At 64.7% G+C, this 110,189-nt stretch carries 115 protein-coding genes, 1 tRNA gene and 2 pseudogenes (1 of these 118 running past the window's edge); 44 read left to right on the forward strand and 74 right to left on the reverse strand.

What is annotated here, in order from left to right; genetic code table 11:
• Nucleotides 1-37 precede the first annotated feature (37 nt).
• The 16 genes from N5C91_RS24600 to N5C91_RS24675 all read right to left on the reverse strand — a co-directional run bounded on the left by N5C91_RS24600 (nucleotide 38) and on the right by N5C91_RS24675 (nucleotide 9,316).
• Nucleotides 38-376 (reverse strand): HNH endonuclease signature motif containing protein, encoded by a 339-nt coding sequence (locus tag N5C91_RS24600; RefSeq protein ID WP_279832659.1) that lies wholly within the window; start codon nucleotides 374-376, stop codon nucleotides 38-40.
• 3 nt (nucleotides 377-379) lie between these two features.
• A complete protein-coding gene (locus tag N5C91_RS24605) occupies nucleotides 380-709 on the reverse strand; it encodes a phage holin, lambda family (protein ID WP_279832661.1) in 330 nt (109 codons plus the stop codon).
• Nucleotides 710-1,041: 332 nt separating this feature from the next.
• Nucleotides 1,042-1,434 (reverse strand): antiterminator Q family protein, encoded by a 393-nt coding sequence (locus tag N5C91_RS24610; RefSeq protein ID WP_279832663.1) that lies wholly within the window; start codon nucleotides 1,432-1,434, stop codon nucleotides 1,042-1,044.
• Nucleotides 1,431-1,691 (reverse strand): hypothetical protein, encoded by a 261-nt coding sequence (locus N5C91_RS24615; protein ID WP_279832664.1) that lies wholly within the window; start codon nucleotides 1,689-1,691, stop codon nucleotides 1,431-1,433. The genes N5C91_RS24610 and N5C91_RS24615 overlap by 4 nt, the downstream gene beginning before the upstream one ends.
• Complete coding sequence (locus N5C91_RS24620; protein ID WP_279832665.1) at nucleotides 1,688-2,989, reverse strand: site-specific integrase; 1,302 nt, start codon at nucleotides 2,987-2,989, stop codon at nucleotides 1,688-1,690. The genes N5C91_RS24615 and N5C91_RS24620 overlap by 4 nt, the downstream gene beginning before the upstream one ends.
• A 163-nt stretch (nucleotides 2,990-3,152) precedes the next feature.
• Nucleotides 3,153-4,550: a DnaB-like helicase C-terminal domain-containing protein gene (locus tag N5C91_RS24625; protein ID WP_279832667.1), complete on the reverse strand. Its 1,398-nt coding sequence runs from the start codon at nucleotides 4,548-4,550 to the stop codon at nucleotides 3,153-3,155.
• On the reverse strand, nucleotides 4,547-5,389 hold the full coding sequence (locus N5C91_RS24630; protein ID WP_279832669.1) for an ATP-binding protein: 843 nt from the start codon (nucleotides 5,387-5,389) through the stop codon (nucleotides 4,547-4,549). Before N5C91_RS24630 ends, N5C91_RS24625 begins: the two co-directional genes overlap by 4 nt.
• Nucleotides 5,370-6,341 (reverse strand): hypothetical protein, encoded by a 972-nt coding sequence (locus tag N5C91_RS24635; protein WP_279832671.1) that lies wholly within the window; start codon nucleotides 6,339-6,341, stop codon nucleotides 5,370-5,372. Before N5C91_RS24635 ends, N5C91_RS24630 begins: the two co-directional genes overlap by 20 nt.
• Nucleotides 6,341-6,535 (reverse strand): hypothetical protein, encoded by a 195-nt coding sequence (locus N5C91_RS24640; protein ID WP_279832673.1) that lies wholly within the window; start codon nucleotides 6,533-6,535, stop codon nucleotides 6,341-6,343. The genes N5C91_RS24635 and N5C91_RS24640 overlap by 1 nt, the downstream gene beginning before the upstream one ends.
• Nucleotides 6,532-6,765 (reverse strand): hypothetical protein, encoded by a 234-nt coding sequence (locus N5C91_RS24645; RefSeq protein ID WP_279832675.1) that lies wholly within the window; start codon nucleotides 6,763-6,765, stop codon nucleotides 6,532-6,534. Before N5C91_RS24645 ends, N5C91_RS24640 begins: the two co-directional genes overlap by 4 nt.
• Complete coding sequence (locus N5C91_RS24650) at nucleotides 6,762-7,556, reverse strand: hypothetical protein (RefSeq protein ID WP_279832676.1); 795 nt, start codon at nucleotides 7,554-7,556, stop codon at nucleotides 6,762-6,764. The genes N5C91_RS24645 and N5C91_RS24650 overlap by 4 nt, the downstream gene beginning before the upstream one ends.
• Nucleotides 7,553-7,810 (reverse strand): hypothetical protein, encoded by a 258-nt coding sequence (locus N5C91_RS24655; protein WP_279832677.1) that lies wholly within the window; start codon nucleotides 7,808-7,810, stop codon nucleotides 7,553-7,555. The genes N5C91_RS24650 and N5C91_RS24655 overlap by 4 nt, the downstream gene beginning before the upstream one ends.
• A complete protein-coding gene (locus N5C91_RS24660; RefSeq protein ID WP_279832680.1) occupies nucleotides 7,807-8,061 on the reverse strand; it encodes a hypothetical protein in 255 nt (84 codons plus the stop codon). Before N5C91_RS24660 ends, N5C91_RS24655 begins: the two co-directional genes overlap by 4 nt.
• Complete coding sequence (locus N5C91_RS24665; RefSeq protein WP_279832681.1) at nucleotides 8,058-8,357, reverse strand: hypothetical protein; 300 nt, start codon at nucleotides 8,355-8,357, stop codon at nucleotides 8,058-8,060. The genes N5C91_RS24660 and N5C91_RS24665 overlap by 4 nt, the downstream gene beginning before the upstream one ends.
• Nucleotides 8,354-8,668, reverse strand: coding sequence for a hypothetical protein (locus N5C91_RS24670; protein ID WP_279832683.1), 315 nt, complete (start codon nucleotides 8,666-8,668; stop codon nucleotides 8,354-8,356). Before N5C91_RS24670 ends, N5C91_RS24665 begins: the two co-directional genes overlap by 4 nt.
• Nucleotides 8,669-8,998: 330 nt before the next feature.
• The gene (locus N5C91_RS24675) at nucleotides 8,999-9,316 is read right to left on the reverse strand and encodes a YdaS family helix-turn-helix protein (RefSeq protein WP_279832684.1); all 318 of its coding nucleotides are present in this window, start codon (nucleotides 9,314-9,316) and stop codon (nucleotides 8,999-9,001) included.
• A 99-nt stretch (nucleotides 9,317-9,415) separates the two neighbouring features.
• On the opposite strand from N5C91_RS24675, the gene N5C91_RS24680 reads away from it, so the two are divergent.
• The 10 genes from N5C91_RS24680 to N5C91_RS24725 all read left to right on the forward strand — a co-directional run bounded on the left by N5C91_RS24680 (nucleotide 9,416) and on the right by N5C91_RS24725 (nucleotide 14,177).
• Nucleotides 9,416-10,195, forward strand: coding sequence for a helix-turn-helix transcriptional regulator (locus N5C91_RS24680; RefSeq protein ID WP_279832685.1), 780 nt, complete (start codon nucleotides 9,416-9,418; stop codon nucleotides 10,193-10,195).
• Between the two features lie 117 nt (nucleotides 10,196-10,312).
• The gene (locus N5C91_RS24685) at nucleotides 10,313-10,699 is read left to right on the forward strand and encodes a sigma factor-like helix-turn-helix DNA-binding protein (protein WP_024762904.1); all 387 of its coding nucleotides are present in this window, start codon (nucleotides 10,313-10,315) and stop codon (nucleotides 10,697-10,699) included.
• Between the two features lie 130 nt (nucleotides 10,700-10,829).
• A complete protein-coding gene (gene csrA / locus N5C91_RS24690; RefSeq protein ID WP_279832688.1) occupies nucleotides 10,830-11,027 on the forward strand; it encodes a carbon storage regulator CsrA in 198 nt (65 codons plus the stop codon).
• 2 nt (nucleotides 11,028-11,029) lie between these two features.
• Complete coding sequence (locus N5C91_RS24695) at nucleotides 11,030-11,863, forward strand: hypothetical protein (RefSeq protein ID WP_279832690.1); 834 nt, start codon at nucleotides 11,030-11,032, stop codon at nucleotides 11,861-11,863.
• Nucleotides 11,856-12,455, forward strand: a complete 600-nt coding sequence (locus tag N5C91_RS24700; protein ID WP_279832693.1) for a hypothetical protein — start codon at nucleotides 11,856-11,858, stop codon at nucleotides 12,453-12,455. Before N5C91_RS24695 ends, N5C91_RS24700 begins: the two co-directional genes overlap by 8 nt.
• A complete protein-coding gene (locus N5C91_RS24705) occupies nucleotides 12,448-12,666 on the forward strand; it encodes a hypothetical protein (RefSeq protein WP_279832694.1) in 219 nt (72 codons plus the stop codon). The genes N5C91_RS24700 and N5C91_RS24705 overlap by 8 nt, the downstream gene beginning before the upstream one ends.
• A complete protein-coding gene (locus tag N5C91_RS24710) occupies nucleotides 12,663-12,872 on the forward strand; it encodes a hypothetical protein (protein WP_279832696.1) in 210 nt (69 codons plus the stop codon). The genes N5C91_RS24705 and N5C91_RS24710 overlap by 4 nt, the downstream gene beginning before the upstream one ends.
• The gene (locus N5C91_RS24715; RefSeq protein ID WP_279832697.1) at nucleotides 12,872-13,555 is read left to right on the forward strand and encodes a hypothetical protein; all 684 of its coding nucleotides are present in this window, start codon (nucleotides 12,872-12,874) and stop codon (nucleotides 13,553-13,555) included. The genes N5C91_RS24710 and N5C91_RS24715 overlap by 1 nt, the downstream gene beginning before the upstream one ends.
• Nucleotides 13,548-13,973, forward strand: a complete 426-nt coding sequence (locus N5C91_RS24720) for a hypothetical protein (RefSeq protein WP_279832699.1) — start codon at nucleotides 13,548-13,550, stop codon at nucleotides 13,971-13,973. Before N5C91_RS24715 ends, N5C91_RS24720 begins: the two co-directional genes overlap by 8 nt.
• Before the next feature lie 3 nt (nucleotides 13,974-13,976).
• Nucleotides 13,977-14,177: an AlpA family phage regulatory protein gene (locus N5C91_RS24725; RefSeq protein ID WP_279832700.1), complete on the forward strand. Its 201-nt coding sequence runs from the start codon at nucleotides 13,977-13,979 to the stop codon at nucleotides 14,175-14,177.
• A gap of 2 nt (nucleotides 14,178-14,179) precedes the next feature.
• On the opposite strand, the gene N5C91_RS24730 is transcribed toward N5C91_RS24725, so the two are convergent.
• On the reverse strand, nucleotides 14,180-15,370 hold the full coding sequence (locus N5C91_RS24730) for an integrase arm-type DNA-binding domain-containing protein (RefSeq protein ID WP_279832702.1): 1,191 nt from the start codon (nucleotides 15,368-15,370) through the stop codon (nucleotides 14,180-14,182).
• A 159-nt stretch (nucleotides 15,371-15,529) separates the two neighbouring features.
• On the opposite strand from N5C91_RS24730, the gene N5C91_RS24735 reads away from it, so the two are divergent.
• Nucleotides 15,530-15,742: a hypothetical protein gene (locus N5C91_RS24735; RefSeq protein ID WP_279832703.1), complete on the forward strand. Its 213-nt coding sequence runs from the start codon at nucleotides 15,530-15,532 to the stop codon at nucleotides 15,740-15,742.
• Between the two features lie 128 nt (nucleotides 15,743-15,870).
• Here the strand turns inward: N5C91_RS24735 and N5C91_RS24740 are convergent, their stop codons facing one another.
• The 20 genes and pseudogenes from N5C91_RS24740 to N5C91_RS24835 form a co-directional block, all read right to left on the reverse strand.
• The gene (locus N5C91_RS24740) at nucleotides 15,871-16,122 is read right to left on the reverse strand and encodes a hypothetical protein (RefSeq protein ID WP_236172601.1); all 252 of its coding nucleotides are present in this window, start codon (nucleotides 16,120-16,122) and stop codon (nucleotides 15,871-15,873) included.
• Nucleotides 16,119-16,475, reverse strand: a complete 357-nt coding sequence (locus N5C91_RS24745; RefSeq protein WP_279832705.1) for a hypothetical protein — start codon at nucleotides 16,473-16,475, stop codon at nucleotides 16,119-16,121. Before N5C91_RS24745 ends, N5C91_RS24740 begins: the two co-directional genes overlap by 4 nt.
• Nucleotides 16,472-17,101, reverse strand: a complete 630-nt coding sequence (locus N5C91_RS24750; RefSeq protein ID WP_279832706.1) for a glycoside hydrolase family 19 protein — start codon at nucleotides 17,099-17,101, stop codon at nucleotides 16,472-16,474. Before N5C91_RS24750 ends, N5C91_RS24745 begins: the two co-directional genes overlap by 4 nt.
• Nucleotide 17,102: 1 nt before the next feature.
• Complete coding sequence (locus N5C91_RS24755; RefSeq protein ID WP_279832708.1) at nucleotides 17,103-18,107, reverse strand: contractile injection system protein, VgrG/Pvc8 family; 1,005 nt, start codon at nucleotides 18,105-18,107, stop codon at nucleotides 17,103-17,105.
• Between the two features lie 64 nt (nucleotides 18,108-18,171).
• Nucleotides 18,172-18,381: a tail protein X gene (locus tag N5C91_RS24760; protein WP_279832709.1), complete on the reverse strand. Its 210-nt coding sequence runs from the start codon at nucleotides 18,379-18,381 to the stop codon at nucleotides 18,172-18,174.
• Entirely contained in the window at nucleotides 18,353-19,258 is a 906-nt protein-coding gene (locus N5C91_RS24765) for a phage tail protein (protein WP_279832711.1), read from the reverse strand. The genes N5C91_RS24760 and N5C91_RS24765 overlap by 29 nt, the downstream gene beginning before the upstream one ends.
• Nucleotides 19,259-19,267: 9 nt before the next feature.
• Entirely contained in the window at nucleotides 19,268-21,208 is a 1,941-nt protein-coding gene (locus N5C91_RS24770; RefSeq protein ID WP_279832712.1) for a glycine zipper domain-containing protein, read from the reverse strand.
• A gap of 161 nt (nucleotides 21,209-21,369) precedes the next feature.
• Nucleotides 21,370-21,711, reverse strand: coding sequence for a phage tail assembly protein (locus N5C91_RS24775; RefSeq protein WP_279832713.1), 342 nt, complete (start codon nucleotides 21,709-21,711; stop codon nucleotides 21,370-21,372).
• Between the two features lie 11 nt (nucleotides 21,712-21,722).
• Nucleotides 21,723-22,226, reverse strand: a complete 504-nt coding sequence (locus N5C91_RS24780; RefSeq protein ID WP_236201380.1) for a phage major tail tube protein — start codon at nucleotides 22,224-22,226, stop codon at nucleotides 21,723-21,725.
• A 12-nt stretch (nucleotides 22,227-22,238) separates the two neighbouring features.
• Nucleotides 22,239-23,399 (reverse strand): phage tail sheath family protein, encoded by a 1,161-nt coding sequence (locus N5C91_RS24785; RefSeq protein ID WP_279832714.1) that lies wholly within the window; start codon nucleotides 23,397-23,399, stop codon nucleotides 22,239-22,241.
• 1,609 nt (nucleotides 23,400-25,008) lie between these two features.
• Nucleotides 25,009-25,878 (reverse strand): annotated as a pseudogene (locus tag N5C91_RS24790) (phage tail protein); the annotation flags it as partial.
• On the reverse strand, nucleotides 25,869-26,483 hold the full coding sequence (locus N5C91_RS24795) for a phage tail protein I (RefSeq protein WP_279832715.1): 615 nt from the start codon (nucleotides 26,481-26,483) through the stop codon (nucleotides 25,869-25,871). The gene N5C91_RS24795 and the pseudogene N5C91_RS24790, both read right to left, overlap by 10 nt.
• Nucleotides 26,476-27,366: a baseplate J/gp47 family protein gene (locus tag N5C91_RS24800; RefSeq protein WP_279832717.1), complete on the reverse strand. Its 891-nt coding sequence runs from the start codon at nucleotides 27,364-27,366 to the stop codon at nucleotides 26,476-26,478. The genes N5C91_RS24795 and N5C91_RS24800 overlap by 8 nt, the downstream gene beginning before the upstream one ends.
• On the reverse strand, nucleotides 27,363-27,689 hold the full coding sequence (locus N5C91_RS24805) for a GPW/gp25 family protein (protein WP_279832718.1): 327 nt from the start codon (nucleotides 27,687-27,689) through the stop codon (nucleotides 27,363-27,365). Before N5C91_RS24805 ends, N5C91_RS24800 begins: the two co-directional genes overlap by 4 nt.
• Before the next feature lie 110 nt (nucleotides 27,690-27,799).
• On the reverse strand, nucleotides 27,800-28,363 hold the full coding sequence (locus tag N5C91_RS24810; protein WP_279832719.1) for a phage baseplate assembly protein V: 564 nt from the start codon (nucleotides 28,361-28,363) through the stop codon (nucleotides 27,800-27,802).
• Nucleotides 28,360-28,890 carry a hypothetical protein gene (locus N5C91_RS24815; protein WP_236201373.1) on the reverse strand — a complete coding sequence of 177 codons (531 nt, stop codon included), beginning with the start codon at nucleotides 28,888-28,890 and terminating at the stop codon, nucleotides 28,360-28,362. Before N5C91_RS24815 ends, N5C91_RS24810 begins: the two co-directional genes overlap by 4 nt.
• Before the next feature lie 17 nt (nucleotides 28,891-28,907).
• Complete coding sequence (locus N5C91_RS24820) at nucleotides 28,908-29,252, reverse strand: phage holin family protein (protein ID WP_024763586.1); 345 nt, start codon at nucleotides 29,250-29,252, stop codon at nucleotides 28,908-28,910.
• A 301-nt stretch (nucleotides 29,253-29,553) separates the two neighbouring features.
• Nucleotides 29,554-30,042 (reverse strand): GNAT family N-acetyltransferase, encoded by a 489-nt coding sequence (locus tag N5C91_RS24825; protein ID WP_279832721.1) that lies wholly within the window; start codon nucleotides 30,040-30,042, stop codon nucleotides 29,554-29,556.
• A gap of 83 nt (nucleotides 30,043-30,125) precedes the next feature.
• Complete coding sequence (locus N5C91_RS24830; protein ID WP_236201371.1) at nucleotides 30,126-30,485, reverse strand: hypothetical protein; 360 nt, start codon at nucleotides 30,483-30,485, stop codon at nucleotides 30,126-30,128.
• A gap of 19 nt (nucleotides 30,486-30,504) precedes the next feature.
• The gene (locus tag N5C91_RS24835; RefSeq protein ID WP_236172615.1) at nucleotides 30,505-30,714 is read right to left on the reverse strand and encodes a TraR/DksA C4-type zinc finger protein; all 210 of its coding nucleotides are present in this window, start codon (nucleotides 30,712-30,714) and stop codon (nucleotides 30,505-30,507) included.
• Nucleotides 30,715-31,128: 414 nt separating this feature from the next.
• On the opposite strand from N5C91_RS24835, the gene N5C91_RS24840 reads away from it, so the two are divergent.
• Both N5C91_RS24840 and N5C91_RS24845 read left to right on the forward strand, forming a co-directional pair.
• Nucleotides 31,129-31,899: a helix-turn-helix transcriptional regulator gene (locus tag N5C91_RS24840; protein WP_236201370.1), complete on the forward strand. Its 771-nt coding sequence runs from the start codon at nucleotides 31,129-31,131 to the stop codon at nucleotides 31,897-31,899.
• 121 nt (nucleotides 31,900-32,020) lie between these two features.
• Nucleotides 32,021-32,347 carry a pyocin activator PrtN family protein gene (locus N5C91_RS24845; RefSeq protein ID WP_236172617.1) on the forward strand — a complete coding sequence of 109 codons (327 nt, stop codon included), beginning with the start codon at nucleotides 32,021-32,023 and terminating at the stop codon, nucleotides 32,345-32,347.
• Between the two features lie 400 nt (nucleotides 32,348-32,747).
• Here the strand turns inward: N5C91_RS24845 and trpE are convergent, their stop codons facing one another.
• The 10 genes from trpE to N5C91_RS24895 form a co-directional block, all read right to left on the reverse strand.
• A complete protein-coding gene (gene trpE, locus N5C91_RS24850; RefSeq protein WP_279832722.1) occupies nucleotides 32,748-34,241 on the reverse strand; it encodes an anthranilate synthase component I in 1,494 nt (497 codons plus the stop codon).
• 213 nt (nucleotides 34,242-34,454) lie between these two features.
• The gene (locus N5C91_RS24855) at nucleotides 34,455-35,273 is read right to left on the reverse strand and encodes a phosphoglycolate phosphatase (RefSeq protein ID WP_279832725.1); all 819 of its coding nucleotides are present in this window, start codon (nucleotides 35,271-35,273) and stop codon (nucleotides 34,455-34,457) included.
• Nucleotides 35,273-35,947: a ribulose-phosphate 3-epimerase gene (gene rpe / locus N5C91_RS24860; RefSeq protein ID WP_045212681.1), complete on the reverse strand. Its 675-nt coding sequence runs from the start codon at nucleotides 35,945-35,947 to the stop codon at nucleotides 35,273-35,275. The genes N5C91_RS24855 and rpe overlap by 1 nt, the downstream gene beginning before the upstream one ends.
• A gap of 190 nt (nucleotides 35,948-36,137) precedes the next feature.
• Nucleotides 36,138-36,965 carry an ABC transporter permease gene (locus N5C91_RS24865; RefSeq protein ID WP_054908041.1) on the reverse strand — a complete coding sequence of 276 codons (828 nt, stop codon included), beginning with the start codon at nucleotides 36,963-36,965 and terminating at the stop codon, nucleotides 36,138-36,140.
• Nucleotides 36,966-36,981: 16 nt separating this feature from the next.
• Nucleotides 36,982-38,229: an ABC transporter permease gene (locus N5C91_RS24870; RefSeq protein ID WP_054908040.1), complete on the reverse strand. Its 1,248-nt coding sequence runs from the start codon at nucleotides 38,227-38,229 to the stop codon at nucleotides 36,982-36,984.
• Between the two features lie 128 nt (nucleotides 38,230-38,357).
• Nucleotides 38,358-39,407 carry an ABC transporter substrate-binding protein gene (locus N5C91_RS24875; RefSeq protein ID WP_169942396.1) on the reverse strand — a complete coding sequence of 350 codons (1,050 nt, stop codon included), beginning with the start codon at nucleotides 39,405-39,407 and terminating at the stop codon, nucleotides 38,358-38,360.
• Nucleotides 39,408-39,475: 68 nt separating this feature from the next.
• Nucleotides 39,476-40,585 (reverse strand): ABC transporter ATP-binding protein, encoded by a 1,110-nt coding sequence (locus N5C91_RS24880; protein WP_024763595.1) that lies wholly within the window; start codon nucleotides 40,583-40,585, stop codon nucleotides 39,476-39,478.
• Nucleotides 40,586-40,772: 187 nt separating this feature from the next.
• A complete protein-coding gene (locus tag N5C91_RS24885; protein WP_236172621.1) occupies nucleotides 40,773-41,810 on the reverse strand; it encodes an ABC transporter substrate-binding protein in 1,038 nt (345 codons plus the stop codon).
• A 163-nt stretch (nucleotides 41,811-41,973) separates the two neighbouring features.
• Nucleotides 41,974-42,603, reverse strand: coding sequence for a response regulator transcription factor (locus N5C91_RS24890; RefSeq protein ID WP_138212997.1), 630 nt, complete (start codon nucleotides 42,601-42,603; stop codon nucleotides 41,974-41,976).
• Nucleotides 42,604-42,654: 51 nt separating this feature from the next.
• Nucleotides 42,655-45,066 (reverse strand): transporter substrate-binding domain-containing protein, encoded by a 2,412-nt coding sequence (locus N5C91_RS24895; protein WP_279832731.1) that lies wholly within the window; start codon nucleotides 45,064-45,066, stop codon nucleotides 42,655-42,657.
• Between the two features lie 168 nt (nucleotides 45,067-45,234).
• On the opposite strand from N5C91_RS24895, the gene N5C91_RS24900 reads away from it, so the two are divergent.
• On the forward strand, nucleotides 45,235-46,287 hold the full coding sequence (locus tag N5C91_RS24900; protein ID WP_279832732.1) for an alpha/beta hydrolase family protein: 1,053 nt from the start codon (nucleotides 45,235-45,237) through the stop codon (nucleotides 46,285-46,287).
• Between the two features lie 12 nt (nucleotides 46,288-46,299).
• Here N5C91_RS24900 and N5C91_RS24905 read toward each other — a convergent pair whose 3' ends face one another.
• The 3 genes from N5C91_RS24905 to N5C91_RS24915 are packed head-to-tail and all read right to left on the reverse strand — an operon-like array spanning nucleotide 46,300 to nucleotide 48,759.
• The gene (locus tag N5C91_RS24905; protein WP_279832733.1) at nucleotides 46,300-47,064 is read right to left on the reverse strand and encodes a DnaJ domain-containing protein; all 765 of its coding nucleotides are present in this window, start codon (nucleotides 47,062-47,064) and stop codon (nucleotides 46,300-46,302) included.
• 1 nt (nucleotide 47,065) lies between these two features.
• Nucleotides 47,066-47,740: an N-acetylmuramate alpha-1-phosphate uridylyltransferase MurU gene (murU, locus tag N5C91_RS24910; protein ID WP_279832734.1), complete on the reverse strand. Its 675-nt coding sequence runs from the start codon at nucleotides 47,738-47,740 to the stop codon at nucleotides 47,066-47,068.
• A complete protein-coding gene (locus N5C91_RS24915) occupies nucleotides 47,737-48,759 on the reverse strand; it encodes a phosphotransferase (protein WP_236172626.1) in 1,023 nt (340 codons plus the stop codon). The genes murU and N5C91_RS24915 overlap by 4 nt, the downstream gene beginning before the upstream one ends.
• 129 nt (nucleotides 48,760-48,888) lie before the next feature.
• Here N5C91_RS24915 and N5C91_RS24920 point away from each other — a divergent pair, with 129 nt between their 5' ends.
• The 12 genes from N5C91_RS24920 (at nucleotide 48,889) to N5C91_RS24975 (ending at nucleotide 63,692) form a co-directional block, all read left to right on the forward strand.
• Nucleotides 48,889-51,675 carry an LPS-assembly protein LptD gene (locus tag N5C91_RS24920; RefSeq protein ID WP_279832737.1) on the forward strand — a complete coding sequence of 929 codons (2,787 nt, stop codon included), beginning with the start codon at nucleotides 48,889-48,891 and terminating at the stop codon, nucleotides 51,673-51,675.
• Nucleotides 51,656-52,948 (forward strand): peptidylprolyl isomerase, encoded by a 1,293-nt coding sequence (locus N5C91_RS24925; protein WP_236172628.1) that lies wholly within the window; start codon nucleotides 51,656-51,658, stop codon nucleotides 52,946-52,948. Before N5C91_RS24920 ends, N5C91_RS24925 begins: the two co-directional genes overlap by 20 nt.
• Nucleotides 52,949-53,078: 130 nt before the next feature.
• Complete coding sequence (pdxA, locus tag N5C91_RS24930; protein WP_279832739.1) at nucleotides 53,079-54,080, forward strand: 4-hydroxythreonine-4-phosphate dehydrogenase PdxA; 1,002 nt, start codon at nucleotides 53,079-53,081, stop codon at nucleotides 54,078-54,080.
• Nucleotides 54,081-54,196: 116 nt separating this feature from the next.
• Entirely contained in the window at nucleotides 54,197-55,024 is an 828-nt protein-coding gene (rsmA, locus tag N5C91_RS24935; RefSeq protein WP_236201359.1) for a 16S rRNA (adenine(1518)-N(6)/adenine(1519)-N(6))-dimethyltransferase RsmA, read from the forward strand.
• Nucleotides 55,021-55,401, forward strand: a complete 381-nt coding sequence (gene apaG / locus N5C91_RS24940) for a Co2+/Mg2+ efflux protein ApaG (protein ID WP_279832742.1) — start codon at nucleotides 55,021-55,023, stop codon at nucleotides 55,399-55,401. The genes rsmA and apaG overlap by 4 nt, the downstream gene beginning before the upstream one ends.
• The gene (locus N5C91_RS24945) at nucleotides 55,401-56,225 is read left to right on the forward strand and encodes a symmetrical bis(5'-nucleosyl)-tetraphosphatase (protein ID WP_279832744.1); all 825 of its coding nucleotides are present in this window, start codon (nucleotides 55,401-55,403) and stop codon (nucleotides 56,223-56,225) included. Before apaG ends, N5C91_RS24945 begins: the two co-directional genes overlap by 1 nt.
• A gap of 42 nt (nucleotides 56,226-56,267) precedes the next feature.
• On the forward strand, nucleotides 56,268-56,597 hold the full coding sequence (gene glpE, locus N5C91_RS24950) for a thiosulfate sulfurtransferase GlpE (RefSeq protein ID WP_236172633.1): 330 nt from the start codon (nucleotides 56,268-56,270) through the stop codon (nucleotides 56,595-56,597).
• Nucleotides 56,598-56,885: 288 nt separating this feature from the next.
• On the forward strand, nucleotides 56,886-58,808 hold the full coding sequence (locus N5C91_RS24955) for a PrkA family serine protein kinase (RefSeq protein ID WP_236172634.1): 1,923 nt from the start codon (nucleotides 56,886-56,888) through the stop codon (nucleotides 58,806-58,808).
• 103 nt (nucleotides 58,809-58,911) lie between these two features.
• Complete coding sequence (locus N5C91_RS24960; RefSeq protein WP_054908024.1) at nucleotides 58,912-60,183, forward strand: YeaH/YhbH family protein; 1,272 nt, start codon at nucleotides 58,912-58,914, stop codon at nucleotides 60,181-60,183.
• Nucleotides 60,180-61,733: a SpoVR family protein gene (locus N5C91_RS24965; protein WP_236172635.1), complete on the forward strand. Its 1,554-nt coding sequence runs from the start codon at nucleotides 60,180-60,182 to the stop codon at nucleotides 61,731-61,733. The genes N5C91_RS24960 and N5C91_RS24965 overlap by 4 nt, the downstream gene beginning before the upstream one ends.
• A 58-nt stretch (nucleotides 61,734-61,791) precedes the next feature.
• On the forward strand, nucleotides 61,792-62,301 hold the full coding sequence (locus N5C91_RS24970) for a hypothetical protein (RefSeq protein ID WP_279832822.1): 510 nt from the start codon (nucleotides 61,792-61,794) through the stop codon (nucleotides 62,299-62,301).
• A 161-nt stretch (nucleotides 62,302-62,462) separates the two neighbouring features.
• Nucleotides 62,463-63,692, forward strand: coding sequence for a multifunctional CCA addition/repair protein (locus N5C91_RS24975; RefSeq protein WP_279832749.1), 1,230 nt, complete (start codon nucleotides 62,463-62,465; stop codon nucleotides 63,690-63,692).
• 109 nt (nucleotides 63,693-63,801) lie between these two features.
• On the opposite strand, the gene folK is transcribed toward N5C91_RS24975, so the two are convergent.
• Together folK and folB are read right to left on the reverse strand one after the other, a co-directional pair.
• The gene (gene folK, locus N5C91_RS24980; RefSeq protein WP_279832751.1) at nucleotides 63,802-64,338 is read right to left on the reverse strand and encodes a 2-amino-4-hydroxy-6-hydroxymethyldihydropteridine diphosphokinase; all 537 of its coding nucleotides are present in this window, start codon (nucleotides 64,336-64,338) and stop codon (nucleotides 63,802-63,804) included.
• Nucleotides 64,329-64,682, reverse strand: coding sequence for a dihydroneopterin aldolase (folB, locus tag N5C91_RS24985; protein WP_015475255.1), 354 nt, complete (start codon nucleotides 64,680-64,682; stop codon nucleotides 64,329-64,331). Before folB ends, folK begins: the two co-directional genes overlap by 10 nt.
• Before the next feature lie 80 nt (nucleotides 64,683-64,762).
• Here folB and plsY point away from each other — a divergent pair, with 80 nt between their 5' ends.
• On the forward strand, nucleotides 64,763-65,332 hold the full coding sequence (plsY, locus tag N5C91_RS24990; protein WP_236172639.1) for a glycerol-3-phosphate 1-O-acyltransferase PlsY: 570 nt from the start codon (nucleotides 64,763-64,765) through the stop codon (nucleotides 65,330-65,332).
• A gap of 94 nt (nucleotides 65,333-65,426) precedes the next feature.
• Here the strand turns inward: plsY and tsaD are convergent, their stop codons facing one another.
• The gene (gene tsaD, locus N5C91_RS24995) at nucleotides 65,427-66,452 is read right to left on the reverse strand and encodes a tRNA (adenosine(37)-N6)-threonylcarbamoyltransferase complex transferase subunit TsaD (RefSeq protein WP_279832753.1); all 1,026 of its coding nucleotides are present in this window, start codon (nucleotides 66,450-66,452) and stop codon (nucleotides 65,427-65,429) included.
• Nucleotides 66,453-66,652: 200 nt separating this feature from the next.
• Between tsaD and rpsU the strand changes: the two genes are divergently transcribed.
• The 5 genes from rpsU (at nucleotide 66,653) to N5C91_RS25020 (ending at nucleotide 74,956) form a co-directional block, all read left to right on the forward strand.
• A complete protein-coding gene (gene rpsU, locus N5C91_RS25000) occupies nucleotides 66,653-66,868 on the forward strand; it encodes a 30S ribosomal protein S21 (protein WP_003085057.1) in 216 nt (71 codons plus the stop codon).
• A 200-nt stretch (nucleotides 66,869-67,068) separates the two neighbouring features.
• The gene (dnaG, locus tag N5C91_RS25005; RefSeq protein WP_279832755.1) at nucleotides 67,069-69,093 is read left to right on the forward strand and encodes a DNA primase; all 2,025 of its coding nucleotides are present in this window, start codon (nucleotides 67,069-67,071) and stop codon (nucleotides 69,091-69,093) included.
• A gap of 78 nt (nucleotides 69,094-69,171) precedes the next feature.
• Nucleotides 69,172-71,025 carry an RNA polymerase sigma factor RpoD gene (gene rpoD, locus N5C91_RS25010; RefSeq protein WP_054908018.1) on the forward strand — a complete coding sequence of 618 codons (1,854 nt, stop codon included), beginning with the start codon at nucleotides 69,172-69,174 and terminating at the stop codon, nucleotides 71,023-71,025.
• A gap of 103 nt (nucleotides 71,026-71,128) precedes the next feature.
• Nucleotides 71,129-74,863, forward strand: a complete 3,735-nt coding sequence (locus tag N5C91_RS25015; protein ID WP_279832757.1) for an EAL domain-containing protein — start codon at nucleotides 71,129-71,131, stop codon at nucleotides 74,861-74,863.
• 16 nt (nucleotides 74,864-74,879) lie between these two features.
• A tRNA-Ile gene (locus tag N5C91_RS25020) sits at nucleotides 74,880-74,956 on the forward strand.
• 60 nt (nucleotides 74,957-75,016) lie between these two features.
• Here N5C91_RS25020 and nadS read toward each other — a convergent pair.
• Entirely contained in the window at nucleotides 75,017-75,307 is a 291-nt protein-coding gene (gene nadS, locus N5C91_RS25025) for a NadS family protein (RefSeq protein ID WP_236201350.1), read from the reverse strand.
• Nucleotides 75,307-75,621 carry a hypothetical protein gene (locus tag N5C91_RS25030; protein WP_236201349.1) on the reverse strand — a complete coding sequence of 105 codons (315 nt, stop codon included), beginning with the start codon at nucleotides 75,619-75,621 and terminating at the stop codon, nucleotides 75,307-75,309. Before N5C91_RS25030 ends, nadS begins: the two co-directional genes overlap by 1 nt.
• Before the next feature lie 465 nt (nucleotides 75,622-76,086).
• Here N5C91_RS25030 and N5C91_RS25035 point away from each other — a divergent pair, with 465 nt between their 5' ends.
• From N5C91_RS25035 to N5C91_RS25050, 4 genes are all read left to right on the forward strand, one after another.
• Nucleotides 76,087-76,572: a Bro-N domain-containing protein gene (locus N5C91_RS25035; protein WP_279832759.1), complete on the forward strand. Its 486-nt coding sequence runs from the start codon at nucleotides 76,087-76,089 to the stop codon at nucleotides 76,570-76,572.
• A 335-nt stretch (nucleotides 76,573-76,907) separates the two neighbouring features.
• Nucleotides 76,908-77,231 (forward strand): hypothetical protein, encoded by a 324-nt coding sequence (locus N5C91_RS25040; protein WP_236172646.1) that lies wholly within the window; start codon nucleotides 76,908-76,910, stop codon nucleotides 77,229-77,231.
• Between the two features lie 166 nt (nucleotides 77,232-77,397).
• Nucleotides 77,398-79,578 carry an EAL domain-containing protein gene (locus N5C91_RS25045; RefSeq protein ID WP_279832761.1) on the forward strand — a complete coding sequence of 727 codons (2,181 nt, stop codon included), beginning with the start codon at nucleotides 77,398-77,400 and terminating at the stop codon, nucleotides 79,576-79,578.
• Nucleotides 79,575-81,143 (forward strand): PAS domain-containing methyl-accepting chemotaxis protein, encoded by a 1,569-nt coding sequence (locus tag N5C91_RS25050; protein WP_279832762.1) that lies wholly within the window; start codon nucleotides 79,575-79,577, stop codon nucleotides 81,141-81,143. The genes N5C91_RS25045 and N5C91_RS25050 overlap by 4 nt, the downstream gene beginning before the upstream one ends.
• Here the strand turns inward: N5C91_RS25050 and N5C91_RS25055 are convergent.
• The 6 genes and pseudogenes from N5C91_RS25055 to N5C91_RS25080 form a co-directional block, all read right to left on the reverse strand.
• Nucleotides 81,140-81,298: a YqaE/Pmp3 family membrane protein gene (locus N5C91_RS25055; protein ID WP_003084988.1), complete on the reverse strand. Its 159-nt coding sequence runs from the start codon at nucleotides 81,296-81,298 to the stop codon at nucleotides 81,140-81,142. The two genes, N5C91_RS25050 and N5C91_RS25055, sit on opposite strands and share 4 nt — an antisense overlap.
• A 313-nt stretch (nucleotides 81,299-81,611) precedes the next feature.
• A pseudogene (locus N5C91_RS25060) lies at nucleotides 81,612-81,776 on the reverse strand (glutamine synthetase); the annotation flags it as partial.
• 227 nt (nucleotides 81,777-82,003) lie between these two features.
• Nucleotides 82,004-83,353, reverse strand: a complete 1,350-nt coding sequence (locus tag N5C91_RS25065; protein ID WP_279832765.1) for a glutamine synthetase family protein — start codon at nucleotides 83,351-83,353, stop codon at nucleotides 82,004-82,006.
• Between the two features lie 178 nt (nucleotides 83,354-83,531).
• On the reverse strand, nucleotides 83,532-84,083 hold the full coding sequence (locus N5C91_RS25070) for an XRE family transcriptional regulator (protein WP_037010973.1): 552 nt from the start codon (nucleotides 84,081-84,083) through the stop codon (nucleotides 83,532-83,534).
• Nucleotides 84,084-84,096: 13 nt separating this feature from the next.
• Nucleotides 84,097-85,386, reverse strand: a complete 1,290-nt coding sequence (locus N5C91_RS25075; protein ID WP_236201344.1) for an FAD-binding oxidoreductase — start codon at nucleotides 85,384-85,386, stop codon at nucleotides 84,097-84,099.
• Between the two features lie 107 nt (nucleotides 85,387-85,493).
• On the reverse strand, nucleotides 85,494-86,252 hold the full coding sequence (locus N5C91_RS25080) for a hypothetical protein (RefSeq protein ID WP_236201343.1): 759 nt from the start codon (nucleotides 86,250-86,252) through the stop codon (nucleotides 85,494-85,496).
• 289 nt (nucleotides 86,253-86,541) lie between these two features.
• Between N5C91_RS25080 and fnr the strand changes: the two genes are divergently transcribed.
• On the forward strand, nucleotides 86,542-87,252 hold the full coding sequence (fnr, locus tag N5C91_RS25085) for a fumarate/nitrate reduction transcriptional regulator Fnr (protein ID WP_236172652.1): 711 nt from the start codon (nucleotides 86,542-86,544) through the stop codon (nucleotides 87,250-87,252).
• Nucleotides 87,253-87,498: 246 nt separating this feature from the next.
• Here fnr and N5C91_RS25090 read toward each other — a convergent pair whose 3' ends face one another.
• Together N5C91_RS25090 and N5C91_RS25095 are read right to left on the reverse strand one after the other, a co-directional pair.
• Nucleotides 87,499-89,472, reverse strand: a complete 1,974-nt coding sequence (locus N5C91_RS25090; protein ID WP_279832768.1) for a PhoX family phosphatase — start codon at nucleotides 89,470-89,472, stop codon at nucleotides 87,499-87,501.
• Nucleotides 89,473-89,679: 207 nt separating this feature from the next.
• Nucleotides 89,680-90,387, reverse strand: coding sequence for an MOSC domain-containing protein (locus N5C91_RS25095; protein ID WP_236172654.1), 708 nt, complete (start codon nucleotides 90,385-90,387; stop codon nucleotides 89,680-89,682).
• A 100-nt stretch (nucleotides 90,388-90,487) separates the two neighbouring features.
• Here N5C91_RS25095 and N5C91_RS25100 point away from each other — a divergent pair, with 100 nt between their 5' ends.
• Nucleotides 90,488-91,366 (forward strand): LysR substrate-binding domain-containing protein, encoded by an 879-nt coding sequence (locus N5C91_RS25100; RefSeq protein WP_279832772.1) that lies wholly within the window; start codon nucleotides 90,488-90,490, stop codon nucleotides 91,364-91,366.
• Between the two features lie 564 nt (nucleotides 91,367-91,930).
• Here N5C91_RS25100 and N5C91_RS25105 read toward each other — a convergent pair.
• The 10 genes from N5C91_RS25105 to bioB form a co-directional block, all read right to left on the reverse strand.
• Complete coding sequence (locus N5C91_RS25105) at nucleotides 91,931-93,709, reverse strand: acyl-CoA dehydrogenase C-terminal domain-containing protein (protein WP_279832775.1); 1,779 nt, start codon at nucleotides 93,707-93,709, stop codon at nucleotides 91,931-91,933.
• Between the two features lie 263 nt (nucleotides 93,710-93,972).
• The gene (locus tag N5C91_RS25110; RefSeq protein ID WP_279832777.1) at nucleotides 93,973-95,769 is read right to left on the reverse strand and encodes an acyl-CoA dehydrogenase C-terminal domain-containing protein; all 1,797 of its coding nucleotides are present in this window, start codon (nucleotides 95,767-95,769) and stop codon (nucleotides 93,973-93,975) included.
• Nucleotides 95,770-95,888: 119 nt separating this feature from the next.
• Nucleotides 95,889-97,169: a GGDEF domain-containing protein gene (locus tag N5C91_RS25115; RefSeq protein WP_279832780.1), complete on the reverse strand. Its 1,281-nt coding sequence runs from the start codon at nucleotides 97,167-97,169 to the stop codon at nucleotides 95,889-95,891.
• Between the two features lie 165 nt (nucleotides 97,170-97,334).
• Complete coding sequence (locus N5C91_RS25120) at nucleotides 97,335-99,140, reverse strand: phenylacyl-CoA dehydrogenase (protein WP_236172659.1); 1,806 nt, start codon at nucleotides 99,138-99,140, stop codon at nucleotides 97,335-97,337.
• Between the two features lie 310 nt (nucleotides 99,141-99,450).
• Nucleotides 99,451-99,687, reverse strand: a complete 237-nt coding sequence (locus N5C91_RS25125; protein WP_236172660.1) for a hypothetical protein — start codon at nucleotides 99,685-99,687, stop codon at nucleotides 99,451-99,453.
• Nucleotides 99,688-99,759: 72 nt separating this feature from the next.
• Nucleotides 99,760-100,443, reverse strand: a complete 684-nt coding sequence (gene bioD, locus N5C91_RS25130; protein WP_279832783.1) for a dethiobiotin synthase — start codon at nucleotides 100,441-100,443, stop codon at nucleotides 99,760-99,762.
• A gap of 86 nt (nucleotides 100,444-100,529) precedes the next feature.
• Entirely contained in the window at nucleotides 100,530-101,336 is an 807-nt protein-coding gene (gene bioC, locus N5C91_RS25135) for a malonyl-ACP O-methyltransferase BioC (RefSeq protein WP_279832785.1), read from the reverse strand.
• On the reverse strand, nucleotides 101,329-102,054 hold the full coding sequence (locus N5C91_RS25140) for an alpha/beta fold hydrolase (RefSeq protein WP_279832787.1): 726 nt from the start codon (nucleotides 102,052-102,054) through the stop codon (nucleotides 101,329-101,331). The genes bioC and N5C91_RS25140 overlap by 8 nt, the downstream gene beginning before the upstream one ends.
• Entirely contained in the window at nucleotides 102,047-103,252 is a 1,206-nt protein-coding gene (gene bioF, locus N5C91_RS25145) for an 8-amino-7-oxononanoate synthase (protein ID WP_279832788.1), read from the reverse strand. Before bioF ends, N5C91_RS25140 begins: the two co-directional genes overlap by 8 nt.
• 101 nt (nucleotides 103,253-103,353) lie before the next feature.
• A complete protein-coding gene (gene bioB / locus N5C91_RS25150; protein WP_279832790.1) occupies nucleotides 103,354-104,409 on the reverse strand; it encodes a biotin synthase BioB in 1,056 nt (351 codons plus the stop codon).
• Between the two features lie 242 nt (nucleotides 104,410-104,651).
• Between bioB and N5C91_RS25155 the strand changes: the two genes are divergently transcribed.
• The 6 genes from N5C91_RS25155 to rarD all read left to right on the forward strand — a co-directional run bounded on the left by N5C91_RS25155 (nucleotide 104,652) and on the right by rarD (nucleotide 109,230).
• A complete protein-coding gene (locus tag N5C91_RS25155; RefSeq protein WP_236172666.1) occupies nucleotides 104,652-104,945 on the forward strand; it encodes a hypothetical protein in 294 nt (97 codons plus the stop codon).
• Between the two features lie 38 nt (nucleotides 104,946-104,983).
• Nucleotides 104,984-105,706: a ComF family protein gene (locus N5C91_RS25160; RefSeq protein ID WP_279832792.1), complete on the forward strand. Its 723-nt coding sequence runs from the start codon at nucleotides 104,984-104,986 to the stop codon at nucleotides 105,704-105,706.
• A 93-nt stretch (nucleotides 105,707-105,799) separates the two neighbouring features.
• Nucleotides 105,800-106,564 carry a TOBE domain-containing protein gene (locus tag N5C91_RS25165; RefSeq protein WP_236201332.1) on the forward strand — a complete coding sequence of 255 codons (765 nt, stop codon included), beginning with the start codon at nucleotides 105,800-105,802 and terminating at the stop codon, nucleotides 106,562-106,564.
• 103 nt (nucleotides 106,565-106,667) lie between these two features.
• Nucleotides 106,668-107,048 (forward strand): substrate-binding domain-containing protein, encoded by a 381-nt coding sequence (locus N5C91_RS25170; protein ID WP_236201331.1) that lies wholly within the window; start codon nucleotides 106,668-106,670, stop codon nucleotides 107,046-107,048.
• Between the two features lie 68 nt (nucleotides 107,049-107,116).
• A complete protein-coding gene (locus N5C91_RS25175; protein WP_236172670.1) occupies nucleotides 107,117-108,091 on the forward strand; it encodes a serine/threonine protein kinase in 975 nt (324 codons plus the stop codon).
• Between the two features lie 251 nt (nucleotides 108,092-108,342).
• Entirely contained in the window at nucleotides 108,343-109,230 is an 888-nt protein-coding gene (gene rarD / locus N5C91_RS25180) for an EamA family transporter RarD (RefSeq protein WP_236172671.1), read from the forward strand.
• Nucleotides 109,231-109,877: 647 nt separating this feature from the next.
• Here rarD and N5C91_RS25185 read toward each other — a convergent pair.
• On the reverse strand, nucleotides 109,878-110,189 hold the 3' portion of the coding sequence (locus tag N5C91_RS25185; protein ID WP_045212798.1) for a glycine cleavage system protein R. 207 nt of this gene lie beyond the right edge of the window; 312 of the gene's 519 nt are visible here — the last part of the coding sequence; the start codon falls outside the window, past its right edge; it ends in the stop codon at nucleotides 109,878-109,880.

A 110,189-nucleotide genomic window follows, 5' to 3' on the forward strand; every position in this document is an offset into this window, starting at 1 on the left:
GTTCCCCATAGTTCGATCCCCCCCTACCCTAGGAGGGTCAGCGACCGGCTCGGGCCGCCGCTTCCTCGCGCTGCTTGTCCGAGTCGTGACAGGGCTTGCAGAGCGGCTGCCAGTTCTCGCGATCCCAGAAGAGTTCCTGGTCGCCGTGGTGCGCCTCGATGTGGTCGACGACGCTTGCAGCTGAGGTCAGGCCCTTTCGCTCGCAGTAGACGCACAGCGGGTGATCCAGCAGGAAAGCCTCGCGAGCCTTCTGCCATCGGTAGTCGTAGCCGCGCTGACTGGAGGTCAGACCGGCACGCCATGACCCAGGCGCCGCAGTCGCGAGCCTGGAGCGCTGCTCAGCCAACTTCGGGCGCAGCGTCTTCAGCCTGGCCATACCTCAGCCCTCCCGCCTTGGCAGCTTCCAGTCAGCGAAGCGATCAGCGATGTCGGCCAGCTTCTTCACGCCCAGGAAGCCAGTGAAGACGCCAGCAGCTGTGGCCATGTTCGATGGCAATCCGGCCCACTCCAGAACAGGGATCAGTCCCAGCGTGATCAGAGTGCAGAGCGCGGCTTCGAGCAGAGCCTGGCGCCGAGTGCCACCACCGTAGATAACCCGAGTCAGTGCAACCAGGAATGACAGAGCGCCGGCGTACAACACGGGCGAGTGCTGGCTCAGCCACGCGAGCACAAGCGCCCACGTCTCCGGTTTGTCGGGCATGTTGGCCATCTCGTTATCCCCTCTGCGGGGCTCAAATGAAAAGGCCCCGCGATCTGCGAGGCCGTGAATGGGTGCGCGTCTTTCCGCGCGGTCCGATCAGGCCGACCCCGGAGTATTGCGAGGATTGGCAGGTCGCCTGATCTGCCGGTGTTTTTCCGTATCACCGCGCCGCCGGCAGACGGTGTTCGGCTCCCCCTTGCGGGCCGTGCCGACCACGGGTCCCAATCACTGGGCAATAAAAAACCCGGCTCAGTGGCCGGGTTTTTCAAGGCGTCTCGCTGCGTTCACAGCAGTTCACGCTGGCATGAAAACACCCTTCATTCCGCGCGTAAACTATTTCTTCAGGCGCTCTCGCGGAGTTGCTCCAGGGCGCAATCGATCCAGCCGACGGCCAGCTTCAGCTCCTCTCGCACCTTCGCCTCGCCGATCTCGTACTGGCGGGCGATCCGCTGGGCTGGCCACTTGGCGCCGAAGTAGAACCACACGAAATCGCCGGCTCGCGGAGCACGGGCGATGAGCCTGGCCAGGATGCGATCGATTGCCACGGCTACCTCGTCGGTGATGCGGTATGCCTTGGGATTTGCCATCGGCATGGCCTGAGTCATGAGGGCCGCGGCAGGCGAGACGTAGCCGGGAACACCCATCCCATCCATTCGCCAGAAGCCCCACTGCTCCAGCAGGTACTCGGTATCGCCCAGGGGCTTGTCGGTGTAAGTGCGTGGTCTGGTCATCATTCCCCCTTCGAATTGTTCAGGCCGAACAGGTCGCGCAGCAGGGTCTCTGCGGCGGCGCCCTCGGCGTTGCCCTCCAGCAGCCAGCGGCGCCCGAAGGCGTGCAGGCTGAGTGCGGCTGGCGATCCGTGCCAGGCCACGATGAGGCGGATCAGGTTGGCCAGGGCGCTCGGGGCGCAGGCCTTCATCTTGCTGAACTCACTGGCGGCCACCTTCAGGAACTCCCGCTCCAGCGCCGTCATGGTCTTTGAATTGGTCATTGGTTCCTCCATTGCGTTGGAGCGCTGGACGCGGCGTGAGCCGCTGATTCAGTGGACGGGCAGGAGCTTGAGGGGTTTTGCGATCCTCCCCCGGTCCACCCGTGCAGTTCGTCGAAACCCTGCTGATCGAGCCAGTCGTGCCACTGCTCCAGGGCCTTGCGTTTCTGCACCGCCGCCGTGGTGTGGATGTAGGTCACGTCGAGGTCACGCAGGGCGTGGTTGAGCAGCAGCTGGCCAATCAGGTAGTCGATGCCGAGGTCGGTCCAGCAGGTGCTCGCCAGCTTGCGCAAGTCGTGGCTGGTCCATCGGCCTTGGCCCAGGCTGGCGAAGATGTCGGTGGCCTGGCTGTCGCTGATGGGGCGCTTGCCCTTGCCCGGGAACAGGTAGGCACCCGAGTAGCCGCGCCGCTGTTGCCAGTCGCGGTACCGGCGCAGCAGCGCGCAGACCTGCGGGGTCAGCGGCAGCCGATGCTCCTCGCGTGTCTTGGTGGTCGCCGCCGGCAGGTACCACTCTGGGGCGTCGCCGCCCAGCGTGATGTCCGCCCAGCGCGCGACGCGGGTCTCACCCACCCGGCAGCCATGGCAGAGCATCATCAGGGCCAGCATCCCCTCCGGAGGAGCCTCGGCGTAGCGCTCGTGCAGGTCGACCAGCAGGTCAGTGATCTGCGCTGGCCGCAGACGCGCTTCCTTGGGGCGGATGCGGGCCTTCACGAAGTCGGTGAACTTCAGCCCAGCCACCGGGTTGCTCGCGACCTGCTCGAGCTCCAGAGCCCGGCGGAACGCCACCGCCAGCACGCCGAACACCTGGCGCACGAACGACGGTGCGTACTCGGCCTGCAGCGGCCACATCAGCAGCCGGTCGAGGCTGGAGCGGCTCACCTCGGCCAGCGGCAGGTCACGCAGCGCGGGCAGCAGGTGCAGCTTCAGGATCGAGCGCGCCGAGGCCTTGCGCTTGGTCGACAGGTTGCGGTCGCGGTCCATGCGCTCGGCGTACCAGGTCAGCAACTCGCCGACGGTTTTCCAGCCGCTGGCGGTGGAGCGGGCGCTGGGGTCCTCCGCGCGTCGCTGCAGGATCGCCGGCAGGGCCTCCAGCATCGCGCTGGCGGTGAGATCGGGATAACTCGCGGCCTTGCCCCAGACCTTGCGCACAACGACGTGCCAGGAGCCGCGCGTGCGGTCCTGGTGGAAACGGAAGCGCAGCGCCGGATAGCGGGCATCGCGCAGGGTCTTCGCTGCACCCTGGGCCTGCCGACGGATCTCGGCGTCGCTGAAGCGGACGTAGGCGGTCGAAGAGGTCATGCCCGCACCCTCGGGGCACAGAAGCCCTCAGGCCGCGTCGGACGCATCGCGGCCCAATACACCGACCACATGTCCTCCCACGCAGCCTGCATGGTGTCGCCCTGCCCCGTGAAGCCCATGCGCCGGCACCACCAGGAGCCATTCCAAAACGTCATTCGAGCTTTCATGCTGCCTTCCCCTTGCCGCCGTACTGGCTGGCGAAGCTGCGGCCCATCTCGACCTCCTCATGGGAGGGATCGCGGAAGCCGTACAGGTTGACGAATCGGCCGTACTGACCCTGCTGCTGGACAATGCACATGCCCGTCTGGGCGTAGCGGTTCTTCGGCATGAGGATTTCAGTGATCCCGTTCTGCCCCTCCTCGCTGTCCAGGTCGCGATGGACGATCAGGATGCAGCTCGCATCAGCCTCGATCTCGCCGGAGTCGCGCAAGTCGCTGGCCCGGGGACGTTTGTCCTTGCCCGGCCGCTTGGTTGAATCGCGGTTGAGCTGAGAAATCAGCAGCATGGGCACGTCAAGCTCCTTGGCGAGGCGAAGCAAAGCCTTGCAGGTGGCGCCTACCTCCTCAGACCTCGTGCGCCCCTTGGCGTCTGCGGGGATCAGACCTAGGTAATCGACGACAATGCCGGCCAATCCCTCGTGTCGCTTGCAATGCCGAGCGACGGTGCGGATGCGAGCGGCTGTCAAAGTCGGGTCATCGCAGATGAACAACGGGGCTCCGCTGGATTGAGCGGCGGCAGCCGTGACGCGGTCCCAGTCGTCGCATTCCATGGTCTTGGGCTCGTCGAGGCGCTTGAGATCAATGCCGCCCAGCGACGCGATCGCCCGGATTCCGAGCGGCTCCTCCGGCATTTCCAGCGAGAACACCAGCCACGGTTTCTTGCACTTCACCGCGTTGTATTGGGCGATCTGCAGAGCCAGCATGGTCTTTCCCCCGCCAGGCAGGCCGGAGACCACGGTAAGGTTCTTCGGGCGGAGTCCCCGCATCAGCTTGTCGAGATCAGCGAGCCCGGTGTCCTGGAACTTCGGCAGGCGGTCGTCCAGTTCGTCCTGAAGCTTTTCGCACACCTTCAACACCACCTCATCGAGGCGGCGATACGCGGGCACGTCTTCGTCGAGGTCGCGCAGGTCGGCCATGGCCTCCTGCGCCTTGGCGATGATTTCGGACAAGGGACGGTCTTCCTCGGCCAGCTGCTGGATGACGCGACCAATCTCCACCTGGCGGCGCAGGGTCGCTCGCTCGCGCAGGTGCCGGCAGTAGGCCTTCCAGTTCGCCGTCGATCCCACGTTGCGGTGGATCTCGAAGGCGTACTCCAGCGTTTTCCCGCCACCGGGCAGCGTTGGCCGCTCCAGCGCTACCGTTACCGGATCAACCGGCTGCCCGGCGGCAAGGAGCTCGGCCATGGTCTGGAACAGCGCAGCGTTGTCATCGAAGTAGAAGTCAGCCGTGGTCAGCTTCTCCACGATCTGGTCCACCAGGGACTGGTCACCTTGTGCCGCGGTGATGAAGATGGCACCGAGCACGCCATGCTCAGCCTCGGCGCTGTAGAGGTCTCGACTCATACCGGAGCCCCCTTGCGCGCCGACTCCCAGGTGAAGCGAACCGCCCGACCGCCCTGACGCAGGCGATCCAGCGCACGCTCGCCGATGAAGTCCTGGAGCGTGAGCTCTCCGTCGGTCGCTGCAGCTGCATCCGCCGACAGGTTCGAGATCAGCACGGTCGGCAGCACCTGCTGGTAGCGCTGGTCGATGACCTCGTGCAGTAGGCCGCGCTCGTACTCGGTGCCGCTCTGCGCGCCCACCTCGTCGATCACCAGCAGGTCGAAGCCGGCCAGCTCCTCGATTACGTCGCGCTCTGTGTACTGCGCATTCCGGGCCATGGAGCCCTTCGCCACCCGGATGATCTGCGCGGCGCTGACGATGACCGCCTGGGCGCCGTGGGCGCGGATCACGTACTGAGCGATAGCGCTGCCCAGGTGGGTCTTGCCGGTTCCCACGTTGCCCACCAGCAGGAGCGAGCGGCCAGCCTGGTAGTGCTCCGGGAAGTTCTCGGCGAACTCGCGGCAGCGCTCGAGCACGGCGGTCATTCGCGCGTTGCCGCCAGTCAGGTAGTTATCCAGCGTCGCAGCATGGAACCGCGGCGTGATGCCGGAGCCGATCAGCAGGACGTTCAGCTTGCGCGCCTGCTCGACCTGCAGGGCCTGCCGGTGTTGCTCGGTGTCCGTAGGAGCGAGCCGCAGCGCCGACCACTGGCAGGACGGGCAGCCCACGTCGAGATAGCCGCCTTCGAACTGCTCCACCTTGGTCTCGGTGTAGGAGCGGTGCTGCTGGCAGAGAGCACCGTTCTCGGTGCCGAGGATGCGCTCAGGGGCGCGGGCGAAGTTAGAAATTCGGGCCGTCATGGTCGGGCTCCTCTGAATTCGAATCTGGGGTGTGCTTGGGCAGGTTGGTGAAGTTCGAGGGCTTCGCGCCTGGGCGCATCGGCAGCGTCGGTTGCTCGCCGAGATACGGCACCCAGCGCTCGCCTGGACCAAGGAAGGTTGCCGGCTGCTGCACGTACTGCGTGCCGGCCTTGCCCAATGCCACCTGCTCCTTCCGGTAGGCGATGGCTGCGGCGATGAGATCCGAGCTGGGCACGCCAGCGCGAATACGTGCCTGCCAGGCCTTCCAGGCGTCAGGCTTCGGTGACGCCCTGTGACGCTTCGGGTACTCACGCCAGAACGACTCGAAGTCGTCGGAGTACTTGGCCAACTTCTCGCCCGGCTGGTTCGCTGGTGCCGGCGGTGTTTCGCCAGAAACACCAAGAGGCTCTTTCTCTTCTTCAGGATTCAGGTAATCAGGATTCAGAGAATCAGGAATCAGGGCGTTATGGGTAGATGCACCCACCGTTACCGTCGCAGGCTGATCGGGTTCTTTAACAGTTAACTCACTGTTATTGGCAGGTATGCAGAAGCCTGTTGCCGCATGCACATACCGTTGCTTACCCGGAATTACCTTCCCCCGTAGCCGCTCATTCACAGTTAGATAACCGTTGCAGTCAGGTAGCTCGCTGTCCTTTTCAGTGCTGTGCGGCGACTGGTGGCGAAGGAAGTTCGGCAAGGAGATGACCACATAGCCATCCACCTCATAGCGATCAATAAACCCCTTGCCAGCCAGGTTCGCTAGGCCCGTCTCCACGTCATAGCCGTCCCCCGGGAACAGTTCGATCTTGATCCGGCGCGGCCGGTCCTCCAGCCGCCCCTCGCGGTCGGCCAGGCACCACAGACCGATGAACAGCAGGCGGTCGGAAGACTCCAGGTCGGCCAGATCCTCGTTCTTGAAGAACGAGGGCTTGATATTGCGGGCGCGAGCCATCAGTCGGCCTCCTCCGCGTTCCACCAGGTCTTCGAGGTGCGCAGCTGGGCGCGGGCGTATGCCATCACCGCGCGAAGCTGATCGGGCGAGAGAATGATGGTGTCCTCCTCCCCCATCGAGTTCTCCTGTCGGATGGCGAAGTACCCGCCATCGGAGATATACACGTCGGTTTCAAAGGTCGGCTTGAGCTTCATACGTCGAGCTCCTCGGTTACTCGCTTCACGAAATCGTCGTAGCTCTCGGCCATGACGAAGCCCTGGTCTTCGAGCGCGGCGCGGCAGGCCTTGGCGTGGCCGTACAGCACCCAGCGCTCGCGCTCGGGCAGGTCGCGGAATTGGCGGTAGGAGGGCCACGGGCCGGCGATCACCGGCTGGCCGTTGGGACTGGTGGTGATCAAACCGGGATGCAAAGGGCGCGGGCTCATGGCTGTCCCTCCAGGCTCTGGATCGAGGGGATGTGAGCAGAACTGCTCATATCTTCCGGCGAACCGCGCATCTGAAAGCGCTCCTGGCCGGCTCCGAAGTCAGGGTGAACCGCGCGGTGCTGGGTCACGAAGGTGCAGCCCCGGGCGAAGCGTTCGAACACCCTGCTGATCTCGGCCTTGGCCCAGACGGCGAAGGGACGTGCGTTCAGCTCCTCGTGCTTGCTGCGCACCATGGCGAAGGGGCGCGGGCTGTGCGGCATCTCGCGCACCACGGCGTCGATCACTCTGGGCGGAAGTCCGTACTGCTTGCCGATGCGCTGGCGGATGGCGGTGATGCTCTCCATGCCGTTGGGGATCGAGTCGAGCAGTGGGTGGGCGCGGCCCATGTCACCGACGGTTTCGGTCAGGGCCGCGACCTGGTGCTCGGTCTGCTGCTGACGGCGCTCGATGTTGACCAGCACCTGGGCGTTCGCGAGGAGCTGTTCGGCCTGGGTCATCGGCCGGTTGAGCTGCTCGGTCACGCGCCGGCGAACCGCCTTCGATTCGCGCATGAGCACCCACGTGCACTGGTCACGGCTCATCCGCAACTCCACCGACTCGGTCTTGTTCTGGTTCTGCACTACGAAAGTTTCGTAGTGGTCACCCTGCAGCTCATCCTGGCAGCGCGCCACGAAGTCGTTCCGGCGCACTGGGGCTTCGCCGAAGTCGACGCGGGCCTGGTTGACGAGGTCCAAAAGTTCGGTGCTGGTCATGGTGGCGGCCTGGCCGCCGGTGGTGGTCAGGTCGGTCATTGCTGCATCTCCTCAGCAACCTTCAGACGGTTCTCCAGCGACTCCCGCTCGCAGTCGAGCAGGTTGTGCCAGTCGTCGGTGTTGTAGATGGCGAGGCCGAGCAGCTTCGCAAGGTGTTGGAAGTCCTTCTCCCCCTGCAGGCGCTCCCGAACGATGTGCATCGTCGAGCGCAGCCAATCGATCTGCTCCATGGCGCAGTGGATCTGGTCGATGCCCTTCTGGGCGATCTGTTGCATCTCGGTCATCTGATTCATTTGGGCAGCCCCGCGAGGTCGGCCAGACGGCAGAAGTCGTCGAAGTTGGCGCGCGAGAGATGGATCACCGCATCCATCAGGGCGCCGGCGCGGTAGTCGTTGAGATAGGGGCCCGGAGTACCGTCGCGCATGGCGTCGTTGTCGAGGACGATCTCGGCCAGCACGGTGGTGGTGTGCATCCGCGCCTCGAGACGGTCGGCCAATTCCTTGAGCTGCATCTGCTCGTAGGTCAGTTCCTGAGTCTTCTTCATGGCTTCACCCCCTTGCACAGCTGGGCGTTGGCCGAGTCGAGCAGGGCTTTAGCCCCTTCGAGCAAGAAACTCAGGCAGTAGGCCGATTGCTCGGCGTCATCCTGGTGGCCATCGGCGATCAAGCGAGCGAGGTGGACGCTGCCTGCGAGCAGGTTGCTGCTCCCGTTGAGGCAGTTCTCAACGGTCATGCCAGGGGCTGCGGCGAACTTCGCGCGGCTAGCAATTAGCGGCTCGAAGGTATCGAGACTGTTGCCTTCGACTTGGACATCCAGGGCGCGGGCTGGCTTGGTACTCATGCCTCACCCCCAACGCGCTCCAGGCCACGAACGCAGGCCACGTTGATGCTGTTGGCGACTTCAAGAACCATCTGAATGGCCAGGATCTCCAGTCCCTGCAGTTCACCTTCGGTGTCGTCGTTGATCTGCCGAAGGAGGCAGGTGACGCCGTCGAGCAATTGGCTGGAAAGGCGCAGCGCCTCAGAAACCGGCTGGCCCTCCTTCACGGCGAGCAAGGCGTTTCCGGTATCCCGGCTCATCTGGAATGACAGGCCAGTGGTTACTGCTTGTTGCGCCGCGGACGGCGCTGGGGTATTTTCAAGACGTGACATTTTCTCGCTCCTCGAAAGCGATGAAGTACGAACCACTCGCTGCAACGAGTGGGGACTGAAGAACCCGCCCTGCAAGGCGGGTTTTTTGTTGCCTGCAATTCGGCTAAGTACGGCCATCATCCAGGCAACTGAAAAAGTGCAAGCCCCTGAATCAGGAGGGCCGAGAGGTAGTGCCTGGATAGAAGAACGCGCGGGCGTAACACAGGTGATCAGCACTGCAAGAGCTCTTCAGGAATGTTTGCTTCACTCCTTTAAATGCTCTGGCGTGGTCCCACTTTCCGTGGTTCTGGCTTTTCCCCACCCGCGCAGTGCGCGGAAAATTCGCCAGGATCACGCTGCGCCACCGGCACTGGATGCCTGCACAGCACTAGCGACGCACTGCACCATCCCGCTCGGTGCAGCTACGATTTGCTCAAGGTCGGGGGCAACGCTGCCAGCCGGCAGACCGACCCAATTGATGTCCGGCCTGAGCTCGAATCGAGTGACGGCGCCGCCGGTGGCCTGTTCGACCTTGATGGCGCGCTCAGCGGTGATAGAGCGGTCGCCGGAGATCAAGCGGGACAAGTAGGAAGGAGCGACCCCGAGAAAGATGGCCAGACGCTTCTTGCCCCCTCTCGGGAGGCCTTGGACATAGGTGGGCAGGTCCACGTGGATTTACCATTTGGTTCATTTGAGCCAAATGTTTACCAACCAAATGTACCAAGTCAAGGTAATTTCCCATATGGGAAACAAATGGTTAAATGGTGCATGGACATCCAAGACGTAAGACGAGTCAGACTTCGCGCGCTAATCGACGAAAAATTCGGCGGAACAAGCGCTCGCCTCGCGGAGAGGATCGATAAGCAGCCCTCCTATATCGCGCGTATCTTCACCTCTAAGGCAGAGCATCGCCGGAACATAGGCGAACGATTGGCTCGAACAATCGAAGAGGCGTGCGGGCTGGAACCAGGCGCCCTTGATCAGCCATTCCCGGAGAAAGACCACTCGCGTCTGAAGTACCTCTCCGAAGACCTTTACGATCCAGCAAACGACAGCGAGCCGGTTGTCATAACGCTACCTAACGCCGAATACATGGGCATGATTAGCGTTTGGGATGACGACACTCCGCTGGATGAGGATGAGGTAGAGGTGCCGTTTTTAAGGGAAGTAGAGCTGGCAGCTGGATCTGGGAAGACCTATATCGAAGAAACCACCAAATGGAAGCTTCGGTTTGGCAAGTTCACCTTACGACGCAAAGGTGTTCAGCCTGAGAACGCAGTCTGCGTTGTCGTGAAAGGCAACAGCATGGAACCGGTCCTTCCTGACGGAGCCACGGTTGGAGTAGATCGAGGGGCGACATCCATCATCGATGGAAAGGTCTATGCACTGAAAGATGACGGCATGCTCAGAGTGAAAATTCTGCACCGCCTTCCAGGGGGGAAGGTCCGCTTGCGGAGCTACAACCGGGATGAATACGCGGATGAAGACCGGGATTTCAGCTCCATCGAAGTAATCGGTAGAGTCTTCTGGTCATCGGTTCTCTGGTAAACAAGCCTTCATAGAAGCCCGGTAAGCCCGGGCTTTTTTTTGCCATAAATTTACCAAAAGGTATTGACGAATATTTACCTGTTGGTAATCTTTGCCTCACGCAACGGGGGTAAAGAAATGGAAACCATCAACACCGGCAAATGGAAGGGCACTCTCGGCATGGGCCTCGCGCCCCGCGAACTGGAGGCGACCCTGCTCGCCGCCGATGAGATGAGCGCGAAGGAGATCGCGCGGGTGATGGGCATTTCCCCGGGAACAGTCCAGAAGCGCCTCGATGACGCGCGCTTCAAGCTGGGCGCGAAGACGGTTCGCGGTCTGGTGCTGGAGGCGTTCCGCCGCCAGATCATTGCCCCGGCCTGCGTGATGGTGCTGGCCGGCATGGCTGCAATCCACCCGATACTCGATGACGACCCGATGCGCCGCGACCGTCGACCGCCGGAGCGCAAGAGCGAGCTGCGCCAGACCTCGCGCCGCAGCGAGGAGGCAGGACTCATAGCCGCGTGATCAGCGGCGTGCGCTCCTGATCGAGCGCAGTCCGGTGACCACCTACCACAGATTTTCGGAAAGCCAAGTAGCCCGGCAGGGGATCGGCTTGCCCGGAGAAAGCGAACCACCATCCCAAGGAGAAGGAACCATGCTGATTTTGACCAGGCGCGTAGGCGAGAAGCTGAAGATCGGCGACGACATCGAGGTCGTGGTGCTGGGCGTCAAGGGCAACCAGGTGCGCATTGGCGTGACCGCCCCTCGTGACACTGAGGTCCACCGCGAAGAGATCTACGACCGCATTCACGCTGGCGACATTCGCCACATTCCCGAGCCAGCGAGGGCTTGACCATGGACCGCATCCTGATCGTTCTCCGCGAAGGCCTTGGCCTGAACTTCGAAGCGATGCGCCCTGCCCTGCAGGTCGGCGCGGCGGTGGCCATCGGTCGTGGCGGCGCCGTGATCGACAGAGTGGTCGAGGGCGATGCCTTCGAAGCTGTCTGCCCGACCGCCTCGCCGTACCCTGGCTCCGCAGCAGCTCGCCGACCGGTTAATCCCTCCGAGCAACCCAGCCCAGCGCCGACTTCTGCTTGCTGTGGCATCTGTAGCCAGCCGGATCACGTCGACGAGAACTGCCCCTGGCAAGGCGCACGCGCTGGGCTGGCATTGGTGCAGAAGATCGACCAGCACATAGTCGATCGAGCTGCGGCCAGCGAGGCACTCAAGCCCTCAATCTTCGACGTGATCACTGGAGCCGCGAACCTGCCGCCACACGCCGCCCAGGAACTGCCGTCTCGGGAAGAACACGCAGCCCAGATCGAGCGGGTGGCTGCCGATCTCCGCGAGCATGGCCCCGACCGCGTGATCCTCAAGCCCTGCGCTCACTGCGGCGGGCCGCCGGTTCCCTTCGTGCAACTGGCATCCCAGGGGTTCGGGGCGGCTCCCCGGATGGATAGCTACGGCGAGGACGGTCTGTCGGTCGAGGCCTTCGTCTACTGCCACGAATGCGGCGCCACCGGCCCGATGTTCGCAGAGGACATCTTCGATGCGTCCGACTACGACCAGGCCCTGGCCGAGGGCGTTCGCCTCTGGCAGGACCGCGACGGGCGCCATGCCGATCTGTACGAAGCCAATGCCGAACTGAACGTGTTCCCTCGCCCTGTTATGGAGGTGGCCCATGACTGAGCAGAACGTGTGCGAGCACAGAGAGAACCTGCGCAGTGATGGCGTATGCATCGAATGCGGAGAGCAGGTGCCGCCAGCCTTCGGCGAGATCGGGGCAGACGGCTGGAGGAAGCTCGGACAGCCGGCGATGGTTGGCGGCGTCATCTTCTCGCCAAAGCTCTCTTCACGCCTTGTCGTCGAAGCAGCCCAACGACATCACGAGTACAGCCAGCAACCGGAGGTGGAGGCGGAACGCCTGGAGCGGCTTCGCGACCTGCTGAAATCGGTACACGCCGCCCCGTCGCAAGCTGACCCCGTGCACCACCAGCTGGTGCATAACATCTCGGCATTTGCTCTGGATCTGATCCGCGGCGCCGGTGAGGGCGGCAGCTTCGATGGAGGCTGCATTCAAGACCTCGCGGTCAAGCACGGCCTGATGACCATCGAGGAGTGTGAAGAGCCGTGCAGTGATGAAGGCTGCGCGTGCGCCCAGTACGGTTTCCCGAGTCAGTGCTACCGGATCAAGCTGGAGGTCTTGGCCATTGAGCAGATCGCCAAGGCGCAAGGCGAAAAACTGTCTCCGAGACCGACTCCGGAGTACTCACATGAATAGCGCTCACTGGTTCTGGCACTGGCTGCTCGGCATCGCGGCGATCGCCTTCTTCGGGATGCTCATGGCAGCTATTGAGCAGCGCGACGAAGCCCGCCGCTTGGCCAAACCCGTCATCGACATGAACGGCACCACCATTGTGGTCTCGTGCCCCAAGCCTGCTACCCCAACCGCCGCCAGCCCAGCGCCGCGGCAAGAGAGGTTCATCCTATGACCCTGACCGCACACGTTCCGGCAACGGCCGGCGCGCAGACGTTCGAGCTGATCAGCAGCAACCCTTTCGCCGTCCTGGGCGATCGGTTGGTACAACTCGGCCTTGCCCTGCAGCGCGGGGAAAGCACTGTCGAGCAACTGGTTCCGCTGGCCAAAGCGTGCGGCTTGGAGCTGCGCATCAAGGTGGTGGAGGGCGAGCTGTGCTGATGAAGCCTAAGCACCTGAAGCGCCTTATCAGCATCTGGCGCCGACCGGGACTCTCCCTGCTGACTCAGCTCCTCATTGCCCGGCGCGTCGCTCGCCAATACGACGAAGAGCAACGGCTGGACAGGCTGGTGATCCGCAGCCACGCGAAGGTGTTGAGCGCCGGGTTTCCGTTCACCAGGTCGCGCCTCGCAGAGCTTACCGATCAGGCGCGACGCTCCAGGGAAGCGCGGCGAGAAGCGCGCGCGGCGATCGGCCATTGGGTGGTTCTGCTCGGCGGGGCCATCGAGGAAACGATTGGCGTCTCCAAAATCTGCGATGCCCTTTCCGTGAACCCTGTGCACCGTGGCGAAGTATCGGAAGCGGGCCCAGGTGAAGCCCTGGACTATCTGGTCTTCGTGGCAGGCCTCGAGGAAAGCGCGGCCCAGCTCAGCGGGCGCAGCGCGCAGACCTTCAAGCGCGGCGGGCTGTTCCAGTGCGTCCTTGAACGGATGATTGCCTATGGCAAGGCGAATCCTGGCGCGCTGCCGGACCCGCTCGCACCTGGCGGCCCGCTGTACGGGCTACCCGTCACCGAGATTAGTGCCGACGGCGCAGCGAAGATCACGCGGGCGGCACTCACCGTGCACAGCCGAGACGGCACCAGCAAGGTCGTGAAGCGCAAGCCGGAGGTGCGCCGTGGGTAAGCCAATCGGAGACCTCGCACGCCAGGCCCTTGATCGCGCAAGGCGCACACCGCCGGCGCCCGCTCGCATTCGGGCACTCGCCAGGCCGGCACAGGCAGAACGGAAAGCGATCACGGAGAGGCGCGAGAAGGTTGAGGAAGGATTGCCGGTCAGGGTCGCCCCGGCCGGCCAGCGAGTCGACCAGGTGCTGTTCAGGCAGGGGCGCATCGAGACGGCCGAGTTACTGAGCACGATGCTTGGGATGATCGAGCATCGGGGAGCAGCGGCCGAGGTGATCGCGCGATTGAGGAAGGGGGCCGAGTCCAAGCCGGCGAGCTATGCCGCTGGCGTTGAGGCCTTGCTTGAGGAGGTGGCGGCGATGGTCGCGCGCCACGAAATGAACAACCCGCAAAACGTGGCGCGGGAAAGCTGGAGGTAGGTGATGGAACAAGTTAATCAGTTGGACCGACTGCTCAAGATCGCCGAGGTGAGTAACCTGGTCGGACTGGGGAAGAGCGCGATCTACGACATGATCACTGCGGGTAGCTTCCCCGCTCCGATCAAGATCGGCTGTGCCTCTCGGTGGTCGTTGCTGGAGGTGGTGCAGTGGATCGAGGACCGCAAACGCGAGCGCGCCGCCTGATGTCAGGCGGCAGGCTCACCAGCCTTCCGGCAACCCTCCACCCAATCCGCCCAGGCCTGCATCATTTCCCGGCGCTCATCCAGATAAGCCGCGTGGTTGTAGGCCTTCTTCGTTTTGTCCTTCTCCTTGTGGGCCATCTGCGCATCGATCACTTGGGGACGGAAGCGGCCGATCTCCTCCAGGTGCGTGTTCGCGGTCGCGCGGAAGTCGTGGCAGTGCCAACCGGTGAGCCCCATGTATTCCATCGCCCGATTCAGCGTGGTCGGGCTCAACGGCCGCGACGGATCTTTCAGCCCTGGGAACAGCAGTTCGCCGCCAGTGATCTTGCGCAGCTCGCGTAGCAGGTCGACCGCCTGGGTGGACAGTGGCACCAGGTGAACGCGCCGCTTCTTCATCCGCTCCGCCGGCACCGCCCACAATGCGTTGTCCAGATCGAACTCGGACCAGTGCGCTGCGCGCAGCTCCACGGTGCGGGTGAACAGCATGGGCAGCAGGCGCAAAGCAATCACCGTCACGCGGAAACCCTTGTATTGGTCGACGGCAGCCAGATAGATACCCAGTTGCTCTCGCGACATCGGCTGGCTGTGGTTGATCTCCGCTCGCTCCACGGCGCCCTTCACAGCGGCAGCGGGATCAGCGTCAGCGCGCAGCGTGACCACGCCATAGCAGAACACCGCCGAGATCCACTGTCGCACCTGCAGCGCATACGCGGGCGCCCCACGGGCATCCATCCGGCGCATGATCTCCAGGATGTGCGCCGCGGTGATTTCCCGCAGCGGCAACCGGCCGATGTAGGGATAGACGTTTTGCTGGAGCGCCCGGCGGATTTGGTCGCGGTACTTCTCCGTCCGCTTAGCCAGGCGTTGCTCGATCCACTCTTCGGCGACCACCTCGAAGGTGTTCTGATTCTCCGCCAGCTGCTTGGCCTTCTCGGTCTGGCGCACGTGTGACGGGTGCCTGCCGGCCTTCACCAGCGCCTTGGCCTCATCGCGCTCAGCGCGAGCATCGGAAAGCGACACATCAGGATAGGAGCCGATGGCGAAGACGTTCTCTTTGCCGGCGATGCGGTAGCGGTATCGCCAAAGCTTTGATCCGTTCGGCTTCACTTCCAGGAACAGGCCGCCGCTGTCGGTGAGTTTTATGGAAGCGGGCCCAGGCTTTGCCTGGCGGATCTTCACGTCGGTGAGTGGCATGAGGGTATGCGGGTATCGGTCCGTTGATACCCGCAACGGTACCCGCTTTTTTTCAGGATGTCAGCGGGTAGATGTGGACCGGCACGGACAGAACAGCCAGTAACGGCGGTGCTTTCAGGGGATATTCAGGAGGGAAGCGGATTGATGCGGAGGGGAATCGTGCTGATCGATCATCAGCAGCATGTCTGCTCGAACCTCATGATTGCACTGCTTTCGGATCGCGCCATCGTCGACACCCGTTGCGGCCTCGTAGGCTGCGCGAATCTGGCAATTATGCCAGCGGATGAGAGAAATGGACGCGTAAGAAGAGACCGGCGCTATGCCGGGAAAGAAGGAATCAGGCGCGCCAGCGCCAACGGGCGAATGCCTTGAGGAGGGAGGTGATGATGCGGCTGCGGTGGATCACGGTTGCGGTCTCGCCTAGCGATGGCCGAACAGTAGCCCAAGGCCGGGCGCCAGCGCAATACGCTGGGCGCCCTTGCCGACGAAGGTAGGAAGGTTCAGCGGCACGCATCCAGCGCGGCACGCAAACGGATTTCGTAGGCGAGATGCTGCTGCCGCTCGGCCAGCAGCGCGCGCACTTTGCTTTGCAGATCGTCCGCCGGGCGCAACTCGGCGGTGGCAAAGCGAGGCGTTTCGACGGCCGGCGCGCGACACGGAACCGCCACCGGAATACGCACCTCCAGCGGTACCGGAGCGGTGGAAGTGCAGCCCGCCAGGAGCAGCACGGAGAGCCCCCACAGCGGCTTCATGGCAACAAAGCCCGGTCGAGCAACTGACGAACCGCCGCACACTCCTCGCCGTCACTGCGCTCCAGCAGCAAACGGCTGGCAGCCGCTTCATGGCTCTGCGCCTGCTCGCGGGCCAAGGTCAGCGCGCGCTCGGCGGAGTCCGCCCGCTGGCGGGCAGCCTGCTCCAGCGCCTCGACCTGAACGTTCTGCAGCGCCAGCTTCGACTCCAGCGCCTTGCCGGCGTCGCTGCAACGCGCCTGCTGCATACGCAGGCTCTCCAGCTGACCGCCATAAAAGCGCGCGCTCAGCCAGCCGCCAAACACGCCGCCCAGCAGAAAGCCGGCTATGCCCAGCACCAGCCAGAAACGGTTCATTCCAGCACCGCCTGCGCCCGCCGCCAAAGCTGCACACGCTCCTCGAGGCCATTCAACCCACCATTGATGCGCCGGGTGATGTCTTCGAAGCGTGCCGCATCGGCCAGCTCATTGAGCCCGTTGCACTGCCACCACCACGCCGCGGTGCGGCACGCCCAGCGCGGCTCCGCCAGCAGCTGCGGGCGGGCCACAAAGGGTTGCGCCAGCCCTTCACCGACGGAGCGGTAGTTGCTCCTCCCGGTCACCTGCAGCAGGCCGCGACCGCGAAAGCGCCAACCATCACCGGAGGCTTCATCGCCATTGCCGTTGCGCCCGGCGTAGACAAGATTGGCGATGCGTTCCGGCTGGTACGCCACCTCCCGCGCCAGCGCCGTGGGCGAGCCATCGGCACTGCGAAAGCGTCGCGGCCAGACAGTGGCCAGACGCTGAGCGCTGTAGGCCAGGCTTTCCACGCTGCGCGTCAACTGCGCACTCTCGTGGCCGATCTGCGCGATGAAGACGGCTAAGCGCGGCTTCGTGTCGATGGCGAAGTCACGCATCGCCGCTTCCAGCACCGGCAGAAAAACGCCCGCGACGGGGCGGGCGTTGGGCAGGATCAACAGGAGCTGACGTTCATCGATGAGCATGTCAACCGCCCTCCCCGGCCTTGCCCTTGCCTCGCGCCCCGCCGTTGCACTGCAGCGAGGTAGTCCAACCGCCGGCAGAAAAATGCTGGGTGACCGACTCAATCAGGTAGCTCCCGTCGAGCCCAGGCTTGAAGCCCTGCAGATCGATGGTCAGTTCGGCGAACAGGTCGGCGCGACCGGGCATGTCCAGCTGTACCTCGGCGCTGTTGCGGTTGAACTCGGCCAACCGGGCTGCGGCGACGCGTCGAGCCGCTGCTTCATCCGGCTGCAGGTGCCGGTCGCAATGCTCGGCCGTCACCTGCGAAGGCGCATCAGGATTGCTCACGCGCACCTGCTTCTGTACACCATCGGCACCGCGATAGGGCACCTTCACTGCCGCCACTACCTTGCGGTCATCCAGGGTGAAGCGGAACGAACCGACGTCCCCGCGCCGCAGCAGCGGGATCTCCAGCGCCTGCCCGGTGGCGCTGCGACCGGACTGACGCGGCTGCACCAGCAGGCTGTTGTTGGCCAGCTTCGCGGTGCAGTCATACTGCCGCGCCAGCCGGGTGATGAAGTTGAAGTCCGACTCGCGGATCTGGTCAATGCGCGCAATCAGCGTGTCGACGTTGCACGCCGCGCGCCAGCCGTTGCGCGCGGCGATGTCGGCCACCACGTTGGCCAGACTCGCGCCCTCCCAGCTGTCGCTGCGCGCAGCCTTGCCCTGGCCGCGCATGTCGCCACTCTTGCCCTTGATCACCAGGTTGTCCGGCATGCCGCTGTAGGTCAGCGTATCCACCACATAGCGGCCCATGCGCGTGAGCGGTGCGCCGTCGTAGCCGAGGAACACCTCCAGCGCGGCGCCGCGGCGTGGCAGAGTGACGGCGCCATCGCGGTCATCAATGGTGATCTGGAAGGTGTCCGACTCCAGGCCGGGCTTGTCGGTGAGTTGCAGCTCGATCAGCCGCTCACTGACCAGCGGGGTGATGTCCGCGCCGTCGGCACTGATGCGAAAGGCAGGTTTCATAGGCCACCCTGAATGAAAAGGCCCTGCCGAAGCAGGGCCTGATTGCTGAAGTGCACGCTGCTGGTCAGTCCCACAAACGCACGCTCTGGTTAGCCGGCGCGAGCAGTTCCGGCAGGCGGATGATTACCCCGCTGCGCAACGGCTGAGCCTCGTCGGCCAATCCGGGATTGGCATCCAGCACAGCTTCCAGACAGCCGTTGAGGTGCCCGTAGCGCTGGTAGCAGAGGCGGTCCAGCAGGTCGCCGTCAGCGCTTCTGACTATCGTCGTCGCCATAGCGGGTGAACTCCAGGTCGAGGGTTTGCTGACGCGGCACGCCATTGGCGAACAGCGCCTCCTGCGTCTCGCTGATCTTGGTCAGGCACCAGTTGCCCAGGTCGTCGCCGCGACCGGTACCGAGATGGACCGGCTCGCTCAGCGCGGCGATGTCGCGCAGCATCCGCGGCTGGTTCCAGCCGACCCGCTGCGCGGTATCGCCGGCACGGATGAATAGCGGCATGACCACGCCATTGAGCGTGAGCGTTTCCGGGCCCAGGCCGACGCTCTGCTGCGCGCTGCGCCGGCCAAGCCGTGCCTGGTCCTTCCAGGCATAGCTGCTGGTACGGGTCAGGCGCTGGAAGCCGGTGGTGTCGACGTTGAAGTAGTAAGTCTGCTCGGTCGACTTCAACGGGGTCATGATCAGCAGGTGCTGCGGGACCTTGCACATCTGCTCGGAGGGATCGAGCCTGGGCGCCAGCACCGAGCTGGGCAGGATGTCCTTCAGGCGTGGATCGATCTTGCCCAGCACCTTGTTTACCGCCTGGCCGGCGTTATTGATCTCTTCCCCCAGCTTCTCCACGCGCTCGTTGACCTCGGCCGCCACCTGCCGGGTCTTGTCGAGGTTCTTCTGCAGCTTTTCCTGCTCGGCCTGGGCTTTCTTCACCACGTTCTGCAGCTTGCCCTGGGCGCGGACGATGCCATCGGTGGCGCGCTTGAGCTTCGCTGCCGCTGCGGGAGTGAGACCGGGCAGGCCTTCGAGCGCAGCGACGCCACTGCGGATATGCAGCAACGCCTTGTCCACCGGACCGGCAACCTGCTCCAGATCGCGCCGGGCGGCCGTGGCAGCACCGGCAATCATGCCCAGGCCGGTATTGAACTGTTCCAGATAGGTCATGGGGCCTCCTCACATGACGACGGTGTCGAACAACGCGTTGCGCTGCCGTTCCTGCTGGGCCTCGGCGATCAGCCGGCGCATCGCCGGGATCAGTTCGTCCAGCAACTGCTGCGGATTGACGATATTGCCCACCACGTTGATGCTCACCTGCGGCGAGAAGGTCCAATTGGGCGGAGCAGCAACAACGGCCGGCGGAGCTGCCGGCGGCGCGGCGAGCGATGGCGCTTTCGCTGCCTCGTCCGATGGGCCGAACAGCGCGCCGACCCTGCCACCTATCCATTCGCCGACGGTCGCGCCGATGGCGCCACCCACCAGCGTCCCCACGACGGGAATCGGAATCAGCGTGCCTAGCGCAGCACCTGCTGCCGCGCCAATGGCCGAGCCTCCGGCCTTGCCGTAGCCGACGGCCTTCTGCCCGGGCGACTGGTCACTGGCATAGACCGAGGCAACATCGGCGATCGCCAACGCGGCATTGACCGGCCCGAAACGTCGCAAGCCCGCTCCAGCTTTCCGTACCAATCCGCCCGCCGCCCTCCCGATGCCGGAAGCACCCACGCGGCGTGCCAGGCCTGCGCCACGACGCACGATGCCACCAGCAGCGCGACCGACACGCGAAGAGCGCACGGCTTGTGCCGCCCGGCCGAGCCATCCGGAGGCGGCTCCGGCGGCGCGTCCCAGGGTGGACCGGGCGCGCTGAAAGATACCGCCACGCGCCGCACTGCCCGAGCCGCCGGTTTTCGATTTTCCGCCGCCCTTGCCTTTGCCCTTGCCTTTCGGCCTGCCCTCGAGGAGACCGTCGCACACGCAGGCCGGCCAGTTGGTGACGAAGACATCCTGAACATCGCGCTTGCCCCAGTTCCAGGGCATTGCATCATTGGCGTCCTCGACGAATTTCTTTGCGTCGATCAGGGACTTCAGCGCCAGCAGACCACCGCCGACAAACTCCAGGGCACCTTGATGGCTGAGCATGGCATCGCCAATTCCCAGCATGGCGCCGGAAATCTTCTGCTCGCTGGCTTCCAGTTGCCCCAGCGGCGAGTCACGGCGTTTCTCCACGCCTTGCTGAAGCAGATCGGCAGGCGCGGCTGCCAGGGTCTGCCTGGACTGCAACAATGCCTCGCTCTTCTGCGCGTCGCCTGGCCGGACCGACGCCAGGCTGCCGAGCAGATCACGGCTGAACAACTCGACCGACGGCGCTTCCTTCTGGCCACGCCACGCCACTGCACTCAGCGCACGCTCCAGATCGACAGCATTGTTGATGCCACCTTTCTGCTGCAGGGCGCTGATCAGTTGTGCTGTCGTTTGCGTCGACACGCCCTGTCCCTGGGCGAACCTGGCCGCCACTGGCAACATCGCGTCCATATCGCGGAGCGGCACCTTGCTCTCGACCATGGCCTGTGCCAGATCCAGCACCTTGTCGTGCGGCATCGCGGCCTCATCAGCCACCTTCATGACCCGCTTGCCCAATGCCGCCTCGGCGACCGGGTCGTAGGGTTGTCCTGCCGCTTCGCGCACCTGCATCAGGCGCCCACGAAACGCGAGGCTCGCGCTCAGGGCGTATCGCGCAACATCACCGACAGAGTTCAGCTCGGACAACGACTTGGTCGCCGTTTCCATCCGCTGCCAGTCGTTCGCCGGTGTGCTCGCCGGTGGCGGCGCACTCACCGTGATCTTCGGCAGCCGAATTTCCGCCGGCCGCATCACCAGCAGATCGATGATCCGCCGCAGCGCCAGCCGGGTTTCACCTGCATTGCGCTCACTGGCGCGATGACGGATATCCTGGTTGTCCTGAACGGCATCGATGCCCTCCACCAACGTGCGCAGCGGCAGACTCGCATCCAGTTTTCCAACGAGGTTCCCCAGGCGCATGGCGGAGTCTGCGATCACCCGACCGAGCGTACTGCCCACCCCGACGACAGCCGCCACCAGCACGTCCGGCTTTTCACTCATTTCCATTTCATTCGCCCTCTGACGACATTCGCCACTTCGACGACAAGGGAGCGCCGGTCACCCGACGCTCCTTGAGAGCGACCTAGCCCGCCTCGTCCCCAAGCCACCAACGCAGGTCGCTCAGGGTCATGCGTTCCAGTTCGCCGGCCGTGAAGCCCGACTCAGTCGCCAGTCGCCGCGCCAACTGGCGCATCAACGCGAAGCTCATCGCCGTCGTCTCGCACCAGGCGAAAGTAGGCGTGCTGCAGCCGCTGGTAGTCACTGAGTTTCAGCCCCTCCAGGTCCTGGCGGCTGACCTGCAGCAGCGAGGCAAACAGTTGCAGTTCGCGCTCCTCATCATCACTGGCCACCTTGCTGGCCAGACGGATGTCGCGCACGGTCGGCGCACGCAGGGTCAGGGTGTCGACATCGATGCCGTTGCAGGAGGTCGGGCGCGACAGTTGCACCACCGCCGCGTCCTCGGACAGGCTCAGCCACGCGGGCTGTTTGACGGAGTCTTGCATCACGGCTCTCCTCAGACGCCCAGGTCGTTACGCATGGCAGCGAGCTGGTCGACACCGTCGATCTTGCGCACCGAGTTGGCCGGGTCGATCTCGAACATCTCGCGGCCTTCGACCTCCAGCTTGTAGTAGGAGACGGCCACGCTGTAGGTGCAGGCGGCCAGGTCGCCGGCCTTCCAGTCGCCCGGGTTGATTTCCTTGAGCAGGCCGCGAACGGTGGCGACCACCGGCACGCTGCCGCCCTTCTGGGTCTTGAAGGAGCCACGGAAGGTGCCGTTGAAGGCGCCCTGGTCGCTCAGGCCGAAGAACTTCATGGCCTCGCGGCGTGCACCGTTGGTGGTGAATTTGGCTTCCATGGCCTCCAGGCCCACATCGAGCAGGACCGGAGCGTCCATGCCGCCGGCACGGTACTCCTGGGTCTTCACCTTGAGGGTCGGCAGGGTCAGGGACGGCACGTCACCGGCAAAGCTGACGCCGTCGACGAAGAGGTTGGTGTTGGTGAGGATCTGCGGAATCATCTGGGGTTCTCCTTAAGCTGCGTCCAGTACTTCGGTGAGCCACTGATCGGTCACCTCGACGCGGAAGTTGGGGTTCTCGGCAGGCGGTACGTCGGTGAAGCGGATGTTCCAGTACACCTTGCCCTGGGCCAGTTGGCTGGCGGTGTTGAGTTCCGGGTCGGCGTACACCTCGAAGTCGATCACCGCACCCTGGTTCTTCAGGTCGCGCATGAAGGCCTGCAGGCCCTCGGTGACGTCCTTCACGTAGGTCTTGGTGATGCCGCGGTCGACCGCCCACTTGTGCCCGGCGAGGATCGCGTCCATCACCATGTCCATGGTCCGCACGCGGGTCACGAAGGCCCATTTGGCATCGCTGGAGAGGGTGCGGTTGCCCCACAGGCGGTAGCCGTCGTCGCGGATGATGGTGGTGATGTTGGCGTTGTTGAGCAGGTTGGCGCGGCAGGTCTCGTCGCCGTCGAGGAACTCGATGGGGCGCCCGGTGCCGGTGATGCCGAGCAGTTCCTTGTTCGACGGCGAGGACCAGAAGCCGTACTGGCTGTCGGTCCAGGCGAACAGCGCGGCGGCGTTGGCCGAGGCCGGCGCATCGACGGTGGCGCTGCTGGCGGTATCCCAGTACTGCACGCCCGGATCGACCAGGAAGATACGCTTGCTGCCGAACTCTTCGGCGTAGGCGAGCGCTGCCTCGTCGGTGGTGTTCGGGCCATCGACGATGGCGATGGCGCGCAGCTTCTCGGCCAGCGCGCCCATGGCGGTTGCCACCGCCTGGGTGGCGGAGTGCTTCGGCGCGATCAGCAGGCGCGGCTGGGCATTGAAGCGCGACTTGCCGTCGAGCAGCGCCTGCAGACCGGTACGCTGGCCGGCTTCGGTGACGCTGCCGATGATGGCAGAAGTCAGCTGTGCCGCGTCTTCGACCTTGGCTACACCCACTGCCACGACCACCGCGGCGGACTGGGTGAAGATGGCGGTACAGGACTTGTAGATCGCCGACGCAGTGCCGAAGGCAGCGGCCGCTTCACGCAGGTTGGTGAGCAGTACGGGCATGTCCGCCTGGGCGGTCAGCTTGCTGTCGGGGGTGAAGGTATCCACCAGGCCGATGATCGAGGACGACGGCAGCGCAATGATGCGCGCACCGACGTCGACATTGGTGACGGTGACGCCGTGAAAGAAGCTCATAGGGTTTTCTCCAGACATAAAAAAACCGCCGGGAGGCGGTTGGGTGGTTTGCCTTTGCCGCTGCGAGCGGGTGGCAAGGTTGCAGGCATCGTCCATACAGACTTTTGATGCCGGGGGAAGAACAACTGCAACTTCAGATTGGTCAGTAGCCTATTGCCATCCAATCGAAGCCCATGGTGCCGGGCGCCCCATTCTTATCAACGCAATAGAAAACCCCTGCCGTATTTGTCCTGTTGTTAATTCCGACATAAACGGGCAGTCCAGTGGCAACCCAGCGTCCGACAGCGGTGACCGAACCCACGCCGTTCGGGAACGGTATGGGCCAGGCCACATTCGCAATTCCGTCGGCACCAGAGATAAATCCGCCCCACTGGATGATCAGTCCGCTGGGAAGCCGCTGAAATCCGGCATTTGCCAGCGAAGCGCCAAAACTTTTCGCGAGAGCGTTGCTTGCAGAGCCAGAACTGATGATCCAAGACCCACCGGATTTAATCAGGCAGATGTTTTCTCCCGGCCCCAATACAAAAGAGCCCATCAAGCCACCGGTCAATGGATATATCTTGTCGGTACCCTGTGCCTGCAATACGAGAGCAGCAGCATTGCTGCTGCCGATTTCCAACGTAGCGCCTTCGATAACGGCGGCTATGGCAGGTAATACGATGTTGTAACCAGAAGCTCCAGATGCCAGCACGTATTTACCGGTGTCGGCGGCAGTCAATGTCGTTGCGGCACTGACGTAGAGGACTGAGGCCATGTTCCCGATCGCTCGTTGAACGAATGCCGTAGTTGCTAGCGAAGTGTCGTTATCGAATTGCGCAGGAGTAGGCGCCGTCGGATTCCCGGTCAACACTGGAGAACTCCGGGGAGCCATTGGCGCAATCGCTGTCTGAACGAAAGCAGTAGTCGCCAACTGCGTGGAGTTCACCCCGGCCGCCGCTGTCGGCGCGGTTGGTACTCCAGTGAATGCAGGGCTATCGGTTACCGCGATGTCTTTCCAAGCTGACCAGATTGGCGCGGCCGCCGAGCCATTCCCAGTACAACTACGCCAGCCGCTACGACCACTATTGGTGTCCTGCACACACTGGATCGCCTGGAACACACCCGCCTGGTCAGCGCTACGAACCCAGAACTGCACCGTCAGAGTTGGCGAATACCCCACCGGTATCCCCGTGGTCGTTGCAATACTGCGATAGATCCCCGACACAACGTTGCTGCAGTCATCAAGTGATGCATTGGGCCAGTTCGGTTGATAACTGGAAGCTCCCAGTCCGACCGCCCCTAGCGCTGCCGACAACGAAGCCTGGGTCGTCAGCTCTTGCCAGGACAGCCAAGCCGACGCGCTACGACGCCTGAACAGAAGTCGATCGCTGGAGATCGGTTGAAAAAGCTGGAAGCCAGCCACACCATAAATCTTGTGCAGCACTACCCCAGAACTGCTGACGGGAGCCCCGACCGTCGTCGAGCCGACATAGTAGAGGCCAGCCGGCAGGCTCACATCATCTATGTCCGCCATGCTAGGACCAGTGCTCACTGCGCCGAGGCCGACCTTGTCGCGCAGGAAATTCCAGACAAAAGCCGTGGTGGCCACGGCAGTATCGTTGCGCTCGCTGGCAGCAGTCGGAGCTGTCGGGGTACCGGTGAAGCTCGGCGACGCCAGCTTCGCCAACCCATTGGTAATGTTCTGGAACGCCAGCGCCGTGGTGCCCAGGACAATCGTACCGTCGGTTACCAACTGCCAGACGCTGTCCGCCTGAACGGTACCGCTCTCCACGGTAACGGTGAGCCCCGGCGTGACCTCGCTGTTCTCATCAGCATCGGTCGCACGTTTCCAGGCGCTGGTAGCGACGACATACAGACCATTGTCCACGGCGTTGGTCTGGTTCTTCACCAGTACGCGGTCCCCCGCGGCCAGCGCGACACCATCCACCGTCTGCAGTCCGCTCAGGGTGATGCTCGCGGTAGTCGCCACACGCACCGACTGCTTGTAATCCAGCCGATTCAGCGCCGTGACGATGGAGTTATCCACATACTCCCGAGTCGCCAGCACCACGCTCGGATCGATCTTCAGCTCCACCGACGCCGCATTGCTGACGATCAGCACGATGCGCACGGTCTGGGTGCGGCCGCTGCCTTCGGCCAGTTGCGGTTTATAGGAGGGCGCGCAGTTGGCGTAGGCGATCAGCGCGCCGGCTTCGTCGTACAGGCCCATCTCGCGGATCCACCAGCCGCCCACATCTTCGGGGATGACCTGTTCGGCGATGATCTGCGAGTTGTTCGCCGGGTCGACGCTCAGGCGGTTCAGCGGCGCGCGGCGGACTTCGTTGACCAGCTGCGTGCGGCTGGCGTCGGGGGTCGGCACATTGCCGCCGCCGTCGCCCAGGGCGAGCTGGGTGATTTTCAGGGTAGTGCCCAGCGCGGTGGCATTCGCCAGCTTGCCGGCACCGATCGTGGTGAGAAGTGCGTAGTAGGTTACGGCCATGGGTAGACGCTCAAGCTATCGATGGTGTGCTCCCGTCCCGGCAAGCCGTAGCTGCCGAGTGCTTCGATCACATCCGGGAGGTAGGGGTAGACGGTGACGATGTCGCCGTCGTATTGCCCGGAGCCGACGGTGATCCGCCCCTGGGATTCCAGGCTGATATCCAGCCCGATGAGGTGCCGCGTGAGCGGTTTGGCGTCTTCGATCAGACGCTCCACCTCCTGGTACATTTCTTCGCTGATGCCGCTGTCGAGCACACCGATGCGCAGCCGGAAGGTGCCCGGCTCGCCCATGGGAGTGCCCTGCCACCACTCGATGATCTCGATCAGGTAGCCCAGCGGTTCGATCACCCGCCGCAGCGCGGCGATGGTTCCCTTGTGCTGGTGGATGCGGAAGGCCGCGGCCACCGCCTTGCGCTTCACCGCCTCGCTCCAGGCCGGGTCCCAGCGGTCCACCGACCAGGCCCAGGCCAGGTAAGGCAACAGCGCGACAGGGCAGCGTTGCGGGTCCATCAGTTCGCGCAGGGGCACCGGCAGGTCGGCGACCTGCACATCAGCCAGGACGCGCTCCAGCGGTGTCGAATTGATCGGCAGCAGGCGGCTACTCATCGGAGCCACCGACACGGATCTGGTAGCCGCTGCAATACGCCGCCTGGGTGGAATCGAGCACCACATCGGCCGCCGGCTTGGCCAGCTCGACGCGCTGCACACCCTCCACATGCAGGGCGGCGAACAGCGCGCTGCGGCGGATATCCCGGCCGATGCGGCGCTGGGTGGCGATATAGCCCTGCAGCGACGCTTCGGCAGCCTGCTGGATCAGCTCGGCCTCCGGCCCCGGGTAGATGTAGAGCACGGCATCGACCTGGTAAGGCACGATGGCGGCGGACTGCACCGTGAGACGGTCGCCTACCGGGCGCACATCCTCATCATTCAGCGCAGTGCGCACCGCCTGGAGCAGCTCTTCCGAGGCAGCACCATTGCCCTCGGACGACAGCACGCTGACCAGCGCTTGGCACGGCTGCGGACTGATCGCCGAGACATCGGCAATACGTCCATCGGCGCCGAGTGCAAAGGCCACGTAGGCATTGCGCGGGCCGGCCACCGACAACTGGTCGAAGGCCAACTGGGTGCGGTTGCGCAGCGAGTCGTCGCCCTCCAGCACGGCCGGCGTCGGCGGTGAAGTAGTGGCGTCCGCCTGCTGAATCACCAGGCGTTTGACGTTGTAGCCGGCGGCCAGTTGGTCGAGGTCGCCCTGGGTCGCATAGCCGAGCAGCACTGCACGGGCGGCGTCGTTGATCCGCGCACGCAGCAGCAACTCGCGATAAGCCGCCAGCTCGAGCAGCTTGACCACCGGATCGGATTCCACCGCGGCATTCCAGCCTTCGCCCATGGCGCTGCGAAAGTCCGCCAGCAACTCCTCGTAGAGCGTTTCGTAGTCGAGGCTCTCCACCACCTCGGGGGCGGGCAGTTGAGACAGGTCGATCAAGCTCATGCCGCCACCTCCAATCCGATTTCATCGCCCAGGTAGACGCCGCGCAGGCGCAGCGAAACGCCGCCGGCGACCACTGCCACCACCTGCACGGAACTCAGTCGCAGACGTGGCTCCCAGCGGCCGATAGCGCGGGCCACTTCGGCCTGTACCGCGCCCTTCCAGCCTTCGGTCACCGGCAGATCGACCATGCGCCGCAGGCGACTGCCGTACTCGGGGCGCATGCGCCGGCTGCCCAGCGGCGTGGTGAGAATGTCCTCGATGGATTGCTTGAGGTGCGCCAGCGCGCCGAGCGGCTGGCCGTTGCGTCGATCCATGCCGATCATGGCCGCGCCCTCCGCCGCTCAGTGTGCGCACGGGAAAAGTTGCCCATGGCAGGTCTCCAGAAATGCAAAGGCCCGCACTTGGCGGGCCCGGGTGGGAAGTCGATACGACTTCAATGGGTGTGGTGGTTGCTGTTGCCGGCGGTATCCATGATCGAGCCGGTACTGCTGATATTGCCGTTCACCGTCAGCGCACCCTTGATGTTCACCGGCCCGCTCAGCTGGATACTGGCGGCGCTGACAGTCACCGCGCCAGGGTCGATCACCACCTGGGTGCCACCGACCTTCACCGTTGCACTACCGGCAGGCAGTTGCAGGTCGTAGCGATGCGCCTGCCAGTCGTAGCTCAGCATCGCGCCGTCGGGAAAATGCCAGCTCTCCACCTCGCCACGGTTGTTCGGCGGCGCCGATGCCGCGCCGAACAGCCCCGGTATGAAGGTGCCCATGGCGGCCGTGCCGGAAGGGCTGAGCAACACGCCCTGCTCGCCCAGACTCGGCGCACGCCAATGCCGGGCGACGCCGGCAGCCTGCGCGTGCCAGCGCACCCAGGCGCTGGTCCACTCGCCGGAACGCACCCGCACCCGTGCTGCCGCCAGGTCCACCGCCACCACCTCGCAAGGCATGACCAGCGCGGCGAGCATGCGGTCATGCTCGGCGCTGACGTAGTCCTGGTTCATTGCAGGGCTCCCGGATCGAAGTAGTCGTCCTCGTGGCCGGGGCCGGTCTCGGGGTCGAAGCCCAGCACCAGGCTTCCCGGTGGCTGGTCTTCCCACGGCCACTCGGTTTCACCCAGCAGCACCGGCTGTTGCCACTCCACCAGCCACACGCGGCAGGCCGCGAGCTGGGGATTGTCAAGTTCCGGCTGGGCCTGGATGAAGCTCACTGGCTCCAGCTCCAACCCCCAGTTCTGGGCGCGCAACAGCACCGCCAGCGCGGCGACATTGCGCAGCGCGAGCGCCTCGGCTTGCGCGTCGTCGCGCGGCACCAGGATGCGCGCCTGCAGCCGGCAGATCAGCACCGTCTGCCCATTGCCGGGGTCTCGCCCGGGCAGCAGGCCGGCGTACTCCAGCGCCAGCGCAGGAAGTGTCGCCGGTGCTTGCTTGAGTGGGCCACGCAGAAAGGCGCCGATCTCGGTCAATCGCGTGGATAGCGCCTCCTCCACCGTGTCGAGCAGCAGGGCGAGGGTCAAAGGTTGTTCGGACATGTCGTCTCCTTGAAGCATCACTCTTGTCCGCGCTCGCTTGGCGGCAGTTCGCAGACGCCCAGGCGCTTGGCCGCCCAGCGTTCGTAGAGGCCGACGGCGATCTCTGCACCGGCCGCCGCCGTCAGGCTGCCGATGGCAGCAGCCAGCGTCAGCGAGGCGCCACAGGCCATGGCCAGGAACATCACCGCCATGCCGCAGACGATCGAAGCGCCGGAACGCAACGCCAGCCGCCGCAGCAACCGCCAGCCGCCCAGACCGGCCTTGTCGGCGCGCCACATTTCACCGCTGATGCCGCCCGCAACTGCGAGCAGGATCAACCCCCACAAAGGCACATCGGCCAGGGTCTGAGGTTCGTTGCCCATTGGCTCACCTTGGATAAAGACGCCCGCGAACGGGCGAAACCGGCGGCTATCAGCCGGCCGGGGATGACTGCCGGCCTGACCGCCGGCGAACCGCCGAAGTCGACGGATCAAAAAACGCGGGCATGAAAAAGCCCGGCTCAATGGCCGGGCTTTTTTAAGGTTTCGCGTTGTGCTCCCTGGGGACGCACCTTTACAAGAATGACTACTTTTTACCCCCCGATTCCCGCTGGGACAAGGCTTCTCGGGGAATGCGCTGCAATACACAGATGACACACCGTAATGTGCTGCCGAAACGCAGAAATCAACCTTCGGAAATTTCAGAGGGCTTGATCATCAGCACGGTGGTAAAGCCGCTGTGCCACTCCTCGTCAGGGTAGAAATCGACTTCCGCATAGCCATGCTTGCCATAGAAGGCGCGCGCCTGATGGTTGAAGGTATCGGTCTCCAACCGGGCCTGAGAGAAACCTGCAGCGCGGATTTTCTGTTCCGCGTGATCCAGCAACACAGCACCAATGCCACGGCGCTGCTGGCCGGGTGAGACGTGCAGGGCATCGATGAAGTCGTCGCGCCAATCGAGCAGGCCGACGATCTCGCCATCGATGCAGGCGACCTGGAAATGCGCCAGGCGCTCGCGCACGTAGGCGGCGGTATGCGCAGAGGCCTCGAAGCAGGCGATGGCCTCGGCGCTCAGTGCGGGCTTCCAGGTGGCCTCGTAGGTTTCGCCGAGGATACGCAGGATAGCCTCTGCGTCGGCAGGCCCCGCGCGGCGGACAGAGATGGGAGTCGTCATGGGCCGCGAGCATAGCGCAATGCCGCCCGCGCGAAACAAGAAGCCCGGCGCAAGGCCGGGCTTCGAATGGTTACCGGGGGGACTCAGGCGGCGCGGCGCATCAGCCGCGACTGGATACTCTGGTGTGCCACGTGCAGGCGCAGGTAGAAGGTGTTGCGGCTGCAGCGGCAGTGCCGGTACTTCTGCGCGGCTTCGCTGTCGCGGTTGAGGTAGTGCTCGGTGACGACGTCCTTCTGCTCATCGGGCAGCTGGTTGATGATCAGGTCCAGTTCGGCAACGCGGTCGAGGATCACCTTGCTGCCCCGGGTGCCGCGGATCATCTCGCCCTTGTTGGCGATCATCATCGCCAGCAGGTTGCCGCCGGCGTAGCCACCGCCCGCGCTGCCGGGGTTGTGCATCTCTTCGGCCCAGAGCTTGAGCATTTCATCGATCGGCTTGATCACGGCGTTTCTCCCTGGCGGCTCAGTGCCGCCGCTCCAGTTCATCCATTGCCTGGCAGTCGATGCAGCGTGTGCAGCCCGGCGCGGCCAGGCGGCGCGCCGGCGGGATGTCCTCGCCGCAGTCTTCGCAGTACTCGGCGGAACTGACCGCCAGGCGAGAACGACGGCTGTGCAGCAGGTCCTCGATGCGGTCGAGCACCAGGTCGTTGGCGTAGTCGGCGATATCAGCCACGGCGCACCTCCGCGTCGGCGGTACGAGTGGAATGCCTGGCGTGTTGCAGGTGTTGATTCATGAAGGTCCTCCTGGCGACCTGCCCTCCGTGGTCGCCGAGCCTTCGGTCGGCCTGTGGTGGTCAGTCGCGATCTGTTCGTCGCGGACGCCTGACCATCGTGGTGGCGTCCCTTGCCGGTGCGCGGGCGGCACCTCCCTGGCCCGCCCGCGCCCTCCAGCCTGCCCCGCGCATCGCGCTTCGCAGGCAACCCGCGGCATCCTTGCCGCGGTGAGGGGGAAGCCGTTCGCCTCCCTTCAGCCGAACTGCAATTCATCTCTTCGTTTGGCTGCTGGCTTTTATGATTACAACCATAGCTATATTTAGTCAACACCAAAGCTATTTACACGCTACAACCCAGGAGGTAGAGTGCTCCCATGGAAAACTCACCCTCATCGACGCTGGCCGACCGCCTGAAACAGGCAATGGCCTCGCGTAACCTCAAGCAGGAAACCCTGGCCGAAGCCGCCGGGGTTTCGCAGAACACCATCCACAAGCTGACCTCGGGCAAGGCACAGAGCACGCGCAAGCTGATCGAGATCGCCAGCGCGCTGGGCGTCTCGCCGACCTGGCTGGCCACCGGCGAAGGCTCGCCGACCGCGGCCACCAGCGCCCCCGCGCCACGCCCTGCCGATGGCAGCCCGCTGCGCCTGGAACCACTGCACCCATGGGATAGCGACACACCGCTGGACGAGGACGAAGTGGAACTACGCCTGTACAAGGAAGTGGAACTGGCGGCCGGCGCCGGACGCACCGCAGTGCGCGAGATAGAGGGGCGCAAGCTGCGTTTCTCCTACGCCACTCTGCGCGCGGCGGGGGTCGACCCGGCGGCGGCGATCTGCGCCCAGCTCACCGGCAACAGCATGGAACCGCTGATCATGGATGGCTCCACCATCGGCATCGACACGGCCACCACGCACATCACCGACGGCGAGATCTATGCCCTGGAACACGAGGGCATGCTGCGGGTGAAGTTCGTCTATCGCCTGCCCGGTGGCGGCATCCGCCTGCGCAGCTTCAACCGTGACGAATACCCCGACGAGGAATACCCGGCGGAGCAGTTCGACAGCGGCCAAATCCGCATGATCGGCTGGGTGTTCTGGTGGTCCACGGTGCGCCATCGCCGCGCACCGACGCTGGTTCGCTGAGCCTGTTTCGCATGAGGAAGACCCCGCTTCGGCGGGGTTTTCTCTGCTCGGCGATTGAATACAAATACAACCTTTGCTATATTTACTCCTGTCGCTACCACCATCGGAACAGGAGAGTCCCATGCAGTCGACCGCCGCTATTCGCCCCGCCCCGCGCCCGGAGACGGTGAGCCTGGTCTATCAGATTTTCGGGGACGTCCTGGTGCCGCTGGAGCAGGTGCGCGAGCGCTGGTTCCGCAACCTGAACCGGGAGAATTTCAGCAAGGCACTGTCCTGCGGGCGCATCGCCCTGCCGGTGACCACCCTGGACGACAGCCACAAGGCGATGCAGTACGTCGCAGTGGATCACCTCGCTGCGTATGTGGAAGAACGTTCACAGCAGGCAGACGCCGCCCTTGCCCGGCGCAAAGCGAATCTGCAGGTGGTGGAGGCGCGCCAGGCTGGGTGATTGGGCTCTTGTAGGAGCAAGCTTGCTCGCGAACCCGCTTAACGTCGGGGGCCGCCGGCGAACGCTGTTCGCGAGCAAGCTCGCTCCTACGAAAAGCCGTGCAATTGAGAAACTTTTGCGTGGGGAGTTTCCCTCTCCCCAACCCTGGCTGCGCGCGCCACTCCGAAGGGAGAGGAAGCCGATTGCGCCGGCTGACGCCAAGATTTCATCCTGCGCCGAACGGTCCCCTCTCCCTCTGGGAGAGGGTTAGGGTGAGGGTCGATCTGAGCGTGAAACCATCTGGCACAAGCGGATTCTGTCCGCGATATCCACGAACCGCGCCGCCCCGCCGCGGACGGAGTCCGCTCCTGCGAAAAGAAAAAGCCCCGCCGAAGCGGGGCTTTTCAGTCGAGTCAGCGACTCAATCGTTACCGTGCAAACGCGCGGTGTGCTCGGCCAGCGCCACGGCGCGGAACATCGCGCGGCGCTTGTTGATGGTTTCTTCCCACTCCGCCGCTGGCACCGAGTCGGCAACGATGCCGCCGCCGGCCTGCACGTGGAGTTCGCCGTTCTTGATCACCGCGGTTCGGATGGCGATGGCGGTATCCATGTTGCCGTTCCAGGCGAGGTAGCCGACAGCGCCACCGTAGACACCGCGCTTGACCGGCTCCAGCTCGTCGATGATTTCCATCGCGCGGATCTTCGGTGCGCCGGACAGGGTGCCAGCCGGCAGGATGGCGCGCAGGGCGTCCATCGCGCTCAGCTCCGGCTTGAGCTGGCCGTTCACGTTGGACACGATGTGCATCACGTTGGAGTAGCGCTCGATCACCATCTGTTCGGTGACCTTCACGCTGCCGGTCTGCGACACGCGACCGACGTCGTTGCGACCGAGGTCGATGAGCATCAGGTGCTCGGCGATTTCCTTGGCGTCGGACAGCAGGTCTTCTTCCAGCGCGCGGTCGGCCTCTTCGGTCGCGCCACGCGGGCGGGTACCGGCGATGGGCCGCACGGTGACTTCGCCATCCTCGACGCGCACCAGTACTTCCGGCGAGCTGCCGACGACATGGAAGTCGCCGAAGTTGAAGAAGTACATGTACGGCGTTGGGTTGAAGCAGCGCAGCGCGCGGTAGAGGTCGATGGGCGCGGCGCTGAAGTCGATGGACATGCGCTGCGACGGCACGACCTGCATGCAGTCACCGGCAAGGATGTACTCCTTCACGGTATCCACCGCGCGCTCGTAGTCCTCGCGGGTGAAGCTGGCGCGGAACTGCGGCTCCGGTGCATTGACTGCGCTGAAGTCCAGGCCGCGGCGCGGGGTGATCGGCTGGCGCAGGCGCTCCAGCAGCTCATCCAGTTGTGCCAGGCCCTTGTCGTAGGCATCGGCCTGGGCCGGGTCGGCGAGGACGATCGCGTGCATCTTGCCGGCGAGGTTGTCGAAGACAACTACCGCGTCGGAGACCATCAGCAGGATGTCCGGGTTGTTCAGCGGGTCCGGGTTCGGGCACTGCGCCAGGCGCTGCTCGACGTAGCGCACGCAGTCATAGCCGAAGTAGCCGACCAGGCCACCGTTGAAACGCGGCAGGCCGGCGATGGTCGGCACGCGGTAGCGCTCCTTGAATTCCTCGACGAAGGCCAGCGGGTCGGCGCACTCGAAGCTCTCGGTTTCGACGCCGTCGACCTTGATGCTCGCCTGGTGACCGTAGACGCGCAACACGGTGCGGCTGGGCAAGCCGATGATCGAGTAACGGCCCCACTTCTCGCCGCCCTGCACGGACTCGAGCAGGTAGGTGTTCGGGCCGTCGGCGAGCTTCAGGTAGATCGACAGCGGGGTGTCGAAGTCGGCAAGGGTTTCGCAGGTCAGCGGAATGCGGTTGTAGCCTTCGACGGCCAGGCGCTGGAATTCTTCGCGGGTCATGATCAGCCTCGTGGAATAAGAGCCTGTTTAGGATCTCGCGAGCTAGAGCGGAACAAGGCGAAATCGCTTGAGAGAGCGGAGTTTACACGCAGTAAACGAGCATCTCGAAAGCGATTTCAACGCAGTGCCGCCGACGCGCAGCAGATAGTAAACGGGCTCTGAGGGGGAAACGGACTTGGGTGCACACACGCCGGGCGGGCCGGCCAAAGGATGTCAGGCGCGCCAGCGCCAGCGGGCCAGGGCCTTGATGACTTTCATCCAGAGTGTGTGGGGAGCCGTTTCCACGGTGCTGTCTCGCTGAGCGGGTTTTGAAGCGGAGTCGGGCAACACTATCGCTTTGCCCGAGTCGAAGCAAGGCAGCAGATGGCGCAGGTCGTCGAGCACCAGTGTCGGGGTTTCCTCGGCGATGGGGCGACCGTGGTTGTAGCCGTAGCTCAGACCCACACTGCGCACACCGGCGGCCTTGGCGGCGAGAATGTCGTTGCGCGAATCGCCGACGAACAGCGCCTGCTCCGCCGACACACCGGCCATTTTCATCACGAACAGCAGCGCAGCCGGGTCAGGCTTCTGCTGCGGCAGGGTGTCGCCGCCAATGATCCAGCGGAAAAACTTGCCCAGCTTCATTTCGTCCAGCAGCGGGCCGACGAAGCGCTCGGGCTTGTTGGTGATCAGCGCCAGCTCGACGCCGCGCTTCTTCAGCCACTTCAGGGTCTCGATGACGCCGGGGTAGACCACGGTCAACGCATGGCTGTCGGCGTAAGCCTCCATGAACAGCTCAAGTGCGCGCTCGGTGTCTTCCTCACTGACACTTTCATGCTCGATGTCGCCCGCCAGGGCGCGGCGCACCAGTACGCGCGCGCCATTGCCGACCCAGTGACGCACGGCGTCCAGGCCGGCCGGCTGGCGCCCGAGCGCCAGCAGCATCTTGTCCACCGCCGCGGCGAGGTCGGGGACCGAGTCCACCAGGGTGCCGTCCAGGTCGAACATCACCAGACGCGGCAGCCCGGCGAACGGCAGTTGTGCAGCGCTCATCACTTGCGCGCCTGCGCCAGCTCGGCATGCATGGCGCGGATGACCTCGGCGTAGTCCGGTGCGTTGAAGATCGCGGAGCCGGCGACAAAGGTGTCGGCGCCAGCAGCGGCGATCTCGCGGATGTTCTTCACGTTCACCCCGCCGTCGATTTCCAGGCGGATATCGCGTCCGGAAGCATCGATCAGCGCGCGCGCTTCGCGCAGCTTGTCGAGGGTACCGGGGATGAACTTCTGCCCGCCAAAGCCGGGGTTCACGCTCATCAGCAGGACCATGTCGATCTTGTCCATCACGTACTTCAGCGCGTCCAGCGAGGTGGCCGGGTTGAACACCAGGCCGGCCTTGCAGCCGCCGTCCTTGATCAGTTGCAGGGAACGGTCGATGTGCTGGGTGGCTTCCGGGTGGAAGGTGATGTAGGTGGCGCCGGCTTCGATGAAGTCGCCGATGATGCGGTCCACCGGGGAGACCATCAGGTGCACGTCGATGGGTGCGGTGACGCCGTACTTGCGCAGGGCCGTGCAGACCATCGGGCCGATGGTGAGGTTCGGCACGTAGTGGTTATCCATCACGTCGAAGTGAACGATATCGGCGCCGGCAGCGAGCACCTTGTCGACGTCCTCACCCAGGCGGGCGAAGTCGGCGGAAAGGATCGACGGAGCGATGGCGTAGGGTTGCATGGCGCACCTCTGTGGGCGGAAATCACGGATGGCGCGCATTGTAGCCGCTCGGAAGGCTCGAAGGGGATTGGGCCGATAGTCGAGACGGAAAGGACTTGGAAGCGGAAGGGAAAGCGGGCAAAAAAATCGCGGATCGATCCCGCCCCTGTGGGTGAGCACAGGGACGGAAACGTCCGCGAAACACTGTGAATCAGGAAGTCGGTGCAGTCCGCAGTTTCTCGCTGCGGCCGCGCAGCCACTCAAGGGTCAGCAGGAGCAGGACGGAGAAGCCGATCAGCAGGGTCGCCGCAGCGGCGATGGTCGGGCTGAGGTTCTCGCGGATGCCGCTGAACATCTGGCGCGGCAGGGTGGCTTGCTCGGGGCCGGCGAGGAACAGGGTCACCACTACTTCATCGAAGGAGGTGGCGAAGGCGAACAGCGCACCGGAAATCACCCCCGGGGCGATCAGCGGCAGGGTGACCTTGAAGAAGGTCAGCACCGGCGGCGCGCCCAGGCTGGCGGCGGCGCGCACCAGGTTGTAGTTGAAGCCCTGCAGGGTCGCCGACACGGTGATGATGACGAAGGGCACACCGAGCACCGCGTGGACGATGATCAGCGAGATATAGCTGTTGCCCAGGCCCAGCGGCGCGAAGAACAGGTAGCTCGCCACGCCGATGATCACCACCGGCACGACCATCGGCGAGATCACCAGGCTCATGATCAGCGCCTTGCCGCGGAAGTCGCCGCGGGTCAGGCCGATCGACGCCAGGGTGCCGAAGACCATCGCCAGCACGGTGGCCGCCGGGGCGACGATGATGCTGTTGGTCAGCGCACGCATCCACTCGGCGGAGTTGAAGAAGTCGGCGTACCAGCGCAGGGAGAAGCCCTGCAGCGGGTAAACCAGGAAGGTGCCGGAGTTGAACGACAGCGGCACGATGACCAGTACCGGCAGCACCAGGAACAGCAGGATCAGGCCGCAGAGGATGCGCAGGGTGTAGAACCACACGCGCTCGACCGGGGACATGTAAGGACTCAGCATCTTCTTGTTCTCCTCATCAGCCCAGGCGCAGGCGGCTCGCGCCCACCAGCCAGCCGTAGATCACGTAGAGCACCAGGGTGGCGAACAGCAGCAGGCCGCCCAGGGCCGTGGCCATGCCCCAGTTGATGGTGGTGTTGGTGTAGAAGGCGACGAAGTAGCTGACCATCTGGTCGTTCGGGCTGCCCAGCAGAGCCGGGGTGATGTAGTAGCCGATCGACAGGATGAACACCAGCAGGCAACCGGCGCCGACACCCGCGACGGTCTGCGGGAAGTAGACCTTCCAGAAGCTGGCGAACGGGTGGCAGCCCAGGGAAATCGCGGCGCGCATGTAGCTCGGGGAAATGCCCTTCATCACGCTGTAGATCGGCAGGATCATGAACGGCAGCATGATGTGCACCATGGAGATGTACACGCCGGTGCGGTTGAACACCAGTTGCAGCGGCTGGTCGATCAGGCCCATCTTCAGCAGCGCGCCGTTGATCAGACCGCCCGACTGCAACAGCACGATCCACGCGGCGACACGCACCAGGATCGAGGTCCAGAACGGCAGCAACACCATGATCATCAGCAGGTTGGACTTGCGGGTCGGCAGGATCGCCAGCAGGTAGGCCAGCGGGTAGGCCAGCGCCAGGCAGATCAGGGTGATCACCGCGCCCATCCAGAAGGTGCGGGCGAAGATGTCCAGGTAGATCGACTGGTCGGGCGTGGCGCGGGCAATCTCGCCCAGGTCGTCAATGCGGTGATCCAGAGCCGCCAGCAGATAATAGGGCGTGACGGAGCTGGCATTGCGGCGGATCGCCTGCCAGTAGGCCGGGTCGCCCCAGCGCTCGTCGAGGGCCTCCATGGCGTCCTTGTACGATGCAGGCTGCTCCTTGAACGGCAGCGCGCGGGCAGTCTTGGACAGCAGGCTGCGGTAGCCGGCCAGTTCCATGTTCAGGCGCTTGGAAAGGTCACCGATGGTCTGGTTCTTGCGCGCGGCGACCAGGTCTTCGCTCAGCGCCTTGTACACCGCATCCGAGGGCAGCGACTTGCCGTCCCATTCGGAAATGGCGTTGACGGTCAGCGGCATCGCGCCGACGACCTCGGGGTTGTTCACGCTCTTGTAGAGCAGCGCCGCGATGGGCACCAGGAAGGTCAGCAGCAGGAAGACCAGCAGGGGCAGCACCAGCGCCTGGGACTTCAGACGGTTCATCCGCTCCGCGCGCGCCAGGCGCTGCTTGAGGGTGGGGCCGGCGACCTCGTTCAGAGACACAGCGGTGGCCATAGCGAACTCCGGTAAAACGGGCCGCCCGAGGGCGGCCAAGGTGTGGTGTCAGGAGGAACCGCCGCGAGGGGGAACGGCGGCTCCGGTCCGTCGCGGCTCGGGCAGCCGCGACGGCAAGGGACGGCTGCTTACTTGGCAGCCCAGGCGTTGAAGCGCTGCTCCAACTGCTCGCCGTAGTCAGCCCAGAAGGTCACGTCCATGCCAACCTGGCCCTGCATGTTTTCCGGGGTAGTCGGCATGTCTTTCAGCAGGTCCTTGCTCAGCAGCGGTACGGCGTTCTTGTTGACCGGGCCGTAGGCGATGTTCTCGGAGTAGGTCTTCTGCTGCTCGGGCTGGACCGAGAAGGCGATGAACTTGAGGCTCTCGTCCTTCTTCTTGGCGCCTTTCGGGATGGCCCAGGCGTCGAAGTCGTAGATGCCGCCGTTCCAGACGATCTTCAGGTTGCTCTCTTTCTGCACGGCGGCGATGCGGCCGTTGTAGGCGGAGCTCATGACCACGTCACCGGAGGCGAGGTACTGCGGCGGCTGGGCGCCAGCTTCCCACCACTGGATGCTCGGCTTGATCTGGTCGAGTTTCTTGAAGGCGCGGTCCTGACCGTCCTTGGTGGCCAGCACCTTGTAGACGTCCTTGGGCGCGACGCCGTCGGCCATCAGGGCGAATTCCAGGGTGTACTTGGCGCCCTTGCGCAGGCCGCGCTTGCCCGGGAATTTCTGGGTGTCCCAGAAATCGGCCCAGCTGGTCGGCGCGCTCTTCAGCTTGTCGGCGTTGTAGGCCAGCACGGTGGACCAGACGAAGAAGCCGACGCCGCAGTTGCTGACGGCGCCCGGCACGTAGTCTTCAGCCTTGCCGAGGATGGCCGGGTCGATCTCTTCGAACAGGCCTTCGTCACAGCCGCGGGCCAGTTCCGGCGATTCGACTTCCACCAGGTCCCAGGAGACGCTGTTGGTGTCGACCATGGCCTTCACCTTGGCCATCTCGCCGTTGTATTCGCCGGCGACGATCTTGTTGCCGGTGGATTTTTCGTAGGGCTCGTAGAACGCCTTCACCTGGGCGTTCTTGTTGGCACCGCCGAAGGACACCACGGTCAGGTCGGTGGCGGCCATGGACTGGGCCGCAAAGGCCACGCCCAGAGTCAGCGCTGCGAGTTTGAGCCCCGATGCTTTCAAGGACTTCGACATTATTGTTGTCTCCACAGTGTGCAGTTTGTTTTTCTTGGATGCGTCCGGGAGTGGCCGGTCCGCTTTCGTTACGCCGCGGACAGCGGATCGAGCGCGCGGACGTGCTCGACTTCCCAGCCCAGCGGAACCACGTCGCCAACACTGAGCGCGGGATCGAGCTCGGCGATCGGCTGTTTGACGAAGAAATCGGTACGGCCGCAGACCTCCAGGCGAATGCGCACGTGGTCGCCCAGGTAGATGAACTCGGCGACGCGGCCGGAGAAGCGGTTCACGCAGTTTTCGCTGTGGCCGTTGAGGCGCACGCGCTCGGGGCGGATCGACAGGCTGACGGTGTCACCGACGTTGCCGACGTTGACCGCCAGCGCCTCGACCTTCTCGCCACGGGCCAGGCCCACGGTGCAGCGGTCTCCATCGCGAGCCTGGAGCTGGCCGGCGATGCGGTTGTTCTCGCCGATGAAGTTGGCGACGAAGGAGTTGCGCGGGTGCTCGTAGAGCTCGGCCGGCGGGGCGATCTGCTGGATCTCGCCCTGGTGGAACACCGCCACGCGGTCGGACATGGTCAGGGCTTCGCCCTGGTCGTGGGTCACGTAGACCACGGTCACGCCGAGGCGCTGGTGGATGTGCTTGATCTCCATCTGCATGTGTTCACGCAGCTGTTTATCCAGCGCACCCAGGGGTTCGTCCATCAGCACCAGTTGCGGCTCGAAGACCAGCGCGCGGGCCAGGGCCACACGTTGCTGCTGGCCACCGGAAAGCTGGGCGGGATAGCGGCCGGCGAAGGTGTCGAGCTGGACCATCGACAGCGCACGCTTCACCCGCTCGCTGACATCGGTCTTGCTCATGCCGCGCACGGAGAGCGGGAAGGCCAGATTCTCGGCCACCGTCATATGCGGGAACAGCGCATAGTTCTGGAACACCATGCCGATGTCGCGCTTGTGCGGGGGGACGTTGTTGATGGCGCGGCCGGCGAGCTGGATTTCACCGGCGGTAGGAGTTTCGAAACCGGCCAGCATCATCAGGCTGGTGGTCTTGCCGGAACCGGACGGCCCCAGCAGTGTCAGGAATTCGCCTTTGCGAATGTCCAGATTGAGGTCCTTCACGATGAGGGATTCGCCGTCGTAGCTCTTCTGCACGCCACGGAAACTCACCAGCACATCGTTTGCCTGATTCTCGGCCATCACCGCACCTTTGTTTTTTTGTAAATGCCGTTGATCTCAAGCCTAGAGAAGCTGGACCGGCGCGCAAATCGGGCGGTATGAGAGATTGCTATAAGGCTTAGAGAGGATGCTTTGTAGGGATTGCCCTACAAAAAATGGCGATTTGAAATGTCAGACCCGCTGCTCTGCAACGGGCCTGAATACCCTCTCAGCGCTTGGCCCAGGCCTGGAAGCGCTTCTCCAGCGCATCGCCGTGCTCAGCCCAGAACGCCACGTCCATGCCGACGGCATTGGCGATGTTCTGCGGCGCGGTCGGCAGGTTGGCCGCCACGTCCGGCGCCAGCAGCTCCACCGCCTTGCGGTTGGTCGGGCCGTAGGCAATGTTCTCGGCGAAGGCCTTCTGCTGTTGCGGCTGGCCGGCGAAGTTGACGAACTGCTCAGCCAGTTCCTTCTTGAACACGCCCGAGGGCAGCGCCCAGAAGTCGAAGTCGTAGATGCCGCCGGCCCAGACCATACGGAAGCCCTTCTGCTCGCCCTGCGCGGCGGCGATCCGGCCGTTGTAGGCCGAGCTCATCACCACGCTGCCGTCGGCGAGATCACGCACCGGGTCCTGCCCGGACTTCCACCAGTTGATGTTCGGCTTCAGTTCGTCGAGCTTGCGGAAGGCGCGGTCGACGCCGTCATTGGTGGACAGCACCTTGTAGACGTCCCTGGGCGCGACGCCGTCGGCCATCAGGGCGAACTCCAGGCTGTACTTGGCGCCCCAGCGCAGCCCGCGCTTGCCGGGGAATTTCTTCGTGTCCCAGAAATCCGCCCAGCTGCTGGGCGTGCCCTGCAGCTTGTTCTGGTTGTAAGCCAGCAGCGTGGTCCAGACGAAGATGCCAACGCCGCATGGCTGTATGGCGCCGGGAACGAAATCGGCGGTGTTGCCCAGGGTCTTGGGGTCGAGCTTCATGAACAGCCCTTCCTCGCAACCGCGCGCGAGCTCGGGGGCCTCGACTTCCACCACGTCCCAGGACACATGGCTGATCTCCACCATGCGTTTGAGCTTGGCCAGGTCGCCGTTGTAGGAGCCGTGGACGACGGCGTTGCCGGTCACTTCCTTGAACGGTTTGTAGAAGGCCGCCTCCTGGGCTTCCTTGTTCGCGCCACCGAAGGAAATCACCGTGACGTAGTCCGCCAGCGCCGGCATCGCGGCGCTCCCCAGCAGGCCGAACAGCAGCCCTCCCCTTACCGCTCGCAACATCTTCTTCTCCTTGTTATCACGACGTACCGCATGAAGCCGGCAATCATTCCCTGCCTCACGCCCGCTAGATAGACGGTTTGTTACAGAAATCGGACACGTCGCACAGAGTGAAGGGAAAATTCAGCGAGCTCGTTGCTGGGGGTCAAACCGCGGTGCCGGGCGCTCAGACGAGCTTGTGTTCCATGGCGTAGCGCACCAGGTCGGCTACCGAATTGGCGTTGAGCTTCTGCATCAGCCGCGCCTTGTGGGTGCTGATGGTTTTGCTGCTGACCGCCAGTTGCTGGGCGATCTCGTTGACGCCTTCACCTTGTACCAGGCGCTCGAATACCGAGAACTCACGCTCGGAGAGCAAGGCGTGGGGCGGGCGCGAATCGGTCAGGCCGACTTCGAAGACCATCCGATCAGCGAGATCGGGGTCGATATAGCGGCCGCCACTGGCAACCTTGCGGATCGCCGTCAGCAGCAGCGCCGGATCGCTGTCCTTGGTGGCATAGCCCGCCGCGCCCACCTTCAGCGCGCGGGCCACCATCTGCACTTCGTCATGCATGGAGAGCATCAGGATCGCCGGCGGATTGTTCAGCGCGCGAATCCGCGGGATGGCTTCCAGGCCATTGACGCCGGGCATGGAGATGTCCAGCAGGACCACTTCGCAGGGCGTCTGGCGCAGGGTTTCGAGCAACTGCTCGCCGTTGGTGGCCTCACCGACCACCTGAAGGTCCTTGGCCATGCCGATCAGTTGCTTGATGCCTTCGCGCACGATCGTATGGTCTTCCGCCACCAGCACTCGAATCACCGCCGTTCCTCCCGTTTCACTCTTGTCATTGTCGTTATGCTTGCCGCCCGCTCAGCCGCCACGGGAACGCAATGGCACCCGGATCAACAGGGTGGTGCCCTCCCCGGGCTGACTGTCGATCTGCAAGGTGCCGCCGAACATCAGCACCCGTTCGCGCATGCCCACCAGGCCGAAGGAAACACCCTGTCGCGTGGCGTGCGGGTCGAAGCCGACACCGTCGTCGGCGATGCGCAGGCAGAGTTCGCGGCCTTCGACGCTCAGCTGCAACTCCACAGTATGCGCCTGGGCATGGCGCATGACATTGGTCAGCGCCTCCTGGAGGATGCGGAACAGGCCGATGGCCTTGGCGTCGGACAGCTCCGGCGGGTTCTCCGGCACCTGCACCAGGCAGGGAATCTGCGTCCGTGACTCGAAGCGGCGCGCCTGCCACTCCACCGCCGAACCGATACCGGCATCGAGGATCGGCGGGCGCAGCGCGGTGGCCACGTCGCGCACCAGCTGGAACAACTGGGCGATCAGGCGTTTCATGTTCTCCAGGCGCTCGCGCAGGCCGCTATCCAGTTCGGCATAGGCCAGTTCGCACATGGAGGTTTCCAGCTTGAGCACGGTGAGCACCTGGCCCAGTTCATCGTGCACTTCGCGGGCGATGCGCGCCTTCTCCTCCTCCCGCACGCTCTCCAGGTGCGCCGACAGTTCGCGCAGTTGCGCCCGGGAATCCTGCAGCTCCAGCTCGATCTGCTTGTGTTCGGTGATGTCCCAGACCACGCCGTCCCAGGCCGACCGGCCATCATCCAGGGTGCGCACCGTGGCCTTGATGTCGACCCAGCGCGGCTCGTTGCTGCGGGTGAGGATGCGCCCCTGCCACAGCCAGTTGCGCTGGCCTGCCACCGCCTCCAGTTGGCTGGCGAGATAGCCCTCGCGCTCGGACGGATGCACCAGGCCCATGATGCCCAGGCCGCTCTCGCGCAGGTAACCGGGCGAGTAGCCCAGCGAGGTTTCGCTGCCACCGGTGATGAAGCTGATATAGGCAAAGTCGGAGTCATCGTCCGGCGCGTTGGGTTCCAGGCGGAATACCAGCCCCGGAACGTTGGCGGCGATGCCCTGCAGGCGCGCCTCGCTCTCTTCCAGCGCCGCGCGGGCGCGGCGGCGCTCGGTGACGTCGTTGAGGAACACCAGCAGGTACTCCGAATCGCCGAAACGCAGGAAGCTCAGCGAAACGTCCGCCGGCAGCCACTGGCCATCGGCGCGCAGGCAACGGGTCTCGAAGCTCAGCGGCGCCTCGTCGGCATTGCGCGCGCGGCGCCAGAGGTTGAGCCAGCGGTCCATGTTCAGCGCCGGTTCGAAGTCCGACAGCGGCCGGTCCACCACGGCGCCCGGCAGGTAACCGAGCATCTCTTCGGCGGCACGGTTGGCATAACGCACGTGGCTGTCCCAGTTGACCCAGAGGATGCCCACGGTGCTGCTGTCGATGGCGAACTGGGTCAGACGCAGCGCCTGCTCCGCCGCCTGGCGCAATTCGATATCACGGCGCGCGGCGAGCAGACGCGACTCCAGCGCCCGGTGCTGGCGGCGCAGCCAGAACAGTGCGGCGACAGCGAACGCCAGCAGCAGGCCGAGCAGGATGCAGAGGTTCTGCCAGAAGCCGGGCGAAGAACCCAGGCGCGGGTAGGTTGGCTGCAGCCAGCGCTCGTGGAGCTGGTCGAGATCCTTGGCCGGTACCGCGCGCAGGGCAGTGTCGATGATCCCGGCCAACTCCGGCAGGCCGCGCCGGGTCGCCACGCGGAGCAATTGCGGGTAGCCGATATCGGCCACGACCCAGAGGCCGGTGAACTCGGTTTCGCGGGTCAGGCGCGCCAGTTGCGCCTCGTCGATCACGGCATAATTGGCCTCGCGCCCGAGCACCTTGCGCAGCACTTCACGCTCGCTGTCGACGACCTGCAGGGTCAACCCCGAGTAGGTGCCGCGCAGGTAATCCACCACCGGGCCGGGGCCGCGCACGGAGACGGACTCACCGTCGCGCAGATTGTCCAGCTCCACCGATGTGCCGCTGCGTCGGTCCCCCACCACCAGTCGCGGTACGCGCAGGTAGGGGTCGGAGAACAGCCAGTCGCGCAGGGTCGAAGGCGTCTGGCTGACGCCGGGCGCCAGATCGATTTCGCCTTGTCGCACGGCCCGCTCCAGCGCCGCCTGGTCAGCATAGGTGTGCCATTCCAGGCTGACGTGCAAGGACTTGGCCAGCCACTCCAGCAATTCGACGTTGGCCCCGGAGAGTTGCTGCAAGCGGCGATCCTGCTGCACGTAAGGGGCTTCGAGCACGGCGCCGACGCGCAGCTGCGGGTGCTCGGCAAGCCACGCCAGTTGCGCCTCATCCAGCGCCAGCGGAGGCGCAGTGGTTTCTGCCAGGGCCAGCAACGGCAGGCAGCAGCACCAGGCCAGGCAGGCTTTCCAGAACAGACGAATCATGCCGACAACACCATGGAGTTCACTCGGGTCAAAGCAAATGGCCGGCATACCTTACAGCAAGCCCGGTTGAACCCGGCACGCCTGCGCCTGACAAAGCTAATACAAGCCGCTAGGCTGGCCGCACTCGCGCCCCGCCGCTTGCAGCCCCGCCAGACAGGGATATCTCCGATGCCGTACTTGCCTCGCCCGACGCTTCTCGCCTTCTGCCTTTCCCTCAGCCTTTTGCCACAGGGCAACAGTTGGGCCGAAGACGCCAAGCACGCCGCCGAAGCAAAACCAGCCGCCGCGCCAGTGGTGCGCCCGGCGGTGAACGAGCGCAGCCAGGACGAAGCCAGCGGCCTGGTGCGCCAACTGCCCGAAAGCGAGCGACAGGAACTCAAGGCCGGCGACGAAACCTTCCTTGCGCTCTGGCTGCCGGCCAATACCGCCGACGCCGAAGGCGCCGTAATCCTGGTCCCTGGCGATGGCGAAAGCGCCGACTGGCCGGTGGCGATCGGCCCGCTGCGGCGCAAGCTGCCCGATGCCGGCTGGCAGACCCTGGCGGTGACCCTGCCCGACCCGCAGAGCACCGCACCAATCCCGCGGCCGAAGGAGTCCCCGGACAAGGCCAGCGCCGACACCGACGCCACGGCCACCGACAGTGCCAGCAAACCTGAAGTGAAGGGCAGCGCAGGCAGCGCCACGCCAACCCCGGAAAGCACCGGCGAAGCCGGCAGCGCCGAGCCGGCTCAAGCCAGTGCAGAAACTCCACCGCCGCCCAGCGATCCGGTGGAGCTGCGCAAAGCCCATGCCGAGCGCGTGCTGGCGCGCATCCAGGCAGCCGTCGACCTGGCCCAACAGCACAAACCCAAGACCATCGTCCTGCTCGGTCACGGCACCGGAGCCTATTGGGCAACCCGCTACCTGGGCGAGCGCACGCCGGCCGAGATCAAGAATCTGTTGCTGGTAGCACCGGAGATGCCACGCGATTTCAAGCCGTCGCTGGACGAGACCGTGCCGCTGCTGAACCTCGCCACCGGCGACTTCTATTACAAGGACAAGGCACCCGACGTGGCGGCAGCCAAGCTGCGCCTGCAGGCCAGCAAGCGACAGAAGGCGCCGAACTACGTGCAGATCGGCATGAATGCCCTGCCCGCAGACCTTGGCACCGAGCAGGAGCAACTCTACCGCCGTATCCGCGGCTGGCTGTCGTTGCACCTCGAGCCGATCGAACAGCCCTGAAGGCCACCCGGTTCAGCGGAATCCGCGACGCTGGCGCACCAGCAGGTAGGCGGCCTGGATCTCGCGGGTCTTGTTGGTCGCCGCGGCAATCCGCTCGGGGCTGGCGCCCAGGCCTTCGAGCTTGTCCGGGTGGTTCTGGCTGATCAGTTTGCGGTAGGCACGCTTGATCTCCTCCGGTTCGCTCTCCGTGGTCACGCCCAGCAGGCGCAACGCTCCGCTATAGGACTCGCGCGGAGTTGCTGGCGGCCTGGGCGGCTCGGCAGCCGACGACAGCGCAAGGACCCTGGAGCGGGACAGCCCCAGTGAATTGCCCCACTGCAGCAGCAGGTTCTTCTGCGCAGCATTCGGCGCGCCGCCTGCCCAGGCCATACGCCAGCAGGCCTGGATCAGACCTTCGGCAGTGGCCTCCTGGCCATGGCGCTGGCGCAGGCCAGCGTCCAGCAATTCCCCACCCAGCTTGCCACGGCCGAAGGCATCGATCGCCTGGCGACGGGCCTTGTCATCCAGTTGCAGACGCTGCATCTCCGAGCGCGCCTGCTGGATGTGTCCATCGAGCACCCGCCCGCGGCTCTTGGCCAGGCGGCCGAGCAACAGGAACAACAACTCCTGGTCAGCCACCCAGGGACCACCGCGCAACTGTTCCAGCAGGCCGCGCCAGGTGCGCTTTTTCAGGCGCCGATCGAGCACCTGGCCGAGCAGACCGCCAAGCATGGCGCCCGGAATGCTCGCCAGCGCCCAGCCAGCGATAATCCCCACCAGGGTCCCCGGCCAGAACACCTCAGCCCTCCGTCAGTTGGCGTTCGACTTCCGCCAGGCGTTCGTGGGTCCCGACATCGATCCAGCGGCCACGATGGTGCACGCCACTCACGCGCCCTGCTTCCATCGCCTGGCGCAGCAGCGGCGCCAGCTTGAACGCGCCGGGCTGGCAGCCGTCGAACAGCTGCGGACGGAGGATGGCGATGCCACTGTAGGTCAGGCTCGGCTGTCCTTCGCGGTAGTCACTGACGCGACCGCCACTCAGGCAGAAATCGCCGCGCGCGTGGTGGCCGGGGTTGTCCACCAGTACCAGGTGCGCCAGATCGCCCTCGACCAGCGCACCGTTCAGGCTCGCGTAGTCGAAGTCGGTCCAGATGTCGCCGTTGGCGATGACGAAGGCGTCGTCACCCAGCAACGGCAACGCCTTGAAGATGCCACCGCCGGTTTCCAGCGGCTCGCCCTCCGGCGAGTAGCGAATGCTCACGCCAAAGGCCGAACCATCGCCCAGGTGATCCTCGATCTGCTGGCCGAGCCAGGCGTGGTTGATCACCAACTGATCGAACCCCGCTCGGCGCAGAGCCTGCAGCTGGTATTCGATCAACGCTACGCCAGCAGCTCGCACCAGTGGCTTGGGCGTGTGCAGGGTCAACGGCCGCAGGCGTTCGCCCTTGCCCGCCGCGAGGATCATGGCTTTCATGCGGGATGCGTCTCGTCTTTGGGCAGGCCGGCCAGCAGCGCGGCCAGGTCGGCCAGTTCCGGGCGGCGCGCGATGACGCTTTCCAGGTAGCGGAAGAAGCGCGGTACGTCGCCCAGATAGCGCGGCTTGCCGTCGCGGTGGCAGATGCGGGCGAAGATGCCGATCACCTTCAGGTGACGCTGGGCGCCCATCAGGTCGCTGGCACGGAAGAACTCTTCGAAGGTGGCGGGCAGCGGAATGCCGGCGGCCTGGGCCTTTTTCCAATAGCGCGAGAGGCCGTCGTGTACGCGCGGCTCCGGCCAGCTGAGGAAGGCATCCTTATAAAGGCAGGTGACGTCATAGCTCACCGGACCGTAGACCGCGTCCTGGAAATCCAGGATGCCGGGGTTCGGCTCGCTGAGCATCAGGTTGCGCGGCATGTAGTCGCGGTGCACGAACACCCGCGGCTGCTCCAGGGCACTTTGCACCAGCAGATCGCAGGTACGTTCCCAGCGGGCGAGCTGCTCGCCCTCCAGGGTCACGCCCAGCTGGCGCTGCAGGTACCAGTCGGGGAACAGCTGCAGTTCGCGGCGCAACAGGGCTTCGTCGTAGGCCGGCAGGCGCCGGGCGACATCGACCTGCTGGAAGGCCACCAGGGCATCGAGGGCATCCTCGAACAGCTCCTCGGCATTCTGCGCGGTGAGTACATCCAGGTAGGTCTGGCGCCCCAGATCGTCGAGCAGCAGGAAGCCCTGCTCGACATCCTCGGCCAGAATCTTCGGAACGTGCACACCGGCCTCAGCCAGCAGGCCGGCGACCTTGATGAAGGGGCGGCAGTCCTCCTGGGGCGGTGGCGCATCCATCACGATCAGGCTGCGACCCTCGCCCTGCCAGCGGAAATACCGGCGAAAACTGGCGTCGCTGCTGGCTGCGGTGAGGCTGGCCTCGGGCACCTGCCCCCAGCCTTGCGCGTTGAACACTGCGGGCAAACTCAAGTCCAACCAGCCGATCATCTGCTGGTAACGGGCATCCTGTGACATCTTTATGGGTTCTCCACGGCCCTAGCCGTTGCGCGGGTCATGCTTTATTATCCAGCATCTTTTTGAGCCCATCGATAGGCGTGCGGCCCGTTTTGGGCTGAAGGCTCGCAGGAAGCCCGGATTAACAAGATGGCAGTGAATTTCCCCGTGTTCCGTAGAAAATTCCCCTTACTGGTGACCGGAGGCCTGCTGGCTTTCCAGCCGCTCGCCACTGTGACCGCGGCGCCCGGCGAGCAGTTCGCCTGCCAGCCCTCCGCGTCCGGTGCCTGGGACTGCTCCTCGCAGAGCAGCGCCAGCAGCGTGCCGCGCCCGCAGCACGGCGCTAGCTCGGTCAGCGCCGGTGGCGCTGCCGCGAGCAGCGGCAAGTCCTCGGGCGGCTCGAGCAGTGCAGCCGGCGAAGAGCCGAAGCAACTGGTCACCGAGTCCGGCGGCCGCGGCCTGAAGTCGCGCAGCAGCGACTACAGCCACCTCGACTGGATCCCGCGCGACAAACTCACCGCCGCGCAACAGGCTGAGATGGGCCCGTATTGCAGCGGCGCCTATATCGAGCCGACGCGCCCGGGCATGAACGACAAGACGCCGAACGACGAGGCCCCGACCTACGTTTCGGCGAAAGTGTCCCGCTACGAGCAGGAAAAGCAGATCGCCACCCTCGCGGGTAACGTGGTCCTGCGCCAGGGCAGCATGCAGGTGGAAGCCGACGAGGCCAACCTGCACCAGGCCGAGAACCGTGGTGAGTTGGTCGGCAACGTCAAGCTGCGCGACAACGGTGCGCTGATCGTCGGCGACCATGCCGAACTGCAACTGGACAACGGCGCGGCGAAGATCGACAACGCCGAATACGTCATGCACCAGGCGCAGATCCGCGGCAGCGCGCTGTACGCCAAGCGCCAGGAAGACGCGATCATCCAGCTCAAGGACGGCACTTACACCCGCTGCGAACCGGGCAGCAATGCCTGGGTCGTCAAGGGCAACAACATCAAGCTGAACCCGGCGACCGGTTTCGGCACCGCGACCAACGCGACCCTGCGGGTGAAAGACATTCCGGTCTTCTATACCCCGTATATCTACTTCCCGATCGACAACCGCCGTCAGTCCGGCTTCCTGGCGCCGTCCTTCGCCAGCTCGACCGACACCGGTTTCACGCTGACCACGCCGTACTACTTCAACCTGGCGCCCAACTACGACGCCACGTTGTACCCGCATTACATGGTCAAGCGCGGCCTGCTGATGGAAGGCGAGTTCCGCTACCTGACCCACAGCAGCGAAGGCCAGGTCAACGCCGCCTACCTGAACGACAAGAACGACGACCGCGAAGACTTCCCGCAGTACACCGACACCCGTTGGCTGTATGGCTGGAAAAACACCAGCGGCCTGGATTCGCGCCTGCTGGCGCAGGTCGACTACACCCGCATCAGCGACCCGTACTACTTCCAGGACCTGGATACCTCGCTGGGCATCGGCTCGCCGACCTTCGTCAACCAGCAGGGCATCCTGACCTATCGCGGCGACAGCTACACCGCCAAACTGAATGCGCAGTCCTACCAGTTGGCGACCGTGACTGACGTCACCCCGTATGATCGCCTGCCGCAGCTCACCCTGGACGGCACGCTGCCGTTCAACCCGGGCGGCCTGAACTTCACCTACAGCACCGAGGCCGTACGCTTCGATCGTGATTTGGATGAAGGCTACTACCGTATCGACGTGGACAACCCGACGCTCTATCCGCGTCCGGATACCAATATCCGCGGCCTGGCACGCGCCACGGGTGATCGCTTCCACGCCGAACCGGGCATCAGCCTGCCGATGAACCGCAGCTGGGGCTTCATGACCCCGACTGTCAAGGCGCTGTACACCAAGTACGACCTCGACCTGGACAGCCAGGGTAAGGCCGACCTCGCCAATCAGACCATCAATACAGGCAACCGTGAGTTCGAAAGCAGCCCGGATCGCTCGCTGGGCTTGGCCAAGCTCGACAGCGGCCTGTATTTCGACCGCGACACCACCTTCGCTGGCACCAAGTTCCGTCAGACCCTGGAACCACGGGCGATGTACCTGTACGTCCCGTACAAGGACCAGGACAACCTGCCGACCTTCGACACCGGCGAATTCACCTTCAGCTACGACTCGCTGTGGCGTGAAAACCGCTTCACCGGCAAGGACCGCATCGGTGACGCCAATCAGCTGTCCCTTGGCCTGGGCTCGCGCTTCATCGAGGACGACGGTTTCGAGCGCGCCTACATCGCCGCCGGCCAGATCTACTACTTCAGCGACCGCCGCGTACAACTGCCCGGCTTGAGCGAAGACGATCTGCGCGCCAGCGGTGCGAAGAACCCGGACGCCGATACCTGGCGCTCGCCCTACGCACTGACCGGTGTCTACCGCTTCAACCACGACTGGTACGCCAGCTCGGACTTCAACTGGAACCCGAACACCAGCCATACCGACAACGGTAACCTGATGTTCCACTACCAACCCGAAGCCGATCCTCGCAAGGTGCTGAACGCCGGCTACCGCTACCGTGCGGACAGCAAGCGCTTCAACCCCAACACTGGCCAGTTCGAATACGGCAGCGACGAGTACAAGATCGAACAGCACGACTTCTCGTTCATCTGGCCGGTCCTGCCGCAGTGGGCCGCCATCGGCCGCTGGCAGTTCGACTACAACCAGAGCCGCACGCTGGAAGCCTTCGGTGGCTTCGAGTACGACAGCTGCTGCTGGAAGCTGCGCCTGATCAATCGCTACTGGGTCGACTACGACGATGAGGAATTCGTGACCTCGACGTCCAAAGCCGACCGCGGTGTTTTCCTGCAAATCATCTTGAAGGGCCTTGGCGGCGTAGTTGGCAGTCAGGTGGAAGGCTTCCTCGACCAAGGTATCCAGGGTTATCGTCAACGTGAAGACAATGCTATGTAAGGCCCTGCGCCCGCTGATGCTGGGCGCGCTGTTGGCAAGTTCCGTCGTGCACGCCGAAGTGGTTCCGCTGGACCGTGTAGTCGCCATCGTCGATAACGACGTGGTGATGCAGAGCCAGCTGGACCAGCGCCTGCGTGAAGTCCGTGCAACCATCCAGAAACGCGGCGCACCGCTGCCGCCCGAGCACGTGCTGACCCAGCAGGTGCTCGAGCGCCTGATCATCGAGAACATCCAGCTGCAAATCGGCGACCGCTCCGGCGTGCGCATCACCGACGAAGAGCTGAACCAGGCCATGGGCACCATTGCCCAGCGCAACAACATGAGCCTGGACCAGTTCCGCGCCGCCCTCGCCCACGACGGCCTGTCCTACGACGAAGCCCGTGAGCAGGTACGCCGCGAGATGATCATCAGCCGCGTGCGCCAACGCCGCGTGGCCGAGCGCATTCAGGTCAGCGAGCAGGAAGTGCAGAATTTCCTCGCCTCCGACCTGGGCAAGATTCAGCTCTCGGAAGAGTACCGCCTGGCCAATATCCTGATCCCGGTACCGGACAGCGCCTCGCCGGAAACCGTGCAGGCTGCCGCTCGCCAGGCCCAGGAGATGTACCAGCAACTCAAGCAGGGCGCCGACTTCGGCCAACTGGCGGTATCCCGCTCGGCCGGTGACAACGCCCTGGAAGGCGGCGAGATCGGCTGGCGCAAGGCCGCCCAGCTGCCCTCTCCGTTCGACAGCATGATCGGCAGCCTGGCCGTGGGCGACGTGACCGAGCCGGTGCGCACTCCGGGTGGCTTCATCATCCTCAAGCTGGAAGAGAAGCGCGGCGGCAGCAAGATGCTGCGTGACGAAGTCCACGTCCGCCACATCCTGCTCAAACCCAGCGAGATCCGCAGCGAGGAAGAGACCCAACGCCTGGCCGAGAAGCTCTATGAGCGCATCCAGGCTGGCGAAAGCTTCAGCGAGCTGGCGAAGAAGTTCTCCGAAGACCCGGGCTCCAAGCTCAACGGTGGCGACCTCAACTGGGTCGACCCGGAATCCCTGGTACCGGAGTTCCGCGAGGTGATGAACAACGCGCCGCAAGGCCAGGTCACCAAGCCGTTCCGCTCGCCGTTCGGCTGGCACGTCCTGGAAGTCCTCGGCCGTCGCGCCACCGACAGCAGCGACAAGTTCCGCGAGCAACAAGCCGCCCAGACCCTCCGCGCACGCAAGTACGACGAGGAACTGCAGGCCTGGCTGCGCCAGATCCGCGACGAAGCCTACGTCGAGATCAAGCAGTAAGCAGCGCGAGTCGCTCATGAAGAAACCCGGCCTTGGCCGGGTTTCTTTTTGCCCGCCGAAAGCTTCGAAGAACAAGGGCTTCGTCGTAGAGTAGGCCCATCCGCTGCAAATCCCGATTCGAGAGACCCTGATGAGCACTTCCCACCTATTCGCCCTCACCCCCGGCGAGCCCGCGGGCATCGGCCCCGATCTCTGCCTGCTGCTCGCCCGCGAAGCGCAACCGCATCCACTGGTCGCCATTGCCAGCCGTGAACTGCTGGCACAGCGCGCGGCCTTGCTGGAGCTGAGTATCGATCTGCAGGAAGTCGGCCCCGGCCAGTGGCCGCGCACCGCGGCACCGGCTGGCACCCTGTATGTCTGGGATACCCCGCTGGCCGCGCCGGTCGAGCCGGGCAGGCTGAACCCGGCCAACGCCGCCTATGTGCTGGAAACCCTGACCCGCGCCGGCCAGGGCTGCTTGGACGGGCACTTCGCCGGAATGATCACCGCGCCCGTGCACAAGGGCGTGATCAACGAGGCGGGTATCGCCTTCTCCGGCCATACCGAATTCCTCGCCGACCTCACCCACACCGCCCAGGTGGTGATGATGCTCGCCACCCGCGGCCTGCGCGTCGCCCTGGTGACCACCCACCTGCCGCTGCGGCAGATTGCCGATGCCATCACCGCGAATCGCCTGGAGCGCGTGACCCGCATCCTGCATGCCGACCTGCGCAACAAGTTCGGCCTGGCCAACCCGCGCATCCTGGTCTGCGGCCTGAATCCCCACGCCGGCGAAGGCGGCCATCTCGGCCACGAGGAAATCGACGTGATCGAGCCGACCCTGGAGCGCCTGCGCACCGAAGGCATGCAACTGATCGGCCCGCTGCCGGCCGACACCCTGTTCACCCCCAAGCACCTGGAACACTGCGACGCGGTGCTGGCGATGTACCACGACCAGGGCTTGCCGGTGCTCAAATACAAGGGTTTTGGCGCGGCAGTGAACGTCACCCTGGGCCTGCCGATCATCCGCACCTCGGTGGACCACGGCACCGCCCTGGACCTCGCCGGCAGCGGCCAGATCGACAGCGGCAGCCTGCAGGTCGCCCTGGAAACCGCTTACCAGATGGCCGAAGCTGGCGCTGGGGCGCGCTGATCCCGGGTCATCCGTTCGGCCAGCGTTTCGTGCTGGCCGCGCCGGGCTGGTAAACTGATGGTTTTTCCGCCTCCAGCCGGCCGCCTCGGGCGCCCGGCTGCTCTCCGGAGCCTTCGATGTCCGAACTCTTCCAGCACCGCGCCCGTAAACGCTTTGGGCAGAACTTCCTGCATGACGCCGGGGTGATTCACAAGATCCTCCGCGCCATCGCCGCCAAGGAAGGCCAGCACCTGCTGGAAATCGGCCCCGGCCAGGGCGCCCTGACCGAGGGCCTGGTGGACAGCGGCGCGAAGCTCGACGTGATCGAGCTCGACCTGGACCTGATCCCGCAACTGAAATGGCGCTTCGGCCTCAAGCCCAACTTCAGCCTGCACCAGGGCGATGCGATGAAGTTCGACTTCTCCAGCCTCATCGCCAATCCCGAGGACAAGCTGCGCGTCGTCGGCAACCTGCCCTACAACATCTCCACTCCGCTGATCTTCCACCTCCTGGACCACGCCTCGCTCATCCAGGACATGCACTTCATGCTGCAGAAGGAAGTGGTGGAACGCCTGGCCGCCGAACCGGGCAACGGCGACTGGGGCCGCCTGTCGATCATGGTGCAGTACTTCTGCCGCGTGGATTACCTGTTCACCGTCGGCCCCGGTGCGTTCAACCCGCCGCCCAAGGTCGAGTCGGCCATTGTCCGGCTGGTGCCCTACGCTGAACCGCCGCATCCGGCCAAGGATCACCGCGTGCTGGAGCGCATCGTCCGCGAAGCCTTCAACCAGCGCCGCAAGACCCTGCGCAACACCCTGCGTACGCTGATGAGCGTCGAGGACATCGAAGCCGCCGGCGTCGACCCGACCCTGCGTCCGGAGCAACTGAGCGTCGCCGACTTCGTCAGCCTGGCTAACCGCTACAGCGAGACCAACCCGGAAGCCGAGCAAGGACCGAGCGCATGAGCGATTCCCGCTACCAGGTCAGCGTCAGCGTCACCACCCGCCACCTGCCCGAGCAATCGCAACCGGAGCAGCAGCGCTACGTGTTCGCCTACACCGTGACCATCCACAATCACGGCGAACTAGCCGCCAAGCTGCTGACTCGCCACTGGATCATCACCGACGGCGACGGACACGTGCAGGAAGTGCGCGGCGCCGGCGTGGTCGGCGAGAAGCCGCTCATCGAACCGGGCGCCAGCCACACCTATACCAGCGGTACCGTGATGGCGACCAAGGTCGGCAGCATGCACGGCAGCTACCAGATGGTCGCTAGCGACGGTCACCACTTCGATGCCGAGATCCCGGCATTCCGCCTCGCCGTGCCGGGGGCGCTGCACTGATGGCTACCTATGCCGTCGGCGACCTGCAGGGCTGCCTGGAACCGCTCAAGTGCCTGCTCGAGCAGGTTAAGTTCGACCCTGCCCAGGACAAGCTGTGGCTGGTCGGCGACCTGGTCAATCGCGGCCCCGCGTCGCTGGAAACCCTGCGCTTCCTTCATGGCATGCGCGATTCGCTCGTCTGCGTGCTGGGCAACCATGACCTGCACCTGATCGCCGTGGCCTACAACGCCGAGCGCCTGAAGAAGAACGACACCCTGCGCGAGATCGTCGAGGCGCCGGACTGCGCGCAGCTGATCGAATGGCTTCGGCAGATGCCACTGGTCCATCACGACGCAACGCGCGACATCACCCTGGTGCACGCCGGCATCCCGCCGCAGTGGGACATCGACAAGGCCTTGCAACGCGCCGCCGAAGTCGAAGCCGCACTGCGCGACGACGCCCAACTGCCGATGTTCCTCGATGGCATGTACGGCAACGAGCCGGCCAAGTGGGACAAGAAGCTCAACGGCATAGCGCGCCTGCGGGTGATCACCAACTACTTCACGCGCATGCGCTTCTGCACACCGGACGGCAAGCTCGACCTGAAATCCAAGGAAGGCCTGGACACCGCGCCGCCCGGCTACGCGCCCTGGTTCAGCTATGCCGAGCGCAAGGCCGCCGGGCGCAAGATCATCTTCGGCCACTGGGCCGCGCTGGAAGGCCAGTGCGACGTCCCCGGCCTGTTCGCCCTCGACACCGGCTGCGTGTGGGGCGGCAGCATGACGCTGCTGAACGTCGATACCCTCGAGCGCATCCAGTGCAGCTGCGCCGATAAACCAGAATGACTGCAGCGGGGCCACTGGCTCCGCGCCTTGCGAGGTATACCCATGAGCGACTTCAAGCGCATCGCCCCCGACCTGGCCCAGCAACTGCGCGAGAGCGGCGCCCAGGTCGTCGACATCCGCGACCCACAAAGCTACGCGATGGGCCATATCAGTGGCTCGCGGCACATCGACAACTATTCGGTGGCCGACTTCATCCGCGACGCGGACATGGACGCGCCGCTGGTCGTGGTCTGCTATCACGGCAACTCCAGCCAGAGCGCGGCCGCCTATTTCGTCCAGCAGGGCTTCTCCGAGGTCTACAGCCTCGACGGCGGTTTCGAACTGTGGCGCAGCGTCTATCCCGCGGATACCAGCGCCGGCAGTGCTGACTGAAAGCCCCTACGGAAGGGGCGGATTTGCCCCTTCAAAAAATCTGTAACTTCTCGCGCTTTCGTCCTTTACACCCTGAAGAACGAACTATCCTTTCCCTCAGGCCATCCAAAAAAGGGAGAGCCGGCACACCGGCTTCCGGTTAATCGGCAGTGACCATTGGGGCGGATCAGGGCAGTGGCCAGGTTCCGTTGGAGTTCTGGGGGATTCTCGCCGGCAACACTGGCAGCCCGACCGCACCCGCACTAGACCGATCCGGCGCCGGCTCCATGCATCGAGCGAGGAGACGTCATGAGCATTTTCAGTCACTTCCAGGAACGCTTCGAAGCGACCCGCCAAGAGGAATACTCCCTGCAGGAGTACCTGGATCTCTGCAAGCAGGACAAGATCGCCTACGCCACCGCCGCCGAGCGGATGCTGATGGCCATTGGCGAACCGGAACTTGCGGATACATCCGTCGATTCCCGTCTGTCACGCATCTTTTCCAACAAGGTGATCCGCCGCTATCCGGCCTTTGCCGACTTCCATGGCATGGAAGAGTGCATCGACCAGATCGTCTCGTTCTTCCGCCATGCCGCTCAGGGCCTGGAGGAGAAGAAACAGATCCTTTACCTGCTGGGCCCGGTCGGTGGCGGTAAATCCTCCCTCGCCGAAAAACTCAAGCAGCTGATGGAGCACGTGCCCTTCTATGCCATCAAGGGTTCGCCGGTGTTCGAATCGCCCCTCGGGCTGTTCAACCCCGACGAGGACGGCGCCATCCTCGAGGAAGACTATGGCATCCCGCGCCGCTACCTTCGCTCGGTGATGTCTCCCTGGGCAACCAAACGACTCAATGAATTTGGCGGCGACATCAGCCAGTTCCGCGTGGTCAAGCTGCACCCCTCGATCCTCAACCAGATCGCCATCGCCAAGACCGAACCCGGCGACGAGAACAACCAGGACATCTCCGCGCTGGTCGGCAAGGTGGATATCCGCAAGCTGGAAGAATTCCCGCAGAACGACGCTGACGCCTACAGCTACTCGGGCGCGCTGTGCCGGGCCAACCAGGGCCTGATGGAATTCGTCGAGATGTTCAAGGCGCCGATCAAGGTCCTGCACCCCCTGCTCACCGCAACCCAGGAAGGCAACTACAACAGTACCGAGGGCCTCGGCTCCCTGCCCTACAGCGGCATCATTCTCGCCCACTCCAACGAATCGGAATGGCACAGCTTCCGCAACAACAAGAACAACGAGGCCTTCATCGACCGGATCTACATCGTCAAGGTGCCCTACTGCCTGCGCGTTTCCGACGAGATCAAGATCTACGACAAGCTGCTGATCAACAGCTCCCTGGCGCACGCCCACTGCGCGCCGGACACCCTGAAGATGCTCTCGCAGTTCTCCGTGCTGTCACGCCTGAAGGAGCCGGAAAACTCCAACATCTACTCGAAGATGCGTGTCTACGACGGTGAAAACCTCAAGGACACCGATCCCAAGGCCAAGTCGATCCAGGAATACCGCGACACCGCCGGCGTAGACGAAGGCATGTCCGGGCTTTCCACCCGTTTCGCCTTCAAGATCCTCTCCAAGGTGTTCAACTTCGACCCGCATGAAGTCGCCGCCAACCCGGTGCACCTGCTCTACGTACTGGAACAGCAGATCGAGCAGGAACAGTTCCCGCCGGAGACCCGCGAGCGCTACCTGCGCTTCCTCAAGGAATACCTGGCGCCACGCTATGTCGAGTTCATCGGCAAGGAAATCCAGACTGCGTACCTGGAGTCCTACAGCGAATACGGTCAGAACATCTTCGACCGCTACGTGCTGTACGCCGACTTCTGGATTCAGGACCAGGAATACCGCGACCCGGAAACCGGCGAGATCCTCAACCGCGCTGCCCTCAACGAGGAACTGGAGAAGATCGAGAAACCGGCGGGCATCAGCAATCCGAAGGACTTCCGCAACGAGATCGTCAACTTCGTCCTGCGCGCCCGTGCCGGCAACAACGGCAAGAACCCCAGCTGGCTGTCGTACGAGAAGCTGCGCGTGGTGATCGAGAAGAAAATGTTCTCCAACACCGAGGACCTGCTGCCGGTCATCAGCTTCAACGCCAAGGCGAGCAAGGAGGATCAGCAGAAGCACAACGACTTCGTCAAACGCATGGTCGAGCGCGGCTACACCGAGAAGCAGGTGCGCCTGCTGTCGGAATGGTATCTGCGGGTTCGCAAGTCGCAGTAGTCTGCCATCGGCGCGGCGGGATTCCCCGCCGCGCCGGTCGCCGTCGCATTCGGACCTGTCCGAGGCGGTCGTTCCGCTTCGCAGCAGGCCCTGAGGAGCATTCATGAGCTACGTCATCGACCGGCGTCTGAACGGCAAGAACAAGAGCACGGTGAACCGCCAGCGCTTCCTGCGGCGTTACCGCGAACACATCAAGAAGGCCGTCGAAGAGGCCGTCAGCCGCCGCTCCATCACCGACATGGAACACGGCGAGCAGATCAGCATCCCCGGCCGCGATATCGACGAACCGGTCCTCCACCACGGCCGCGGCGGCAAGCAGACCGTCGTTCATCCCGGCAACAAGGAATTCACGACCGGCGAACACATTCCCCGTCCCCAGGGTGGTGGCGGTGGTCGTGGCGCCGGCAAGGCCAGCAACCAGGGTGAGGGGATGGACGAATTCGTCTTCCAGATCACCCAGGAGGAGTTCCTCGACTTCATGTTCGAGGACCTCGAACTGCCCAACCTGATCAAGCGGCATCTCACCGGCAGCGACACCTTCAAGACCGTACGCGCCGGCATCAGCAACGAGGGCAACCCGTCGCGCATCAATATTGTCCGCACGCTGCGCTCGGCCCACGCCCGGCGCATCGCCCTGTCCGGCTCCACCCGCGGCAAGCTGCGGGCCGCGGTGGCGGAACTGGATCGCCTAAAGCGCGAAGAACCGGACAACCTCGGCGACATCCAGGAGCTGGAGCAGAAGATCGCCGGCATGCGCGCGCGCATCGACAAGGTACCGTTCCTCGACACCTTCGACCTCAAGTACAACTTGCTGGTCAAGCAACCCAACCCGACCTCCAAGGCCGTGATGTTCTGCCTGATGGACGTGTCCGGCTCCATGACCCAGGCCACCAAGGACATCGCCAAGCGCTTCTTCATCCTGCTCTACCTGTTCCTCAAGCGGAACTACGAGAAGATCGAAGTGGTGTTCATCCGCCACCACACCAGCGCCCGCGAAGTGGACGAGGAAGAATTCTTCTATTCCCGCGAGACTGGCGGCACCATCGTTTCCAGCGCGCTCAAGCTGATGCAGGAAGTGATGGCCGAGCGTTATCCCACCAATGAATGGAACATCTACGCCGCCCAGGCCTCGGACGGCGACAACTGGAACGACGACTCGCCGGTCTGCCGCGACATCCTGATGAAGCAGATCATGCCGTTCGTCCAGTACTACACCTACGTCGAGATCACCCCGCGTGAGCACCAGGCGCTGTGGTTCGAATACGAGAAGATCCGCGACACCTTCGAAGACAGCTTCGCCCAGCAGCAGATCGTCTCCGCCTCGGACATCTACCCGGTGTTCCGCGAGCTGTTCCAGAGGAGGCTCGTCGCATGAGCAAGCGCCAGCCGATCGCCACCGGCTCGGAGTGGACCTTCGAGCTGATCCAGCAATACGACCGCGAGATCAGTCGGCTCGCCGAGCGCTATGCGCTGGACACCTATCCCAACCAGATCGAAGTGATCACCGCCGAGCAGATGATGGATGCCTATGCCTCCGTCGGCATGCCCATCGGCTACAGCCATTGGTCCTACGGCAAGCACTTCCTCAGCACGGAAAAGAACTACAAGCGCGGCCAGATGGGCCTGGCCTACGAGATCGTGATCAATTCCGACCCGTGCATCGCCTACCTGATGGAAGAGAACACCCAGTGCATGCAGGCGCTGGTGATCGCCCACGCCTGCTACGGGCACAACAGCTTCTTCAAGGGCAACTACCTGTTCCGCACCTGGACCGACGCCACTTCGATCATCGATTACCTGGTGTTCGCCAAGTCCTACATCAACAAGTGCGAGGAACGCTACGGCATCGACGCCGTGGAAGACCTGCTGGACTCCTGCCACGCCCTGATGAACTACGGCGTGGACCGCTACAAGCGGCCCTACCCGATCTCCGCCGAGGAAGAGAAGCAGCGCCAGAAGGAGCGCGAGGAGCAGATCCAGCGCCAGGTAAACGACCTCTGGCGGACCATTCCCAAGGCCAGCGGCAAGGACAAGGAACAGGGCCTGGCCCGCTATCCCAGCGAGCCGCAGGAAAACATCCTCTACTTCATCGAGAAGAACGCGCCGCTGCTGGAGCCTTGGCAGCGCGAGGTGGTGCGCATCGTGCGCAAGGTCGCGCAGTACTTCTACCCGCAGCGCCAGACCCAGGTGATGAACGAGGGCTGGGCGACCTTCTGGCACTACACCCTGATCAACGACCTGTACGACGAGGGCCTGGTCAGCGACGGCTTCATGATGGAGTTCCTCCAGTACCACACCAGCGTGGTCTACCAACCCGGCTTCGACAGCCCCTACTACAGCGGCATCAACCCCTACGCGCTGGGCTTCGCCATGTATCGCGACATCCGCCGCATCTGCGAGCACCCCACCGACGAGGACAAGCGCTGGTTCCCCGACATCGCCGGCAGCGACTGGCTGGCCACCATCAAGTTCGCCATGAAGAGCTTCAAGGACGAGAGCTTCGTCCTGCAGTTCCTCTCGCCCAAGGTGATTCGCGAATTCAAGCTGTTCAGCATCCTCGACGACGACCAGAAGGACGACATGCTGGTCGACGCCATCCACGACGACGACGGCTACCGCAAGATCCGTGAAACCCTGGCGGCGCAGTACAACCTCGGCAACCGCGAACCGAACATCCAGATCTGGGATGTCGACCGCCGCGGCGACCGCTCGCTGACCCTGCGCCACCAGCAGCACGACCGCAAACCGCTGGGCGAATCCACCGACGACGTGCTCAGGCACCTGCACCGTCTGTGGGGCTTCGACATCCACCTGGAAACCCTGCAGGGCGAGAACATCGTCAACACCTTCCACATGCCCCCAAAGGGTGAACGCGACAGCGAGGAGGGCTACCCGCGGCTCGACCTGATCATCCCACCCATTTGATCGGTTGACCGGAGCAGCAGGCGTGACAAGCATGGCGACAACTCCGCTGGAGACCGCCATGCGTCTGTTCGCCATTCTCCTGCTCTGCCTTGCTGTCGCGACCTGCAGCAACCCCGTCCCGCATGCCCAGGTCGCGCATCCCGCCGATGCGCGTCTGGCCGGATTGCGCGACTTCCAGCTGATGCCCCCGGAAAACGCCGTCGACGCCCTGCCCTACCGCAGCCGGTACCCGCTGATCAACGCCCAGGTACGCCAGGGCCTGATCGAGCGCGGCTACCGCGAGAGCGCGGCGCCGCAGTTGCGCGTCTACTACTGGCTGGCGCTGCAGGACGCACCGCTGGAATTCAAGGTCGATACCCCGCCGCCCAATCCGCTGGGGCCCTATCTCGCCATTCATCGACTGCGCGACGAGACCGGCACCCTGCGCCTGCGGCTGACCGACGCGCAGGAGCAAACGCTCTGGGAAGGCACCGTCAGCACCGGCCTGAGCCCCGCCCATGCGAGCGCGGCGCTGCTGCAGGACGCCATCGGCGCTCTCGTCCAGCAGATTCCCACCGCCGCGCCGTAATCCTGCGCCGCGTAGGAGCGGACTTCGTCCGCGATGATATCCGGCGCGATGCAAACCTATCGCGGACGGAGTCCGCTCCTACGAACACGCCCAACACCCCGCCACGCTTGCCCCACCCGCCACAAACCCCGAAGCTATCCCCCAGAACAGGAGACAGCTTCATGCAGATCTACAAGGTGGGCGGCGCCGTGCGCGATCGCCTGCTCGGCATTCCCTTCAGCGACACCGACTGGGTCGTGGTTGGTGCCAGCGCCGACGAGATGCTCGCCCAGGGCTACCGCCCGGTGGGCGCCGACTTCCCGGTGTTCCTCCACCCCAAGACCGGCGAGGAATACGCCCTCGCCCGCACCGAGCGCAAGAGCGGGCGCGGCTACGGCGGCTTCACCTTCCATGCCAGCCCCGACGTCACCCTGGAAGAAGACCTGATCCGCCGCGACCTGAGCATCAACGCCATGGCCGAGGACGATAACGGCCAGGTCATCGATCCCTACCACGGCCAGAAAGATCTCGAAGCTCGACTGCTGCGTCACGTCTCCCCGGCCTTCGCCGAAGACCCGCTGCGCGTACTGCGCGTAGCCCGCTTCGCCGCACGTTACACTCCACTGGGCTTCTCCGTGGCGCCGGAAACCCTGGCGCTGATGCGCGAGCTGTCGGAATCCGGCGAACTGCAAGCCCTGACCGCCGAGCGCAGCTGGAAGGAAATCTCCCGAGCCTTGATGGAGCCACGCCCGGATGTATTCATCCAGGTCCTGCGCGACTGTGGCGCACTGGCTGTGCTGATGCCGGAAGTCGACGCGCTGTTCGGGGTGCCGCAGCCGCCGCAGCACCACCCGGAAGTGGATACCGGCGAGCACGTGCTGGCCGTCCTGCGCGAATGCGCCAAACACGGACAACCGCTCAGCGTGCGCTGGGCGTGCCTGGTGCATGACGTTGGCAAGGGCGAAACGCGCCAGGAAGAATGGCCGAAGCACCACGCCCACGAACACCTGGGTCTGCCGCTGATCGACGCGATCAACGCGCGCTTCAAGGTCCCGCGGGACTGCCAGGAGCTGGCGCGGCTGGTCGGTGAGTTCCACACCCACTGCCACCGAGCACTGGAGCTGCGGCCGAGTACCATCCTGGAGTTGCTGCAATCCTTCGACGTCTACCGCCGGCCGCAGCGCTTCGAGGAATTCCTCGCCGCCAGCGAAATGGACGCTCGTGGCCGCCATGGACTGGAAGATCGCGACTACCCGCAGGCCGACTACCTGCGCGGCGCCGCGCAGGCCGCCCGCGCGGTCGCGGTGCAGCCGTTGCTGGAGAAAGGATACAAGGGCGCCGAGCTGGGCGAAGCGCTCAAGCGCGAGCGCCTGAGTGCCCTGAAGGCCTACAAGGAAAACCACGTCGTCTGAAACGGCGGATTGCTCTTCCTTGTAGGAGCGAGCTTGCTCGCGAACCCGCCCAGCGCTGGTTTCGCCGGAGACATCGTTCGCGAGCAAGCTCGCTCCTACAGAAAAGCCGTTACGGCACCCGGTGCGCCTGGATCAGCGCCGCTGGGGTCAGCTCCACGCCTCGCCACTGGAACGGTACCGGCCAGAGTTTTTGAGCAATCTGCGCGTCCGACCAGAGTTCGGCGAACGAACGCTGGGCCCCCGGATGCTTCACCTCAGGCGCCAGCAGCGCCAGCGGCCAGAGCACGAAGGCGTTCTTCAGCACTTCCGCGCGCGGCAACGTCAGGCCGTCGAACTCGCCGTGCAGGTCGCCATACAGCAACACGTCGATATCCAGCGGCAGGCCCTTGCGCTCCGGCGCATAGCGGCCGTTGTCCGCCTCGATGTGCTTGAGCCGCAGGCTCAGCTCGGCCAATGGCAGGTCAGTGCGCGCCACGATCACGAAGTTGTAGAAGGGACCGCTGCGGATACCCACCGGCTCGCTCTCGAACACCGGCGAACAGCGAATGTCCTCGAGGAATGCGTCCAGCGCTTCCAGCCCGGCGAGCAGGTGCTGCTCCCGGTCGAAGTTGCTGCCCAGCCCGAGGTAGACCGTCGTCAGCGGCATCCGCGTTCGATCTCCACACCTACGCCGATAGCGGCTGCAACGGCGCCGGGCTTGGTGACTTTCAGGCGCAGCCACTGGATACCGAACTCGGCCATCAGCAACTCGGCCAGGCGTTCGGCGAAGGTCTCCACCAGCTGGAAGTGTGCGTCACGGGCGAACGCCATGACCCGCTCGGAGAGCACGGCATAGTCCAGGGCCTTGGCGATATCGTCGTCGGCCGCCGCAGGGCGGTTGTCCCAGCCCAGCGTCAGGTCCAGGCGCAGGCACTGCCGGATACCCCGCTCCCAGTCGTAGACGCCAATCACGGTGTCCACTTCCAGCCCCTCGATGAAAACTCTGTCCACTGACTGCATGCTCCAAGGCGACACGACAAGCGGCCGGCACCCCGTTAGAATCGGAAACGACCTCGTCTCCGGTGGAAACCATGTTCTGGTTCTTGGCGATCCTCGCCTACCTGCTCGGATCACTGTCCTTCGCGGTACTCCTCAGTCGCCTGTTCGGCACCGCCGATCCGCGCGCCAGCGGCTCCGGCAACCCCGGTGCGACCAACATGCTGCGCCTGGCCGGCAGGAAGATCGCCATCCTCACCCTGCTTGGCGACCTCGCCAAGGGGCTCCTCCCGGTACTGGTCGCCCGGCTGCTCGGCCTGTCCGACGCGGAACAGGCCTGGGTCGGGCTGGCAGCAGTGATCGGTCACCTCTACCCGCTGTATTTCAACTTTCGCGGCGGCAAGGGCGTCGCCACCGCCGCCGGCATGCTGCTGGCGCTTTACCCGCCAGCGGCGCTGCTCGCGGCAGTCGCCTGGCTGGTGACTTTCAAGCTGTCGCGCACCAGCTCGCTCGCATCCCTGGTCGCCACGCCGCTGACCCTGCCGCTGCTGGCCTGGCAGGAGCCCTCGGCGCTGCTGCCGATGACCGTGCTTACCGGCCTGATCGTCTGGCGTCACCGCAGCAACCTGCGCGACCTGATCGCCGGGCGCGAACGTCACTTCTAGAGCTGCGAGCTTCCCGGCCCGCGTACCGCGCTGCAAGCGAAAAAACGGCGCATGCCGCTCAGAGCATGTGCCGCGTCGTTTGCAGCTGCATTATTCAGATCGCTGGCAGCGACTCCATTGGCCACCGCGCCTGGACGCCGATCGCCGGGCCGTCCTGTTGCCCCGCCACCAGCCGTTGGCAGCCAGCATAGGCGATCATCGCGCCGTTATCGGTGCAGAAGCGCGGGCGGGCGTAGAACACCTGGCCCTTCATCTCGCCGAGCATCTTTTCCAGGTGGCGGCGCAGGGCCTGGTTGGCACTGACACCACCGGCGATCACCAGGCTCTTCAGGTGAGTCTGCTTGAGCGCGCGCTTGCACTTGATGGTCAGGGTCTCGACCACCGCGGTCTGGAACGCCAGGGCTATGTCGCAGCGGGTCTGCTCGCTGTCGTCACCTTCGGCGACGCAGCGCTGCCAGGTGTTCAGGGCGAAAGTCTTGAGGCCGCTGAAGCTGAAATCCAGACCCGGACGGTCGGTCATCGGCCGCGGGAAGACGAAGCGGCCCGCGTTGCCACTCTCGGCGAGGCGTGCGATCTCCGGGCCACCGGGATAGGCCAGGCCGAGCAGTTTGGCGGTCTTGTCGAAGGCTTCGCCGGCAGCGTCGTCCACCGACTCGCCAAGCACCTGGTACTGGCCGATGCCATCCACCCGTACCAGCTGGGTGTGGCCGCCGGACACCAGCAAGGCGACGAACGGAAACTTCGGCGGCTGTTCTTCCAGCATCGGCGCCAGCAGATGGCCTTCCATATGGTGCACGCCGACAGCCGGTATGCCCCAGGCAAATGCCATGGCCTGGGCGCAGGATGCCCCGACCAGCAGCGCACCCACCAGCCCGGGGCCGGCGGTGTAGGCGATGGCGTCGATGTCGTCTGCGGTGCGGCCGGAGTCGTCCAGCACCTGGCGAATCAGCGGCAGCATGCGCTTGACGTGATCACGGGACGCCAGCTCGGGAACCACGCCGCCATATACGCGGTGCAGGTCGATCTGGCTGAACAGCGCGTCGGCCAGCAGGCCTTTTTCGCTGTCGTACAGGGCGACGCCGGTCTCGTCGCAGGAGGTTTCCAACCCCAGCACTAGCATGGGTTTGAGCCTTTACTCTGGGCAAAATTGAAGCCGCGCATCATAATCGCCGGCTGGGCTTCGGACCAGTGCTTTTCGATCGGAGGCTTTGCATTCCTCCTTCCGAACGTTTAATATCCGCAACCCTTGAAAACCGCCGACTCCGAACAACCGTCAGGAGCGCGATAAATCCTCCGGTAATCATTGAAGGTACGACCTGGATGCCCGCCGTCAAAGTTAAAGAGAACGAACCCTTCGACGTAGCTCTGCGTCGTTTCAAGCGCTCCTGCGAAAAAGCAGGCGTACTGGCCGAAGTCCGTAGCCGTGAGTTCTACGAAAAGCCGACCGCCGAGCGTAAGCGCAAGGCCGCTGCCGCTGTTAAGCGTCACGCCAAGAAAGTGCAGCGCGAACAGCGCCGCCGCGAGCGTCTGTACTGAGTTACAGCGCTTCGTCGCACGCTTTCCGCATCGCCCGGCCCACTCGCCGGGCGAGTGCCTGACCCAAGGCACCCCACTCCGATTCGCACTCGCGGACTTCGGAGTTTTTGCTTTTCAAGCCCCATGCTTAGTCTCAAGCCTCGCTCGCGGCTTCATCGCCCCGCGCTATGCTTGGGTCCACCCTGTGTCCCGATGAGTCTATGGCCGGCCTGATTCCACAATCCTTCATCGATGACCTGCTCAACCGCACCGATATTCTCGATGTGGTGAGTTCGCGCATCCAGCTGAAGAAGACCGGCAAGAACTACAGCGCCTGCTGCCCGTTCCACAAGGAGAAGACACCCTCCTTCACCGTCAGCCCGGACAAGCAGTTCTACTATTGCTTCGGCTGCGGCGCCGGCGGCAACGCGCTCGGCTTCATCATGGACCACGACCAGCTGGACTTCGTCCAGGCAGTCGAGGACCTGGCCAAGCGCGCCGGCATGGACATCCCCCGCGAGGAAGGCCGGCGCGGCAACAAGCCCCGACAACCGGTCGACTCGCCGCTGTACCCGCTGCTGGCCGCCTCCGCCGAGTTCTACCGCCAGGCATTGAAGAGCCACCCGGCACGCAAGGCCGCGGTGGAATACCTCAAGGGCCGCGGCCTGACAGGCGAAATCGCCCGCGACTTCGGCCTGGGCTTCGCCCCGCCAGGCTGGGACAACCTGCTGAAGAACCTGGGCGGCGACAACCTGCAACTCAAGGCCATGCTCGACGCCGGCCTGCTAGTGGAAAACCCCGACAGCGGCAAGCGCTACGACCGCTTCCGCGACCGGGTGATCTTCCCCATCCGCGACAGCCGCGGCCGGGTGATTGCCTTCGGCGGCCGGGTACTGGGCGACGACAAGCCGAAATACCTGAACTCGCCGGAAACCCCGGTCTTCCATAAAGGGCAGGAGCTCTACGGCCTGTATGAGGCACGGAAGAACAACCGGGATCTCGACGAGATCATGGTGGTCGAAGGCTACATGGACGTCATCGCGCTGGCGCAGCAAGGCATCCGCAATGCGGTCGCCACCCTGGGCACGGCCACCAGCGAAGAACACATCAAGCGGCTGTTCCGCATCGTGCCGAACATCCTCTTCTGCTTCGACGGCGACCAGGCCGGCCGCAACGCCGCCTGGCGCGCCCTGGAGTCGGCGCTGAGCAACCTGCAGGACGGGCGCAAGGTGCGCTTCCTGTTCCTGCCCGAAGGCGAAGACCCGGACAGCCTGGTGCGCGCCGAGGGCCCGGACGCCTTCCGTGCCCGCCTCGCTCACCAGGCACAACCGCTGGCGGACTATTTCTTCCAGCAACTGACCCAGGAAGCCGACCCCAGTACGCTGGAAGGCAAGGCGCACCTGGCGACACTGGCCGGGCCGCTGCTGGAAAAGATTCCCGGCAACACTCTGCGCCTGCTGATGCGCCAGCGCCTGGGCGAGATCACTGGCCTGTCCGCCGAAGCGCTCAGCCAGATCGGCGCACCACGCTCCGGCCTTGGCGGCCAGGGCAAGCCCAGCCATGCCGCCACTCCGGCGCAGGCGCACGGCACTAAACAGCACGCCCATGAGTACGCCGACTACGACATGAGCCAGTTCGCCGACCACGGCGACAACCATTATCAGGATGCTTCGAGCTACTTCGAGGCGCCCATGGAGTTTTCCGCCGGCAGCGGCGGCGCCAAGCAGGGCAAGAAGCCCTGGAAGGGCGAGCGCAAATGGGACGGCAAGGGCAAGAAAGGTGATTTTACCCCACGCCAGCCGCGCACCGAAATCAGCGTCGAATCACCGACCCTGACCGCACTGCGCACCCTGCTGCACCATCCTCAACTGGCGCAGAGCGTCGAGGATGCGAGCCACTTCTCCAATGAGGGACAGACCTATTCGCAACTGCTCGCCGCACTGGTCGAAGCATTGCAGAAGAATCCGAAACAGAGCTCGATGCACCTCATCGCGCGCTGGCACGGTACGCCCCAAGGGCGCCTGCTACAGGTGCTGGCGGGGAAAGAATGGCTGATCGACGACGGCAATCTTGAAAAGCAGTTCGTCGACACCATTACTACACTTGCACACAACCAACTGCACAGCAGCCGCGAAGCCCGCCTGCACAGTGTGCTGCGAAAGAACCCCAGTGAACTGACCGACGAAGAGAAAGCGTTACTGCGGGAGCACTACAGCACCCCCTCTTCAACAGGCAGCCAGAGCTGAACTGGCGCCTGGAGCCTCGAATCTGGTATAATCCTCGGCTTATTTCAGCCCGCCAAGACCTTCAGTGGATAGGGTGTTATGTCCGGAAAAGCGCAACAGCAATCTCGTCTCAAAGAGTTGATCACCCGTGGTCGTGAGCAGGGTTACCTGACTTACGCGGAGGTCAACGACCACCTGCCGGAGGATATCTCTGATCCGGAACAGGTAGAAGACATCATCCGCATGATCAACGACATGGGGATCAACGTATTCGAGACAGCCCCGGATGCGGATGCCCTGTTGCTGGCGGAAACCGATACCGATGAAGCTGCCGCCGAAGAAGCTGCTGCCGCCCTTGCCGCGGTAGAGAGCGACGTTGGCCGCACGACCGACCCGGTGCGCATGTACATGCGTGAAATGGGTACCGTGGAACTGCTGACCCGCGAAGGCGAGATCGAAATCGCCAAACGCATCGAGGAAGGCATCCGCGAGGTCATGAGCGCCATCGCCCAGTTCCCTGGCGCGGTGGACGGCATTCTCGAAGAGTACAACCGTATCGTTGCCGAAGGCGGCCGCCTGTCGGACGTTCTCAGCGGCTACATCGACCCGGATGACGGCACCCTGCCGGCCGAGGAAGTCGAGCCGGTCGGCCTGAAGGACGACGCCGAAGCCAAGGATAAGGACAAGGACGAAGAGGACGAAGAGTCCGACGGCGACAGCGAGGAAGAAGAAGGCGATGGCGGTCCGGATCCGGAAGAAGCCGCTCGTCGTTTCGGCGCCGTCTCCGAGCAGCTGGAGAAGGCCAAGAAGGCCCTGAAGAAGCACGGTCGTGGCAGCAAGCAGGCAACCGAAGAACTGGTCGCCCTGGCCGAGCTGTTCATGCCGATCAAGCTGGTGCCCAAGCAGTTCGACGTGCTGGTCGCCAAGGTCCGTGATGCGCTGGACAGCGTGCGCCGCCAGGAACGCGCCATCATGCAGCTGTGCGTGCGTGACGCCCGCATGCCGCGTGCCGACTTCCTGCGCCAGTTCCCCGGCCACGAAACCGACACCGCCTGGGTCGACTCCGTACTCAAGGGCAAGCCCAAGTACGCCGAGGCCATCGAGCGCCTGCGTGACGACATCCTGCGCAACCAGCAGAAGCTGGTCGACCTGGAAACCAGCTCGCAGCTGACCGTTGCCGAGATCAAGGACGTCAACCGCTCCATGTCCATCGGCGAGGCGAAAGCCCGTCGTGCGAAGAAGGAGATGGTCGAGGCGAACCTGCGTCTGGTGATCTCCATCGCCAAGAAGTACACCAACCGCGGCCTGCAGTTCCTCGACCTGATCCAGGAAGGCAACATCGGCCTGATGAAGGCGGTGGACAAGTTCGAATACCGTCGCGGCTACAAGTTCTCGACCTATGCCACCTGGTGGATCCGCCAGGCGATCACCCGTTCGATCGCCGACCAGGCCCGCACCATCCGTATTCCGGTGCACATGATCGAGACGATCAACAAGCTCAACCGTATCTCCCGCCAGATGCTGCAGGAGATGGGTCGCGAACCGACCCCGGAAGAGCTGGGCGAACGCATGGACATGCCGGAAGACAAGATCCGCAAGGTCCTGAAGATCGCCAAGGAACCGATCTCCATGGAAACGCCGATCGGTGACGACGAAGATTCGCACCTGGGCGACTTCATCGAGGACTCCACCATGCAGTCGCCGATCGAAGTGGCGACCAGCGAGAGCCTCAAGGAAGCCACCCGCGAAGTCCTCGCCGGCCTCACCGCTCGCGAAGCCAAGGTCCTGCGCATGCGCTTCGGCATCGACATGAATACCGACCACACCCTCGAGGAAGTCGGCAAGCAGTTCGATGTCACCCGTGAGCGTATCCGCCAGATCGAAGCCAAGGCGCTGCGCAAGCTGCGCCACCCGTCTCGAAGCGAGCATCTGCGCTCCTTCCTCGACGAGTAACGAAGAACCCCCGGCCAAAACCGGGGGTTTTTCTTTGGGTCTTCCACTGGGCAAAGTGCCACGTCTACACTTCGGCGTAGTCCCCCCTGGAATGAGGCCCTTCATGCCGCGTCTGCAGGCAGTTCTACTGTGGTGCCTCGCATTCTGGGCGGGACAGGCATTTGGCCTGAGCCTCACGCCCGAGGAGCAGCAGTGGCTGCAGGAGCACCCCACCCTGCGCCTGGGCGTGGACGCCTCCTGGCCACCCTTCGAATTCCGTGACGCGGAAGGCCAGTACCAGGGGCTCGCCCCGGTCTATGTGAAATACATCAGCGAGCAGCTCAAGGTGAAGCTTGCGTCGGTCGAGCCGACCAACTGGAGCGACCTGCTGCAACAGGCGCGGGAAAACCGCATCGACCTGCTCCCCGGCGTCATGGCCACGCCCAGCCGCCTCGACTTCCTCAGCTTCACCCGCCCTTACCTCGACTTCCCGATCATCATCCTCGCCCGCCGCAACGGCCCGGAACCGGCAAACGTGAAGGAGCTCTACGGGCTCAAGGTCGGCGTTGTCGCCCACTACGCACCGCATGAGCTGCTGGTCGCCAAGCATCCCGACCTCAACCTGCAGCCGTTGCCGAGCATCGCTGCCGGCCTGCAGGCGCTGGCCACCGGCCAGGTGGATGCCTTCGTCGGCGACCTTGCCTCCAGCGTCTGGAACCTGCGCCAGCTCAAACTCGAAGGGCTGCAGATCAGCGGCGAAACACCCTATCGCTATCAATTGGCGATGGCGGTGCCGAAAGACCAGGCCATCCTGGTCGGCATCCTCGACAAGGTGCTTGCCGAGATGAAGCCCGAACAGGTCGAGGCACTCCAGGCGCCCTGGGTCGGCGGCCTGGTCGATCGGCGCAGTGTCTGGCCGGAGGTATTTCGCGTCGTCGTTCCCATCGCCCTGCTGACCGCCCTCACCCTGCTCGTGCTGTTCACCATGAACCGCCGCCTGCGCGGCGAGATGCAGCGCCGCGAGAAGCTCGAACAGGCCCTGCGCGATAGCGAACAGCACTACCGCGGCCTGGTGGAAAGCCTCACCGCCATTGCCTGGGAAATGCGCCTGGCGGAGAACCGCTTCACCTACGTTTCGCCGCATGCCCAGCGGCTGCTCGGCTACCCGATCAAGGACTGGCTGGAGCCTGGCTTCTGGCAACGCACGCTGCACCCCGACGACGCCGAGCACGCCATTCACTTCTGCCTTTCCGAGAGCCAGGCCGGGCGCAACCACAGCTTCGACTACCGCATGCTTGCCGCCGATGGGCGGATCGTCTGGATTCGCGACATCGTCACGCTGATCCACCACGACGACGACCTGATCCTGCGCGGCCTGATGATCGACATCACCGAGGCCATGCACACTGAACAGGCCCTGCGCCTGTCCGAACAGAAGTTCGCCTCGGTGTTCCACCACTGCCCGGACATCATCGTCCTCGCGCGCCGCGTCGATGGCCAGTTGCTCGCGGTGAACAGCACCTTCGAGCAGCAGATCGGCATTCCCGCCAGCGAAGCACTGGGCAAGACCTCCACCGAGCTGGGCATCTGGGGCGAGCCAGGGATGGGCCCGGCGATGCTCTCGCGCCTGCAGGGCGAGCCGCTGAACAACGTCGAGATCCCGCTCAACCGCCGCGACGGGACGCGCTTCACCGCCCTGCTCTCGGCCCAGCACATCGTCCTCGACGACACGCCGGCACTGGTGGTGGTGGTGCGCAACATCTCCCAGGTCAAGGAAACCCAGGAACAACTGCGCGTCTCCGAGGAGAAGTTCGCCAAGGCCTTCCACGCCTCCCCGGACGGCATGCTCATTTCGCGTATCAGCGACGGCCGGCTGGTGGAAGTGAACCAGGGCTTCACCCGCATCACCGGCTACACGCGCGAGGAAGCCGCCGAGCGCTCCACCCTCGACCTGCGCCTGTGGGCCAACCCCGCCGACCGCGGCAAGCTGCTGAGCATCCTCGACGGCGCCGCCAGCGCCCCGGACTTCACCGCGCAGATCCGCACCCGCGACAGCAGCCTGCGCCTGTGCGAGCTGTCGGCCCACCGCATCACCATCGGCAACGACGACTGCATGCTGACCATCGCTCGCGACATCACCGAGCAGCAGCAGATGCAGGAAAAGCTCCGCCTCGCCGCCACCGTCTTCGAGAGCACCGCCGAAGGCGTGATGATCACCGACGCGCGCCAGCGGATAGTCGCGGTCAATCGCGCCTTCAGCGAGATCACCGGCTACAGCGAGCAGGAAGCTCTCGGCAGCTCGCCGCGGCTGCTCGCCTCCGGCCAGCACGACAGCAGCTTCTACGTCGCCCTCTGGCACCAGCTCAACGCCGAGGGCCATTGGCAGGGCGAAATCTGGAACCGGCGGAAGAACCAGGAGCTGTATCCGGAGTGGCTCACCGTCAGCGCTGTGCGCGATGCCGAAGGTGAGCTGACGCACTACGTCGGCGTGTTCGCCGATATATCCACCCTCAAGTACGCCCAAGCGCGGCTCGACTACCAGGCCCACCACGACCCACTCACCGGGCTGCCCAACCGCCTGCTGTTCGAAAGCCGCCTGAACGCCTCCCTCAAGGAAGCCCAGGAAGACGATCATCAGGGCGCCGTGCTGTTCCTCGACCTCGACCGCTTCAAGCACATCAACGACAGCCTCGGCCACCCGGTCGGCGACCTGCTGCTCAAGTCCATCGCCACGCGCCTGCGCGAACAACTGCGCGACGTCGACACCGTGGCCCGCCAGGGCGGCGACGAATTCATCATCCTGCTGCCGGGCCTGCACCACGCGCTGGACGCCGAACATGTCGCGAATAAATTGCTGCTCTGCTTCGAAAAACCATTCATCGCCGGCGAACAGGAGTTCTTCGTCAGCGCCAGTATCGGCATCTGCCTTTACCCCAGCGATGGCAGCGACGTCGCCACCCTGGTGAAGAACGCCGACGCTGCCATGTACCGGGCCAAGGCCCAGGGCCGCAACCGTGTCGAGTTCTACACCCGCGAACTGACCTTCCAGGCCACCGAGCGCATGGCCCTGGAGCACGAACTGCGCCGAGCCCTGGAAAGCGACCAGTTACAGCTCTACTACCAGCCCAAGCTCTCCCTCGGCACCGGCCAACTGGTGGGGGCAGAAGCGCTGATCCGCTGGAAACATCCGCAATTCGGCGCGATATCTCCGGACCGCTTCATCCCCCTGGCCGAGGAAAATGGCCTGATCCTGCCATTGGGCGACTGGGTCCTGCGCGAAGCCTGCCGGCAGATGAGCCGCTGGCAGGACAGCCACGCCGCCTTCGGCCCGCTCTCGGTCAACCTGGCCGGCGCGCAACTGCGCCAGACCAACCTGGTCGAACGCATCCGCGAACTGCTCGCCCACTACAACCTCCAGCCCTCGCGCCTGCAGCTGGAGATCACCGAAAGCTTCCTCATGCACCAGACCGAGGAAGCCCTGTCGATCCTGCACAGTCTCAAGCACCTGGGCGTGCAACTGGCCATCGACGACTTCGGCACCGGCTACTCCTCGCTCAGCTACCTGAAGCAACTGCCGCTGGATACCCTGAAGATCGACCAATCCTTCGTCCACGGCCTGCCGGACGACCCCCACGACGCCGCCATCGCCCGCGCCATCATCGCCCTGGGCCGCAGCATGAACCTCACGGTGATCGCCGAGGGCGTGGAGCACGAAGCCCAGGAACGCTTCCTCGAAGCCGAAGGCTGCGACCAGATCCAGGGCTACGCCCTCAGCGCCCCGCTGCCGGCCGACGCCTTTGCCAACAGGTTCCTGGTCCCGCTGCATCCGGTTGGCGCTAGCCAGAACGCCCCGGTATAATCCGCCCGCCTTCTGGGGGCCTATAGCTCAGTTGGTTAGAGCAGAGGACTCATAATCCTTTGGTCCACGGTTCAAGTCCGTGTGGGCCCACCACCTCTTCAGCAAAAAGCCGCGCGGATGCGCGGCTTTTTGCGTTTCTGGCGACGCAAGCGATTAATTGCGCAACGCTGCGAGCACATGTTCCGGATCGTTGTGGATCGCTCGCAGCAGAGCCCTTGCCGGACCATCCGGCTCACGGCGCCCCTGCTCCCAATTGCGCAATGTGCCCACCGCCACGTCGATGGTACGGGCGAACGCCACCTGGGAAAGACCTGTCGCCTTGCGGATGCTGCGAACCTGAAAGGCATCGACATGGAAAACCCGAGAGGGCTCGCGGGCTCCCCTGCCTATCTCGTTCATTTGCTCCATGCTTTCGGCAAGCCGGTCAAAGAGACTTTTTTCCATCATTGCCACCCTTGGTTCAGTTTGCGGAGCACGCCTTTCTCCAGTTCCGTGAGATTGTCCTTGGCACCTTTGCGGTAGATCAGAAGCAGACGTATCTGGCCTGCACGACTGAGGTAGTAATAGATCACCCGAACACCGCCACGCTTGCCAACGCCTGCGCTACTCCAGCGCACCTTGCGTAGGCCGCCCGTTCCCGGAATCACCGCCCCCGCTTTCGGGCTGACGGCGAGATACTGCTGAAATTCACGGTATTCCTCGTCGTTCAGATGCTCGTACAGGTCTTCGGTGAAAATTGGCGTCTCAATGAAGATCATGACATCTCTGCCCATCGAGTACGCCAATGGCGTATGTCGACTATAGAAATCCTAATCCGCGACCACAAGATAGAACCAGACTGGTGGAGCCTCCGTTGGTCTTGGCGCCGCCCCAGGGCAAGTATTTCGCCACAGCAAATGATGCCGTCGGGCGAAAGTGGGGAAATCAGGAATCGCCCTACGCCGCAACGGCGTTGCTGTCCTACAAGGGCTCTGCGTAGCGTTCCGTCTGCCACGGCTCGCCGTGGCCGGGAGTGGAATCCTGAAAACGAGCACGACACGCAAGCCATCTGCAGAGAGTGATTGCCAACTAGCATTCACTGTCTGGCGGTCTATGGCGGACCGTGTGAGGTGGGCTATTGCCCTACCGGTTCGTGCTCGAGTCCGGCATTCCACCCTTGCACGGTCCGCCTCCCTCTTCGCTTGTTCGGGCGGCGGCTTCCTGGATGTACATGGAGAGACAGCATGAAGTTTTCCGATTCGCCATCGGCCGACGAAGGCCTGATTCCCACGGTGTTCCAACGCTACAACCGTCGTCTGCGCGGGCTGCTGATCGAGCGGCAGGCGTGGTTCGTCCTGCGCGATCTGGCCAAGCTGACCAACAGCCACCTGGGTGAACGGGTCACCAGCAAGCTCGACCCGGATCAACTGCGCCACGAGCGCCTGGCCGGCTGCGAAGAAAAGCTCTACCTGGTCAGCGAAAGCGGCCTGTACGCGCTGCTGATGGTGCACTTCTACCACCCGGAGAACCGCAGCCTGCGCCAGTGGCTGAGCAACGAGGTCCTGCCGGCGCTGAGGGATGCGCAACAACACAATCCGCATCTGCCGCAACGGCGCATGGAGCAGGTGGAAGGCCACCTGATGAGCGTGATGGACTGGCAGGGCAAGCTCTGGGTGCGCTGGAGCGATGCGCTGCGGATGATGGAAGATCAGGTGCGCTCGCTGCACTGATGCATCCACAGGCGCTCCAGTAGGATGGCGTGGAGCGAAGCGATACCCATCGCTTCACGCCGCCGCGAAAGGGAAAGGGAGTTGCTGATGTCCATCACGTAGGGCGCATAACGCGCCAGCGTTATCCGCCGCCGAGGCTCTGGCGGATAACCTGTTCCAGCTTATGCGCCCTACGTTTTCCGCGCGTTTATGGCAGTTTTCCGACACCGTATTGCGGGCCACTTCACACTGGCCGTCGACCACCTGACGCGAGCGCTCCATCGACATGACAGGGGTCAATATCAGATAGCCACTAGCCATTAAATTGGCATCTCCCTGATATGAGCGAGCCCCTCATGACTCTCCACCGGTATCCGGTCCAGTTGCTGGTCACTTCCCAGGACCCGGCGCTGGCGCGCCAGGTTCGTGCGCTGCTGGCGGCCTATGAGCTGCCCTGCGCGGTGATGGAAGGACCGCGCAATTGCGAGCAGGCGCCGCTGTGCCGATGGTTCAAGGACGCGCCTTTGAGCGATTCGGCGCGAATGCTGGCGCTGCTCGCCGACGCCATCGGCGTGCTGGAGAAGACGCGCCATGCCTTCCGCTCTCGCGAACTGGGCGAGTTGCGCCAGCGCCTGAGCGGCGCGCTGCAAGAGTTGTCGGCCCCCCGTCCCCTGGTGTAAAAGACAAACCACCCGCGTTCCGCCGTTGCGGAAGCTGGCTTTGCCGGGCAGGACTTGTGGGCCTGCAAGACAAAGCGCCGAGTTGGTCGCCGTCGATTTCGACGAGACGACGAGCCGGCGCTTTTTTCATGCCCGACAAAAACAGCAGACCCGCAAGGAGCAGAACATGGGCCTGGGACCGAAGCTCGATAGCGTGCTCGAGCGCATCGGCCTGTCGACGATGGAAGTCGATCAGCGCCTGAGTTACCTGGAGTGGAGCGAGGAGGATGGACGTAATCTCCACGGCCGCGCCAGTGAACTGGAGGGCTGCCACCAGCGCTTCATCGAGCAGCTCTACGATCACCTGCGCAACTACCCGCCACTGGGGGCGATCCTCGCCGAACCGGCGACACTGGCGCGGCTGAAATGCAGCCAGTTCGAGTACTACCGCCAGCTGTGGGACGCCCCGCAAGACGCCGACTACGTGCGCGACCGCCTGCGCATCGGGCTGGTACACCAGCAGGTAGGCGTCGAATTGAAATGGTACCTGGGCGCCTACCGGCTGTACCTGGACCAGATGCTCGCCGACCTGATGGGCGACGCCCCGGAGGCGAAGACCTACGCCAGCCTGCTCAAGCGGGTGTTCTTCGACATGTCCCTGGCCATCGATACCTACGGCGCCGCCCAGCGCCAGGCGCTGGAGGACAGCGAGGCGCGCTTCGCCCGCGCCCTGCGCGGCGCCAACGACGGCATCTGGGACTGGGACCTGGGCAACGACCGCCTCTACGTCTCCGAACGCTGGGCGCGCATGCTCGGCCTGACCCGCGACAACCTCGGCGAAGGCAGCACCAGTTGGTTCGCCCGCGTGCACCCGGACGACCTGCCCGGCCTGCGCAAGGCCATCGATGCGCACCTGCGCGGCAGCAGCGCGCTGCTCAGCCACGAGTACCGCATCCGCCAGCGCGACGGCAATTACCTCTGGGTGCTGGCGCGCGGGGTGGTCACCGACGGGCGCATGGCCGGCTCGCAGACCGACATCAGCCAGCACAAGGCCAGCGAACACCAGCTCAGCCACGCGGCGCGGCACGACCCGCTCACCGGCCTGGGCAATCGTCTGCGCCTGGACGAACTGCTGCAGCAGGCCCTGATGCGCCAGCGTCGCCCTGGCGCACGCGAGTCCGGCCTGTTGTTCATCGATCTGGACCGCTTCAAGCTGATCAACGACAGCCTTGGCCACGCGGTGGGCGACCGGGTGCTGGTGGAAGTTTCCCAGCGTTTGCTGCGCTGCCTGCGCCCGGGCGATCACCTGGCGCGCTTCGGCGGTGACGAGTTCGTTGTGCTGCTGGATGACCTGGCCAGCCTGGTCGATGCCGAACAGGTCGCACAGCGCATGCTCGATTGCCTGCGCCAGCCGCTGCACGTGGACGGCCGCACGCTGGTGGTCAGCGCCAGCATCGGCATCACCGGGCTGATGACCGACGGCCAGGCCATCGACACGCTGCAGGCCGCCGACCTCGCGCTGTACCGCGCCAAGGAGGCCGGCAAGGCGCAGTACGCGCGCTTCAGCCTTGAACTGCAGGCCGAGGCGCAGCGCCGGCTGGATCTGGAAAGCGCGCTGGCGCAGGCGCTGCGCCGCGAGGAGTTCAGCCTGCACTACCAGCCCATCGTCCGCCTGGACCGCGACTCGCCACACTGGGAGGCGGTGGAGGTGCTGCTGCGCTGGAAGCACGACGGCCAGTCGGTGTCGCCGCTGGACTTCATCCCGGCGCTGGAGGAATCCGGCGAGATCGTCCCGGTCGGCGACTGGGTGCTGCGCCAGGCCTGTCGACAGACGGCGCTGTGGCAGAGCCAGGGGCATCGCAGCCTGTACTGCTCGGTCAACCTGTCGAGTCGGCAGTTGCAGCAACCAGGCTTCGCCGCACGGGTGCAGCAGATTCTCGCCGAGAGCGGCCTGTCGCCGTGCAGCCTGGTGCTGGAGATCACCGAAAGCCTGCTGATGCAGGATGGCGCGGAAACCCTCGCCTGCCTGCGCGAGCTGGCCGCCGAGGGCGTGCGCCTGGCGCTGGACGATTTCGGTACCGGCTATTCGTCGCTGGGCTATCTCAAGCGCTACCCGCTGCACATCCTCAAGGTCGACCGCAGTTTCATCACCCGCGTGCCGGACGACCCGGAGCTCAGCGCCATCTGCCGGGCCATCATCGGCCTGGGCCACAGCCTCGGCCTGGAAGTGGTGGCCGAGGGCGTGGAGCGCCAGGAACATCTCGACTTCCTGCGCCAGGAAGGTTGCCGCCACGCCCAGGGCTTCCTGTTCAGCAAGCCGCTGGCGCCGGAGCAACTGTTCCAGACCTGCCTGGAGCACCAGCGATGAAGCAGAACCTGCCCGTCAGCGGGCGCCAGGTGGACGTACCCGGCAACGCCAATATCCTCTCCACCACCGATCTCAAGGGCGCCGTTACCCATGTGAACCCGGACTTCATCAAGATCAGCGGCTTCGCGAGCGAGGAGCTGCTGGGGTTCAACCACAACCGCGTGCGCCATCCGGACATGCCGCCTGCCGCCTTTGCCCACCTCTGGCAGACGCTGCAGGCGGGCCGCAGCTGGATGGGCCTGGTGAAGAACCGCTGCAAGAATGGCGATCACTACTGGGTCAGCGCCTTCGTCACGCCGATTCGCCATGGCGGCAAGGTGGTGGAGTACCAGTCGGTGCGCACCCGCCCCGGCGCCGAACAGGTGGACGCCGCGGAACGCCTGTACGCGAGGATGCGCGAAGGGGCGAAATTGAACCGTCCTCGTCTGCCGCTGCTGGCGCAACTGCTGATCGGGATGGTGCTGGCGCAGGCAGGCGGTGCCCTGCTCGCGCTGCTGCTGCCCAAGCTTACGCTGCTGGCCTTCCTGCTTGCATTGGGGGCCTCGGGCGCCTGGCTGGTGCTGCGCCTGCAACCGCTCGGCGCGTTGCTCGGGCGGGCGCGGAAGATCGCCGATAACCCGCTGAGCCAGCAGCTCTACTCCGGTCGCAAGGACGAATTCGGCGAGCTGGACTTCGCCTTCCGCATGCTGGAGGCGGAAACCGCCGCCGTGGTCGGGCGCATGGCGGACGCCTCGCATCAATTGGCCGAACACTCCGCGGCACTGGCCGACGCCATGGCCGGCGGCAGCGCCGCTTCGCAGTTGCAGCAGCGCGAGACCGAACAGGTCGCCAGCGCCATGCAGCAGCTGGCGCAGAGCGTGCAGGAAGTCGCCCGCCACGCACAGCACAGTGCGGTGGCGGCGCAGTGCAGCGAGCGCATTACCCAGTCCGGGCATCAGGACGTGCACGGCACGCGCGGCCAACTGGCAGCGCTGGAAGCCGGCGTGCGCGCTGCGAGCACAGCCGTGGAGCAGCAGAAGGAACACAGCGAGGCGATCTCGCGGATGCTCGAGGTGATCCGCGATGTGGCCGGGCAGACCAACCTGCTGGCGCTGAACGCCGCCATCGAGGCGGCACGCGCCGGGGAAAGCGGGCGTGGTTTTGCGGTGGTCGCCGACGAGGTACGGGCGTTGGCGTCGCGTACGGAGAATTCCGCACGGGACATCCAGTCACTGGTCGGCAACCTTCAGCAGGGCGCCGAGGATTCGGTGCGCGCACTCTGGCACTGCTGTGAGCAGGCGGTTGCCAGCCTGGAGCAAGCCGGGCAGGCGGCGGGCACGCTGGAACAGATCAGCGAGCAGGTCTCGGCAATCCAGCGCATGAGCCTGGAAATCGCCGAGGCCATCGAGGAACAGGGCGTCGCCAGCGAAGACGTGCAGCGCAGCCTGCACGCCATTCGCGGCTCAGCCGACAGCAACGCGGAAAAGGTCGGCACCTGCCAGCGCAGCGCCGCGCGCATGGCGGAACTGTCGGCGGAGCTGCGGATGCTGGCGGAGCATTTCTGGGAAGGCAGCCGGGCGGGTTAGCGCTTGGCGATGATGTACACGGCGTGGACGATGCCGGGGATGTAGCCGAGCAGCGTCAGCAGGATATTGAGCCAGAACGCGCCGCCGAAACCGACCTGGAGGAACACGCCCAGCGGCGGCAGCAGGATGGCGATGAGGATACGAATGAGGTCCATGCGGTGGCTCCTTGTGAGATTGCCTCGTGCATGGAATTGACCGCAGGAGAGCGAAGCGGGTTCAGAGAAATTGGCGTTGGCGCATTGCGCGGCGAATGGCATCGGTGATCGCATGCCCGCCGGTGATGACGGTTTCAGCGGGTAGACAATCGCGGACGGAGTCCGCTCCTACGCACCCGGGGGCATCGGCGCTGGCCCCGCACGTAGGAGCGGACTTTGTCCGCGATGATTCGGTCCGCAGAGGAGCGACTGGTTCGCGAGCAATAACGATGGCGTCCCCCTCGCTCCTACAAGGTGAGGTCAGCCACAGGCGTCAGAGGAACCAGCGGTACTCCCGCGCGCTGACTTCGTTCATGAAGTCCAGGTGGTCGTGGCGCTTGTTCTCGCAGTAGACGAAGACGAACTCGCTGCCCAGGCCTTCCTTCACCACCGGATGGTGTTCCATTCCGGCGACGGCGCCGAGCACGTCGCGGGGGAATGCGCGGCGAATGGCATCGGTGATCGCATGCCCGCCGGTGATAACGGTTTCAGCGGGTAGACAATCGCGGACGGAGTCCGCTCCTACGCACCGGGGGCATCGTCGCTGGTCCCGCGCGTAGGAGCGGACTTTGTCCGCGATGATTCGGTCCGCAGAGGAGCGACTGGTTCGCGAGCAATAACGATGGCGTCCCCCTCGCTCCTACAAGGTGAGGTCAGCCACAGGCGTCAGAGGAACCAGCGGTACTCCCGCGCGCTGACTTCGTTCATGAAGTCCAGGTGGTCGTGGCGCTTGTTCTCGCAGTAGACGAAGACGAACTCGCTGCCCAGGCCTTCCTTGACCACCGGGTGGTGTTCCATTTCGGCCACGGCACCGAGCATGTCGCGAGGGAAGTCGATGCCGCTGGAGCGGTCTTCGTTGAGCGGCGGGATGGGTTCCTGGCGGGCTTCCAGGCCATGTTCCATGCCGGTGAGGATCGCCGCCAGCACCAGGTAGGGGTTGGCGTCGGCGCCGGCCAGGCGGTGTTCGATGCGCAGGTTCTTGCCATCCGACTCGGGAATGCGGATGCACGCATCGCGGTCTTCGAAGCCCCAGCTGGCCTTGCTCGCGGCGTTCACGCGGGAGCCATAGCGGCGGTAGGCGTTGTGATTGGCGGCGAAGATCGGCATGCAGTGCGGCAGCAGTTCCAGGCAGCCGGCCACGGCGTGGCGCAGGGCCTGCTGGTTGTCGCGGTCGAGCAGGTTGTTGCCGTCACGGTCGTAGAGGCTGACGTGCACGTGCATGCCACTGCCCGGCGCGTGCAGGTAAGGCTTGCTCATGAAGCTGGCGCGATGCCCATGCTTGAGCGCCACGCCACGGGTGGCGCGGGTGAACAGCGCGGCCTGGTCGGCGGCGTGCAGGCCGTCGTCGCAGTGGGCGAAGTTGATCTCGAACTGGCCCGGGCCGATCTCGGCGGTAATCACGTTGGCGTCCACGCCCTGCTCGCGGGAGGCCTCGACGATCTCGTGGAGCACGTCGGAGAAGCGCGACAGGCGCTCGATGTGCATGTTCGGCTGGTCGTCCTCGTCATCGCACAGCGGGTCGCGCGGGTATTGCGGCAGGCCGTTGTCGAGCTTCTTGTCGAACAGGTAGAACTCCAGCTCGAAGGCCACCACCGGGCGGATGCCCTTGGACTCCAGGCGCTGCATGACGCGAGCGAGCACTTCGCGCGGTTCGAATTCGATGGGCGCCTCGGTACCGTCGGAGCTGATCAGCATCTGCCCCAGCGGCTGGCTCTCCCAGCGCACCGGCTTGAGCGAGCCGGGGATCAGGCGGCGCGGCGCATCCGGGTCGCCGTCGTTGAAGCAGTAGTCGCCGATGGGGTGCAGGCCGCCCTGTACGCCGAGCAGCACGCAGTTCTGCGGCAGTTTCAGCGGGCTGCCGGCGGCGACCTTCTCGAGCATGTCCACGGGGTAGCGCTTGCCGTAGAAGTGGCCGGGAATGTCCAGGCAGATCAGGTCGACGTAACGGATATCCGGGTATTGCTGGCGGAAGGCGCGGACTTCGCTGAGCAGGTCGGGATGCATCGGGCGGTTCATGATGTTCTCTGGGGCCTTTTTGTTCTCAGGTGCCAAGATCAATTTCGAGGCGGGACCGTCGCGAGCGAAGGCCAGGCAAGGCGGAAGTCGGCTCGGATGCGGAGTTTAGGCCGCTAAATGAGCAATCCGAGCCGACTTCCAACGCAGCATGGGCGAGCGCAGCAGGTACCGGTCGAAATTACGTGAAGATCCACAGCACCCTTGTAGGTTTATCGGTGAGGTTGCCGTAGCGGAACTGGCTGTGCGGCGGCAGCTGGAAACTGTCGTTGGGGTAGAGGGTGACGGTGTCGTCCTCGTACCAGATGGTCAGCTCGCCTTCGAGGACGAAGCCGCCCTGCTCCGAGCTGTCGTCCAGGTGGCCTTCGCCGCTGGTAGCGCCGGGGGCGAGGATGCTGTCGAGCATGGAGAAGCCGCCGGACATGTTCGGCGAGGCGAGGATGTCGGTGACGCCGCCGGCGTAGTACAGGGTGCGGCGATCGTTCGGCCGGGTGACCCAGTCGCGTTCGCGGCGGGTGTCGCCGGCGTAGAAATAGGTGGTCGGCACGCCCAGGGCTTCGCTGATGGCGGTGAGGTCGGCCACGGTGGGTTGCGACAGGCCGCGCTCGACCTGGGACAGGAAACCCACCGAGCGGCCGATCTGTTCGGCCAGCTCACCCAGGGTGAGGTTCTTGTGCTTGCGCAGGTCGCGGATCAGCGTGGCAAGGTGTTCGTTGGTGGCCGTCTGGGTCATGGCAGGTTCCGAATTAGACAAAGTCCCGCAATCGATACCAGGCCTTGCCGACGGCTTCCAGTGGCGCGGCGAAGCGCTGGCCGCCGGGGAACCCGGGATTGCGGATGCGTTGATAGAGGTCAAGCTCGTCGCTGCGGCCGAACATGGCTTCGCTCACGGCGTGGGCGGCGGCCAGGCTGGGCAGCACGCCGTGGCCGGAATAGCCCTGCAGCCAGTACAGATCGCCGCGCCGGCCGATGTCCGGGGTGCGCCGCATGCTGCAGTCGATGTGCCCGCCCCAGGCGTACTCCAGTTCCACGCCTTTGAGCTGTGGGAATACCCGCTCGACATAGGGCCGCGTGGCAGCGCGGATGTCCGAAGGCATGCCGCCCAGGTAGGTGCAGCCGCCGCCGAACAGCAGGCGATGATCGGGGGTCAGGCGGAAGTAGTCGAGGACGAACTGGTTGTCGGTGACGCAGCAGTTTTTCGGCAGCAGCGAACGCGCCAGTTCCTCGCCCAACGGCGCGGTGGCGACCTGGTAGGTGCCCACCGGCAGGATGCGCTCGGAGACGTCGCGGTCCAGCCCGTCGATATAGGCGTTGCAGGCCAGCACCAGGGAGGCGCAGCGCACGCTGCCATGCTCGGTTGTGACTTCATAACCGTTGCCGGTCTCGCGGAAACTCAGCGCGCGGGTCTGTTCGAAGATGCGCCCGCCGGCGCGCTCGATGGCGGCGGCGAGGCCGTAGGCCAACTTGAGCGGGTTCAGGTGCGCGGAGTTGGGATCGTACAGGCCGGCCTGGTAGCGGTCGCTGGCGATCCACTGCGGCAGGTCTTCACGGGGGATGAATTGCAGGCCTTCATAGCCCCAGCGGCGATTGGCTTCGGCCTGCCAGTCGTAGAGCGAACCAACGCGGCGTTGCAGCACGGCGGTCCAGAGGTGGCCGATGCGGTAATCGCAGTCGAAGCCGTGGCGTTGCGGCAGGTCGCGCAGTTCGTGGGCGGCCCACAGCATGCCCTGCCACAGGCGCAGCGCACCTTCGTGGCCGAGGTCGTCCTCGATGGGCCCCAGGTCGCTGGACCAGCCCGGCAATGCCTGCCCGCCGTTGCGTCCGGAGGCGGCCCAGGCAATGCGGCTGGCTTCGATCATGCAGACCTGACGGCCGCCTTCCACCAGTTGCAGCGCCGTGTGCAGGCCGCTGAACCCGGCACCGATCACCAGGACTTCGCATTCCAGCGGCTCGCGCAGCGCATCGCGCGGCTGGATCAGCTCGGGGTTGGCGCCGGCGTAGTAGGTGCCGACCGGCTCTGGTGAACGCAGGAACATCGCGACCTCGTGAAATTGTTCTGATTATTTTTCATGAAAAATAACAGAACAAATTTCACAAGGCTAGCCCGTCGTCGCTTTCGCGGGACGGGCAGCGTTTTACAGCATCAGGACGACAGTACCGCCGCGCTGCCCTGCTCCTCGCGCTTCTGCCGAACGCTGACCACCACCACCAGCGCCACCAGGATGCCGGCGAGGATGGCCGAGGAACCGATGGTGCCGAAGTCCAGCCCACCCTTCTCGTGGGTCTTGGTCAGCACGTCACCCAATGTGGCGCCGAACGGACGGGTCAGCACAAAGGCCACCCAGAACAGCAGTACCGAGGACAGCTTGGTGAAGTAATGCAGCAGCACGACCACGGCGATCAGACTGCCGATCAGCAACGCGCCGCCGGCGAAGCCCAGGCCGGAGTCGTCGGCAAGAAAGTCGCCCAACGCCGTACCGAGGGTGTTGGAGAACAGAATGGCGATCCAATAGAACATTTCGCCCTTGAAGCTGCGGATGTTGTCCACCGACAGCGAGGTGCCGCTGAACCGCCACAGCGCGAAGATCGCCACCAGGATGCTGATCAGGATCGCCGAGCCGGTGGCATATCCCAGACCCAGGGTGCGGTCCATGAAGTCGGACATGGTGGTACCGGCAGTGCTGGTGGAGAGGATCACCAGCCAGTACAGCCAGGGCACATAGCGCTTGCTGGCGAGCTGGCCGACCAGGGTGACGAGGAACAGGCTGATGAGGATCAGCGAGCTGATCGCATAGCCGACGTTGAGGGTCATCGACAGCAAATCGCCGGCGGTTTCCCCCAGCGTGGTGGCGCAGATCTTCATCACCCAGAAGGCCAGGGTGATCTGTGGCAGTTTGTTCACGACGTATCTCCGGAAAATGAGCGGGATCGACGCGCGCCCTCCCGACCGGTCGCGTCGCTGCACCCCGGAGTTCGTGGGCTCCCCCTACAACCCCCGGCGCATGGTCGTGGAGACTGAAGGCGGCGCGGTGAAGAAAGGGTCAAGCCGGTATGAAAAATCCATTGGCCATCTTCGCTTCCTGCCAGCCGACGGATGACAGATCACTTTCAGTTGCTATGGTTCTACGAGGGGGCAAATGCGCCCGAAGAACGCTTGATTGCGCGCGATTGGCCGGCGCATGGGGATATGGATGAATCAGATGATCAAACCGCAACCGTACTGCAAGAACTGCCGACTGGCGCCGCCGACCCTGAGCGACGACAAGGTCGAGGAGCTCGAGGCGATCATCAGGCCGGGGCACCTGCTGCACAAGGGTGACTTCGTGTTCCGCCAGGGCGACCCGTTCCACAGCGTGTACCTGGTGCGCTCCGGTTCGATCAAGACCTTCACCACCAACGAACAGGGGCTGGAGAAGATCACCGGCTTCTACTTCGCCACTGAAATCTTCGGCTTCTCCGGCATGGGCGAAGGCAGCTACCCGGTATCGGCGCAGGCGCTGGAAAGCACCCTGTGCAGCGAGATTCCGTTCAACCAGCTGGAGGAGCTGTCGCTGCAGATTCCCGGCCTGTCGCACCAGATCATGCTGATGATGAGCCGCAAGATCCGCGAGGATCAGCAGATGAAGCTGCTGCTCTCGCGGCTCAACTCGGACTCGCGCATCGCCGCCTTCCTGCTGAACATTTCCGCGCACTTCCGCGAGCGTGGTTTCTCCGCCACACGCTTCCGCCTGAGCATGTCGCGCAACGAGATCGGCGATTACCTGGGGCTGGCGGTGGAAACCGTGTCGCGCAGCTTCACCCGCCTGCAGAAGCACGGGCTGGTGCGTGTGGATGGGCGGGAGACGGAGATCGTCGACTTCACCGAGCTGTGCGCGCTGGCGGGCGGGGAAGTCGAGCTTTGAGTTCGTGGTGAGATTCGTTCGCGAGCAAGCTCGCTTCTACAGGTTCTGCGCAGGTCGCTTTTCGTAGGAGCGAGCTTGCTCGCGAACCGCCCAGGCACGGGTCTTTCCCCCAAATCCCCTCCCCTACAAGCGGGAGAGGCAGGGTGAATTTGAAGTGTCAGCCGGCACGGACGGCCCCCTCTCCCTGAGGGAGAGGGCTGGGGTGAGGGGAAAGCCCGAACGCCGAATCCTCCCCGCGCGCGCCCATCACGTCCCGATCACGCCCCCATCATCCTTGGTGATCACCAGCGTGGTGGAGCGCGGGATGCTCTTGCCGTCGCTGGCCGGGAAGCTGAGGCCGGGGTGCTGGATGTTCACCCACATGGTCCGGCCATCCGGGCTCTGGGTAATCCCCGTCAGCTCGCAACCGCGCGGGCCGACCAGGAAGCGACGCACCTCGCGGCTGTGCGGGTCGGCACAGAGCAGCTGGTTGCAGCCCATGGCCTGCATCGGCGCCTCGGCGTCGTCGTAGTCGGTCTCGATCCATAGACGCCCAGTGGGGTCGAAGTACAGGCCGTCCGGCGAGGAGAAGATGTCGCCGTTGATGGTGCCGATCAGGTTCTCCGGCGCGCTGGCGCCTTTGTGCTCACCGGCCAGGAGGAATATCTCCCACTGGAAGGTGGTGGCGGTCGGATCGCCGCCGGCTTCGTTCCAGCGCAGGATCTGCCCGTGCAGGTTGTCCTTGCGCGGGTTGGCCGCGTCCACCGGCTGTTTCTTGCCGCGCGCATCGTTATTGGTGAGGCTGACGTAGACCTCACGGGTGATCTGCTGCACCGCGACCCACTCGGGACGATCCATCGGCGTGGCACCCAGCAGGTCGGCGGCGGCACGGGTGTTGACCAGTACCTCGGCCTGGCTGGCGAAGCCATTCTCGGTGGTCAGGCCATTCTGCCCGTGCACCAGCGGCAGCCACCGGCCGCTGCCGTCGGCGTTGAAGCGCGCGACGTAGAGGGTGCCTTCGTCCAGCAGGTCGACGTTCGCCGCACGGTTATTCGGCTCGTACCGGCCCGCCGGGACGAACTTGTAGATGTACTCGCCCTTGGTGTCGTCGCCGTAGTAGAAGGCCATGCGGTTGTCGGCGCCCAGGGAAAGGGTCGAGCACTCGCGGCAGAAGCGACCGACGGCAGTGCGCTTCTTCGGCGTGGATGCCGGGTCGAATGGGTCGATCTCCACCACCCAGCCGAAGCGGTTCGGTTCGTTGACGTGGCCACCGTGGGGCTGGTCGGCTTTCGGCGTGGCATCGAAGCGTTCGTCCACCGCCTCCCAGGCGTAGTAGTTGCTGAACTGGCCATTGGACAGCCCATAGCGCTTGTGCGAGACGCGCTTGGCGTAGTCGGCCTTGTCGCGGTTGACGAAGTACTGGTGCCAGTTTTCCTCGCACGCCAGGTAGGTGCCCCACGGCGTGACGCCCATGGAGCAGTTGTTCAGGGTGCCCAGCACCTGTTTCGCCTCCGGATCGCTGGCGGTGCGCAGCAGGTCGTGGCCAGCCAGCGGGCCCGCGAGGTCCAGCGGCGAGCTGCCGGTGATACGGCGGTTGTAGCTGGAGCCTTCGACGCGCTGCCACTGACCGGCGGCGTCCTTTTTCACCTCGATGACGCTGAGGCCGTGGGCGGCGATTTCCTTGCGCACTTCGCCTTCCGGGCGACCGCGCGAACCGTCTGGGCGGTCCTCGAAGGTCTGGCCCTTGGGGTGTAGCGTCGGGTTGATGTACTCGTGGTTGATCACCAGCAGGCCGTGGCTGTCCGGTGCGTCGGGGAAGGGGAAGTAGTGCATGCCGTCATGGTTGTCGCCGGCCTGCAGCTCCTGGGCCTTCCAGTCCTCGCTGGCGTCGCCCTTCCAGGCCGGCGAGCCGCTGACCACCGCGTCGCCCCAGGAGAAGAACGGCCGCGCGGTATAACCGTCGGCGACAATCACCCGGTCGAACTTCGCGTCCTGCTGCACCGGCACACCCTTGAAGCCCAGCAGCGCGGTGGGCACCGGAGCGTCGGCAGCGAACAGCGAGCGGCCGGGGAACAGGCCGCCGCCGAGGAAACCGACCGCGCCCAGCACCAGGCTGTTCTTCAGCAAGCGCCGGCGCGAGGCGTCGATCAGCTCGCTCATCGGCACATTGGCGGAGGGGTTGATCGACTGGTCGTCGAATGCGGCCAATCGGTCGTGGAAATCCTGGAAACGTTCGCTCATCACGGGGAGTCCTTCCGCAGGGCCGCTCTAGGGTCGGCTCGGGTTACCAGTAGAAGCTATCGGCGGAAGGTTAGGAACGCGGTGTTACGACGGCATGACAACGCCGCCGAGCCCTGTGACGGGCTCGGTGGCGGCAATAAAAGCCGCCCCACAGGACCAAGACGACGTCCGGGGGCGGGCGCGAGGGCATTTGCGGAACAGTGCGGCTCAGTTGTGCAGGCCGCCCTGCTCCGAACATTCGGGGCCCGCCAGGCGGGCCGTCCAGTCTTCCAGCACGCCACTGGTGAGGCGTTGCGCGGCGGTCTTGCGCCAGCGCAGGGAGAGCGCGTCGCAGGCCATCATCAGGCGCAGCCCGGTACGTTCCAACGGGTGGCCGAAGTACCAGTCCAGCAGGCTCGCCACGGAGAGCTGCGGGTAGTGCCGCTGCACCAGCTCCAGCGGTGCGTCGGCGGCGACCATGCCGGAACGGCGCACCCGGTAGAACCAGCCGCAGCGCCCCTGCTCCTGCACTTCCAACGGCAGCCCGGGCAGGTTCCAGCGCCGCGCCAGGCGATAGCTGGGCGAACGCGGCTGGCTTACCTCGATCAGCGCCTCGCCCCAGCGGAACAGGTCGCCGATGCACACCTCGTGTTCGTTGAGGCCGAAGGTCGACAGGTTCTCGCCGAAGGCCGGCTGTCGCCAGCGCGTCTGCGGGTGCTGCTTGCGCCAGTGGCGATAGTGCTCGGCGGGATAGTGGTGCAACGCGCGGTCCAGGCCGCCATCGCGGCGCAGGTCAGGCCTTGCGTCCCCCGGCAGCCCTTCGGCGCCGAGCCAGACTTCCTGGTGCGTCTCCAGCTTGTCGATATCACTGAGCAGACCTCCCCAGCTTTGTTCGACTTTGCCTATGAAAACGCCCTGGATGACGATGCTTTCCACCTTTGTCTACCCATCTGAGACAGCGGACAAGCGCTAGAGTAGTGGCCTGGATGGGGGACACTCCATTTCGATTTTCCAGTTTCGTTGATAAGCAGACCTTATGGATTTCCGCCAGCTCCGCTATTTCGTCGCGCTCTACGAGGAAGGCCATGTCGGGCGCGCCGCCGAACGCCTGGCGATTTCCCAGCCAGCGCTGTCGCAGCAGATCCGTCAGTTGGAGCAGAACCTCGACGTGGCGCTGTTCCAGCGCAGCGGCAAGCGCCTGCTGCCGACGGCCGCCGCGCACACGCTGTACAACCACGCGGTGCCGCTGCTCGAAGGCCTGGAGCGTGCCCGCGAGGCGCTGCGCGGCTTTCGTGGGCAGAGCGCGCGCAGCCTGGCCATCGGTGTGCTGCAGACGGTCAACGCCAGCCTGGTTCCGCATCTGGTGGAACGCCTGCACGCCGCGCAACCGCATGTGCAGGTGCGCATCTACGAGCTTTCCGGTGTGGAGATCGAGCGTCGCCTGCTGATCGGCCAACTGGATATCGGCATCGGCTTCCTGCCGCCGCGCCAACCGGCGCTGCACGGCGTGGAGCTGTACCCGGACGAACTGCAACTGGTGATCCCCGCGGACCATCCGCTGAAGGACTTCAAGAAGGTATCGCTGGCCCAGGCGGCGGAATTGCCGATGCTGTTGCTCGGTGAGGAATTCCGCGCCCGGCAGATCTGGCAGGAGCAACTGGCGGCCATCGGTCGGCGGCCACGCGTGCAGGCGGAGTTGAACCATATGGGCGGCATCCTCGACAGCTTGCCGCAAAGCCGCTTTGCCACGGTGCTGCCGGGCCGCGCTCGGCAGATGCATGCGCACAAGGACCTGCAGTGGAAACCCCTGAGCGAGCCGCGTATTCCGCTGAGCGTGGGGTTGGTCTACCGCGACGCACAGCGCCAGCAGCCGACGGTGGAGTTGTTGCGCTCGTTGCTCGACGGCGCGATTTGACGGCCACTATTGCTGATGGGTATCGCTGCGCTCCACACCATCCTACGTTCGCGCTGCATGGCTGCCCCGCCACCGTTTGTAGGATGGGTGGAGCGCAGCGATACCCATGCGGATACCAGCAAGCGCGAGATCCCCGGCAGAAGCGCGCCACTCCAGCAGCGCAGGGCGCACTACCTGGAACAGGTTATCCGCCGGCCCTGGCCGTGGCGGATAACGCTGGTGCGTTATGCGCCCTACGAGCGGGTAGCCCTTGGGCGTGCAGGAATCACAGGCAAAGAAAAAACCCCGCCTCTTTCGAGGCGGGGTTTTGCAGACCGATATCCTGACGTCCGTGCTAGCCACCGTCCATGGTGGATTCCCTTGTTTCCGTATTGTCGTTGGCGCTTCCTGCGCAATGTCCTGACTGAGAGAAAGGTTACCGCTGTAAGCCTTTGTCAGATAGACGCCGATCACCACCGCTGTTTGTAAGCCATGGCTTACAAAGATTCGAAATACCCTTCTTCTCAAAAGAAATATCCCCATGAAAAAGCCCCGCCGAGGCGGGGCTTTTTCATACGCAACCGCTTAGAACTGCGCGGCGTCCAGCAGGTACAGCGACTCGCTGCCGGCCTTCACCGAGGCGGTCAGGGAGTGGATGCGCGGCAGCAGACGGGCGAAGTAGAAACGCGCGGTGCCGAGCTTGCTGGCGTAGAACTCGTCCTGACCTTCCTTGCCCAGCGAAGCGCGAGCCATCAGCGCCCACATGTACGCATAAGCGGTGTAGCCGAAGGCGTGCAGGTACTCGACCGAAGCCGCGCCGATCTCGTTCGGGTTGCCCTTCGCGCGATCCAGAACCCAAGCAGTCAGCTCGTCGAGGTTCTGCACGGCGGCGTTCAGCGGGCTGGTGAACTCGGCCAGCTCAGCCGAAGCCGAGGCGGTGAAGGCACGGACCTCATCGGTGAACAGCTTGGCGTAGGCGCCGCCGCTGCCGACGATCTTGCGGCCCATCAGGTCCAGCGCCTGGATGCCGTTGGTGCCTTCGTAGATCTGGGTGATGCGGCAATCACGCACCAGCTGCTCCTGGCCCCACTCGCGGATGAAGCCGTGGCCGCCGAAGATCTGCTGGCCGTGGATGGTGGTCTCCAGACCCATGTCGGTGAGGAAGGCCTTGGCCACCGGAGTCAGCAGGGCGACCAGCTCCTCGGCGCGCTTGCGGGTGGTCGGCTCTTCGCTGTACTTGGCGGTGTCCAGCTGCATCGCGACGTAGCTGGAGAAGGCGCGGCCACCCTCGTTCAGCGCCTTCATGGTGAGCAGCATGCGACGCACGTCCGGGTGAACGATGATCGGGTCGGCGGCCTTGTCCTTGGCGACCGGGCCGGTCGGCGCGCGGCTCTGGATACGCTCGCGGGCGTATTCCACGGCGCTCTGGTAGGAGCGCTCGCCAGTGGCCAGGCCCTGGATGCCAACGCCCAGGCGCTCGTAGTTCATCATGGTGAACATGGCGGCCAGGCCCTTGTTCGGCGCGTCGACAATCCAGCCGGTGGCGCCATCGAAGTTCATAACGCAGGTAGCGGAGCCCTTGATGCCCATCTTGTGCTCGATGGAGCCACAGGACACGGCGTTGCGCTCGGCCAGGGAGCCGTCGGCGTTGACCATTACCTTCGGCACCAGGAACAGCGAGATGCCCTTGGAGCCGGCCGGCGCGTCGGGGAGCTTGGCCAGCACCAGGTGGATGATGTTCTCGGTCAGGTCGTGCTCGCCGCCGGTGATGAAGATCTTGGTGCCGGAAATCTTGTAGCTGCCGTCAGCCTGCGGTTCGGCCTTGGTGCGGATGATGCCCAGGTCGGTGCCGGCGTGCGGCTCGGTCAGGCACATGGAACCGGCCCAGGTGCCGGCGTACATGTTCGGCAGGTACTTGGCCTTGAGTTCTTCGCTGGCGTGGTTGAGCAGCGACAGGCAGGCACCGGCGGTCAGCATCGGGTACAGACCGAAGGACAGGTTGGCCGAGTTGACCATTTCCTCGACCTGGGCGCCGATCACCTTGGGCATGCCCATGCCGCCGAACTCCGGCGCGCCACCCACGCCCACCCAGCCGCCTTCGGCGTAGGTGCGGTAGGCCTCGGGGAAGCCGGCCGGGGTCTTCACGCCCTCGGCGCTCCAGCTGCAGCCTTCCTCGTCGCCGCTGCGGTTCAGCGGGGCGATCACGCCGCCGGTGACCTTGCCGGCCTCTTCGAGGATCGCCGATGCGGTCTCGGCATCGACGGTTTCAGCCAGGGCGGGCAGTTCGGCCCAGAGATTGGCGACCTCGAAGACTTCATTGAGGACGAATTGCATGTCGCGCAGGGGAGCTTTGTAGTCAGCCATGATGGATCCTCGAACGAAAACGACGGCTGATCAGACAGCCAGCGGTATCAGAATAGGAGGTACACGAAGGTACGCCGCCGGAGTTTACTCCAACAACTTTTCAGACTTTAAGCGTCATGAAGTGACCGCACAACTATAGATTGGTCACATTATGTAGCGAAAAACGAGGAGACCCGCGCGAGGCGGGCCTTCTTGTCTGGCACAAGGCCTCCAGCCCGTAGGGCGCATAGCGCCGAGGGCGTTATGCGCCGGCCGGCCAGGAATTACAGGGCGAACTGCTCGGCGGACAGGCGCATCAGCACCTCGGAACCGGCTTCCGCCGCCGCCACATGGGACAGCGCGCGGGGCAGCAGACGGCTGAAGTAGAACTCGGCGGTGGCCAGCTTGGTTTCGTAGAAAGCCGTCTCACCAGCGCCCTCCTCCAGCTTCTGCTGGGCGACCAGCGCCATGCGCAGCCAGAAATAGCCGAGCGTCACGTAGCCGGAGAACATCAGGTAGTCCACCGAGGCAGCGCCGACTTCGTCCGGGTTCTTCATGGCGGCCATGCCGACCTTCTGGGTCAGTTCGCCCCACTGCTTGTTCAGTGCCGCCAGCTGGGCCACCTGGGCTTTCAGCTGCGGATGCTCGGCGTGCTGCTGGCAGAGCTGATGGACCAGCTTGGTGAAGCCCATCAGCAACTTGCCCTGGCTACCCAGGACCTTGCGGCCGAGCAGGTCCAGCGCCTGGATGCCGTTGGTGCCCTCGTAGATCGGCGCGATGCGGCAGTCGCGCACCAACTGCTCCATGCCCCATTCGCGGATGAAGCCATGGCCGCCGAACACCTGCATGCCATGGTTGGTGACTTCCAGGCCGGTTTCGGTCATGAAGGCCTTGCAGATCGGCGTGAGGAAGGCCAGCAGGTTGGCGGCGCGCTCGCGCTCGTCGGCGTCCTGGGACAGGTGCTCGATGTCCAGCAACTGCGCAGTGAAGTAGGCCAGCGCGCGGTTGCCTTCGTTGAACGCCTTCATGGTCAGCAGCATGCGGCGCACGTCCGGGTGGACGATGATCGGGTCGGCAGGTTTTTCCGGCGCCTTTGGGCCGGTCAGCGAACGCATCTGCAGGCGGTCCTGGGCGTAGCGCACGGCGCCCTGGTAGCTGGTCTCGCCGAGGCACAGGCCCTGCATGCCGGTGCCCAGGCGCGCGTGGTTCATCATGGTGAACATGCAGGCCAGGCCCTTGTTGGCCTCGCCGATGAGGAAGCCCCTGGCGCCGTCGAAGTTCATCACGCAGGTGGCCGAGGCCTTGATGCCCATCTTGTGCTCGATGGAGCCACAGGCCACGGCGTTGCGCTCGCCGGCCTCGCCGTTCGCGTCAAGGTTGAACTTGGGCACGATGAACAGCGAGATGCCCTTGGTGCCAGCCGGCGCGTCAGGCAGCTTGGCCAGCACGAGGTGGATGATGTTCTCGGAGAGATCGTGCTCACCGGCGGAGATGAAGATCTTGGTGCCGGTGATCGCGTAGCTGCCGTCCGCATTGGGCACGGCGCGAGTCTTGATGATGCCCAGGTCGGTGCCGCAGTGCGGCTCGGTCAGGCACATGGTGCCGGTCCAGACCGCGCTGGTCATGCGCGGCAGGTAGGTGTTCTTCTGCTCTTGGGTGCCGTGGGCATGGATGGCGGCCATCGCGCCCTTGGTCAGGCCAGGGTACATGCCCCAGGAGCAGTTGGAGGCGCCAATCATCTCGCTGACCAGCAGGCCGAGTGACGGCGGCAGGCCCTGACCACCGTATTCGGGATCGCTGGAAACGCCGTTCCAGCCGGCCTCGACGTATTGCGCGAAGGCTTCCTTGAAGCCCTTGGGCGTGGTCACAACGCCGTTGTCGAAGTGGCAGCCTTCCTCGTCGCCGGAGCGGTTCAGCGGGGCGATCACCTGCTCGCAGAACTTCGCGCCTTCCTCGAGGATGGCGGCGAACATGTCCGGAGTGGCGTCAGTGGCGCCGAGGGCTTCATAGCGGCCGGTGAAGTCGAAGACTTCGTCGGTGAGGAAGCGCACGTCGCGCAGGGGGGCCTTGTACTCGGGCATCGCGAATCTCCGTTCGGTTCGGGGCGCCAGCGTGGCGCGGAAACGTCGAACCTAACGGCGCGCGACCGCCCGGACAATCACGCTGCACGCGCTGAATGCGGGGTCATAACCCGGCCAGGTCAGGCAGTGCGCACCGCGCCGCGACGGGATTGCCCATGCACGGCCACGCGGTTGCGCCCGCCGCTCTTGGCCGAGTAAAGCGCCTCGTCGGCACCCTTGATGACTTCCTCCGGGCTGCGCCGCTCGCCATCGCGCTCGGCAACCCCGACGCTGATGGTCACCGAGACCGTCTGCGCGTCCTTGCCAGCGCGCTTGCTGCGGCCCTGGCGATCGTCCTTGGGGCGGTTGCCACGGTCACGCAGGTGCATGGCGTAAGCCTCGATGGCCTGGCGCACGGCCTCCAGGTAGGGCAGGCACTGCTCCACCGTCCTGCCGGCGAACACCAGGGTGAATTCCTCGCCGCCATAGCGATACGCCTTGCCGCCGCCGCCCGTGCGGCGCAACTGGCTGGCGACCATGCGCAGCACCTGGTCGCCGACGTCGTGACCGTGGCTGTCGTTGAATTTCTTGAAGTGGTCCACGTCGATCATCGCCAGCACGTACTGCTGGCCCAGGCGCTGGAAGCGTTCGTTCAGCGCGCGGCGTCCGGGCAGGCCGGTGAGTTCGTCGCGGAAGGCCATCTGATACGCCTCGTGGGCCACCGCGCCGGCCAGGGTGAGCATCACCAGGCTGGTCATCACGGTGAGCGCATGGGGCAGGATGAACACTTTGGGCAGCATCCACAGCAGGCCGAGCAGCCCGAGCAGTTGCGCGGCGTGCAGCGGCCGCGGCTGGCGCACGTAGGCGGCAACCAGGGCGATGAACGCCATCAGGAAGCCGAAGTAGGACAACTGCGCCAGGTTCATCCACTGGCCGTGCAGGGCCGGCCAGTAGGTGTCGCTGAGCAGCTCCGCCAGGCCCTGCGGGAAGCGCCTGGCCAAGGCGGTCGCTACGCCCGCCACGGCGATCAGCGCGGCGCTGCGGGCCAGCAGGTCCTGCAGCATGTGCATGCGCTCCTGCCAGATGCCGTACATCCCGTAGAGCAGCGGCAGCAGAACGCAGCACAGGTGGAACACCAGCGCCGCCTCCGGGCGCACCACGCGGTGGGCCTGGAAATAGTCGACCTGGTTATCCAGCAGGAAGTAGGCGATGTACACCACCGCCAGCATGAACAACTGGCGCTGGCGCCCATAGACCATGCACAGCGCACCGCCGAGCAGCAGCAGCAGGGTCGGCAGGACGTTGAACAGCGAGGTGAAGAAGTCGGACAGTTCGGCCAGGGAGCCGGCGGCGATGCCGGCCGGGATCAGCAACAGGGGCGTGAGGAAATGGCTGAGCCGGTAGGGGGCCGTGGGTCGCACAGGGGGTTCCGCAAGGTGGGTGCCGGGCTCGCCGTCAGTCGAGCGGCAAGTGGCGTAATGATGGCATTTTCTGCGGACATTTGTGTGGGATCGGATACGAAAAAGCCCGCCTTGCGGCGGGCTCCTTCCTGTTCAACAGACGGACGGCGAACCGCCCTCCGCTGATCAGTAACCGAGGGCGAAATCTTCCTCGGCCAGGTCCATCAGGTTGCTGGCACCGGACAGCATGGTGGCAACGTGCGCACGGGTGCGCGGCAGGATGCGCTGGAAGTAGAAGCGCGCGGTCTTCAGCTTGGCCTGGTAGAAGGCCTCTTCGCTGGTACCGGCAGCCAGCTTCTCGGCAGCCAGGCGAGCCATGTCGGCCCAGAAGTAGGCCAGGCAGGCGTAGCCGGAGAACATCAGGTAGTCGACCGATGCAGCGCCGACTTCCTCGCGGTCCTTCATGGCGGCCATGCCGACCTTCATGGTCAGGTCGCCCCACTCCTTGTTCAGCGCAGCCAGCGGTGCAACGAACTCTTTCACGGCTTCGTTGGCTTCGTTGGCCTGGCAGAACTTGTGCACGATCTTGGTGAAGCCCTTGAGCGCTTCGCCCTGGGTCATGAGGATCTTGCGGCCCAGCAGGTCCAGCGCCTGAACGCCGGTGGTGCCTTCGTACAGCATGGAGATGCGGCTGTCGCGGACGTTCTGTTCCATGCCGTGCTCGGCGATGAAGCCGTGACCGCCATAGATCTGCACGCCGTGGTTGGCGGCTTCGAAGCCCACTTCGGTCATGAACGCCTTGGCGATCGGAGTGAGGAAGGCCAGCATCGAGTCAGCGGCTTTCTTCTCTTCTTCGTCCTGGCTGCGCTGGACGATGTCGACCTGCTTGGCGGCGAAGTACAGCATGGCGCGGTTGCCTTCGGCGAAGGCCTTGGCGGTCAGCAGCATGCGGCGTACGTCCGGGTGCACGATGATCGGGTCAGCAGCTTTTTCCGGCGCTTTCGGGCCAGTCAGCGAACGCATCTGCAGACGCTCGCGAGCGTAGGCGATGCCACCCTGGAAACCGATTTCGGCGTGGGCCAGGCCTTGCAGCGCGGTACCCAGGCGAGCGGTGTTCATGAAGGTGAACATGCAGTTCAGGCCCTTGTTCGGCGGGCCGATCAGGAAGCCGGTAGCGGCGTCGAAGTTCATCACGCAGGTGGCGTTGCCGTGGATGCCCATCTTGTGCTCGATGGAGCCACAGGAAACGGCGTTGCGCTCGCCCACGTTGCCTTCGGCGTTGGGCAGGAACTTCGGCACGATGAACAGCGAGATGCCCTTGGTGCCCTGCGGGGCATCGGGCAGGCGGGCCAGCACGATGTGGACGATGTTGTCGGCCATGTCGTGTTCGCCAGCGGAGATGAAGATCTTGGTGCCGGTGATCTTGTAGGTGCCGTCAGCCTGCGGCTCTGCCTTGGTGCGCAGCATGCCCAGGTCGGTGCCGCAGTGCGGCTCGGTCAGGCACATGGTGCCGGTCCACTCGCCGGAAACCAGCTTGGTCAGGTAGGCGTGCTGCTGCTCCGGGGTACCGTGGGCATGCAGGGTGTTCATGGCGCCGTGGGACAGGCCCGGGTACATGCCCCAGGACCAGTTGGCCTGGCCGACCATTTCGCTGATCGCAAGGCCGAGGGATTCGGGCAGACCCTGACCGCCGTGCTCGACGTCATGGGCCAGGCTCGGCCAGCCGCCTTCGACGAACTGCTGGTAGGCCTCTTTGAAGCCGGTCGGAGTCTTGACGCCTTCCGGGCTCCATTTGCAGCCTTCCAGGTCGCCAGTGCGGTTCAGCGGAGCGATTACCTGTTCGCAGAACTTCGCACCCTCTTCGAGGATGGCATTCACCATGTCCGGGGTGGCGTCTTCGGCGCCCGGCAGGTTCTGGTAGTGCGCTTCGTAGCCCAGCAGCTCGTCGCGAACGAAACGGATATCACGCAAGGGGGCCTTGTAATCAGGCATAGCGGTAAACCTCTACGAAGGGTTCTGGTTAATGGGCGACCGGTTGCTGCGGTCGCAGTGCGGGAGCGTTCCCGGCCGCCCAGTCGGTACGCGCACGCATCCCGACAGTCAAACAGGCGTTTGAAACATACGTTTACGCCATACCCTTGTCAAGCGTGCAAACCGACCGTCCGGTCACACTCGCAGGGCCGTCCACGGGGTGCATCGACAATGCCGCCCTGAGGCTAATTAAAGCCCATGGCAGAGCGGCCGGCGTGTCACGAGGACAGCCGGCCACCACAGAGAATTCAGGGGAGGAGTCGGGGCGCGATCAGGCGCGGATATCGAGCAGGGTGCCGAGCGTTTCGTCGGCTGCCTGGATGACCTTGGCGCCGGCTTCGACTTCGTGCTGGCCGCGGCGCAGGTCCACCAGGTGGTCGCTCAGGGCATCGCTGGATGCCGTGCGCGCGCCAGCGCTGGCGATATCGCTGCCGGCCTGGTCGACACGGCGCTGCCCGGTCTGGACGCTGGCCAGGCCCGCAGAGAAAGCATTACCGGAGATTTCCATCGCAGCGCCTCCACAACAAAGCAGCAAGTGGCCACTATTCAAGCAGACGGCGTGCCCCAGGCCAAGGTTCGGTTACAAATCCAGGATACCCAGGTCCAGGTGTGCCGCCACCGCCGCCGGAGACGCGCGGGCCAGGCGTGGCACGCGTCCGAGGCAGGGCGCGGGCAGCCGTTCGGCGAGGGTGGCGAGGTTTTCTTCCAGACGAGAGGTCTGCGCATCGACGATGTTCGCTACCCAGCCAGCCAGCAGCAGGCCGTCGCGCTGGATCGCCTCGGCGCTGAGCACCGCATGGTTGATGCAGCCCAGGCGCACGCCGACGACGAGGATCACCGGCAGCTCCAGGGCGATGGCCAGGTCGGAGAGGTTCTCCTCCCCCGCCAGCGGCACGCGCCAGCCACCGGCACCTTCCACCAGGGTGAAGTCGGCGCCCAGTTCCAGCACTGAACGCACCGGCCCCTTCAGTGCCTCCACCGTCAGTTTCACGCCCTGCTCGCGGGCAGCGAGGTGTGGGGCAATGGCCGGCTCGAAGGCGAAGGGGTTCACCTGCTCGTAGGCCAGCGGCACGCTGCACTCGCCCAGCAGCGCCAGCGCGTCGGAATTGCGCAGGCCCTCGAGGCTGCGCTCGCAGCCGGAGGCCACCGGCTTGGCAGCCGCCGTGGACAACCCGGCCAGCCGCGCTGCATGGAGCAGGCCGGCGGCGATGGTGGTCTTGCCGATTTCGGTGTCGGTGCCGGTGACGAAGTAGGCGTGGGACATGGGTTCCTCGGTGTCTTTCGTAGGAGCGGACTCCGTCCGCGATAGGTCCGCCTCGCGCCGGATGCCATCGCGGACGGAGTCCGCTCCTACATGGAATTGGCTTTGCGCAGGACGGCGTAGACCACCCGGTAGGTCGCCGGCAGCCCCTCGGGCCGGCGGAAGCGCTCGTAGGCGGCGATCAGCGCGCGCACCCGCTCGCGCCCGGTGAGGCCGTCGGGCCGACCGGGGTTGAGGTTGTGCGCGCCGAGCGCCTTGAGTTCATGGGTCAGGCTGCGCAGGTCGGGGAAGTGCAGGACGCGGTCTTCGGTGCGTAGGTCCAGCACCTCCAGACCGCTGTCGGCGCAATGACGCTGGTACTGCTCGAAGGCGCGGAAACGGTTCACGTGGACGAAACCGTCCACTGCCTCCCAGCTCTGCCGCAACTCACCCAGCGTGCCGATGCACAGGCTGCTGAAGGCCAGCACGCCACCGGGACGCAGTACCCGGCGCGCCTCGCCCAGCACTGCCGGCAAGTCTGCACACCACTGCAGCGCCAGGCTGGAAAACAGCAGATCGCTGGCACCATCGCGCAACGGCAGCCGCTCGGCATCGCCGCCGATGAAATACTCCGCGCCCCCCTGCTCGCGGGCGTGGCGCAACATGCCCTCGGCGATGTCGACAGCCAGCCCCTGGGCCTGTGGATAGCGCGCCGCCAGGGCGCGGGTGAAGTACCCGGTGCCGCAGCCCAGGTCGATCCAACGTTGCGGCGCAGCGCTGGCCGGCAACAACTCCAGCAGCCGCTTGCCGACATCTCGTTGCAGCTCGGCCACCGCATCGTAGGTAGACGCGGCGCGGGAGAAGGAGGCGGCTACCTGGCGTTTGTCGGGCAGGCCGGTGCTACTGCAATCAGGCATCGTCGCCCTCGTGGATGAACGTGAGGATGGCGCTCGCGACCTCGTCCGGCTGTTCCAGCGGCAAGCCATGGCTGGCACCGGGCAACAGGCTGACTTCGACATCCGGCAGCCAATCCAGCAGCGCCTCGGCAGCGCTCGCCGGGACCAGCGCGTCGTTGGCGGCGAACAGGTGCAGTTGCGGGCCGGGATAGCGGCCGAGCGCGCCGCGGGTATCCAGTTGCCCCAACAGTTGCAGGCCAGCGGTCAACGCCTCGGCATTCAGTTGTGGCAACGCCACCTGCAACTGGCGCGAGAGCGTACGCGCGTCGCGGGCGCCCTGGCTGACCAGCAGGGTGAAGCGCTTGCGCACCAGATGCGGCTCCAGCAGGAAGGCCTCGAAGAAGTCTTCGAAGACGTCGTTGGCCATGGCGTCCGGCCAGTCCTCGCGGCGGCGGAAGCAGAGGTTGCTGGCGATGGTAACCAGCCCGCGGCAGGATTCCCCGCGCCGCGCCGCCAGCTCGGCGCCGAGCATGCCGCCCAGCGACCAGCCAGCGATCCAGGCATCGTGGGCGACATTGTCGTCCAGCTCATCGAGCCAGACATTCGGATCGGCATCCGCCGGCAATGGCTCGATCTGCACGTTCAAGTGCGGAGCCTGCTCCAGCAGCGCATCGCGCAGCGGTTCCAGCGGCGCGCTGCCCAGGCCCCAACCCGGCAGCAGGATCAATTGGTCACGCATCATCGCCCTCCTCGGCATCGATCTCTGCCAGAAGGCTAGACGACACGCGTTGCCAGCTCTCCGCCAGCGCCACCAGCAGGCGGTCGACCTGCACTTCGCTGTGCGAGGCCGACAGGGTCACGCGCAGGCGAGCGGTACCGGCGGGCACGGTGGGTGGGCGGATCGCGCCGACAAGAATGCCGCGCTGGCGCAGCTCGGCGGACAACGCCATCGCCTGGGCACTGCCGCCGATGAGGATCGGCTGGATCGGCGTCGGGCTGTCCATCAGGCGCAGTCCGATGGCCTCGGCGCCGGTGCGGAAACGCGCGATCAGCGCATTCAGGTGGTCACGGCGCCAGCCCTCGGCGCGCAGCAGCGCCAGGCTCTTCAGCGTGGCGCAGGCCACGGCCGGCGGCTGGCTGGTGGTATAGATGTAGGGCCGGGCGAACTGGATCAGCGTTTCGATCAACTCCTCGCTACCGGCGACGAAGGCGCCGGCGGTACCGAAGGCCTTGCCGAGGGTACCGACCAGCACGGGCACGTCCTCCATGCCCAGCCCGAAGTGCTCGACAATGCCGCCGCCCGTCGCGCCCAGCGGGCCGAAGCCGTGGGCGTCGTCGACCATCACCCAGGCGCCCTTCTCCCGAGCCCTGGCGCACAGAGCGGGCAGGTCGGCAAGGTCGCCATCCATGCTGAACACGCCATCGGTGACCACCAGCGTGTTGCCTTCGGCCTTCTCCAGGCGCGAGGCGAGGCTGGCAGCATCGTTGTGCAGATAACGCGAGAAGCGCGCACCGGAGAGCAGCCCGGCATCCAGCAGCGAGGCGTGGTTGAGGCGGTCCTCCAGCACGCTGTCGCCCTTGCCGACGAGGGCCGTCACAGTGCCCAGGTTGGCCATGTAGCCGGTGGAAAACAGCAGCGCGCGCGGGCGACCGGTGAACTCGGCGAGTGCCAGCTCCAGTTCGTGGTGCGGGCCACAGTGGCCGTTGACCAGATGCGAGGCGCCACCACCGACGCCCCAGCGCTCAGCGCCGGCGCGCAGGGCGGCAATCACTTCGGGGTGATTGGCCAGGCCCAGGTAATCGTTGGAACAGAAGGCCAGCATCGGCTGGCCATCGATGACCACCTCCGGCCCCTGCGGCGATTCCAGCAGCGGGCGGCGGCGGTAGAGGTCCTCCGCCTGGCGCTGGGCCAGGCGGGCGGCGAGATCGAAAGGCATGAAGCGGGCTCCAGGCGGCTGGCTACAGGCTGCAGGCTGAACCACACGGCAGGCTGCGACGCTCCCGCCTGTTGCCTGCCGCCTGTAGCCTGCGGCGGCTGTTAAACAGCCGCGTTATAGAACAGCTGGGAGTCGCGTTGTTCCACCAGCGCCTGCTCGATGGCGGCCTGGTGTACCTCGTCGGCGTGCTCCTCGCGTTCCTCGGGCTTGATGCCCAGGCGCGCAAACAGCTGCATGTCCTTCTCGGCCTGCGGGTTGGTGGTGGTCAGCAGCTTCTCGCCGTAGAAGATCGAGTTGGCGCCGGCCATGAAGGCCAGGGCCTGCATCTGCTCGTTCATCTGCTCGCGGCCGGCGGACAGGCGCACGTGGGATTTCGGCATCATGATCCGGGCGACTGCCAGGGTGCGGATGAAGTCGAACGAATCGACGTCCTTCTCCTCGGCCAGCGGGGTGCCCTTGACCTTCACCAGCATGTTGATCGGCACCGATTCCGGGTGCTCGGGCAGGTTGGCCAGCTGGATCAGCAGGCCGGCGCGGTCGTCCACCGACTCGCCCATGCCGAGGATGCCGCCGGAGCAGATCTTCATCCCCGCCTCACGCACGTACGCCAGGGTCTGCAGGCGCTCGCCGTAGGTGCGGGTGGTGATGATGTTGCCGTAGAACTCCGGCGAGGTATCCAGGTTGTGGTTGTAGTAGTCCAGGCCAGCCTCGGCCAGCGACTGGGTCTGCTCCTGGGTCAGCTTGCCCAGGGTCATGCAGGTTTCCAGGCCGAGCTTCTTCACGCCCTTTACCATCTCCAGCACGTAGGGCATGTCCTTGGCGGACGGGTGCTTCCAGGCGGCGCCCATGCAGAAGCGCGTCGAGCCGATGGCCTTGGCCTCGGCAGCGGCCTGCAGCACCTTCTGCACTTCCATCAGCTTTTCCTTGTCCAGGCCGGTGTTGTAGTGGCCGGACTGCGGGCAATACTTGCAGTCTTCCGGGCAGGCGCCGGTCTTGATCGACAGCAGGGTGGAAACCTGCACACGGTTCGGATCGAAATGCGCGCGGTGCAGGGTCTGCGCCTGGAACAGCAGGTCGTTGAAGGGCTGTTCGAACAGGGCGCGGACTTCGGCAAGGGTCCAGTCGTGGCGGGTTACTTGGGCTGCGGTGGCACTCATCTGCAAAGTCCTTCGACGCTTGGGGCGCGCCTCTTGTCTAAGGTGCCCCGGCGGCGCGCCACCGGGGGAAATCAGGCTCAAGGCATCATATGTGGAGCTGTGACGCTGTCAACCACTCTCGCGACACAGGTCGACAAGTGACTATTTATTGACCAATAGCGATGATCCCGTTGGGCTTGCGGCTGAACCGATTCGCCCAATTGCCGCTCCAATCAGGCAGAACATTCAGGAGTCATCCCCAGATGGGAACAGAAGGATTCTTCGACAGCCTCGGTCAGATGGCCGGCAAGGCCATCCGCTTCATTGTCGATCTGCTATCGGGCGTGCTCGGTGGCCTGTGGCGTGCCATGGACGACTTCTTCCACGGCCTGGCACGGGCTGTGGGAATCGACGTCTCGATCTTCAGCTTCGTCCTGCTCTTCATCGGCCTGCTGCTGCTCTACAGTGGCATCCGCGCCTTCTTGCGGCGCTCGATCTTCGGCGGACTGATCTGGACGGTGCTGGGCCTGGTGGTATTGAGCTGGCTGATCCATTGAGCCACCCCCCCTGAACGGCCCCGTCCCTGGGGGGCTGAATGCAGTTGCTTCAATGGCGCCCCGTCTGGTGGCGCCCACGTGTGCAATGCCTCCTCTGCGGAGGAGCGACGGATCAGGCCGCGCTACCGCTCTGCGCCGGCTGTGACGACGACCTGCCCTGGCTCGCCGGGCACTGCACGGTTTGCGCCCTCCCCCTGCCGGTTGCCGGGCAGACCTGCGGCCAGTGCCTGCGTCGCCTGCCGGCCTTCCACCGGGTCGAAACGCCACTGCGCTACGGCTTCCCCGTCGACGCACTGGTCACGCGTTTCAAGCACCAGGCCAATGCGCCACTCGGGCGGCTGCTCGGCCAGTTGCTCGAACGCCACCTGCTGCATGCCTACGAGGAAGGATTGCCGCGCCCGGACCGGCTGATCCCCGTACCGCTGTCGCGCCGACGCGAACGGCAACGTGGCTTCAACCAGGCGCAACTGCTGGCGGACTGGCTGGCGGCTCCACTGGCTCTCCCTGTGGATAACCAGCTGGTCCGCCGCACTCAGGACACCCCCGCGCAGCAAGGTCTCGACGCCGCCACGCGCAAGCGCAATCTGCGCAACGCCTTTGTCCTGGCCGATGGAGCCGCTGTCGAAGGCCTGCACCTGGCCCTGGTGGACGACGTGCTGACTACCGGCGCCACCGCCGAGCGCATCGCCCGCCTGCTACGCCGTGCCGGAGCGCGACGGGTCGACGTCTATTGCCTGGCGCGCACTCCAGCCCCGGAATAGACGACCGTTGGGCCACATTCCCGACATCTGCCCCTTGCGTTTTGCCCGCCAGCAACGGAGCCTCCCTGCATACCAATAAGCACCCGCGAACCCATGACCACCCTCAGCCTGTTGACCCAACACGTTACCCGCCGCCCGCAGCGCATCGCCCTGCTGGCGCAGATCGCCCAGCTCGGCTCGATCACCCACGCCGCCAAGGCCGCCGGGATGAGCTACAAGACCGCCTGGGACGCCATCGATGAACTGAACAACCTCTCCGATCGCCCCCTGGTGGAACGCAGCGTCGGCGGCAAGGGCGGCGGTGGTGCGCGCCTGACCACCGAGGGCGAGCGCCTGCTGGCGCTGTACCAGCGCCTGGAAGCTCTGCGCGAACACATCGTCGAGCACGTCGAGCACCAGGCCGATCTCGAGCTGATCGGCCGCCTGATGATGCGCACCAGCGCGCGCAACCAGCTGCACGGGCGTGTTTGTGCGGTGGAGCCGTCCGGCCTCAACGACCTTGTGAGCATCGAGCTGCCTGGCGGCTCACGCATCCAGGCCCGGGTCACCCGCGAGAGCACCGAAAAGCTGGAGCTGGTCGATGGTGTACCCGTGGTGGCGCTGATGAAGGCCGGCTGGCTCTACGTCGACCTGCCGCATATCCCCTGCCCGGAGGGGCTGAATGCCCTGGAAGGGCACATCGATGACATCCGCGAAGCGGACGACGGCCCCAGCGAAGTGCGCATCCAGTTGCCCAGTGGGCAGATGCTCTGCGCCCTGACCGATCCCGAGCGCATCGAAGTCCTCGGCCTGCGGCCCGGCTCGCCGGTGCGCGCCCAGTTCTCCCCGGCCCAGGTGATCATCGGCACGCCGTTGTAGTTTCCCTGCCTCATATCAAGCCCTGCGACAGCGTGCCGCGCTCCAATGGCCGCCTGAGTCCCGCCCGGGTCGGGCGGGGCCTTGGCCAATCGGAGCTCCCACCATGCGCCGCCAACTCGCTCTCCTCGCCCTGCCGTTGCTGTTCTCCCTGCCACTGGCCAGCCAGGCCGGCCCCGACGTGTTGCGGGTCGGCGCCAGCAACGAACTGATGTCGACACTGGAACCACTGGTGGACCACTACCAGATCGAAACCCGCAACAAGGTCCTGCTGATCGGTGGTGACGAGGGCGAACTGGCCGAACAGGTCCGCCAGGGCACGCCGTATGACCTGCTGCTCACACCGTTGCACAGCAGCGACAAGGAGGCGCAGCCGCTCGACTGCAAGGCCCGCTCGATGCAGAAACTGACGCTGGTGAAGGGCGAGCGCCGGGCACTGGCCACGGACTTCGTCGAGTACCTGAGAAAACACTGCGCCGACCACTGAGGCGACTACCCACCCATTGGCGGTGGACTGGGTACACTAGGCTGCTTTACCACTGCCGGATCGTCGCCATGTCTCATCCTTTCTCCGACCTCACGCCCGATCTGGTACTGGATGCCGTGGAAAGCATCGGCTTTCTCAGCGACGCCCGCGTACTGGCACTCAACAGCTATGAGAACCGGGTCTATCAGGTCGGCATCGAAGACAGCGAGCCGCTGATCGCCAAGTTCTACCGCCCCGGCCGCTGGACCGACGAGGCGATCCTCGAAGAGCATTCCTTCTCCGCCGAACTGGCCGAATGCGAAGTCCCGGTGGTGGCGCCGCTGGTGCATGAGGGCAAGACACTCTTCGAGCATGCGGGCTTCCGCTTCACCCTGTTCCCCCGCCGCGGCGGCCGCGCGCCTGAGCCGGGCAATCTCGACCAGCTCTATCGCCTCGGCCAGTTGCTCGGCCGCCTGCACGCGGTAGGCGCCAGCCGCCCCTTCGAGCACCGCGAGGCGCTAACGCCGCAGAACTTCGGCCACCAGTCGCTGGCGACGCTGCTGGAGGGCAATTTCATCCCGAAGAGCCTGCTGCCGGCCTACGAGTCCGTGGCCCGCGACCTGCTGAAGAAGGTCGACGCCCTGTACGCCCGCGTGAAGTACACGCCCATCCGCATGCATGGCGACTGCCACCCCGGCAACCTGCTGTGCCGCGACGACACCTTCCACGTCGTCGACCTCGATGACTGCCGCATGGGCCCTGCCGTACAGGACCTGTGGATGATGCTCGCCGGCGAACGCCACGAGCGCCTGGGGCAACTCTCCGAACTGGTGGACGGCTACCAGGAGTTCCACGATTTCGACCCGCGCGAACTACCACTGATCGAAGGCCTGCGCTCGCTGCGCCTGATGCACTACAGCGCCTGGCTGGCGCGTCGCTGGGACGACCCGGCGTTCCCGCCGAGCTTCCCCTGGTTCGGCACCGAGCGTTACTGGGGCGAACAGGTGCTGGTGCTGCGCGAGCAGCTGGCGGCGCTGGATGAGGAGCCGTTGCGGTTGTTCTGAGCCCTGACCGCGCCCGCGACCGAAGTTGTTCCTTGTAGGAGCGAGCTCGCTCGCGAACGTATTTGCCGACGAAATCGCTGTCTGGCGGTTCGCGAGCAAGCTCGCTCCTGCAGAATCGCCGCTGCCGTAACGACAACGTTACGCACAATCATCGGCGAGGCTGCAGCGAACCCGGCAGCGACACAGACAAGCCATCGCGAGCGCCCTAGAATTGTGCAGCCACTCATTAGCTGCCTAACCAAGGATGTTCCATGGCCACCGCCAATCCCCGCCGGGGCTACGCCCTGGGCTTGACTGCCTATGTCATCTGGGGGCTCTTCCCGATCTACTTCAAGCTGCTCGAACGCATTCCCGCCCTGGAAATCATCACCCATCGCGCCATCTGGTCGGCGGTGTTCGGCGCCCTGCTGTTACTGGTGTGGAAACACCCCGGCTGGTGGCGCGAGCTGCGCGAGAACCCCAAGCGCATCGCCGTGCTCACCGCCAGCGGCCTGCTGATCGCCAGCAACTGGCTGGTGTATGTCTGGGCGGTGAACAACGGCCACATGATCGAGGCCAGCCTGGGCTACTACATCAACCCGCTGATCAACGTATTGCTCGGCCTGGTGATCCTGCGCGAGCGGCTGCGTCCGCTGCAGTGGGTCGCGGTCGGCCTCGCCGCGCTGGGCGTGGCGCAGCAGTTGTGGCAACTGGGCAGCCTGCCCTGGGTGTCGCTCGCGCTGGCGCTGACCTTCGGCTTCTATGGGCTGATCCGCAAACAGGCACCGGTGGCTGCGCTGCCGGGGCTGGTGGTGGAAACCTGGATCCTGCTGCCGCTGGCGATCGGCTATCTGGTGCTGTTCGCCGATGGCCCCAGCGCGCATCTCGACTTCTGGACCACCAAGGACGCCTTCTGGCTCGCCGCCGCCGGCCCGATCACCCTGGTGCCGCTGGTGTGCTTCAACGCCGCCGCACGCCATCTGCCCTACGCGACACTGGGCTTCCTGCAGTACCTGGCGCCAACCCTGGTGCTGTTGCAGGCAATCCTGCTGTTTGGCGAGCACCTGGACACCACTCGCCTGATTTCCCTGTGCTGCATCTGGGCGGGCCTGGTCGTGTACAGCATCGACATCTGGTACCGGCTCTCCCGCGGCGATTGATCATTAAATAATCCACTGCCTGCATACCACGCCAGCTGTGGCTTGCAGGCAGTCACCCGCAGATTGTCCACAGCTCTATCCCGCGAATGCGGGGATAACGGCCGTTTCTTCCACAAGCCGCCCCGCCGTGCCTCTCCCAGCGCGACACTCTCTCGCTGCGCGCAGCAACACGATCACTATTTGATCAGAATCGCGCAGGCCTAGTGGTTTCTGGCTTACCGCGATATTCCCGCGGCTTTTCCACAGGCTGATCCCCGCTTCATGGGGATGGATCAACGCTACCCGCTCAGAAAGTGGACAACCCCATCAAAGCCCTACCCCGCGTGACCTGTAGCGTTCCATGAACGGCTTCTCCACAGACTCTTCCAGTGTTTTTGTGCACAGCCATTGGAAAGCCCAAGGCACTCCCTTCACAGCGCACGCCCTGCACAAAAAACGATCAAGCCACTGAAAGCCTCGGAAACAGGTGGCTACAGACACTTATCAACAGAATGCCCACGGTACGATCCCCGCAATCTGTGCACAGCGACGCTGCCGATGGTGGATAAATAAACTCGCACGAAGCCCATATAAAATAGGCCCTCTGTCAATCCATCAACAGAGAGCCCACAAGTTTTTCCACAAGCATTGAGGTCAATGCAGAACAATCATTCCCCGCTGTGGAAATTCAGCTCCACCATCAGGTCGTCCGCCAGCTCCTCCAGCTTCTGCTGCAGGGTTTCCAGCGGCAGGGTCAACGGCACAGCCAGCAGCGCCTCGGCGTGGAACAGCGGCTCGCTGCTCATGGGCGCGGGCAGTACCTCGGTGGTCAGGCTCTCCAGGTTCACCCCATGCTCGGCCAGCAACTGGGTGATGTCGCGGACGATGCCTGGGCGGTCGTTGCCCACCAGGTCGAGGTGAATCGGCTTCCAGTTGCAGGCCGGCTCGATGCCGCTTTCCGCCAGCAACACGCGGATGCC

The sequence above is a fragment of the Pseudomonas sp. GD03903 genome (assembly GCF_029840045.1).
GTDB lineage: Bacteria > Pseudomonadota > Gammaproteobacteria > Pseudomonadales > Pseudomonadaceae > Pseudomonas > Pseudomonas pseudonitroreducens.

Coding starts and splice junctions, on each gene's coding strand:
- N5C91_RS24600 (WP_279832659.1), bottom strand. CDS start 376: ATGGCCAGGCTGAAGACGCTGCGCCCGAAGTTGGCTGAGCAGCGCTCC.
- N5C91_RS24605 (WP_279832661.1), bottom strand. CDS start 709: ATGGCCAACATGCCCGACAAACCGGAGACGTGGGCGCTTGTGCTCGCG.
- N5C91_RS24610 (WP_279832663.1), bottom strand. CDS start 1,434: ATGATGACCAGACCACGCACTTACACCGACAAGCCCCTGGGCGATACC.
- N5C91_RS24615 (WP_279832664.1), bottom strand. CDS start 1,691: ATGACCAATTCAAAGACCATGACGGCGCTGGAGCGGGAGTTCCTGAAG.
- N5C91_RS24620 (WP_279832665.1), bottom strand. CDS start 2,989: ATGACCTCTTCGACCGCCTACGTCCGCTTCAGCGACGCCGAGATCCGT.
- N5C91_RS24625 (WP_279832667.1), bottom strand. CDS start 4,550: ATGAGTCGAGACCTCTACAGCGCCGAGGCTGAGCATGGCGTGCTCGGT.
- N5C91_RS24630 (WP_279832669.1), bottom strand. CDS start 5,389: ATGACGGCCCGAATTTCTAACTTCGCCCGCGCCCCTGAGCGCATCCTC.
- N5C91_RS24635 (WP_279832671.1), bottom strand. CDS start 6,341: ATGGCTCGCGCCCGCAATATCAAGCCCTCGTTCTTCAAGAACGAGGAT.
- N5C91_RS24640 (WP_279832673.1), bottom strand. CDS start 6,535: ATGAAGCTCAAGCCGACCTTTGAAACCGACGTGTATATCTCCGATGGC.
- N5C91_RS24645 (WP_279832675.1), bottom strand. CDS start 6,765: ATGAGCCCGCGCCCTTTGCATCCCGGTTTGATCACCACCAGTCCCAAC.
- N5C91_RS24650 (WP_279832676.1), bottom strand. CDS start 7,556: ATGACCGACCTGACCACCACCGGCGGCCAGGCCGCCACCATGACCAGC.
- N5C91_RS24655 (WP_279832677.1), bottom strand. CDS start 7,810: ATGAATCAGATGACCGAGATGCAACAGATCGCCCAGAAGGGCATCGAC.
- N5C91_RS24660 (WP_279832680.1), bottom strand. CDS start 8,061: ATGAAGAAGACTCAGGAACTGACCTACGAGCAGATGCAGCTCAAGGAA.
- N5C91_RS24665 (WP_279832681.1), bottom strand. CDS start 8,357: ATGAGTACCAAGCCAGCCCGCGCCCTGGATGTCCAAGTCGAAGGCAAC.
- N5C91_RS24670 (WP_279832683.1), bottom strand. CDS start 8,668: ATGTCACGTCTTGAAAATACCCCAGCGCCGTCCGCGGCGCAACAAGCA.
- N5C91_RS24680 (WP_279832685.1), top strand. CDS start 9,416: ATGGACATCCAAGACGTAAGACGAGTCAGACTTCGCGCGCTAATCGAC.
- N5C91_RS24685 (WP_024762904.1), top strand. CDS start 10,313: ATGGAAACCATCAACACCGGCAAATGGAAGGGCACTCTCGGCATGGGC.
- csrA (WP_279832688.1), top strand. CDS start 10,830: ATGCTGATTTTGACCAGGCGCGTAGGCGAGAAGCTGAAGATCGGCGAC.
- N5C91_RS24695 (WP_279832690.1), top strand. CDS start 11,030: ATGGACCGCATCCTGATCGTTCTCCGCGAAGGCCTTGGCCTGAACTTC.
- N5C91_RS24700 (WP_279832693.1), top strand. CDS start 11,856: ATGACTGAGCAGAACGTGTGCGAGCACAGAGAGAACCTGCGCAGTGAT.
- N5C91_RS24705 (WP_279832694.1), top strand. CDS start 12,448: ATGAATAGCGCTCACTGGTTCTGGCACTGGCTGCTCGGCATCGCGGCG.
- N5C91_RS24710 (WP_279832696.1), top strand. CDS start 12,663: ATGACCCTGACCGCACACGTTCCGGCAACGGCCGGCGCGCAGACGTTC.
- N5C91_RS24715 (WP_279832697.1), top strand. CDS start 12,872: ATGAAGCCTAAGCACCTGAAGCGCCTTATCAGCATCTGGCGCCGACCG.
- N5C91_RS24725 (WP_279832700.1), top strand. CDS start 13,977: ATGGAACAAGTTAATCAGTTGGACCGACTGCTCAAGATCGCCGAGGTG.
- N5C91_RS24730 (WP_279832702.1), bottom strand. CDS start 15,370: ATGCCACTCACCGACGTGAAGATCCGCCAGGCAAAGCCTGGGCCCGCT.
- N5C91_RS24740 (WP_236172601.1), bottom strand. CDS start 16,122: ATGAAGCCGCTGTGGGGGCTCTCCGTGCTGCTCCTGGCGGGCTGCACT.
- N5C91_RS24745 (WP_279832705.1), bottom strand. CDS start 16,475: ATGAACCGTTTCTGGCTGGTGCTGGGCATAGCCGGCTTTCTGCTGGGC.
- N5C91_RS24750 (WP_279832706.1), bottom strand. CDS start 17,101: ATGCTCATCGATGAACGTCAGCTCCTGTTGATCCTGCCCAACGCCCGC.
- N5C91_RS24755 (WP_279832708.1), bottom strand. CDS start 18,107: ATGAAACCTGCCTTTCGCATCAGTGCCGACGGCGCGGACATCACCCCG.
- N5C91_RS24760 (WP_279832709.1), bottom strand. CDS start 18,381: ATGGCGACGACGATAGTCAGAAGCGCTGACGGCGACCTGCTGGACCGC.
- N5C91_RS24765 (WP_279832711.1), bottom strand. CDS start 19,258: ATGACCTATCTGGAACAGTTCAATACCGGCCTGGGCATGATTGCCGGT.
- N5C91_RS24770 (WP_279832712.1), bottom strand. CDS start 21,208: ATGAGTGAAAAGCCGGACGTGCTGGTGGCGGCTGTCGTCGGGGTGGGC.
- N5C91_RS24775 (WP_279832713.1), bottom strand. CDS start 21,711: ATGCAAGACTCCGTCAAACAGCCCGCGTGGCTGAGCCTGTCCGAGGAC.
- N5C91_RS24780 (WP_236201380.1), bottom strand. CDS start 22,226: ATGATTCCGCAGATCCTCACCAACACCAACCTCTTCGTCGACGGCGTC.
- N5C91_RS24785 (WP_279832714.1), bottom strand. CDS start 23,399: ATGAGCTTCTTTCACGGCGTCACCGTCACCAATGTCGACGTCGGTGCG.
- N5C91_RS24795 (WP_279832715.1), bottom strand. CDS start 26,483: ATGAGTAGCCGCCTGCTGCCGATCAATTCGACACCGCTGGAGCGCGTC.
- N5C91_RS24800 (WP_279832717.1), bottom strand. CDS start 27,366: ATGAGCTTGATCGACCTGTCTCAACTGCCCGCCCCCGAGGTGGTGGAG.
- N5C91_RS24805 (WP_279832718.1), bottom strand. CDS start 27,689: ATGATCGGCATGGATCGACGCAACGGCCAGCCGCTCGGCGCGCTGGCG.
- N5C91_RS24810 (WP_279832719.1), bottom strand. CDS start 28,363: ATGAACCAGGACTACGTCAGCGCCGAGCATGACCGCATGCTCGCCGCG.
- N5C91_RS24815 (WP_236201373.1), bottom strand. CDS start 28,890: ATGTCCGAACAACCTTTGACCCTCGCCCTGCTGCTCGACACGGTGGAG.
- N5C91_RS24820 (WP_024763586.1), bottom strand. CDS start 29,252: ATGGGCAACGAACCTCAGACCCTGGCCGATGTGCCTTTGTGGGGGTTG.
- N5C91_RS24825 (WP_279832721.1), bottom strand. CDS start 30,042: ATGACGACTCCCATCTCTGTCCGCCGCGCGGGGCCTGCCGACGCAGAG.
- N5C91_RS24840 (WP_236201370.1), top strand. CDS start 31,129: ATGGAAAACTCACCCTCATCGACGCTGGCCGACCGCCTGAAACAGGCA.
- N5C91_RS24845 (WP_236172617.1), top strand. CDS start 32,021: ATGCAGTCGACCGCCGCTATTCGCCCCGCCCCGCGCCCGGAGACGGTG.
- trpE (WP_279832722.1), bottom strand. CDS start 34,241: ATGACCCGCGAAGAATTCCAGCGCCTGGCCGTCGAAGGCTACAACCGC.
- N5C91_RS24855 (WP_279832725.1), bottom strand. CDS start 35,273: ATGAGCGCTGCACAACTGCCGTTCGCCGGGCTGCCGCGTCTGGTGATG.
- rpe (WP_045212681.1), bottom strand. CDS start 35,947: ATGCAACCCTACGCCATCGCTCCGTCGATCCTTTCCGCCGACTTCGCC.
- N5C91_RS24865 (WP_054908041.1), bottom strand. CDS start 36,965: ATGCTGAGTCCTTACATGTCCCCGGTCGAGCGCGTGTGGTTCTACACC.
- N5C91_RS24870 (WP_054908040.1), bottom strand. CDS start 38,229: ATGGCCACCGCTGTGTCTCTGAACGAGGTCGCCGGCCCCACCCTCAAG.
- N5C91_RS24875 (WP_169942396.1), bottom strand. CDS start 39,407: ATGTCGAAGTCCTTGAAAGCATCGGGGCTCAAACTCGCAGCGCTGACT.
- N5C91_RS24880 (WP_024763595.1), bottom strand. CDS start 40,585: ATGGCCGAGAATCAGGCAAACGATGTGCTGGTGAGTTTCCGTGGCGTG.
- N5C91_RS24885 (WP_236172621.1), bottom strand. CDS start 41,810: ATGTTGCGAGCGGTAAGGGGAGGGCTGCTGTTCGGCCTGCTGGGGAGC.
- N5C91_RS24895 (WP_279832731.1), bottom strand. CDS start 45,066: ATGATTCGTCTGTTCTGGAAAGCCTGCCTGGCCTGGTGCTGCTGCCTG.
- N5C91_RS24900 (WP_279832732.1), top strand. CDS start 45,235: ATGCCGTACTTGCCTCGCCCGACGCTTCTCGCCTTCTGCCTTTCCCTC.
- murU (WP_279832734.1), bottom strand. CDS start 47,740: ATGAAAGCCATGATCCTCGCGGCGGGCAAGGGCGAACGCCTGCGGCCG.
- N5C91_RS24915 (WP_236172626.1), bottom strand. CDS start 48,759: ATGTCACAGGATGCCCGTTACCAGCAGATGATCGGCTGGTTGGACTTG.
- N5C91_RS24920 (WP_279832737.1), top strand. CDS start 48,889: ATGGCAGTGAATTTCCCCGTGTTCCGTAGAAAATTCCCCTTACTGGTG.
- pdxA (WP_279832739.1), top strand. CDS start 53,079: ATGAGCACTTCCCACCTATTCGCCCTCACCCCCGGCGAGCCCGCGGGC.
- rsmA (WP_236201359.1), top strand. CDS start 54,197: ATGTCCGAACTCTTCCAGCACCGCGCCCGTAAACGCTTTGGGCAGAAC.
- apaG (WP_279832742.1), top strand. CDS start 55,021: ATGAGCGATTCCCGCTACCAGGTCAGCGTCAGCGTCACCACCCGCCAC.
- N5C91_RS24945 (WP_279832744.1), top strand. CDS start 55,401: ATGGCTACCTATGCCGTCGGCGACCTGCAGGGCTGCCTGGAACCGCTC.
- glpE (WP_236172633.1), top strand. CDS start 56,268: ATGAGCGACTTCAAGCGCATCGCCCCCGACCTGGCCCAGCAACTGCGC.
- N5C91_RS24955 (WP_236172634.1), top strand. CDS start 56,886: ATGAGCATTTTCAGTCACTTCCAGGAACGCTTCGAAGCGACCCGCCAA.
- N5C91_RS24960 (WP_054908024.1), top strand. CDS start 58,912: ATGAGCTACGTCATCGACCGGCGTCTGAACGGCAAGAACAAGAGCACG.
- N5C91_RS24965 (WP_236172635.1), top strand. CDS start 60,180: ATGAGCAAGCGCCAGCCGATCGCCACCGGCTCGGAGTGGACCTTCGAG.
- N5C91_RS24970 (WP_279832822.1), top strand. CDS start 61,792: ATGCGTCTGTTCGCCATTCTCCTGCTCTGCCTTGCTGTCGCGACCTGC.
- N5C91_RS24975 (WP_279832749.1), top strand. CDS start 62,463: ATGCAGATCTACAAGGTGGGCGGCGCCGTGCGCGATCGCCTGCTCGGC.
- folK (WP_279832751.1), bottom strand. CDS start 64,338: ATGCCGCTGACGACGGTCTACCTCGGGCTGGGCAGCAACTTCGACCGG.
- plsY (WP_236172639.1), top strand. CDS start 64,763: ATGTTCTGGTTCTTGGCGATCCTCGCCTACCTGCTCGGATCACTGTCC.
- tsaD (WP_279832753.1), bottom strand. CDS start 66,452: ATGCTAGTGCTGGGGTTGGAAACCTCCTGCGACGAGACCGGCGTCGCC.
- rpsU (WP_003085057.1), top strand. CDS start 66,653: ATGCCCGCCGTCAAAGTTAAAGAGAACGAACCCTTCGACGTAGCTCTG.
- dnaG (WP_279832755.1), top strand. CDS start 67,069: ATGGCCGGCCTGATTCCACAATCCTTCATCGATGACCTGCTCAACCGC.
- rpoD (WP_054908018.1), top strand. CDS start 69,172: ATGTCCGGAAAAGCGCAACAGCAATCTCGTCTCAAAGAGTTGATCACC.
- N5C91_RS25015 (WP_279832757.1), top strand. CDS start 71,129: ATGCCGCGTCTGCAGGCAGTTCTACTGTGGTGCCTCGCATTCTGGGCG.
- nadS (WP_236201350.1), bottom strand. CDS start 75,307: ATGGAAAAAAGTCTCTTTGACCGGCTTGCCGAAAGCATGGAGCAAATG.
- N5C91_RS25030 (WP_236201349.1), bottom strand. CDS start 75,621: ATGATCTTCATTGAGACGCCAATTTTCACCGAAGACCTGTACGAGCAT.
- N5C91_RS25035 (WP_279832759.1), top strand. CDS start 76,087: ATGAAGTTTTCCGATTCGCCATCGGCCGACGAAGGCCTGATTCCCACG.
- N5C91_RS25040 (WP_236172646.1), top strand. CDS start 76,908: ATGACTCTCCACCGGTATCCGGTCCAGTTGCTGGTCACTTCCCAGGAC.
- N5C91_RS25045 (WP_279832761.1), top strand. CDS start 77,398: ATGGGCCTGGGACCGAAGCTCGATAGCGTGCTCGAGCGCATCGGCCTG.
- N5C91_RS25050 (WP_279832762.1), top strand. CDS start 79,575: ATGAAGCAGAACCTGCCCGTCAGCGGGCGCCAGGTGGACGTACCCGGC.
- N5C91_RS25055 (WP_003084988.1), bottom strand. CDS start 81,298: ATGGACCTCATTCGTATCCTCATCGCCATCCTGCTGCCGCCGCTGGGC.
- N5C91_RS25065 (WP_279832765.1), bottom strand. CDS start 83,353: ATGAACCGCCCGATGCATCCCGACCTGCTCAGCGAAGTCCGCGCCTTC.
- N5C91_RS25070 (WP_037010973.1), bottom strand. CDS start 84,083: ATGACCCAGACGGCCACCAACGAACACCTTGCCACGCTGATCCGCGAC.
- N5C91_RS25075 (WP_236201344.1), bottom strand. CDS start 85,386: ATGTTCCTGCGTTCACCAGAGCCGGTCGGCACCTACTACGCCGGCGCC.
- fnr (WP_236172652.1), top strand. CDS start 86,542: ATGAATCAGATGATCAAACCGCAACCGTACTGCAAGAACTGCCGACTG.
- N5C91_RS25090 (WP_279832768.1), bottom strand. CDS start 89,472: ATGAGCGAACGTTTCCAGGATTTCCACGACCGATTGGCCGCATTCGAC.
- N5C91_RS25100 (WP_279832772.1), top strand. CDS start 90,488: ATGGATTTCCGCCAGCTCCGCTATTTCGTCGCGCTCTACGAGGAAGGC.
- N5C91_RS25105 (WP_279832775.1), bottom strand. CDS start 93,709: ATGGCTGACTACAAAGCTCCCCTGCGCGACATGCAATTCGTCCTCAAT.
- N5C91_RS25110 (WP_279832777.1), bottom strand. CDS start 95,769: ATGCCCGAGTACAAGGCCCCCCTGCGCGACGTGCGCTTCCTCACCGAC.
- N5C91_RS25120 (WP_236172659.1), bottom strand. CDS start 99,140: ATGCCTGATTACAAGGCCCCCTTGCGTGATATCCGTTTCGTTCGCGAC.
- N5C91_RS25125 (WP_236172660.1), bottom strand. CDS start 99,687: ATGGAAATCTCCGGTAATGCTTTCTCTGCGGGCCTGGCCAGCGTCCAG.
- bioD (WP_279832783.1), bottom strand. CDS start 100,443: ATGTCCCACGCCTACTTCGTCACCGGCACCGACACCGAAATCGGCAAG.
- bioC (WP_279832785.1), bottom strand. CDS start 101,336: ATGCCTGATTGCAGTAGCACCGGCCTGCCCGACAAACGCCAGGTAGCC.
- N5C91_RS25140 (WP_279832787.1), bottom strand. CDS start 102,054: ATGCGTGACCAATTGATCCTGCTGCCGGGTTGGGGCCTGGGCAGCGCG.
- bioF (WP_279832788.1), bottom strand. CDS start 103,252: ATGCCTTTCGATCTCGCCGCCCGCCTGGCCCAGCGCCAGGCGGAGGAC.
- bioB (WP_279832790.1), bottom strand. CDS start 104,409: ATGAGTGCCACCGCAGCCCAAGTAACCCGCCACGACTGGACCCTTGCC.
- N5C91_RS25155 (WP_236172666.1), top strand. CDS start 104,652: ATGGGAACAGAAGGATTCTTCGACAGCCTCGGTCAGATGGCCGGCAAG.
- N5C91_RS25160 (WP_279832792.1), top strand. CDS start 104,984: ATGCAGTTGCTTCAATGGCGCCCCGTCTGGTGGCGCCCACGTGTGCAA.
- N5C91_RS25165 (WP_236201332.1), top strand. CDS start 105,800: ATGACCACCCTCAGCCTGTTGACCCAACACGTTACCCGCCGCCCGCAG.
- N5C91_RS25170 (WP_236201331.1), top strand. CDS start 106,668: ATGCGCCGCCAACTCGCTCTCCTCGCCCTGCCGTTGCTGTTCTCCCTG.
- N5C91_RS25175 (WP_236172670.1), top strand. CDS start 107,117: ATGTCTCATCCTTTCTCCGACCTCACGCCCGATCTGGTACTGGATGCC.
- rarD (WP_236172671.1), top strand. CDS start 108,343: ATGGCCACCGCCAATCCCCGCCGGGGCTACGCCCTGGGCTTGACTGCC.